We start from the raw sequence: 107,154 nt of genomic DNA on the forward strand, positions 1-107,154 counted from the left end.
CAAGTCGGCCGCGATGGGCGGCGCGAAGAGCGCCGGTAACAACCTCCTGAACCGCGCATCCGGCGGCAAGCTCGGCAACGCGCCGACAGGTCTCGGCGGCAAGACCCGTGAGGGAGCCGGGCTCCCCGGTGCCGCGCAGGGCAAGAGCGCGGGCGCCATCGCCGACAAGGACGAACTCGCCGCGGCCCGCGCCTTCACCAAGGGCAAGGGCGGGCCCAGCGCCATCCCGCAGACGGCCGGAGACCGTGCCAATGCAGCGGTCAAGGCCGGCCTCGTCGGCGCCGGTGTCGGGGCCGCGGCCGCCGGCCGTGGCGTCGCTGCGGGCGCCAAGGCAGCCCCGTCGACCGTCAAGGCAACCGTCACGGGCCTCCGCGAGGCTCCGGGCGCCGTCCGCGACACCGGCGTGAACATCGGTACCGGCATCGTCACCGGCGAGTACGCCGGACGAGTGGCTGACTCGGCCCGCGAGGGCCTGGGGGCCGTCAAGGAGGGCGCAGTGAACGTCGCAGCGACCGTCCAGCGCGAGGCTCGTCAGGGAGTCGACGCGGGCCGTTATCTGCTGGACCAGATGCGTTCGCCGGAGGGTCGTGCAGGGCTCCGCGAGCTCGCAGCGGACCGCGGCCGCGTCGCTGCTGGTGCTGTGGCAAGCGGCACGGCGACGGCTACGAAGTCGGCCGTCGTCAACAGCGCGAAGGCCATCAACACGGCGTCCAAGGGAAAGGTCGCAGAGAAGGCACGCGACTTCGCCAAGAACCCGGCCACGGCGACGTGGCAGGCCACGAGGAAGACCGTCAAGGGTGCGGCCATCGCTGGTGGTCTCGGGGCCGTAACGCTGGCCACGGGTGGCGCAGCTCTCCCTGTCATCGCCGCAGTCGGGGCCGGCTCGGTCGTCCGCAAGCGCCGCGAGGCCAACGCGGAGCAGCAGCGCACGGAGGTTCAGGCCTACCGCGAGCACCTCGCGAAGCAGAAGGAGGCGGACGTGAAGGCTCAGAAGGACGCCGACAAGGCTTCGCGTCGAACGACGCGTTCCAACGCACCGGGCGCTCCGGCCGCGGGTCCCGCCGCTCCGGGGCCGGTAGGCCCGCTCGCAGCGCCGACCGTCCGCCCCGCAGCTGCGCAGGCGCAGGCACCGGCTCCTCAGCCGTCAGCCCCGGTGACTCGCCGCCAGCCCGCTCCGGGCCCCGCGGCTGCGCCCACTCCGAGCGCAGGCCTGAACGTCTCTGCGCCGGCTCGTCCGGCCACCCGCAACTGAGCCCCGCCGCACACGTACGAAGCATGACCACGACGAGGACCCTAGGATGACCACGACAGACGCCCTGGGCAACGCCCACGACACCACCTCCGGTCGATTCATCGCCCGCGAGTACGGAAGGCCCGCCGAAGTGGAACTGCGCTTCTCCTCCGAAGGAAGCTTCCTCTACCCGCCCGAGCGGTGGGAGAGCACGGACGGTGACGGAGGCCTGAGGTCCTACCTCGACTTCTGGTCGAGGGTCGAGATCAGCGACGGCGTCCTGGGCAACGTGACGACCGGCTACGCCGAGCTCATCCGTCACGAGGCCTCGCTGGACTCGTCGCAGTGGACGGCACACTTCAACAGCGCCCACTACAAGGTCCTGAACGGCGGCAGCGAGACTGCTGTCCGGCGCGTCCTCGAGCAGCGTGACAGCGAGTGGGAAGCCCACTTCGCGGAGTGGGCGAGCCAGCGCCACATGCGCATCCGTCCTAACGACGTCCGAGCGATCGCTCGAGCTGGGCAGCTCTGGTACTTCAGCGGGAGCCTGCCGGAGGAAGCTCAGACGGTCATCTGGGAGTCGACGATGCGTGTCAACGACAGCGAGACGACCGTGGGCCGGGTCTACACCGACTACCGCCTCGAGGAGCTCCGCGAGTACTTCCAGGACCCCGAGACGACTGCGGCGGAGAAGCTCGAAGACCTCCGCCTCGAGCTCCGTCGGATGCAGCAGCCGGTCGCCGAGTAGCCCAGCACCGACATGCGCAGCGGGTGCCCTGAGACAGGGTGCCCGCTGCTTGTCTGTCCGCTATCGCGTGACTGAAAGTGCCACTTCACGACCGCCAAGCGTCACCGGGATCGTCTCGCCATCCTCGACGTCGCCGCACTCCGCGTTCGTAACCCACTTCACGGAGTCACCCTTCTTCAGGTCTTCGAGCTCGAACGAGTCATCCGGAACACGCCAGCCTTCGTACTCCTGACCGTCGGCCGAGTTCGAGTAGAGGTCGCTGAGCGAGTCGGGCGTGACGGAACCAAACGATCCGTTCGTGGCGTCGGCAACCTGCAGGTCCTCATCGGAGGCGTTCTTGGCGGTGATGCCGTAGAAGCAGAGGTCCTTCTCGTCCGTGCCGGCACCGGCGTCGCGGTGGACCACGTCGCCGACCTGCTCAACCTGGTACTCGATGCCGTTGCTTGAGGCGAACGGCTCGATGGCCGAGGCGCTCGAGCAGCCAGCCAGGAGGGCCAGGGTGGCGCCGGCGGCGGCAAGGGTCAGTGGCAGTCGGACGCGGCGCATGGTGGCTCCCTGGTTTTTCGGTCGGTGCTCCCTCGAGCTTATGGGTCGGCTGGGCGCGCGCAGGACGGTCGTTCCACCCCAGATCCGGGGTGTGTGCGATGCGCGCGATCGTGACATGGAGGAGCCATGCGCGGCAGGTCGCACCGGTGCCGCGCATGGGGCTTGCATGGAGTACAACCGGTCGGTTCGCGCGGGCACGAAGACGGTTGCCACCGCGCCTGAGTACATCCGAAGCGAGTGGGACGCCGAGCTCAACGAGGGAGTCGATCCTGCTCGCGTGCGACTCTCCACGAGCGACACGTCATTCCACTGGCGCTGTGAGCTAGGGCATGGGTGGAGGACAAGTCCGCGGAACCGGTGCCTCATCAAGGGGCCCGGTTGCCCGTACTGCCTCGACCGAAAGGCGTGGCCAGGATTCAACGACTTCGCCTTCTTGTACCCGGAGATCGCGAAGGAGTGGCATCCGACTAGGAACGAGGTGTCGCCGGACACTATTCGGCCTGGCTCCACTCTTGACGCATGGTGGGTCTGCTCACTAGGTCACGAGTGGCCTGCGCCAGTAACTCAGCGAGCCCTCCTGGGCTCCGGATGCCCCTTCTGTCTAGGCCAGCAGGCATGGCCCGGCTTCAACGACTTCGCCACGCTGCACCCCGAGCTGGCCCGCGAGTGGCATCCAACGAAGAACGCGACGAGTCCCCACCGTGTGCGACCTGCGTCGAACATGAAGTACTGGTGGCTCGGCCCGTGCGGCCATGAATGGCCAGCTTCGACCGATAGCCGGACGCGGTACGGAACTGGCTGCATCTACTGCCATGGCCAGGTTGTGCTCTCAGGCTTCAACGACCTCCAGACTCTGCACCCACGAATTGCCGCCGAGTGGCATCCCACCCGAAATGCGCCGCACACACCCGAGAAGACCTACGCCGGTTCGTCGTTCATGCGTTGGTGGCAGTGCAGGCAGGGCCACGAGTGGGACTGTCCGGTCTCGGGGCGCACTCGCGACGGAGGCAGCAACTGCCCGAACTGCTCCTTAGCCGGCACGTCGAAGCTCGAGGCCCTCTTCTTCGAGGCGTTTCGGAACAAAGGCCTCGCCACGCAGGCCAACGTTCGACTTCCTGTTCGATGGAGGAACAACAGGTTTTCACGCGTTGATTTCGTCGGCGCAGACGACGGACGAAACATCGTCTTCGAGTACGACGGCTCCTTCTACCACCACCGGAAAGAGGCCGTGTCTCGAGACATGGACAAGAGCCAAGCGCTTCTCAAGGCTGGCTTCCTGGTGGTGCGAATCCGCGAGGGAGACCTCGGGCCCCTAGACATCCGTGATGAGCGTCTTGTCCAGGTCGCGCACAGCGCCGACGCGCGCTCCGGGTACGACTTCTACCGGCCAGAGCGCATCACTGCCACCGTCGACACCGTCATGGCCGAGCTGAACCGTCGGCTCGTGCCGGCCGCCGCCTGACGCCTCGTCCCGCGCCCCGGAACAGCCCAGTGTCGTACGCTGTTGCCACAATCACACCAGCACGAGAGCAGGAGGTACATCATGACGAACGCCGTCGACGTGGCTGCCTTCATCACCGGTGCCCTCAAGCTGCCCCTCTACGACACGAAGAAGCTGCAGAAGCTCGTCTACTTCTCCCAGGCGTGGGCACTGGCATGGACCGGCAAGCCTCTCTTCGCCGATGACTTCGAAGCGTGGCCTGACGGGCCTGTTGCGCCGGCGGTCTACCGCGTCCAAAAGTACGAAGCTGCCCGCCTTCACGAGCCGTCCAACCTGTCGGCTGACGAGGCGGACATCGTGACGTCGGTCGTCGACTTCTACGGCCAGTTGAGCTACACGGACCTCGTGGACCTGACGCATGAGCACACCCCCTGGCTGGACGCGCGTGCTGGTCGCGCCCCGGACGCCCCGTCTCACGTCAAGGTCCCACGGGACGCGATCCGCACGTTCTACACGCGTCAGGCGATCATGTCGGCGGACGGGCCTGTCCGTCGCGGCAGGGTGAGCCAGGTCTCCGATGTGGACGCGCACCGTCTCGGCCGGCGAGCTTCGTCTGACTGGGCTGAGGGGCTGGCGCTGCTCGCTGACGCGTGACCGCGTTTCTCTCCGTCGAGCAGGTAATCGCCTTCCACGACGAGCACAGCGATGCGCCGCTCCGCGACAGAGGTCGTCTCGAGGCAGCCGTCATGCGCCCACAAGCTGAGTTCGGCGGTGTGTTCGCGCACCCGACTCTGTGGGCGCAGGCGGCTGCTCTTCTGCACGGCATCGACAGAGCTCAGGCCTTCGCGGACGGCAACAAGCGGACAGCGTGGACCTCGGCGGTGGTGTTCCTCGCTGCCAACGGATTTGCGCTGCGGCTGTCTCAGCAAGAGATGTTCGCGTTCATGAGAGATGTGGGCAGCGGAGCGGCCGGGGACGTACCTGAGATCGCGCTATGGCTTTTCGAACATGCAGTACCTGCCTGACGCCTCGTCCACCGCCCCGCGCCTTCACCTCACGCCCATCGCGGTTCGACCTCAGTGTCGAGCGCCACGGTGAGCGTGCCGGGAGGCGAGCCGGCCCGAGCCCTGGCGCGCAGCCAGGGCAGCCCGGAGGTAGCCCCAAGGCCCTCCGTCGACGTCTCTCTACCCGCCGGGGCAGTCGCCGCTTGTGCCGAAGCAGGGCGATGAGCCGCTGCGCGGTTCTCGGTTCACGGCGCGATCCTCGCTGTTGTAGTACTCGCGGCTGTACTGGATCTCAAGCACGTATGTGGTCCCCGTGGCTCGAGTTGCCCGGGCCAGGTCGTCGCCTTCAAGGCCGGTAGTGGACGAGACGATCACGTCGTAAGGCTCGGACACTACCCGGTCGAGAAACCTGTCAACGGTGGCGAGTGTGATGGCTGTCTCGTCGGTGCCGTACGCCTTTGAGGCCGGGTTCGTCGTCGTGAGGCCAAGCGCGGGGTCTGCGAGGGCGCCCGGGTCTAGGGCTGCGTCAAAGGGGTCAACGGGTGAGATGTTGGAGTCTCGTAGGGCCGCGGCTGCCTGCTCGAGTGCCATCTCGGCTGTCGCGGCTTCGGGGAGCGCGTAGGCGGCCCGGCCGACCTGCGAGCATCGGGTGCCGCTGGCCTCTACGAACCAGTCAGAAGGCACAGCGGAGGTGCATGAGTCTCCGCGAGAGAGGGTGATGAGGGGCGCGGTGTCGGAGCCAGGCCACGCCAGTGCGGCGTCGGCGAGCTCGCGCGCTTCCGGTCGTGCCCGGTCGCCCTTCGAGGGGTCTACGGCGCCCGTCGCACATCCGGTGAGCACCAGAACGGCGGTCGTCGCGAGCAGGCCAATAGCTGTGCGTTTCATGGAGCCCTCCCCGCTCGTTGGGAGCCTAGCGCCCGCCTACACACCGGCGCGCTCGAAGCAGCAGCGGTATTCGACCTGGCCATGCGCGGCGGGTGGAGAAGGAGAGCCGTGCTTGTCCGGCGGCCGTCGAGCCCACCGCCCCGCTCCCCGTGCCTTCTCGTTCGCGTCGACGTCTGCCGTCGACAGGTCACGCGTCGGCGGCTCGCTTCGGCTCTAGGGCGTAGACGAGCTGCAGATAGTCGGCTTGCTCTTCCAGTCGTGCGACGCCGTTGCCGCTGTCGGAGATGAGCTGCTCGATCAGCCATGCGCCGAGCATGGCGCCCGTTGCTGCGATGTAGAGAGTGTTCTGCTCGTAGTGGTCGACCGCGTCGACTCTGATGTCGTGTGGCCCGTCTTCGACCCAGGTGATGTAGCCGCTCGCCGAACTCGAGGTTACGTGGACTAGCTGGCTCTGCTGCCGGTAGACGAAGGCAAGGGAGTCCGCACCCAGGTCGAGAAATCTGTCCGTGATGCGAGGGAGAGGTGGTGTGACAGGCCCCAGCGAGGCTGCGGCCGCGTCTATCGCCTGCACGAGCCCGTCATTGCCTGCGTAAGCGGCAAGCTCGCGGGAGAACGTCCGGATCGACTTCTTGTACTCACCCTCGAGCCTGTCCAGGCCGTCAGGCATGGCGTGTGCCCAATGGGCTGTCACCGCATGCTCTAGAGCTTGCCTAGCCACTGTGACGCCCTCGCGGCCGAAGCCGACTGGACGAAGGGTGGCGTAGGCCGCCGCGTAACGAATCGCCTGGGCGCAGGGGCCGTAGATGAGACCGAACTCGCGAGCACGATCGGGGGCCACTTCGAATGGTCCGCGCTCGAGCCTCCTGTGTTGCTCGCCGATAAAGGCGAGAAGAGAGTCCGCCGTGGGCCTCGGACGGTCCGTCATGTCGGTGAGCCTACGTTTCCTAGGAGCTGATCTGACAGTGAGCCCGATGCTTCACCCGCCGCCCCGCCGCTCTCCGCGCCCAAGGGTCAGAGAAGATGCCCTTGCGGGAGCGGCGGGTACCTGTCGAAGTCCCATGACCAGGCCCCCTCGGCGCTGAGTGCCCAGGCACCGTTGCGCAAGGCCCACGTCCACAGCCGCACGAGCTCGGCGATTGGAACGACGGGGAAGTCAGTTACGGGAGACGCTGGGTCCGCGAGCACAACCGAGCAGGCCGGTCCTTGAATCTCGACGCAAAGCCCTGGCCCCATTCCAGCCACCAGTTGTATCCAGGTTGCACCGGGCCTTGGGTCGGTGTGAGCGACTCGTCTCGAGGCGAGCAAGTTCGTGCCGGCCGCGATGCCTTCTCCAAGAGGCATGAAGCGGCCACTCGCGACAAAGGTCCGAGGGCGCGCCTCTTCTTCGCCGTCGCGCCACTTCCAGATCTCACGGGCGCTGGCGGGGATGACGATGTCGTGAGCGGTCTCGAATTGGTCGATGTCGACGTCGTTGAGACCTGGACGAAGCCGCTGCAGGGTTGCGGGTGAGCTGAACGCCACGCTCTTGGCGTAGGCGTCCAGTTCATCCTGAATTGAGGCTGTCGTCACTAGTTCCCGTTGCAGATGTTGAGGGTCGGCACGCCCGAACCGGAGGGCATCGGAACGACCAGGTACTGCCGGTCGTTGGCAGGTGCAGCGTAGAGCCCGCATGTTGCGAGGAAGGAGTTGTAGTTGTAGCCCTCCTGCTGGTTGTGGGCCGCGTTGATCATTCTCAAGCTCGGCCGGGGGCTGGCGTCCCTGCCACCCTGTGCGGACGCGAAGAACGGGAACTCGTCGCACTGCTGCCCCGTGATGGACGAGCACTCGGGCTGCGAGGCGTACCACCCTCGCGGCGAGGTGTTCTCGGCCGCGGGCCGGTAGTCGAGCTGAACCCAGGCGGGGTAGGACGTGATGGCGTCGGCGTCATGGTCCGTCGCCTCGTCGGTCGTTCCGTCCTGGCCGACAACGAACATGCGGTCGCTCTTGCAGTCGGAGTACGCGTCGAGTCCAGCAGCTGCCATGCGGGCCAGGCACTGCGTGGCCACTGTCTCTGCATAGCTCGGGCTGAGAGCAGGGTTCGTGCTCAGCAGGGCCGACGCCACGGCGCCGACGCGCCAGAAGTCAGGAAGCCGACTCGGCAGGGTCGGCCCCGACGGCGGTGCGGGGTTCACCTGCTGGGTCCAAGCGGGGGCGGCGGCCGGAGCTGTCCCGGCGCCGACGTAGTAGAGCCCGACGGCTGAGAGGGCGGCGTCGCCACCTGCCGAACGGACTGCGAGCAGAACGGACCGAGCTGTGGCACCGGTCACTCGCGCAGTCTGAGAGCAGGCCAGGTACTGGTCCGAGACCGAGCTGCCCGACTGGTGGGTCCCCTTGACGAACAGCAGCCCGTCGCAGATGGCGCTCGGCGCGACACCAGCCAGAGCTGCTGCGAGGGCTTCTGCGTCGACGCCGTCGGAGAGGTGGTGGACGGTGAGTCCTGCGGGGCCAACTGGATCTGTGGGCTGTTGCGCCGACACGTGCACGGAAGCGGCCGAGCCACCGTTGAAGACACTGTTCGAGGAGTAGGAGTACTCCGCGCCGCCGCGGACGTCCCGAGCGGTGGCCTTCCACGACCCACCGGAGCCCTCGACCCACATCTCGACCTCAGTGTTCGGGTTGCCCCCTTCGGACCATCCCCAGTCAGAGAGGTCGGCAGCCTCGGTGTCGTCGTAGTTCCCGGAACCGAACATGGCCACGTACTCGACGGCCGAGGCGAAGTTCCTGAGTGACGACGAAGTCACCGCGTCGTAAGGCCCCGCAGCTTGTGCGGCGCCAGCGCCGGCCAGTATGAAGCCCGCTGCGAGAGCGGTGGCGGCCGTGGCCGCGACGGTAGTTCTGACACTTCCCCAAGTTGTCTTCATGAGCCCCACATTGGCGAGCTTCCCGTGCACGGTGCTTCCCCCATTCCGAGCGTCAGCAAAAAGGGGGACCTGCGACCTGCCCTGGACGATGGGCGCCTCAGTCGCTCATCGTGGCCCGGCAGCCTGCTGTTCTCTGCCAGGCCTCGTAGCCTTGCGGAATGAGAATCGAAGACGCCCAGCCCTGGACCAACAACTACTGGCTCGACGGTGAGCACATCGGCCAGGACGAGTACTACCACGTGCCCGCGAAGGTCGGAGAGGGCGTCTACGTGAAGGGCCTCGGCAACCGTCGCTTCCGCGTCCTCGACATCTGGTGGAGCAACGACGACAACGGGCCGGTCGGCCTCGGCCGCCACGTCATCCTGAAGGACGTCACGGGCACGGACGATGACGTCGTGCTCGCCCTCGACCCCCAGTACTACGCCGTGAAGGACTGACCTCCGACTCGTCACCCGCAACGCGAACCGCCTCGGGCCCCACCAGTTCTGCTGATGGGGTCCGAGGCGTCGGTGGTCGTTGCCGGCGGCCGCCGCCGCCTGACGCCTCGCCCACCGCCCCGCTCTCCTACGCTGCCGTCATCGACCGGAAGGCCTCTCATGCTGTTCGCGATCGCGCTCCTCGTCCTGGGGCTTGTCGGCGTCGTCGGCGGCGCGCTCATCATCTGGCGGCGTGACGGCGGCAGCGCTGTCCCAGGCATCGTGATCGTGGTCCTCGGCGCCGTGGCGGCCGCGCTGGGCATCGCACTGATGATGTTTCCGGGCGTCCCCGCCTGACGTCTCGCCACGCCTGCCAGCCTTGCTCGCAGACCTAGGTCTGACTACGGTGTAGCCCATGCAGTGCTGCTGAACCTTCTTCGACTCCCTCCCATGCGCCCGCCGCGGGCGCGATCGAAAAGTTCACCATGTCCATCTTCCTGCCTCTGCACGGTAAAACTGCTCTCGTCACGGGCGTCTCGCGGCGCCGCGGCATCGGCTTCGCTGTCGCCCTGAAGCTCGCTTCGCTTGGCGCGAACGTCGTCATCCACCACCACCGTCCCCACGACCTCGACCTTCCCTGGGGAGGGGACGACCTCGATGCGCTGCGGGCCGAGGTGCGGGCCCATCTGACCGAAGGCGCGCAGTTCGCTGATGTCCCCGCGGATCTGTCCGACCCCTCCGCGATCCCGACCCTCATCGCCACCGCCGCTGCGATCGCCGGAAAGCTCGACATCCTCGTCTGCAACCACGCGAAGAGTGGAGATGACGGCAGCATCCTCGACATGACTGCCGAACGGCTCAGTACGTTCTACGACGTCAACACTCGCTCCACCCTCCTCCTCACCACCGAGTTCGCCCAGCTCCGTGCGCCACGGAGCGACATGCCACGCCGGCCCGGCGACCGAATCGTCGGAACCAAGCCCTACTCGGAGGCGCAGGGCCACGTGTTCTGGATGACGTCTGGCCAGATTCACGGCGCCATGCAGGGAGAGGTCGCCTACGCCGCCAGCAAGGCCGCCCTTGCCGGCGTGACGGCCACCGTGGCGTCCGAACTGCTGGAGCTCGGAATCGTGCTCAACACGATCAACCCCGGGCCCGTCAACACCGGGTACATGGACCCCGAAACCACAGACCGCTCGCTCGAGGAAATCGACCAGTACATCGCGACCACACCCTTCGGTCGGGTGGGAGTTCCCCAGGATCCGGCGGAACTGATCGGGTGGCTGGCCACACCGCAGGGAAGCTGGATGGTTGGACAGGTGCTCACGACAGACGGCGGGTTTGGGCTTTGACTGCCTTCCAACCCCACCTGCCTCGCGAACGGCACGTTCGAGCGAACCAATTGAGCTGAGTCCGCGGTGCCCGGAGGGGGCCGTCGCCACGCCTCGCCCACCGCCCCGCTCCCCATGCCGCGCATGACTCCCGCGTGGACCCGCTGCTCTTCTGGCTAGTCGTCGTGCCCGTGGCGTGCGGCTGCGCCTTCGGGAGCGCGTTCCTGCGACGTCGTCGATGACGTGTTCGCTGCTCGCCACCCTCGATCCTGCTTCGGAAGGCCCCCACCATGCTCGTGCCGTACATCTTGATGGGCTTCGGGTTCTGCCTGTGCGTGACCACTCTGGTCAGCTTGCTGCACGGCCGCAGGACGTTGCCGATCTTCACGATGGTCTTGGGCCTGGCTTCGGGCATCGCTGGCGGCGCCCTCCTGCTGATCAACCTCGAGGCCGCTGGCGTTAGCGCGTAGCCGCCCCGCTCCTCCTGCCGCGCATTGCCTGCCCATGACCGAACCCAGCAGAACTCCCTCCGAGGCCCAGCTCTTCATCTGGCGTCTCGCCACCAGCCCCTGCGTCTGGGCCGTGGAGATGACCCCGGGCGCCGTCGAGCGATCGCACGGCGCGCAGGTGGAGAAGGGGAGCTTCTTCCTCAACGCCGAGACCCCTCACGGGCACTACCTCTGCAGCCTCGCCGATGTGCTGTTCGGTACGACGACAGGCGGCCTCGCCGAGGCCCCTGCGTCGCTGCTCGAGGCCGTGCGCAAGGTGTGCGCCGAGTCGGAGTGGTCGATCGATCTGCAGGCCGGCCCGTCGGCGCAGTAGCGGCCGCCGCCCCCAGCCGTCCGCCGTGCCTGTGCCGCGCATGACCTCCTCATGACCCGCATCCCTCGCACCGTCCTGCCGTTCAGCGGACCACTCCCCTACCCGGCGGCGCACGTCCTCCGCGGTAGCGAGGTCGAGCGGTCGTTCCTCGGCTTCACGCGTGCCCACGCCGTCGGCCGGGCGTTCCTCTGGGCCCGGCGCCAGGATGACCAGGACCGGCAGACGCAGCGCCAGGCCGAGGGTGAGCGACAAGCGCCTCATCGAGTCCCGAAGTCCGTGGCCCTCCCCGCGATGGCGGCCACCCGCGAGGCCGCAGTCGACATGGCGCTGGGGTGGGGATCGGACCTGTCTGGCCTTCGTGCGGTGATCTACTGCGCGCCCATGACAGCTGGTAGCGATGCCTTCTGCGACGAGGTCGTGTTGCAGGTGCTGGACAGGCGCGCTGATGGCATCGAGCTGGTCGGCGCATCTGTCGCCACCTGGACTCACATGGTGAAGGCCGGCCGCAGGAACGACTTCGAAGACATCCGCATGCGCCGGGCCGTCGACGTCTAGGGCGTCCGCCTCGCCACCCGTCCCGCCCGCCGATCCGGCCCCCTATCCCCCACCCTTCTCGAACGGACCTCCTCGTGTCACCGCTGGTCATCCTCGTCGCGCAGGTCTTCGTCGTGGTCCTGTTCTGCGGCCTCTGCCTGGTCACGGATCGACGCTCTGTGCCGGCCGGCGTCGGCCTCATCGTGCTCGCGTTCACGCTGATGCCGCTGCTGATGGTGAAGGCGCTGCTCATGTCCGGGGCCCTGGGCGCGTAGCCGGAGGGCACCGAGTGTGCCGCGCATGGCTGTCACATGAACCTGATCGAGATGCGGGACCGCATCGACAAGCGTGTACGGCGGCAGCGAGTGTGGGCGGCGGCCGACTTCTCGAAGCGGCTGCCTGCTGACGTGGCTGAGGCGCAGCTCGAAGAGCTGTGTGACACCGGCGACCTCGTGCCTTTCCGCCCTGGGCAGTACTACCGGGGCAGGAAGCTCAAGGACGGCATGCGTCTCCTGGGACCGATGGAGGTCGCCCAGGTCCTCTACGGCAAGCCGGGCGTGGGCTTCACGGGGTTCGAGGCTGCCGTCAACCTCGGTATCACTCGCCCCTACGTGGACGGCAAGTTCCATGACTACGAGCTCGGCTACTTTGACGCCTCGGACCCCAAGTGCCGACTCCACATCGCAGTCCCGTCAGCCACGGTTGAGGACATCCCCGGCGCCGTCCTGACGCACCGAGACGACCTCCCCTTCCGCGTCTCCGAGGGTCTGAACGAGGTGGAAGTGTCCTTCCTGGAGACCCTCGCCAACGGCTTCGCGTACGCCGACGATGAAGTGCGCGCGTGGTGGCGATTGGGCGCAACTCTGACAGACGGGGTGGTCCGAAGGGACCGCCTCGAGCGTGCCCTGGAGCACGAGTCCAACATCTCGCGCACCGCCTACGCCGAGATCCTGCACCACCTCGAGGAGAAAGCGAAGTGGGACGCCATGGAGTGGTGACAGATCCCGGCTCGCCACCCGCACCGCTCCCCGAACCGTCCACCTCCACCCCGCCACCCCTCGAGAGGCCCCGCCCATGCTGATCTGGCTGTCCGCCCTCGCTGCGGTCTACCTCGTCTCGTTCTCCGCCGGCTGTTCGTTGCTCGGGCGCCGAAGCTCTCGTGCCGTGAGCGTCCTTGCGATCGCCGTCTCGCTGGCTGCAGCGGTCGCGTTCATCGCTGTGTCCTTCAACCTCCCACGAGCCCCCGGGGCGTAGCCGGCTCGCCAGCCGCATCTCCCAACGGCCCGGCCCTCTCCTGCGAGGGCCACGAACCATGTCAGGATCAGCTCGTGGGCATCTCCGTCGTCATGATGGTCCTGGCGTTCGTCGGCATCGTCGTCAGCATCAGGCACATGCGCGACCTCAAGGCCGGCAGCATCGTGCTGGGGCTCGTCTCCGCGGTCGTGTGCTTGGCGATGCTGCTCATCGGCGCAGCCTTCTTCGCCTGGGCGAGCTCGTAGCCGGCTCGCCACCCTCACCGCTCGGCGTCCTACCCAGTGCTGATGTCCGCGCAGCTTCCGCCCGAGATGATGGACCTATGACCAGCGGACGTCGAGAAGGACCCGCACGCCCTTGGCTGCGCATCACCGTGGCCGCGAGCGTCATCGTGGCGGTCTTCATCGTCGCGTGGTTCCTGGGCGGATTGCCTCGCGACATCCTCGGCATTGGCCTGCACACAGCCGGAGGCAAGCTCGGCTGGTGGATTGGGGACCCGAACTCGAACGACGGCGAGGAGTCGTGGGGCACCGTGGCGGGTCTCATCGGCGTCGGTGTCCTCGGCGCCGCCGCCGTCCTCGGAAGCGGTGTTGTCCTCGCGGTCGAGAGGCGTGCCTGGCCGGCGCTGCCCGTGGCTGCGGCCGCCTACGCGACGCTCACCGCGGTCGACACCATCGTCGGCCTCATCGACAGCGTGCGATGGTTCGGTACAGCCTGATGCTCGATAACTGTGCCGCTCCCCAGCCGCACGGCCTCGTCCCCACCACCTCGAGAGGATCTGCAGCATGACCTTCGGCGTCGTCTGCCTGGCCATCGGGCTCCTCGGCCTCGCCGGTGGCATCTTCCTCATCCGGAACCGCGAGGTCGTCAGCCCGAAGTTCAGCGTCACCGCCGGTGCGGTCATCGTCGCGGGGTCGCTGGTGCCGCTTCTACTCGGTGCTGTCGTGCTGCTGGTGACGGTGGCGCCGGGCATCTCCATCACGTGACCGGCGCCGCCGGCTGGAAAGGATCCCCATGGTGTTCTCGTGGACTTGCATCATCCTCGGCGCCCTCGGCGTTGTCGGAGGCATCTGGCTAGCCAGGGACAAGCGCGCCGCGAGCGTGGCCGGCGGCGTGGTCATTGCCCTGCTGTCTCTCGTGCCGATCCTCTTTGGGGCAGTCCTCCTCGCGTACATGGCCTCCCCGTAGCTGTTCACACGCGACAGGTCAGATCAACAGGGACACAAGGGCGATCGCAGCTGCTCCGGGAGCCGCAGTGCCAGCGGCAAGGACGACGAGACTGGTCAGGCTTGACGCTGATGCTCGTCGGTCGATGAGTGCCCAGCTCAGGCCGAGGAGGAAAGTCGCGAAGGAGGCCAGCGGCACCCAGAGGAATACCGCCGCAGCAGCTGCCTGAAGGGGTGTCTGCAGGCCCTGCGAGACGGGCTGCAACACGACGAGAAGTCCGCCGAGGACGACCGTCAGGAGACCGACGGCCACCAGCGCGCCGATCGGACCCCAGAGGGCACAGACACGGCGCCGATCGCCAGGAAACCTAGCCCTCACCAGCACGGCCACGAGCGCACCGACGAAGCACGTGAGCACGGCGAAGAGCAGGAGCTGGTCTCGGACTCCCTCAACATCTGAACTTAAGAGCACGTTGCGCAGAGGCGATGCGACAGCAGCGCCGAAGTAGGCAGACGTGACAGACCCCACGAGGACCAGGGCCGCGACGAGGTGGGATGCCACCACCCCATGTCGAGAACCGAGCGGAGGAAGAGACACGAGAGCCATGCCCACAGCCTGTCGCTCCAAGATCTCTTCGGCATCGCCCAGGAGGCGGAGAGAACGCTGCGAGGGCGACCCCAGGCCCTTGAGAGCCGCCTCGCCTCGACGTACGTTGGAAGGGCCAACGAGCACGAAGGGGTGACCATGGACGAGAAGACATCGCGTGACCAGGGCCGGCTTCGGCTGCAGTGGCCGACGCTCCGCGGCTCATCCGTCGGCTGGGGTCTTGCCGCCGTTCTCTGGCTGTCCTGCGCGGTCCCCGCGCTAATCCGTGTCGTGCACTCCGGGGGCACTTCCGTGGGCGGCTTTCTGCTCCTGGCTGCTCTCGTCGTCGCATCAGCGGTGTGCATCATCGGGACGGTGGTGACGATTCGGCACCCGCGACCAGCACCGCCGGCTGGCGACTCGTGACCGTCGCAGGGGCGGGCTGGACCTCCCTCTCGGTCGCCAGCTCAACGACCCGGCGCGCCATCCTGACAGGGTGGGGCCATGTCTGAACCTGGTGGCAGCAACCGTTCGAAGCCAGCGCTCTGGGTCCTGCTGGTCGGGGCAGCGGCGGTGGTCGTCGCCTCAGCAGTCCTGCTGATCGGTGATCCGTCGCGTGTGCCGACGTGGTTCACGCTGGCCGGTGGGCTCATCAGCGCCTATCTGGCGGTGACGTACATCCGGCAGATGTCAGAGCGTCGCTGAGGCCGTCAAAGGATGCTCGGTGTGAGGCCGAGCTCACGACGGATCTCCTCCATCATTGATGCCTGTCGGACGAGGCTGTCCAGGCGGGGCTGGTGTTCGAGCTCGAGCTGTTCGAGGAGCTGCGTCACCACCTTCTGCAGGCATCGGGCCGGTCGGTCGCTCATGTCGCGCGGGTGTCCGTGTGCGCCCGCCAGGGTAGGGGTTCGCCGTGCCGAGAAGGAGTGCGGGACGGGAGGCTGCGCGAGCGTCGACCGGACGTAGTGCTGGGCAGCGAAAGTGTCGACGGCCGACAGGCCCGACGTGCCGGAACCATGTCGGCTGGCTGCGGAGGTCCTCATCTGCGTCATGGAGGACCCATGCGCGGCTGCTGCGCCGCTGCCGCCGCGCATGACTCCCCCATGCCCGACCTCGCCGTCCCGACCGTCTCCGTCACGAACGCGCCGTCCATCCCGTGGGACCAGCTCGAGGTGAACATTTACGAGGTCCGTCCGGGATCCCCCATCTGGCAGGTCCACGTCCACGAGCTCATCGGCGACCTGCTCGACGACGAGCCGCGCTGGTCGACCCGCATGATGTTCTTCGACCACGCCGCCTTCGCGGAGCACTGGTTCAACGCCGGCGGTCTCGACACCGGTGAGGGAGCGACGGGGCGCCTCCCTCAGGAGTACCGGGAGTCGATCGTCGACTATCTCGAGCACGTCACCAGCATGACGACCGCCGGACCGGTGCAGGACAACGTCGACGCAGCAGCGTCCTAAGCTGCCCACGACCCTCACCGCCCAGGAGCACCGTGCCGAGACGCCGAACGAGTGACACCACTTCGCCGACCAGACGGCGGCGCAGTGAACGCCGAGCAAGACTCGAGCGAGAGCGCCAGACCGGAGTGGAACCGCCCCAGTACAAGCCGAGAATCCTCACGTCCCGGCAGCGGCTGGCGGGGCGCATCACGGCGATCGTCACCCTCATCGCGCTGCCCATCTGCGGTGTCCTCTTCTTCGCCATCCCGTTTGCCAAGTGGGCCTACGACGAGTCGCACGTCGTCACCCTCACCTGCACCGTCGAGAGCGCCCGCGGGGCAGTCTCAGACGGTGGCCTCCGACGTGGCGGTTCCTTCAAGTCGGTCATCATCGAGACGAAGGATTGCGGGTCGCTCGTCATCCGAGGCTTCGGCGGAAGCGACTACGTCGACGTGGCGCGCAGCATCAGCTCACGTCCGGGCCCTTACGACATCGTGGTCGGCGAGAGTGACTGGGCGCTGCGCGACCACTGGACGTCGTTCGGTGGCGCCCCGCGAGTGAAGGCGTACGAGCAGGTGGAGTGAGCTCGACGGAACGGGTGGCGACCCGGGTAGCGACCCGGACCCTCGGAAAACCGCATAAGCGGCGGTCATCTCGAAATCCGCATAGAGCGAACGGACTACGAGCCCCAGTTCGTCGGACGCTCACATAGCTCGTTGGCTTCGACGACGAAGAGCTCGTGCTCGTCCAGACTGTCCGCGTTGTAGGACACGAAATCGGAGATGCCGAACGCATCGTCGAGCGAGAAGTAGTTCGTCCCGATGCCCGCCGCCTGCTTCACCTCGGGTGGGTAGCCGGCCCAGAGAAGGCCGAACGCCTGGGATGCCTGAGTGTCGACGGGGTAGACGGTGTCATTCAGGACGAGCCAGGCAGCACGGCTTGCGGTGCTGCGGGCGAAGACCTTGTCGCCGCCATAGACGATCGACAGGAGCACTCCATCGCCTCTGGGGTTGTGCATCGCTGCGATGTCGGTGCGCTCTGCTTTGTCCATGAGGTTGTTCGAGCCAGTGCCGACCTCGCCGTAGACACCACTGATCCCGCCGCTGTCGCGTGCCGCAAGAAGCGTGTCCACACCAGCGACCAGCTCGGGTGCATCAACGCACGGCGCGGAGGCTGTCGTGCTCAAGCGGGCAGTCGGCTCAGCTGTCGAAGCACACCCACTGACGGCCATGGCTCCTGTCAGAACCACGGCCGCGCCAAACCAAGACCCTCGTCGCACCGGACACCCCCGACACCAAGCCTAGCCAGGCAGACGCTTTCGGCGCGGCCGCTCAGCGCCTGTCTCCCGCCTCGGCGCCGCGCATGGTCCATCTGCCGCTCGGGAGCTCCCAGCGATCTAAGAGCCGCGGAGGAGCCCCGCCCATGACCGTTTCCACACTCGCGCCCGTGACCCGGGCCCTGCAAGCAGCAACCCCCGACGCCTCAGCGGCCCGCATCTCGGCCCTGCTCTACCTGTCGCAGGCCTGGTGCCTGGGGTTGACCGGCCGGCCGCTGTTCCTCCCCGACCTCATCGTCGACGCTGACGAGGGCACCATCACAGCCGACCAGTCCATCGCCACCGACGTCGTGACGGTCCTGACGCTCGATGAGACGGTCGCCGTCGAGGCCGTGGTCGCCTTCTACAGCCACCACACCGACGATCAGCTCCGGGCGCTCATCAAGGTCGACGTCAGCTGGCTGCAGTTCGAGGGGCACGTCCGTGAGACCCCGACCCGAACCGTCGTCGACGAGGCCGGGCTCCGCCAGACCTACGCACTCCGGTCGGTCCTCACTGGTGCTGCCCCGGTAGTGACGACCAGCAGGGACGCCACCGACGCTGAGGCTGCGGTCGCTGGCCTCGCGGTGCTCGAGCGGTGGCGAACTGGGCTGGAACTCCTCGGGGCTCGCTAGGCCGGCGCCGCGCATGATGGTGGTGCCCGGCCAGCTGCCCGACCCCGTGAGGACCGCCATGACCCGACCGGCCCCTGCCGAGAAGGCCCGCCTCGAGCACCGTGAAGCCGTCGCTGCGGTCATCTACCCGGGCTACCCGGCGGTTCGGGCTGCCCAGAAGTTGAAGGGTGCGGCGCGGCCGCGAATCACGGTGGGGCAGGAGTTCTGGGCCGACGAGGCGGAGCAGAAGGCGGACGCCATCCTCGCGCTGCCGGGGCCGACATAGGCATCTGAGCTGTCGGCCGCCGCCGACAGGGTCGAGGCTGTGACCGACATCGAACGTGCGCCCCTCAGCGCTGAGCAGCTTCGCCAGAACCGCTTCCACCGTGACATCGGTCCACTGGGCACGTCGTGGATCGGCCACACGGCGAACCCCGAGACATCCGCGTGGCTCGTCCGGTCGGCCGTTATCCTCGAGCACGTCGCAGCCCTCGCTCGGGCGCAGGCTGTGCTGTGCAGGGACGACTCATCGCTGGCCTCACCATCGACGACGTCGCCGCTGAGCTCGGGCTTGCCCGTCAGACCGTGACCGACATCATCGAGGATGGGCAGTTCCAGCTTGCTGTCGGCTCGGACACCGGAGTCGAGCTTGCTGGACGAGTCCATGGCACCCTCATCGCCTTCGGTGACGAGAAGGGACTCCTCGGGCCCGACCGTCCTGAGGCTGCCTCCCCCGGCCGCATCAGTGCCGCCCTCGTCTCGTACTGGCTCGAAAGCGACGGCATCGACACTCCCTCCCTGATCATCGAGGAGCACGTCCGAGAGGGGGTGCTCACCGAAGTGGACAGCGACGTTGAGACGCCCTACCTCGAGCAGTACGTGACCGTCGCCGCTACCGATGACGACGTCCGAGACGCCGTCCGCGATTCCCTCACAGCGGTCGGCCTCACCATCAGCACTATGTCATCGGAGCCCGACCTGGACAGGTTCTCCCTCCCGGCGGAGGCAGACGAGCAGCGGGCTCGCTGACACCGAATCGTGCCAGGCGGCCGCCGCTGTGGCACGAATACGTGCCGCATCGACCTCGTGGCAGAGACGGGCGCCGGCCAGGTGAGGGCCGGCGCCCGCAACTCCCCCAGTCTCGGTTCGGGCCGAGGTGAAACGAGGGTCCGGCTGCTGCGGGTGTTCAGCGGCGGTCGGACGCAGTCGGGTCCCGTCCCCGCGCCGGGCCTCTTGGAGTGCTCAAACGGTACCGGATCAATCCTCAGTTTGTCGATCCGGCCGGCTCGCCACCCTGCTCGTCACCCGACCCGCTACCCCTCATCCCCGCCGCCTGCCTCTGCTGCACGGCAAGGATTCGAGCGTGGTCGGCGCCGTCGAGCTCGATGAGCGTCACGGTTACCCCGAAGTCGCGGAGGGCGGCGGCCGCCCAGGTCTTCGCAGTGGTGAGGTAGCGATAGGCGGGCTGGTCGACGACGGCGAGCACGAGGGTGGTGGCGCCAAGCCGACCGCCGACGAAGACGAGCTTGAACGCGTCCCTCGTCAGCTTCGTGCCCTGCGCGCCCTTGAGCTCTCCGACGTGGCCGTAGACCTCGACGATGACGGACCGGTCAGCGGAGATGCCGTCGAGAGCGACTCGCACGCCGTCTCCGAGGTCGATGGTCTCGGGTGCGAGCTCCGCGCCGAGCTGGGCGCCGAGGGTGGGCAGGATGGTGGTCTCGAGGTCCCGCTGTTCGGCGGAGTCGGATGGGTGCGGCGTGGTCACCGCTCGAGCGTAGGACGGCAGCCCGGCCGCACACGTAGAACGACATGACCTCCTTCGACGAGACCGAGCACCCGCGTGCATCCACCGGCCAGTTCACCGACAAGCCACAGGGCCTCCCGGAGGTGGGCCTCGCCCCCGACGCGCTCGCGCTGACGGCCGAGGAGGACCGGCGCCGGCGCAGCCGCATCCGCCGCGGAGATCGCCCCGACACGGACGTGTGGCGTCCGTTCGACAGCCTTCGCCCGACCGAGTTCCTGCACGGTGGTCACACCGACGAGCTGTACCTCAAGTCGGCCCTGCTCCGCGCGCCGGTGCACTCGGTCCCGGGCGGCCCGTGGACGGTCAGCCGGGCAACCGTCGTCCGCGACATCGACGACGACGCCGTGGACCGTGACGCGCACGGTGGGCGCATGTTCGACATGCTCGCCGAGCGCGGCTTCCTTACCCCGCTCGACGACGAGCGCCGCGACGAGCTCGCTCCGGCTTACGCCGCCCGGCAGGAGGAGTTCGGCAGCACGCTGCCCGACGCGCAGCGGCTCGAGGAGGCGCAGGAGCTGTACGAGCTCGACCGCGGCGCCATCCTCGCCATCTACCCGGAGCTGACCGTGAACGGTGACGGCTGGCGGGAGCACGCCGCCAAGTAGCACGACGACCCCCCTTGCTCACGGCCGAGACGTGCACAAGGGGGCGTTCTGCTGCCGTCGACCGGCTCGTCGAACGGTCAGTTGACCGAACCGGTGACTTCGAGCTTCGCCTGCTCCTCGGCGTCGAGCCGGGTCTTCTCGGCGGCTTCGACAGCCTGCGCGATGTGCGCCGCGAGCCAGCGGGACCGCAGGATGAGGGAGCCGATCTTGTCGGCGTCCTCCTTGAGCGTGAGCCCTGCGTGCTTCGCGTTCCAGAGGACGTGGACGAGGCCAGTGTGGTCGGACTCCCAGTAGTCGAAGGGACCGGTCGTGCCGTTGTCGATCGTGTCGTTGTCGAGCCCTGCCTCGTAGGCGGCGCGGCGCTCGGCGTCGGTGGGCTTGTACCGCTCGACGCGGGGCGGGTGGGTGCTCATGCTGCGGCCTTCCAGATGGTCTGCTCGTGGATCTCGTAGGTCTCCATGTCGGCGGACCAGTTCCCGTGCTCGTCGGGCTCGCCCACCCACGCGGTGAGGAGGTCGGCCGGCGTCATCTTCGTGGGGTCCCTGTCGAGCGCGGCACGGTCGTCGGCCTCGAGGCGGTCGTAGAACGACTCCCACTCGGTGGTGGGGATCTTCGCAGCGAGCCAGGCGAGCGCTGACTCGCGGGTGTCGCACACCTGGACGGTGGCGTCGTTCTCGAGCCCTGCGGTGAGGGCGACGAACAGCTGCATGGGTTCCTCGTTGGTGTCGATGGTGAGCCGGGGTGCCGGCGGTCAGGGAGGTCATGCGCGGCAGCCGTGCTGCCTGTCGGAAGTCAGAAGACGGGCGGGCCACTTTCTGACTTAGGGCCCGAAGTCAAAAGTCTCCTGTGAAGCCCAGGGGTTATGAACCGAAGATTTAAGCCCAGGGCTGATCGACTTGGAAGTTCTCCGCCTAGGCGTAGGTGACGAAGCCCTCGTCCAGGCGTCGGCGGTCGACGACGAATCGGAAGCGATCCTGGACGTACGGGCCCGCACCTCGGACCTCGACACCGGTGGCGCCGCGGCGGTCGAGCTCGGCGATCAGCTCGTCGCACGGTGACCAGGCGAAGGCGCGCACGTCTGTCGTGTCGATGACGATGCGTCGGCGGGTGACGTCGGCGGGGACACCAACGATGTCGAGGTGACGCTGGGCGGTGTCACGCGTGCCGAGGAACGCCGGCAGGGGCACTAGGACGACACCTTCGGTCTTCTGCGGATCGAGCTCGACGACGGACACGACGGCGTAGTCCTCTCGCCAGCCGTCGTTGAGGGATGCGAGGTAGGCGGCCCCAGCGGCGTCGGCTGTCTCTGCGGCGACGTAGAACGCGCTCGTCGTTTCGCTCTGGCGGAACGACGACTCGATCTTGAACGTGGGCACGATGGGCTCCTTCGGTGGCTGTGCCTGTTCCATGCGCGGCGGTCGCGCTGTCAGATGTTCGGTGGGTCGGGGGTGTCTTTCAGCATGACGAAGCGGATGGTCAAGTCGTTCCCACGTTGAGAGGCGAGTTCGAGGGCCTTCGTGAGAACGGTGATGGCCATGTCGATGGTGGCTTGTAGGAACACCAGTTGAGCCCGGGGTTCGTGCGTGTAGTCCTGGCCGTCGGCGCCTGTCGAAACCTGAGGTGCGAGGTTGGAGTTCCGCTCGAACGACGGGTGCGCCATGCCGCTCATCTGCCCCCAGACGAATCGGGCGTCGTCGCCCGAGAACGACATCCCGTGTGCTGCTTTGTGCACGATCGTCCGGAAGCCCGGCAGCGCCTTGGTGTACGCGGAGTTATTGATGTTGGCGAAAGCGCCGATGAGGCGGATGTCACGTTTGGTCTGCTTGATCTGGAGCATCCCACCTGCCTGCTCCTTCGTCTTCCTGCTCCGAGCTGCCTTGTCGTCGTCGTCGGTGAGAGCGCACATCGCCTTGATGGTCCGTTCGTTCTGCAGCACGCCGTCCCAGGCAGCGGTGAGGGCTCTCTCCCGCCGCACGACTGGGTCGGGGTCTAGCAGGTAGACCGCCAGGGATGCCGCCTCGAGTGCCGCGCGGGTGTTCGGGTACGGGCCGATGAACGGCACGACGATGGGCCCTTGCGGGTCTGGCTGCAAGAGGACGCGGACGATGTGGAGCTGGTCGAGCGCGATCATGAAGCAGTTGCCGATGCGGTAGCTCGGAGAGAGGGCGCCGAGGGCTTCGTCGTCAGCGGCGATGTCGCTACCTGGGCGGCCGAACGTTGTCAGTGGCCGTGCCTGGTAGCGGGCGGTGAGCTCGTCGATGAGTCCGAGCAGCCAGGTCAGCCTGGGGAGGACTTGCTCGTCGGTCAGCCGCCGGGTGTCGTCATCGGTCACAGCCCGAGCTTCCCATGACCTGCCGGCGCCGCCGCGCATGAGTCGGCCATGACCAGCCCCGAGCTCCCGCCTGTCTTCACCGTCGGTGCCGCCGACGCCATCCGTGGCGCTTCCGTCGACGCTCTTCTGTCATCGCTGGCTGCCGCCGAGCAGCGTGCCCTTGACCTCGAGGCGCAGCTGGCGATCGCGCTCGGCGACCAGAAAAAGGTGCGCATCCTGCGCGGCGAGGCACCGACCCGGCCACGTGTCGGCACCCGTGTAGTGCTCGCGAAGCGGGACACGTACCTGCTCCAGCGACACGGCGCGTCAGTCGGTTCCGCGGGCATCGTCGTCGAGCACAGCAGGCTCAGCGAAGACGACCGCGGCGTCCTCGTCGACTGGGGGCAGGGCGGCGCAGTCCGCGCCAACCTCGACGAGCTGTCGTGGACGACGGCGCCCCTCAAGACCTGCCGGACAGTCCCCGGCCTCCTGCCGAGGACGAAGGCACTCCGCTGCGTCTTCTGCCTGACGAAGGTCGAAGGCACCGGTCCCCGCGCCATCCGATACATGGACAAGCACGTCTCCGGCATCCACCTCGTGACCGTCTAGGCGCCGCGCATGGGGTGAGCATGAAGACCCTCGACGGCGTCACCGCCGGCACCTACCTCGTCCAGACCTCCTCGGGGTCGCGGTACCGGCTCGACCTGACGGCCCGGGAAGCGATCCGGGAGGCGCAGGTCACGGAGCCCGCACTTGGCGATGTCTCTGTGCCCCTCCGCCGCGACGGCGAGGTGCTGATGCTCGAAGCCGTCGTCGCCTGCACCGTCGGCGAGGACCTCGTCGTCGTGCTCGGCAAGGTCGACACGTACGCCGGCTACCTCGCCACCACCCGCTACGGCACCACCGTCGTCTCCATCACTGAGGTGACGGCGTGACTGGCAACGTCCGCCTGACGGCCGCGGAGGCGACGACGCTGCCGACCATCCTCCGAACCGTCTCCGGCTCAGAGGTGCACGGCACAGGCCTCCCCGGTGGAGACGTTGACCACCTCGGCTTCGCGGTCGAGTCGCGCGACGACGTCCTCGGCATCGGCAGCTCTCCGGAGTCCTGGTCGTTCCGTACCGCGTGGGCCGGCGCCGTCGACGAAGGCAGCGAGGCCAGGTCTCGCCACGGCGACCTCGACCTGATGGTCTACCCGGCCCGCAAGTGGGCTCGCCTCGCCCTCGGCGGCAACCCGACGGTCCTCACCCCGCTATTCGTCGGCGAGGAGTGGATCGTCTCCGTTGACGACTTCGGCCTCGCCCTCCGAGAGAACCGCCACCGACTGATGTCGAAGAAGCTCGTGCGGAAGTTCCTCGGCTACTCCGCAGCGCAGTTCGAGCGCATGCAGGGGCTCCGGTCCAACCGCGTCAGCCGTCCGGAACTCGTGTCCGAGCACGGCTTCGACACCAAGTTCGCCGGCCACACGCTTCGCCTCGCCTACCAGGGCCTGATGGCCGCCAGCACTGGCACCATCCCGATGCCGCTCGAGGCGCCGATGGCTCGGTTCATCCTCGACGTGCGTCAGGGGAAGTACTCCGCCGCTGACGTCGCCGAGGCGTATCAGGGCATCGTCGCACAGGCGGAGAGCGCCCTGGCGGCCTCAGAGCTCCCGGACAAGCCGGACGACCGCTGGCTGGCAGAATGGCTGTCAGAGGTTCAGCTGGCCACGTGGGCCCGCTCCGGGGATGACGCGGGGCGCAGCGCTGAACTCGTCGCGAGGGGACGCGTGGGGAGAGCATGACGATGTCAGATCAGGGCGTGGCGGTCGAGTACAGGCCGATGGTGGGCGACCCCGCGTGGGCGCTGAAGGTCTTCTCCGACGGACGTGAGCCGGAGTGGGTGCTGTCCCTCCACCACGTGCTGGCCGCGGCGCACGTGGCTATCCAGCAGAACGTGCCTGGTCACGACGACCGTGCCCGGGCGGATGCCATCATCGCTCGGTTCTCGCGGGAGCCCCGCCTGCGCAACCACTTCCTGCCAGTCTCGGATGACATGTCCTACACGGCCTGGTTGGCAGGCGCCGTGGTCGGAGCTATCGACGAGATGAAGAACGTGGCGGGTCCCCGCATTGACGGACATGCTTCCCTCTTCCGAGCTGACTGGGTTGAACGGGACCAGGTGGTAGACGTCGTCGAGGCGTTGAACACCACAATCCACATTCAGCCGGTTCGACGATGGGCCGAGACAGTCATGCCCCAGCTGGTCTTCGAACGCTTGCGCGCTTGGCGAGAGTCGAACCTCCTGTTGACGCGGACCACCTACGTCTTCAACAGGAAGCGGGCGTACGACCCTGACCGCTACCCGCGGGAGAGCTGCTTCGCAGAGGAGGTCCTCCACCGCAGTCGTATCTTCAACTGGAAGTTCCAGGACGCGCAGTGGGTGCTCGCGAAGATGCCGACGGGGCACTACGTCAAGGTCAGAACCTCGCCGCTGGAGGAGGGCAAGGTGCCGGGCACCGCGAGTGCCCGGGTCATCGGCACTGAGCCCGACGAGAAGTACGGCCTCGTCACACTCCTGGACCACTTCGACGAGTAGGCCGCCGCGCATGGTCCACCCATGGACTCCTCGCGCGCCCTCGGCACCGCCTTACACGACGGTTGGTTCGTCGTCATCCGCCACATGCCGGCACCGGACCTCGAGCAGATCCCGACTGAGCTCCGCAGCGAGGCGGACCGGCTCCTTGCCCTGACGCGGGCGCACTTCCCCGCGCACGACCTCGACGGCTACGGCGACGTCGAGGACTTCTTCGAGGAGGCATACCGGCTAGACGCCGCCCTCGCCAGCTTCACCCCCGAGCTCGTGTGGATCGTCAACGGCTCCACCTTCAAGACCGCCCGGCACGTCACCACCGGCGAGCAGGTGCCTCCCACCGCTGTCGACCACCTCCCCCGCTACGGCATGCAGCACTCCCGAGACGTCTGGTTCATCACGCACCTCCTCGAACGCATGGCTGGCCGCTACGACCGCCTCAGTGCCTTCGTCGCCAACGCCGGCCGAGAGCTGCTGTCCGCGGGCGTCTTCGACGACCCATCCGTCGGCACGCACCTGAACCAAGGCATCGCCGACATGGCCAACCGGCACGGCGGCGAGGTCATGGTCAAGGTCATGCCGAGGGCGAAGTTCCTCCCCCTCGCTCACATGCGCTTCGATCTGCCCGTCACCGACCGCGCCGCCCGCGACGCCGTGACCGAGCACCTCGAGTGGGCCCCCGTCCACTTCGACGGTGACGTCGATGCGTTCCTCCTGCAGCAGGTCGTGACCATGCGGTACGAGTACCGCATCTTCGTCGTCGACCACCAGGTCGTCACCGGCGCCGGCAGTATCGAAGAGCACACGCCGCTGAACAACACAGCCCCGTTCGACCCGCAGCTGCGCGAGCACCGAGACGCTCGCTCCCCCGTCATCGTCGACGAGGCGATCCGGAACACCCTCGTCGCGTTCGCCGCCGGGGTCGCCGCCGACATCGCCGCCGAGCAGCCCGACCTCTGCGACTACGTTATCGACGTCGCGCTTGGCGCCGACGACCGGCCGCTCGTCATCGAGCTGAACGGCTACCTCAACGCCGGGCTCTTCGCCTCCCAGCCGCGCCTGGTCACCAAGGCCCTCGAGGCCACCCGAGCACGGGACAGCCGATGAGCGTCTGGACCTTCGCACTCCTCGTCCTCGTCGCGGCAGGCTTCTGCGGCGCGCAAGTTCTCATTGTCACCAGCCTCCGCCGCCGGCGTGCAACCGTCAGGCGGGACGAGGAGGCGTGACGGTGACCGAGCCGGCCGCTGACCACCGACGGCGGTTCTGGGCTGTCGTGGCCGCGCTTGTCGTCATCTGCGGCACGTTCCTGGTGCTGACGACCACGCAAGGGCCGAAGCTCGAGCAGGTGTCGGTGGACACCGCCGCCGCGGCGCACCGCTCGGGGGCAGTCCTCACCATGACGCTTGACCGCCAGCCGGCAGAGGTTCTGCTGTCACAGGTCACGGTCTCGCCGTCGACTCCAGTGACGGTGTCGACACGGGACAGCGTCGTCTCCGTCCAGTTCGGGTTCGCGCTCATCCCGGGCCATAAGTACGCCGTCGAGCTCGCCGGCGTCGAAGGAGCACATGGGGGTGCGGCCGACCTTCGCACGACGTTCACGACCCCATGGGCGCCGCCCGAGCTCGGGGACCGGGCAGCTGACCTCCCCCGCATCGACCGGACTTCGGCGCGCGATCGCGTGGTCACCGGAACCGATTCGGAGACTCGAGTTCTGTGGACGGCCCCGGCTGGTGCCAAGACACTGTTCGTCGTCCCTCGGCAGGGCGGGGTGGTCATCGTCAGCGAGAGAGCCGGTAAGACGACCATCGACACGGTCGGAGGGCGCAGCAGCGCGCAGACCACCCTCAGCGGAACGCCGACGGGCGCCGCGCGAACGGGCTCCGGGGCGGTCGTCGTTTCCGTCCGCGGGGCCAGCGACACGGACGCCGGCCTCTACTCCGTCGCCGGCGACGCGCTCCACCCTGTGCTGGACCTCGCCGGGGAGCCGCAGCGGTCCATGGCCTGGCTGCCCGTGCCCGGGGACAGCCGCGTGCTCAGCCTCAGCCTCGAGGGCGACCTCGCGCTGGTCGACCCTGACGGCGCCTCGGCTGGGGTGCCCCTCGGCTCGTTCACCGCCCTGGACTCCGTCTCGGCCGACGGCCTGTCCGCGATCGTGCAGAAGGGCCCCAAGGTGTTGCGCCTGGACCTCCGAAACAGGCAGACGAGCGAGCCGGTTCTGACCGCGCCCGCAGCAGGTGAGGCTCGGGGCCGGCTGTCGGAGGTGCGTGAAGGCGTCTACGTGCAGCAGAGGACGACGCTCGCCGGTGTCGGGTCGCTCGTGGTCGACGATGGCGTGACCGCGCGGCCGGTGTTCACGTGGGACGCACGCACCACGAAGCAGGTCACGTACGACCTGTCCGAGGACGGCCGCCACGTCGTCGTGGAGTCGACCCCGGCGGACGCCGACATCGACTTCGCGCGAGCGCGACCCTCTGGCGCACGCACGGTGGTCGACGTCATCGGGCTGACGACCGGCACGCCCCTCTCGCAGCTGCGGGGGTCTGTCGCCGGCTGGTGATGCCGCGCATGAGTCCCTCGAAGCACATGCGAAACTGACGAGGAGACACCATGGACTTGACCACCGCACGCACCCTGGCCACCGAGCTGATGACGCAGCACGGGCTGACCGCCCAGAGGTGGTCGTTCCGGTTCGACCGGGCGCAGAAGCGCCTCGGCCTGTGCACCTACCGCACCCGGACCATCTCGGTTGGCGAGGTCTACGCCGCGGCCGCTGACGAAGCCGACGTCCGTGACACCATCCTCCACGAGATCGCCCACGCGCTCGTCGGTTCCTCCCACGGCCACGGGCCCGTGTGGAAGGCGAAGGCGCGCGAGCTCGGCTGCACGCCGAAGAGCACCGGCCGGAACGCCGCCGCCGAGGCCGAGTGGGAGGAACTGGTCGAGGAGGCCCGTACCGAAGCCCCGCAAGTGGCCCACCTCACCAGCGGCCCCTTGCAGATCGGCGAACGGGTCGTCACCGACGACGGCCGCTACCGGGGCATCCTCGTGGAGCGCATGCGCACCCGGGTTCGGATCCTCAACGACGCCGACGGCCGCCCTTGGGCCATCCCCGCCATCATGCTCAACCGCGAGTCCCTTCACCGCGTCAGCGGTGCCGCGAAGCGCGCCCGCACCGCTCCCCCGGTGCACCGTCAGGCTCCGCCTCCGCGCTTCGCCACGAGCGCCTTCGCTGTGGATCAGGACGTCGTCGTCCACCGGCCTGGGCAGCGAGGTCACGGCCTCTCCGGCGTCGTCGTCCGTGTGAACGGCAAGACCATCTCGGTCAGGGCCAGTGACGGCTCGACCTTCCGGGCTTCCCCGGGCCTTCTTCGCCTCGCCGCGTAGCTCCGGTCAGAATCGGGCGGCCACCAGGTCGCGGACGTCGGCGTCCGGGTCGGTCAGCAGTCGCTGACGGAGCTCTTCGGGCAGGCCCCACCGGGCAGCGAGGCGCCGGCGGACGACGACCGAAGTGTCGTCGGCGAAGCGGAGGAGGACGTCAGCGGGGGTGCTCTGTGCGCTGGCGACCTCGGCTCGGACTGCCTCGCTCGTGTCGGTGATGAGTGCGTGCTTCGCCTCGAACGGGATGGAGTGTGACAGGGCGACGCCACGGCGCACGATGTGGCTCGGGTGCGTGACGAGGGCTTCGTGGGTGTCGGCCGGGACGCGCGGGTGCTGCGCGGCGGCCGCCACGATGTAGTCGGCGTCCTCCTCGATCGTCGCCAGGCGCCGGATCGTCTCCTCGCTGGCGTTCGGGTTCCGGGCGACGAGCTCGCAGACGGTGTACTCGAGCCCCTCCTCCCGGTCCTCCGCCGTCAGCTTGTCGAGTGCGTCGGCCGGAGCGCGGTCGTTGCCGGCGACGCTCTCCCGGACGTACTCCTCCGGGTCGGATGCGAGGCGGATGAGAGTGGCGCGGGACAGCGAACCGTTCATAGCGACGTGCATGCGGTCGTCACGATCGGTGGACCGAGCGAGCGCCTCGAGGAGCGCGGGAGGCGTGTCGAGGTTCTCGGCGATGTTCTTCCGCCATGCAGGGTCTGCGGACACGAGCATGGCTTCCAGCTCGGGGCTGGTGGTCGGCTCGTCGACCGAGTCGCTCACCGCCTCGAGCACCAGCTCAGGCGTCGAGTGCTGCTTGTCGGTGAACGTACCGGCGGTGGCACGCGGGTGGAGGGTCTCGTTCCAGTTGGTCATGCCGCGTACGTGTGCGGCACGCGATCACCGCTCGAAGGTGGGCTCCGTGATGGTCTGGACCTTGCCGTCGAAGGCGCGGTTCATCGTGACGGTCCACGACTTCTGGTCGTAGGCGATCTGGGTGACGCTGTCGGCGCTGGTCGTGTACGTGCCGACGACGGACTGCATGACGGTGAAGGTGAACGTGTCGTCGGTGATGGCGGGGTAGGAGTTCGAGGAGGGCTTGGTGTCGACTCGGACTTCGCCGCTGATGCCGATCTTGTTCTGCGGGTTGGCGACGCGGGGCGCCTTGTAGAGCTGCTCGGCGCCTTCGTAGAAGTAGGGGGCGAGACGCGCAGCGCGCGCTTCGACGCTCTCGGCCGGGTTGACGGTGGCGTACTCCTTGACGGCTGCTTCGGCGACGTCGCGGAAGGAGCGGATCTGCGCGAGCTCGGCCTCGGGGATGATCGGGCCGTCGAGGCTGTCGCCCTCGGAGGTCTGGCCGTCGGCGTTATAGTCGAGCTCGACGCCGCCACCGGTGCCGCCTTCGACGACGGGTACTGCGGGGGTCTCGAAGCCGCCGGCCGGCTCGCCGGTGCCGCCACCGATGGACGCCGACGCGGTGCTCGAGGCCTTGGGTGTCTCGGTGGCGTCCGGGTTGGCGTCGTCGACGGCGTTAGCGAGGAAGACGGCGGTGATGATGCCGAGGATGATGGCGAGCAGCGCCACGCCGCCGGCGATGTACAGCTTCGTCTTGGTCTGGGACGTCATTCGCTGATCCTTCGAGGTGTGCTCGCGCGTGGCGCGAAGCGGAGCTGGTGGGTTGTGATCGTGGTGTGGCCGGCAGTGCATTTCTGGGTACGCCAAAGAGGGCGACGTGCCCACCCCTTACATGCGCGGCACCTTCAGATTAGTGGGGGCCGATGCCGCCCCAGGTCGGCAGGACGTCGAGGTCGACGCCTCGCTCCTTGAGGTAGTCGTACGGGTCGACGGGGACGCCGTTGAGGTTGATGTTGAGGTGGATGTGGGGTCCGGTCGAGTTGCCGGTGCTGCCGACGAGCCCGAGTGTCTGACCCTTGACGACCGTGTCACCAACGTTCAGGTCGGTCGGGTTGACCATGTGGCAGTACCGGGCTTCGCCGCCGTCGGGGTTGAGGACGGTGATCCAGTAGCCGCACGCGTGACCTGGCGTCGACTGCTTGCCGGTGACGACGCCGTCGCCGATGGAGATCATGAGCCCGTCGGCGGGCTTGCCGAAGTCGACGCCCTGGTGGTTCTTCGACCCGACGCCGCCGGGGCTGACGCGGGGGCCCCACCAGGAGTTGACGGTGACGATGCCGTTGAAGGGGTAGCCCCAGGTGCCGGAGACGGCTGGCACTCCGCAGGTGATGGGGGCGTCGGTGTCGGCCGGTGCACCGGCGCCGCCGTCCTGGGCAGATCCGCCGTTGCCGTCGAAGCTGAACCCAGCGGGGATGTCCTGGGGCTGCACCTCGTTCCAGAGGGTGCTGACGATGTTGACCGCCTCGGACATGCGCTCGGCGTAGGCGTCGGGGAAGGCGGAGACCTGGATCTTCTGGGCGGCCTTGCCTGGCTCCATAGTGTTCCAGCCGGGCAGCTGCAGGAGCGGGAGGAGGAAGCGAGCGGTCGACCAGGGAACGTCGAGTCGCTGCGAGTCCGAGCCCCACCAATCCTGCTGCTGGAAGACGCCGAGGCTGGTGTGGTCGACCTTGTTCGGGTTGTTGGCCAGCACCGACTCGACGATGCCGGTGGCCATGGTGATCTCTGCCGCGCGTCGCTGGTCGGCGACGTCCATGTTGCGGGTGGCGGACTTGGAGATGCCGACGATGGTCACGGCGATCGCGCGCTGGTCGGCGTTCATGGGGACGCCCTTGACGGTCATGCCGTTGGTGGAACCGCCAGACTGGCTGCCGCCGTCGACGGGGCACGTCTCGGCCTGCCCCATCCACCAGCGGAGGGCGGTGTCGTAGACCCCGGTCGCCTGCGCTTCGGTCATGCCGGCGCCGCCGACGATGGCGTCGGTGTAGGTCTTGCGGACGGCGTCGGAGTTGGCCTTGTCGCTGCCGTTCTCCTGGTCGATCTCGCGCTGCGCCGTGCCCGGGACGTACCGGCCGCCGACGTCGAGAGAACGTGTCTCGACCTGCGGGTCGATGCGGCTCAGCTCCTTGGAGATGGCGTCGAGCGTCTCCTCCGATGCGGCGTCCTTGTTCTCGAGCGAGGCGACGATGGTCCACGGGATGCCGTACTTGGTGCCGAGGCTGTGGGCGGTGCCCATCGAGTCTTCGTCGACGTGCTCCTCGCTGGCGGCGCGCTGCGCGGTGACCTGGTTAAAGGCGTCGACCGAGCCGGTGGACGCCGAGAGCATGTAGATGGATGCCCCGGCGACGGCGACGGGGATGACGAGGAGGAACGCCACGACGGCGATGAGCATGTTCCGGAGGCGCTTGTTCTTCGCCACCGCCATGCCAGCGCTCTTCGCCGCCCCGAGGGCTGCTCCCGGGAGCGCGCCGACGCCGCCGGCAGCGGCACCCTTCGCAGCACCGGACGCAGCGCCCTTGGCGGCCTCTGCACCGACTTGGAGGATGGACGAGCGGATCGACTGCTTCTGGCCGGGAGCTGTGGGGGCGCCGCGGCCGAGGGCTGCGTCCTTGAGGTCGTCGCGGAGGGTCTTCTTGACGACGCCGCTGTCGCTGATCGTCGTCTTGCTGGGCGGCCCCGCTGCGGCGGCCGTGGCGGCCGGTCCGCTCCTCGAGGCGCCGCCCGTGACGGTGGTCGCTCCGGGACTGGCGGGCGTCTCGGGCGTCGAGTCGGTGGACGTGCCGGGCAGGCTGGCGAGCGTCGCCTGCTGAGGCCGAGGCGCCCCGGTGCGAGGTGCGGTGGCCGGAGCTGCGATCGGCGCGGGCGCTGAAACTGGCACCGGAGCGCCGTGGCCGGGAAGCTTCGGGGGCACCTTGCTGATGGGTGCCTTGGCGGCCGCGGGCGCCTTCGGCAGCTTCGCGGGGATCTTGCTCGGCAGGTTGGGGATGCTCATGATGCCTGTCCGATCCGCCACAGGACCTTGGGCGAAGCACCCTCGGGGAAGTACCTGATGCGGCGCCGCTCAAGCCGCCAGATGTAGAAGGCGGACGGGATGTGCGCGCTCTTGCGAAGGTTGTGGGTGGCGCACAGCATCTGCAGGTTGCTCATGGCGGTGGCCCCGCCCTTGGAGTGCGGGTAGATGTGGTCCCCGTGGGTGCCGCGGGCGGAGCACCGGAAGCTGATGGGTGCCTTGTGCTCGCAGCGGGAGTTGCCGGCGCGGCGGGCACCTTCGGCCTTCTGGGCGGCGGCGAACAGCCGCTGCGGGTCCTTGCTGCCGGCGTAGCCGCGGCCGCGGCGCTTCGCCGCGACGAGGATGGTGATGACGACGACGACACCGCCGACGAAGGACGGGTGCTCCTGCACCCAAGCGATGAGGGTCGTCGCAGTGGTTCCGTCCATGACAGGAAGACATGCGGCGGAAGTGCCGTGTCAGCCTGTGAGCCTCACCGCGGGGCGGGGCGCTCGATCCTGCTCCTCAGCGCCCGAGCGTGACCTCTGGCGGGCTCTGCTTCTTCTCGGTGAACTGGCCACCGGCACTCGTGCCCCTCGGCTCGCGCCCCTGTGTTTCGCCGGCCGGGGGTGTCGGTTGGGCCAGCTTCGCGCGGTGGATGGCCTCGTTGGCGAGGAGGCGGACTTCCTCCGGGTCGTTGGGTGCCACCATGCTGGCGTCGCCGAAGACGTCGAATACGAGGTCGACGATCTCGTCAGCGTCGTACATCTCGAGGTCGTGGATGAGGCGGGTCAGGTCGGGCCTGTCCTTCACCCGGCTCGCAGCGATCTTCATGGCGAGCAGGGTCCGCTTCGACGCGACGACCACGGGCCGGCCGCGCAGTTCCATGCGGACGGCGTCCTTGTCGGCGCTTCGTCCAAACTCGATGAAGGGCACGGCGCGGTTGTTGATCCACTGGGGGTCGAGGTTGTACTCGGTGGCCATTGCCTCGGCTTCGGCGAAGACTTCGTCCGCCGGGTGGAAGATGCCGTCGACGTCGGGCGTGAGCTCGGAACGTCCCAGGTGCATGGCCATCGCGGCGCCGCCGACGATGTAGGCGTCGACGGTGACTCCACGATTACTCAGGCGCTCGAGGAGCTCACCCAGCATCTCTTTGATGCCCTCGCCGGTGAGGAGGCGGTAGCTCTCCGTCACGGCGCGTAGAGGTCGCGCTCGCGCAAGAGGATGTTCTTGTCCAGGAACAGCTTCGGGGTGCGGTCGCGGATGAAATCCCGGAAGGCCGTGGTGGCTTCGGTGTCTCCGTCCCAGAGCCATTCACTGTCGACTGCGGGAGCGGCGAGCATCCACGGTGCCGGTGTGAGGTGACGCTGGAGCAGCGCGAAGGCGTAGGACGTCGCGAGGAGAGTGTCGTATCGCGCGTCTCCGGTGCTGGCCGGCTCCTCGAGAGCGTCGGCGGGCACGTCTGAATCGGACGTCGTGATTCGCGTCACTGCATCGACGAGGGTGCGATCGGCGGCGGAGAAGTTGTGCGCGGCGATGGCACGCCTGAGGAGCGCGGCGGCAGCTGTCGCCGCGATCGGAGAACTCGTCGCGGTCATGGCGCTGATTGTAGTGAGCGTGGCTGGCACGCGACAGTCATGCGCGGCAGCCAGGGAACAGCGAACGGCCGCCGGCTGCCCGGCGGCCGTTCAGTGGGTCAGCCCGTCTGGGCTGGGTTGCCGAGGGCTGCTTGCGAAACCCGGGAAGGCCTGGACCTGCCAGCATCTAGCCACCGCTCATGTCGCGACATCCTCCTGGTACCGGCTGAAAATCCTCCGGCTCGTTCCTATTGAGGCGCTTGGCCCTTACGCATGGCCTGATCTGGCGAGTAAGGGGCGACTCAGAGCCACGGCCACGGCCACGGCCACGGCCACGGGCCAGAGTGCGGTTGAGGTCAGCTACCCCGAACGTGCCCGTCTAGGTGCGTTGGCGCGGCCGGATGAACACAAAGACAATGCCGAGCCCCAGGAGCAGCAAACCCGTCACCCACATGACTTTCTCAACTGGACTGATACCGCCAACGCCACCCGTTGAGTCCGCAATGATGCCGCTCTGGAAAGCCAGCGCGGCAGCGCAGAGAAGCACAGCGGTACCGCTCGCAAGTAGAGCTACGGACGCCGTCGTCGTCACTTCACTCTTCATTCTGTGCGGGCTAAAAAACTTGCGGGCACCTTGGTTCCGCCCTACAGCGACCCGAGTTGTTGACTCAGATAGAAGAGCGCCACGATGCCAATGATCAGCAGGTTGATTGTGATCAGGAAAGCTGCGACGACGGTGTTCGTCCTCGAACTGCCCAACGCCCGCACGAGTCGGACCACGTTCACCATGGCGAAAAGGACGACGATGATCAACCACAGAGGCGACACGACGATCGCGAGGACGAGAGCCATCGCCGCGACAAGGCCAGCAACGAGGCTTGGAGTTCGAGAGTGAGCACGCGCGGGTGTTTGTGGCTGAGTCATGACGGACCTTTCGTGGGGGCTGCCTCCCAAGAGTAGGCAGCCCCCAGAGTTCTTTTGTTAGCCGAGGCCGCAGGCCAGGTCGCCTCGCGAGACCGCGGTGGTGAAAATGGCCCGCGCACAGTAGGACGGCTTCTGCACGTCGACGCCCGCGATGTTCAGCTTGAAGTTGTACTGCCCGTAGACATATCCGACGTTCCGGACGACGCCTTTGGCGGTTGTCTTTCCGGTGTATCCCCAGCCGATGCCGGAGGTGCGTCCGCCGCCGTCAAGGTAGGAGACGCTTGTGACGCTGCTGCCGGAACGGCAGCCCTGCCCCGTGGTCCAGAAGTCGCCGAGTTTTGCACCCACCTGGTTGGAGAAGGAGCCGTTCTGACGCCACGAACCGCATGCGGCGGCGGCAGCAGCGATAGAAGACTTGCCAGTCGCCTTGTCGGGCGTGAACGTCGTGGTGATCTCGCTGACGACGGGGGTCGTCCACAGATCGAAGAGCTCACGCTCCTGCGGTGAGAGCGACTTCAGCTCGGCAGCCTGGTCGGGCGCTTCGAGCACTTCAACAAACACAGCCTCGGCAGCGGCAGCAGTATTGGGCTCGGACGCCTGGGCAGAAACTGCTCCTGCCCCGACCAGCAAACACGTCACGGAGACGGTGGCGGCCACTCGAGCAATACGCGATGACTTCATTGATGCTTCCTTTGAAACGAGGCAGCGCACGAGTCTGGCCATGCAGCCACCCCCTCTGCGCCCCAGTCCCCCAGCGGGACGCCTCGCAAACGACGGTAGTGAACTTGATGCCTGTGACGATTCCGCCGACGGGAGGATTCACAGACTGCAAACTCAGCCTCCAGCGGGATTGCGTCCGTCCGCACCAATGTGCCTGTCTAGTTTTGGATCGACAAAGTCACGAGACAGTCGCTGTGACTGTTACGCCTACATGCACAAGCGTCTTGGCAAGGCCCTTCGACCACACATAATTGCCCCCATGCAGGACGCAGCAGAAGCCGCCCGCGGTCACGGCGACCGTGCCGAACGACTCGCGGCCGCCGAGACGGAATTGAATGAGCACGCTGGCACCAAGCTCGTTCGCCGGCTGGAGCAACTAGCCCGAGTTTTTACGGCCTGGCGTCACTTCGCGATCGACTTGGAAATTCTCATCGCGGCTTTCGAGACGCAGGAGGATATTGCCGTCGAGCTGATGCAGAACGTGCGCGAGTCCACTCGGCCAGCCCTTCAGCTTGAACTCGACAAAGCTCTCATCGCTTACCTGGCATCACTCGGTGCACTCATCGACCACACACGCACCCTGGTTCGAAACCAGCCAAAAGCCGTTCAGGATGAGTTTGCAGAACGACTTTCCAAGGATGTCTTCGCCCTACCGCAGGCCGCGTTCCTCGGGAAACTTCGAAATTATGTCCTTCACTACGTCGTGGCCCCGTGGCGATTCAGCGGTACTTTGGGCGACCAGGTGACCGCAGAGGTGCGCTTGGATTCGGCGGCTTTGCTTGAGTTCGATTGGAACAAAGACTCTCGGGCCTTCATCGAATCGTCGGGTGAAACCATCCACTTGTCTGCCCTTCTGCGCCCTTACCGAGAGGCGACCGAAAAGCTCCATTCCTGGTTACTTGAGAGAAGTTGGGACGAAGGGACACCTCTAATTGAGGCGTCAAACCAGCTCATGGCTCGACGAAACCTGATCCTCTCCGCGGGCGTCTCCGATGGTCGAGACTGGCATGAACGAGTCGCTCACATTCAGGAAAATCTTGACCGGGAACGTCGGGGGGAAGCACAAACCGACTACCCACAAACCATGCCTGATTTGTAGGCCGGTCCGTCGTGGCCTACGACATCGTCACGCGGGTGACAAGTCGGGGAAACTCGGTCAGTCGGCTGCGTCAGATTGAGTGAGGCCGATCGGCGGCTCTTTGACCCAGGTCGGGGCATGCAAGCTTGCCGAGTTCGACCCTTTTGCTCAACGCTGGTTCAACACATGCTGAGGTCGTCAGACCCAAGGTTCTCTAGGTACCCCCGATGTCGACGAACCTGCGCCGGAAGGACAAGGGTGACCTGGTGGTTGCCTTAATGCAGGCTTGACGCATACCAATCCACAGCCTGCTGCTCACTCGCTGCGGCCCATGCCATGTTCACCACATGGGCATCCTCGACCGCATTCTCGGCCGGCAACCGGCCAACCAGCGTCAAGACACCACGCACTCGGACGACGTCGACGGCCTCGTCTCCCTCTCCGGCACCACCACCTTCGGCCGCGAAGCCATCACCACCCTCGCCACCCGTCACGGCATCGCCGACGGCGGCTACCTCGAGCTCCCCGGCTCTCTCCAGCGCGAACCGGACAACAACGCTGACCCCAACGCCGTAGCGGTCATCGTCGAGGGTGAACGAATCGGCTACGTCCCGGGCTACGCCGTCGACGTGGCGCAGATCTCGAAGGTGGGCGCTCGAGCTGTCCGGGTTCAGATTTTCACGGAGATGCTCCCGAAGGGGCTGCGCGCTGAGGCATGGGCATGGCTTGGGAGCAAGGCACCGCAATGGGAGTGGTCGGAGAAGAAGCGGCCCCCGATGTCGTCGAAGGCAAAGGCGAAGGCGAGCCACGACGGCTCAAGCCAGATGGTCCGAGAAGCCCTCGCGGGCGGTGGGTCTCGCGCCGCCGAATTTCGAGCCGGGATGGTCAACGGCGTCCACTACCTGGAGCTGGTAGAGCCGATCAAACAGCTCAAGCGCGAAGGCCGCCTCGAGGAAGCCCTCGCCCTTTCCCTTGCTGCCATCGAAGGCGCCGAGGGAGGCCGCGACGGGCGGGAGCCGGCGCCGTTCTACACGGAGCAGGCGGCAATCATCTACCGGAAGCTTGGGCGTCGGGACGACGAGATCGCGGTGCTGAAGCGGTGGCTGGCGTTGTGCCCAGCGCAGTACCGCGACGGTAGCCGGATTGGTGAGCGGTTTAGCAAGCTTGTCGGTGGGTAGAGGCGTACCTCAAGCAGGAGGCCACAGGGACAAGGGAGCTGCCTAGGGCTCGACGGCATGCCTCATTCTTTCCCGAATCGGTTCCGTTCGCCGGTCGCGGCCCGTACCCATCACGCCTCGGGAACCTGCTGAAGCACCACACCAAGCACTGCCAGAAGTATGGGGATGACAACGCTCGCGATCCAAGGATTTTCGAGCCAAGCTAGCCGCCCGGACGAGGTCAACTCCTCGCGGCATTGCGCTAGGACGCGAGCGAGAAAAAATGTGTAGGCGATAGTTCCTAGAATTCCCCCAACCATGGAAGACGCTGGTACGACCGGGTCGACGCCGTCTTCGAGGAAGACCTTCCCCCTGAGGAACCCGCTCCCGCGCTTCGAACTTAGCGAGTCCGCCGCCTTCTGACACTTCATCTAGCAAGACCGGACAATCTGCCGCGCCCGAAAGGCGCGGCTTTCGTCATTTCGGGCTCGGGAGCGAACGGTCACAGCTCAAGGGACCAGGGTCGGAGGGGTCGAAGTAGCGAGATCAGGGCCTAGAGACGAGAAAATCCCCCGGAGATCCGGGGGATTTCTCTTAGAGGCTAGTTACGCAAACGGATTTGACCAGTTCCGTAATCAGCCCTGCCGATCGGCGACTTTCTAGAATTCGTCGTCGTCCGCGACCGCGGTCGCGACGGCCACCGGGGCGGCCACGGCGACGGGCGCCGGGGCGGCCGCAGCCACGGGGGCGGCGGCCGGAGCGGCCACCGCGACGGGCGCCGCAGCGGCGACCGGGGCCGCCACGGGAGCGGCGGCGGGCGCAGCCTGGGCGGCGGGGGCGGCCGGGGCCACCGTCGCGCCCTTGGCGTTCTTCGTGAAGACTGTCGAGCCGAAGCGGATGGACCCGCCCAGCTCCTCGACCTCGAGCTCGATGGCCGTGCGCTTCTGGCCCTCGTGCTCGAAGTTGCGCTGCTTCAGGAGGCCCTGGGCGATGACGCGCGAGCCCTTCGCGAAGGACGCTGCGGCGTACTCGGCCGCGTCGCGCCAGAGGGTCGAGCGGAGGAACGTGGCCTCGCCGTCCTTCCACTGGCCCGAGTCCTTGTCGTAGATGCGGGGCGTCGACGCGATGGTGAAGTTCGCGACGGCGACGCCGGCCTGCGTGTGACGCAGCTCGATGTCGCTGGTCAGGTTGCCGACGATGGTGACGGGGATCTCTCCGGACATGGTGTGTCTCTGCTTTCGTTTCGTATGGGTGGGCCGTTCCGGCCCGGGGATGGTGGTGCTGGTTCGAAGGTCGGAACGGGGTGTTCGTGCTTCGTAGGGTCCATGCGCGGCACCCTTCAAAAAGGGCCGCTTCGGTGTTCAGGCGGCGTCGATGGCACCCTCCGAGGAGATCTGGGCCACGAGGCTGCGGCGCAGGCTGCTGAAGATCTCCATGTCGGAGACCCCCACCTCGCGCTGCAGGGTCGAGACGAGCAGGCGGGCGATGTTGGACAGCGCCTTCGTCTGACGTTCGAGGTTCATGGAGGAGCTGAGCACGTCGGCGACGGCGTCCTCACCGGCAGTGCGCTGCTCGAGGGAGGCGAGCATGCCGAGGATGTCGTCCACCGGGCCGACGTACTTCGTCTCCGCGGGGGCTTCCTCGGCGGCGACCGCCAGGGCGTTGCGCTGGAAGAGTTCGAAGAACGCCCGCAGCTCGCGGAGGCTGCACGCGATGTCGACGTCGGCGCGGTGGTTCTTCTCCGCGTTCGCCTCGACGAGGTCGGTGCCAGTCGCGGCCTTGTAGGTGCGGCGCAGGATGCCGGCCTCGAGGATCTCCCGATCGTGGAAGTAGGCAGCCAGGCTGGGGGTGTGACGGCGCAGGAAGCGCAGGTCGCAGTGCCAGACGCCGGAGCCTCCGAGCACGAGCTGGTACTCGTGTTCGAAGGAGTCGATGAGGGCGATGATTGCCTGCTCGGCGTCTGCGATGGTCGGGAGCGTGTTGCCGTACTGGCCCGCCTCGAGCTCGGCGAGCAGGCCGTTGGCCTGGTGCATCGAGGTGACGATGGGGTTGGAGTGGATGCGGTCGAGGCCGTGCAGTCGGGGGCGGACGACGATCTTCTGGTCGAAGAGGGGCGTGAGGTCCGACGTCGTGCCGATGACGCCGATTTCGACGATGTCGTCGAGCTGCGTCTCGAGGCCGGTCAGCTCGAGGTCGATGAGGACGTAGCGGAGCTTGTCGGAGGTGGGGAGGTTCATGCCCACCTCATGCGCGGCACGCTTCATGAGAGCCGCAGGCCGCCCATGAAGGACGACGCCGGGGTCCAGCTGACAGGCTTCGGGCCCGCCTCCACGGGCACAGGCGACGACCCGAATGCGGGCCCGCGGTCCACCGGCTCGGCCGCCGTCCCGAGGAGCGCAGCGATCGCCGCATCATCCTGAGCGGCCTCGTCGAGTTCCTCGGTAGCCGGCGGGGTGACGTCAGGCGTCACGGGCGCTTCGACGGGCAGCTCGGCGACCTGGTCGGCCGCAGCCCACGGGTCGTCGGGCGCGCTGTCAAAAGGGGTGACCAGCTCCTGCCGGGGTGCGCTGCTGGTGAGGTCGGTCGGCGCGTCGTAGGGGTCCTCCGGCGTCTGGTCGATGGTGACGGGAGCGGTCGGCAGCGGCGGTGCGACCGGTGGTGCTGTCAGCTCCGGCTCCGGCTCGGCGGGGGCAGGCGCCGGCTCGTCGCTGCTCTTCTCGCCTGGGCGCCGCACCTTCGGCGGCAGGCTGGTGCCCTTGCGCGGCTTCGGCGGCAGCTTGAGCAGGTCGAGCGCGGGGACCTCGGGCAGGTCACCGGTTTGGGCGGCAGCCGAGGCGGTGAGCGCGTCGATGAACGAGCCGGTCGGCTGATCATTGACCGGGATGGGGAAGACCTGGCGGACCATCATCTCCTTGGTGATGAGGGTCTCGATGACGTTGCCCTCCTCGTCCTCGATCTCCTGCTCACGCATGGTGACGTTGCCGGCGAGGGCGACGATGGAGCCGACTTCGGGGGTGACTTCGACCTTCTTGAGGTTGGTGTCCCACATGACGCCGCTGATGCGGATGCCGGAGTTCTCGAGGGTGATGTTGGCGCGGCGGCCCTTCGAGTAGGCGGACTCCGACCACGCTCCGAGGAGGCCGGCGACGAAGACGGGCGCACCGTCGCTGTCGGGGACGCGGCGGATGCTGACGGGCTTCTCGCCGACGTTGTCGACGTAGCTCGCACCGGGGCGGGAGAACGCCTGGATGTCCTGGCGGTACTCGCGGACGGGGTGGACGCCGAGCGAGAGACCGAGCAGCTTCCGCTGACGGGTGGCCAGCTCGAGGATGCTCCATTCCGCGTCGGGGATGGTGATGTCGGGGCGGTCCTTGACGGCCCGGGCGACCATGATCTGCCCGAGCCTGGGGCCGAACGCGTCGCACGCGCCGGACTCGATGAGCCCTTCGATGCTCGCGATCGACACCTTCTGGGTCATGTTCCCGTCGGTGAGCTTGTGCACGAGGTCGGCGAGCGTGCTGTACGGGAGCGCGACGCGGTCGCGAACCTCGACGACGAGCTCGCCGAGCGCGCCGACACCCTTGATCTCGGAGAGCCCGAGGCGGACCTGCATGTCGCCGGCCGGGCGGGTGACCTTCTGCGACTCGTTGACGTCGGGCGGGAGGATGCTGATGCCCTCACCGGACAGTGCCTCGATGGCCGAGAGCCGCTTGTCGTCGGCGTCGGTGACGGCGAGGATGGCGGCGCCGTACTCGGCCGGCCAGTTGGCCTTGAGGTAGGCGGTGATGTACGCCAGCTGCGCGTAGGCGGCGCTGTGCGAGGCGTTGAAGAGGTAGGCGGCCGAGCCCTTCATGGCCTCGATGATCCTCATGGCCGTCTCGCGGGTGAAGACGATGCTGGTCACGTTGCCGGCGTCGTCTCTGAACTCCTGCGTGGCGCCCTCGAGGAACATGGCGCTGACCTCGTCCATGAGCTTCTTGTTCTTCTTGCCGACGGCCTTGCGCAGCTTCGAACGCTTCTTGGCGTCGAAGCCAGCAACAACGGCGCCGAGGCGCATCAGCTGCTCCTGGAAGACCCACACCCCGTAGGTCTCGCCGAGGACCGTCGCGAGAGCTGCCTGCTCGGCGGGGTCGTTCGTGAACTGGTCGTAGCTGACAGGGAGGAGGCCTGCCTTGCGCTGGGCGTAGAGCTGGTCCATCTGGGCGGCGAGAGGCCCGGGGCGGAACAAGGCGATGATGGCGGAGAGGTCGGTGAGGCAGTCGGGGGAGACGGAGCGGGACACGTTCTGCATGCCGGAGGAGTCCATCTGGAAGATGCCTGCCGTGCGACCGGTCTTGAAGATGTTCCAGGCAGCCGCGACGCGGGGGTCGCCCTTGGTGTTGGGGTGCGGGATGCGTCGCGGGTCGATGACCTCGCCGGTCGTCGCCTCGATGTTGGCGATGGCGGTGGAGACGATGTCGAGGTTGCGGATGGAGAGCACGTCGAGCTTGAGCAGCCCCATGCCGGGGAGGTCACCGACGTCGGGGGCGTCCCAGGCGGTGATGAGCCGGAGGGCTTCTCCGCCCTTCTTGGAGCGGTCACGTCGAAGCGGGACGAGTCCGCGGAGCGGTTCGGTGGAGATGAGGATGCCGCAGGCGTGGATGCCCTGGCCCTTGAGGGTGCCTTCCATCTTGCGGGCGAGCTCGACGACGCGGGCGCCGTCGTCGCCGGTCTTGCTGAGCTCGTCGCGGAACTTCTCGGAGGCTCCGTTGTCGGTGTCGTCGAGTTCGGCGAAGGAGAAGACGCCGCCGGCAGCGCCGGACGGCACGACCTTCGTGAGGCGCGCGCCGATGGCGGGCAGCTCGAGGACTCGGGCTGCGTCCTTGATGGCGGCCTTGGTGCGGGCGACGCCGTGGGTGCCGATTCGGGCGACGGCTTCGACGCCCCACTTGTAGGCGAGGTAGGCGCGGACGCGCTCGACGTACCGCAGCTCGAAGTCGATGTCGATGTCGGGCATGTCGGCGCGGCCGGGCTCCATGAAACGCTCGAACAGCAGGTTGTTCTCGAGCGGGTCGATGTCGACGATCTCGAGCAGGTAGGAGAAGAGGCTGCCGGCCGCGGACCCTCGACCGGGGCCGACGAGGATGCCGCCCTCGATGGTTGGCCAGCCGGGGAGGTTGCCGTCCTCGCGAGCCCAGCGGATGAGGTCCTCGACCATGAAGAAGTAGGGCAGGAAGCCCTGGTCGTCGATGATCTTGAGCTCCATCAGGAGCCGCTCCTTGACGACGCCTTCGATCTTCGTCCCGAGGTGGGGGCGCTTGGCGAGGCCGACACGGCAGAGGTGCTTGGCGAAGGCCATGTCGGTGGCGAACCCCTCGGGGAGGGGGAAGCGCGGGAGGCGGATGCGGGCCTCGGGGAGGATGTCCTCTTCGAATAGCCCGGCGATGGCCACGGTGTTGTCGCAGGCGACCTGCCACCACGGCTCGGGTCGAAGGGCGCGCATCTCCTCTTCGGTGCGGACGTGGTAGCCACGGCCGTGGAACTGGAAGCGCTTGGGGTCGCTCAGGGCCTTGCCGGAAGAGACGGCGAGCCAGGCGGCGTGGGCCTCGAACTCTTCGTCGTTCGTGTAGTGGGAGTCGTTGGTGGCGACGATGGGCAGCTGGTACTCGGCGGCGAGGGCGACGACGTCGGGGATGCACGCGGACTCGGCTTCGATGCCGTGCTCCATGATCTCGACGAAGACCTTGTCGTGGCCGACGGCGTCGATGATGCGGTCGAGGTTCATCCGTGCCTGCTCGACGGCGCCGCGGCTCATGGGGCCGAGGACGGGTCCACCGAGGCAGCCGGTGAGCACGATGAGGCCCTCGGAGTACTCCTTCAGGAGCTTGTAGTCGATGCGGGGCTTGTTCCAGTAGCCGGTCTCCTCGGCGATGTCCATGATGGACGCGAGGTTCCGCCAGCCGATAGCGTTCGTGGCGAAGATCGTGAGGTGCTCGTAGTTCTTCGTCTTCGTGACGGACGCTGCGGAGCCCTCGTCGTCGTCGGCTGCGGAGACGTCGTCGCGCTCGACCTGCACGGACTCGCGGACACCGCGGTCGGGCTCGTCGCGCCAGTCGGCCATGACGGCGAGGTACGCCTCGACGCCGATGAGGGGCTTGATACCGTTGGCCTTCGCCGCGCGGTTCAGTCGCCAGGCACCACCGAGGTCACCGTGGTCTGTGACGGCGAAGGCAACCTGCCCTTCGCTGGCGACCTTGGCGCAAGCCTCTTCGATGTTCGTCATGCCGTCGAGGGGCGAGAACTCAGTGTGGACGTGCAGGTGCACGAAGCCGGCGGTGGTGGCGTTGCTCATGGTGACTCCATGCGCGGCAGGTCTCATCCGTGCGGATGTGCTCGAGCCGCACCCGTTCGGGGTGGTCGTTCGGTAGAATGTTCGAATGCCAGATGACACAGGTGAGGCCCCTCAGCCACTTCCCCGGCGCATGACGAAGGAGGAGCTAGAGGCCATGAAGGACGTGGAGCTCGCTCGGTTCCACGACATCGCGTCAGAGATGTCCGCCGACAGAGCCCGGTATCCCGACGACGTGCGCGGGCTTGCCGGCAGCGAAGAGCAGGCTGCCCTCGTCGTCATCAAGGAGCGGGAGCGCCGGCTAGGACGGAAGCTCCCCACCCGTCGCCCCCGGCTCTACTAGGGCATTGGCCACAGTTCGGCGATGCTGAACAGCGCCCTCGCCGCGGCCGCCTCCTCCGCCTCGAGCTGCGCGAGCCGTTCCGGAATGGTCGGCACGACGTACTCGCCCGGGTGCGCCTCGCGGTACCGGCGGTAGGCGTCAAGCCAGACACGCATCGGTGCGACGTATATGGCGTCCGTACCGCCGCGCTCGACCCTGGCGACCTGCGAGCCCGTGACGGCGAGCTTGGCCCAGTCGGCGGCGGCCGTGGCCGCCTTGAAGATGACCGGGTCGTCCACCGGCTCGGGCCACTCGACGACTGACGCCAGCCAGCGCTCCTGCTTCGGAGGCCGGGCGTTGTGCAGCTTCACCATCCCGAGCGCGAAGGTCTTCTCGCCGTTCGCTGCCTGGTCGACGGACGTCCGGGCGGCGTCGTAGAGCGCTGCACTGAGCGCGGCCGGGGCGTAGGCCTTGACCTGCACCGCGACGTCTTCGAAGACCCAGAGGTCGCCGACGTCTTCCTTGCGGCCGGCGCCGAGCATGCGCTTCGGGCGAGCGACGACGAGGTCCGGGCACACGGCATTGAAGTGCTCGGTCGCATCCAGCTCGGCCTTGTCGCCCTTGGCCTTGCTGCGGTTAGCCATCGGAGTTGCCGAGCAGGGTGTCGAGGTGGACGGGCACGCCGCGCATCGGCCGGCCGTCGACCCGGAACATCTTGTTGACCCGGCTGCCGTCACGGCCGCGCGAGGCGTAGTGCGGGTGGATGAGGCCCTCGTTCCAGAGGCTGCCGAACGACGTCGACGCCGCGGTTCCCGGCGGCAGGAGAGCCGGGCTCCAGCGGGACGCAATTTCGAAGGCTGCCTTGTGGTCGAACATCACGACATCGACGGCGGTGTCGCCGGCGGCTGCGGTGATGTAGCCGATTGCGACGCCGGCCGGGCGGAACTTGTCCTGGCCGTCCTGCTGCCACCCGAGGAGCCGGTTGGTGCCGGCGTGGTCGCCGCTGATGGGAGGGGTGTTGGGGTCGCTGGCGTTGAGGAGGTGAGCGCGACCGGTGAGGAGGGCGTGGCGGATGGCGTCGAGGGTCGCTCGGCCGGGGGTCGCTTCTCCCTGCGTGGCGAAGCCGGCCATGACGATCTTGGCGATGCGCTGCGGCAGGTTCGACTCGTCCTCGGGGTTGAACAGCGCCAGGATCTCGGTCGCGCCGACCATCTCGGCGAGGATGTGCAGTGGCGCGAGGCCGAGCATGAGGTCGACGGCCATCTCCACGTGACGCTGGTCGGACTTGCCCTCGACCTTGGCTTCGGCGATGGTCTCGCGGGCTGCGGCGGCGAAGTTGCCCTTCAGCACCTCGACCTGCTCGATCATCTCGGTCCAGCCGTTCAGGACGGCCAGGTGCTGCATGGCCTGCACCGAGGCGGTCATGAGGCGGCCGGGCGTGCCGCTGTGGTCACGGAAGTCGTTCATCGTCTCCACGACGCCGTCGCGGAGCGAGTTCTTGTCGAGGTTGAGGATGATCGTGCGGTCGCGGACCGAGTTGATGCTGTGCTCGTTCTCGGCAGTGGCGATGAGCAGGGCGCGAGGCGTGAAGACCTCGCGAGCACGCAGCTCGGTGCCGGAGCGACGCTTTGCGGTGCGGTTGTGGACGTTGCGGATGATGTCGCCGGACTTCGCCATCTCGAGGGCGCTCTGCTTGGCGTCGGCGGACGGCGCCAGGTCGTCCATGACCCAGATGTTGGTCTGCGAGAGGGCCTGCTCGACGGACGCGTTGGTGTCCTTCATCGAGCCGGGGAGCGACTTGTTCGTCCACGTCTTGCGGGCCTGGTGGAAGGCGAGGATCTGGGCGACGGTCCACGACTTGCCCTGGCCGGGAGGGCCCTGGACCCAGAGGCAGGTCGTGCAGGCCACGGGGACGGAGGGGCGGAGCCCGGCGGCCATGACGACCCCGGCGACGTTGATGTCGTTCCAGGGGGCGAGCTCGATGTAGTGCTTGAAGAGGTTGTTGAGGTCGGCGCGGACCTGGGCCTTCCACTCGTCGCTGAGGATGTCACCGGGGATGCTCGGCAGGCTGAACTTGGCCGCGCCGGGCAGAGCAGTTTCGCCGACGCCGGGCAGCGTGCGGTCCTGGTCGTGCTTCGACGGGGAGATCACAGTGCGGCCGGAGATGAACGAGCAGACGGTGGAGTTCTCCACGGGCACCCAGCCCATGGTCGTCCAGCTGACGTTCTCGGCGACGGGGATCTCCTTGTTGTCCTTGATGGCCGAGAGCCACTCGAGCCCCTTGCGCGGCGGCCACTCGGAGTGCAGCAGGAGGTTCTGCGGGATGACGGCCTTCTTCTTGTCCCACTCCGACGGCGGGTACATGAGGATGGTGGACGGTCCCGTGACGACGGCCTGTGCGGGGGTGTCGTCGTCGTTGATCCACTTGAGCTCGATGCGGCAGGTGGTCATGGCCGAGGCCTCTGCCTCGTCGACGCCTTCGCCGAAGCGAGCGGTCTCGATTTCGAGGTCGGTCGGTGCGCGGTGGGTCTCCACCGTGACGACGCGTCCACCGATGTTGTAGCGCAGCTCCCACTGGCCCGGCCCCGGCTTGCCGTCGAAGCCGACAGCACCGGCGGTGAACTCCTGAACGGAGGTGCCGTCCTCTGACACCTTCCATGTGCCCGTGGGGACGTCGTCGCGTGAGCGCGCCGGCGCGTCTGGCAGCTCGAGACGAAGGCGGTCGAGGATGTCGTTCCAGTCACCGTGACGGGCGAGGAAGTCGTCGATGCCGACCTTGTCGGTCTTGGCGCTTCCGCTGGTGAGCTCGAGCAGTTCGCCGTCGAGGTCGACGCTGAGGTCGACCAGCTTGACGTTGGCCTTGCGCCCGCGGGCGAAGCCCCAGAGGTTGTTGGCCTGAGACCAGACGTTCCAGTTGCTGTCGATGTCGCCGTCGAAGGCGAGGAGCAGCTCTCGGTCGGCGAGCCGGAGGCTCACCCACACGTCGTTGTTCTTCCAGTTGCCGACGCCGACGAACGACAGGATGGTCACGCGGTTGTGCGCGGGCACCTTCATCATCAGCTCGCGGAGTCGCGTGACGGCGTCGGTACGCGACATGCGTCCCTGGGGGTTGAGCTCGTCGTCGCCGACTCCGTTGGCGCGGATCAGCGCGGTCAGGGCGGCGTCGCCCTTGAGGACGCCCTCCGTGATGAGCAGACGCGGCGACGAGGTGAACCACTCGGCGGGGGTGCCCGGGTTGGTGTCGATGACCGACTCGCTGCCGGCGAGGTTCTCGTACTTGACGATCTTGCCCGTGCCGGGGTTCGTGCGCGGGTGGCTGGGGCGGAGCTGCATCGACGACGAGGCCGGGAAGAGCCCGCTCTCGTGCATCTGCGCGTTGAGGTCGGCGCGGTACCAGTGCAGCACCATCGCCTCGCCCTCCTTGGTGGCGCCGAGTACCTGGCTGTGGGCGCGGGAGTTTGCGGACCCGAGCTGGTGGTGCTTCGCGAAGTCCCTGACCTGGCTGTTCTCGAGGGTCTCGTAGCCGCGGGCGAGGGCGACGAGGGGTGCAACGCCGGACGCGGCGAGCTTGCGGGCGCCGGTGAAGGTGACGAGCGGGGCGTAGTCGTCCGGCTCCCAAGGAGTCAGCGGGTGAGTCGAAGTCTGGGTGGTCATACCTCCTCTGTGCGGGCTCAATCGGGACGGCTGGGACTCGTCCTCTGACCACAGTCCGGACGTCCGGATGGCCCCGTGCGTGCCCTGTTGCGCGCCCTGCCCGCATCCGCTATCACGCGCGCGTGCGCGCGCTCCTCTAACTACGCCCCACCAGGCGGTCTCCGGGGCCCAAGCACCTCCTGACAGCTGAGGTCCCAGCCGTCCCTTTTCTGTCCGCACAGAGGAGGTATGACCACCTCACACGTTCCGACCCTCGGCCTCGTCGAGGTCCCCGCCATGGGCGAGGTCCTCCGACAGGTCGGCTACCGGGTCATCTCCGGCTCGACGTTCCCCGAGGCTGCCTCCGCAGTGAAGACGGCCGTCGACGACGTCCAGTCGGCCCTTGCTGCTCAGCAGGCCGCCGCCGTCTTCCCCATCCTCATCGCCGACGTGCACCGCCCCGGCATCAAGGCCTGGGCGCAGAAGAGCTCGCGGACGTCTCCGGTGCTGATCCTTCGTGGCGGTGCGGACGAGAGCCAGAACTACATCGTGGCCAACGAGGCCCGTGAGATCCGCCTGCCGGCGACCATCGCGAGCATCGCCTCCGCGGCCGCGCTGCCGGTCGCACCCGATGCCCGCATGCAGCTCGTCGTCATGCCCGACGGTTCGGTCGTCGACCCGGCTGCCGGCCCGGCGCCCGAGGTTGCTGCCTCCGTTGCTCCCACTGCTGCCCCGGTCGAACCGGCGCCTCAGGTGCAGCCCGTCGTGCAGGTGGCTCCGCCCCTCACCGCACCAGTGCCGCCCGCCCCCGTGGCGGTTCCCGTGCAGCACTTCGCGCAGCAGGTGCCCGCTCCTGCAGCGCCTGCCGCCCCCGCGCCGGTCATGGCGCCGCAGGCCGCTCCTGCGCAGCCTGCTCTCGTCGCCCCTGCGGCCACGGCCCGTGCTCCTTGGGACACCCGTGAGTCGGCAGCGCCGGTCATCGCTGCCGAGCCCGCGGCTCCCGAGGCCCCTCTCGAGGTGCCCACTTTCGAGCGCTCACCTCAGCTGCTCTTCCCCGACATCCCTTCCGCTGCCCCGGCGCCGGAAGTCGCACCAGTCGCTGACTGGGCATCCTCCCCCGTCACGGAACCGCAGCCGGTCGCCCCGGTGACTCCCGTCATCTCCGCGCCCGTGGCTCCCGCCGCTCCCCTCTGGGCCACGGCCCCGACTGAGGCCGTCGTGCCGGCAACGGCCGAGCCCGCATGGGCGCTGCCACCCGTCGCACCGGTGGCGCCGGTCGCGCCCGTCGCGCCCGTCGCGCCCGTCGCGACGGAGGCACCCGCACCCGTCGCGCCCGTCGTCGCACCGCAGCCGGCTTGGGCTTCGGCGCCCGTCGAGGCACCCGCTCCTGCCCAGCCGGCGTGGGCTATGCCTGCAGCTGCCGAGGCTGCTCCGGCATGGGACGTGCCGCAGCCCGTCGCGGCTCCCGTCCCCGTCGCTCCCGTCGCGCCGCCCCCGGCGGCACCCGCCCCGTTCGCTGCCCCGGCACCGGTTGAGCAGCGCCTGGACCTGCCCGCGCCCCAGTCGGCCGCCATGGTCATGCCGTCGCCCGTGCCCGCGCAGCCGCAGGCCGCCCCTGCGCCGTCCGTCCCCGAGTGGGCATCGGACATCCAGGCACCGCCCGGCCCGCCCGTCGCAGCGTTCGAGCGCGAGATCCCTCGTGAGTCCTCGCCCGCTCCCGTCGCAGCCGGCGGTCACGCGGCGATGCAGCAGGAGCGACCCGAGCTGACCCAGGGGCTGCCGTTCCTGGGGCAGGAGTCTCCCCCCTTCGCCACTGCCACGAGCGCTGAGCCGGCATGGAACCCGGCCTCGTTCGCCGCCGAGCAGCGGTCCACCGCCATTAGCAACGCCGCACCCATCATCTTCTGCTGGGCCTACAAGGGCGGCGTCAACAAGACCTCCCTCTCCCTGCAGCTCGCCCACCGCGCTGCCGAGAAGGGCCTCCGCGTCTGGCTCATCGACATGAACCGCGGACAGGGCGGAGTGCGCACAGTCCTCCGCGTCCCGGAGAACGCACCCGTCCGCAGCGCCTTCGACGCGGCCCGCATGGGCAACCCCTCGCGTGCCTTCGTGAAGCCGCAGGACATCCAGCCCTTCCGCCCGCAGAACCTCGAGCCCCTGAAGTTCGGGCTCGTCCTGGCTCCCCCGCGCGTCGAAGCTGACGCAGCTGCGACCCCCTACACCGCGTACCGCCAGATCATCGACTACGCCCGGGCCAACGGTGACCTCGTCATCGTCGACACCCAGACCGTCGAAGCGGTCGACAACAGCGGCCTCATCTCGAACGTCATGGTCCCGATGATGATCGAGGACGCCTGGGGCGTCGCGATCACGGCCTTCGCCAAGGAGTCGGTCGAGAACCTCAAGGCCGCGCTGGCCGACTACGGAACTCGCGGGCTCACTCGTGACCGCCAGCTCCTCGTCGTCACGCGCGCCGATGACTTCGGACCTGTCGATGCCCAGGGCGTCGAGAAGACCTTCCAGCGGTTCGCGCACTTCGCCGGCACCACCAAGAGCAGCGAGCACGTCAAGAAGCGCTTCGACGAGGGCATCGTCGTCTCCGACGACGACACCGTCCGGCCCCTGCTCGACTCCGTGCTGGTCCGTGTCACCGGGGACTCGAGGTTCGCCTCGCAGCCTGTCGTGGCAGCGAAGGGCCGCCGCCGCGGCCTGCTGGGCGGTCGCCGCCGATGAGGTCCCGCGGATTCCCCCAGCTGCGGACGCTCGTCCGCAACATCGAGATGATCCTGGTCGGCCACGCCGCACAGGAGGTCGCGACCGACTCGTTCGTCACCGCGACGACGGTTGTCCCCCTCCCCCTCTGGGTCGAGCTCCCCCCGAAGATCGACGTCGGCCTCAAGTCGGCAAAGAACGAGGACCTCGTCCTGCCCGCCCGCATCGAGTGGTCGGTTCCTCCTGTCGTCCTGCTGAGGGACGGCGAGACGGTGACCGCCGACTGGCGCGTGACCAACATGGGCCACAACCTCTCCGGGACGGTCGAGGTCACCTCCGCCGGCATCAGCGAGAGCATCCCCGGCGAGCTCGGCACGACACCCGTGCACGCCTTCTCGGGCCGCGACCTTCGCCGCAAGCTCGACGCTCTCGTCAAGGCCGGCCAGACCGCCCGGTGGCTCATCCTCGAGGGCTTCGAGACGTACACGCGCTCGAAGCTCGAAGAGGCGAACCGCATCGTCGCCCAGGAGCTGTCCGTCCACAACGAGCAGTCCATCCCGGGCGTGCTCGACGACATCGCCCTCGACGGGCTGCTGACGCACATGCTCTTCGGCTCGGCCGACGGTTCGTCTACGCAGCGCAGCTCCATCGTCTCGCGGATGGTCGACAAGGCGCTGGCGCCCGACGCCTTCCGCACCTACGACCCTGCTCGTTACTTCACCCTCAACCTCAAATCTCGCGCTCTGGACGAGGTCCGCCGAACGGTCGGCGACCCTCACATCGGGCCCAAGATCCGGAGGCTGCAGCAGCAGGTCCAGGCGACCAACATCGAAGAGCTGGTCCGGGCTTACAACGAACAGTATCCAAAAGAGAACCTCGGCTGGAAGCGTGCTGTCGCCGCCCTCTCGGTCGGGCCCGCAGCTGGCGTCATGGCCGTCCCCCTCATCACCGATGAGGAACTTCGGGAGTACTCGGGTCGCCGCGGATCGAGCGCAGCAGCGTGAGCGCGGGCGTCGAGGGGGTGGCCCCGGCCACCCCGCTGTGGCGGGCCAACACCGCCCGAGAAGAGGCGGCGAAGCTCCGCGCTGAGTGGCTTGTCGGTTTGGACGCCGGCCTGGTCTCACTGGCTGACCTGTTCGCGTTCGCTGCCACCTCAGAGGGGCGACCCCTCCTTCGCATCCCTCTGCGACAGGTGTTGCTTAGCGCGCCCTCAATCGGGTCCTCTCGGGCGCCCCAGATCCTCGGTCGAATCCAGTCGCTCCTGGGCGTCGAAATGCCCGTCCGAAAGATGACGATCGCGTGGCTTCTCGACAGCCGCACGGGCGGCCGACGGTTCATGGCGTGGGTCGATTCGACAGAGATTTCCCGGTCAGAGCCCTGGTCCGGGTTCCCCTACGCTCCTCCCCCTGAATCGCCGGGGGCGGTTCAGAAGTCCCCGGTCAAGACCGGAGGACTCACATGAGCCAGGACGTTTCTGCCTTCTTCGCAGACCACATCGACGCCGTTCGAGGCACCGAGGGACGAGCCCTCGATCGGGCACTTTCCCAGCTGCTTCGGGCCTTTCAGGGCCACATCTGGAGCTGGGCAAACAACGCCTGTCGTTCACATGGCGACCGTTCGCTGATGCACGTCGAGGACGTGTTCAACGTCATCAGCCTCGAGCTCAGCATCGAGCTCCGGAAGGAACTCACCAAGCGCGCCGACCCACCGATCGTGAACTTCTGGGCCTACTTCCGTAAAATTTCACAGCGAGTTTCGTTCGCCTACTTCCACTCCGGAGAGACCACTGGGTTCTCCTCCGCGGGGGGTGCAGCGAGGCGCCGATCGAAGATCAACAAGACCCGTCGGGAGCTCACCATCTCGACCGGCTTGGCCCCCACGGACCAGGAGGTCATCGACGAGGTGAACCGCCTCGCCTACGCCACTCGGAAGGACCCGAAGAAGCAGGGCGCGCTTGTCACTTTGGACGACATCCACGTGGCGACTTTCGCGTCCCTCGATGACATGACGGACGAGTTCGGTGACGCAATTTGGGCGACGGAGGAGCCCGAATCTGGCCCCCTCACGAGGGTGGAAGCCGTGCCGCTCGTAACGTCGATCGTCGATGCGTGCGGATCCGTTTCGGAGCGCACCGGACTCGTCGCGAGAGCATGGATCGGTGACGCGATGGCGGACCTTCCGGTCGTCAGGACGCCTCGGGAAGTCGCGACGCTTCTGACCCTCCGACTGGGGGAAGTTGAGGAGCTCATGGAGGTCTGCAAGACGGTCGCGAGAGCCGTTTGCGCCGACAAGTACGGCATCGACAGCCCCTTCGCCTAAAAATGAGGGTCGCTTCGTTATCGAAGTGTGACAAAGGAGTAGGCGGGACACCCCTACCTCGGGGGTGACTTCTTGCGACTGTCGGTGGTCGGTGCTATGTCGATCCGCGTGCATGGATCGCCTCTGGAAAAGGCTAGAGCTCGGTCCAGACGAAGCCACCCTGTGGGCTCTTCTCGCTCTGACGTGCGTCGACGACTCCCCCAACCGCGTCGAGCAGAATGCGCAGCGTCGGCGCCTCGTCCGTCCAATCCTCGGACCGAGACCGGATGTAGACAGCGACGCCCTCGTGCTCTTCCGCGTAGCAGTCAGCTCGGTGCCACGGCGCGGGAGAACCCGCCGCGGGCCGGCCGCGTCGACCGTCCAGGATCTGGGCGGCCGTGATGACGGTGGACCGCTGCTCAGCGGAGAGGTCAGCGATCATCAGGTCGGGTGGGGACACGGACTGCAGCCAGATGCCGGGCTCGACGGAGTAGCTCTCGATGAGGGCGTCGTCGTGCGAGACGGGGAACCCGTGCCCTGCGAGTCGTTCCTGGTCAGCGGAGTAGGGGCGGTCGAGGCTCAGTTCCGGCGGACGCTGGTCCTTGGTCTCGAAGCGACCGTCGCCGGCGCGGGGGTGGGCGGCGGTGTCGAAGTAGGTCATGTCACGTACGTGTGCGGCGATCAGCGCCTGGGGTCGTCCGGGTCGTCGACGTCGATGGACACGCGGGTGCGGTACATGCTGTTCTCGGGTGCGAACGGCTCGCTCTTCTGCCAGTTCCACCCGTCGCCGATGCGCTGCAGCTTGCTGGCGAGCTGCTTGCCTTCGTCGGTGAGGAGACCTCTGTTCGAGGCGAACTCAGCCGACCTCGCCATCGGCACCTCAGCTGTGATGAGAAGGTGCTGCTGACCGTAGACACCGTCGTGCGTTGTCTCGACGGCGTAGCCAATGCCGGCGTCGAGCTCGCCGGCGAAGACCGCCTCGTTGATGAAAGCTCGAGCCCGTTCGGCGACCACCTCGGTGGAGAGGAACGCATCGGGGTAGTAGATGCCGGCTCGGACGACCGAGTCGCCCGCGCTCCACTCGCTCATGCCCTGCGGGATGACTTCGGCGGATCGCCCACTCGACTCCTGCGTCAGGGCAATCTGCGGGGCCGACTGGGCCTTGTCGACGAAGACGCCAGTGTGGGCGCGCGGGTGGGCGGTCTCGACGAAGCGGGTCATGCTCCGTACGTGTGCGGCCACGCGGATGCGCACGAGCCTGCGCGCCGAAGGCGCCAGGGGCCCGCGTCTCCCCCACGTAGGAGCCCGTTCTCACGGTCGTGATGCGGCCGTCAGGCGACAGCGAGGACCGGGGCGGCCTGCGACTCGGTGGACGAGCCGGTTCCGTCCTCGAGGAGGATGCGGGTCTTGCCGAGCTCGTTCTTCGTCGACCGCAGGCGGCCATCCTCGGCCCACAGGTAGACGGTGCGGCGCGTGACGCCGAGTGTCCGCGCGGCCTCAGAGACGCCCACGCCGGGGCCGCGCCCGGGCCGCGGGGCGGTCCGAGGCGCCTCACCGATGCTGCGTGCGGTGGCTTCGGGGGTGCTCTCCCGCTGCGTCAGCCACTTCGCTTGGCCCTCGGACATCCCGAGTCTGTCCGCGATCTCTGACCAGGAGCGCTTCTCTGCCCGGGCTGCCTCAATCACGTCGATGAGGACGGAGAGTCTCTGCGTCTCGGCGAGCTGCGCACGGCGCCAGGCTTGGCCTGCTTCGGTGAGGACTTCGATGGTGTCGTGGCGCATGGTGTGTTCTTCCGGCGACGGGCTTCGCTGATGGGGACAGACCCAACAGTACAGTCCTCCAAATGGAGGACACGGCGCTTGGCAGGGTGGACGGCCCCCACTTCGAGGGACGATCGAGGCTACAGGCCGGGCTGCGGCGGGGACGCTTCGCAGCCCGGCGGGTCGAGGAGCCTAGGCGTCGAAGTCCCAGTCGTCGTCCGTCGTCGCGACGGCCTTGCCGATGACGTACGACGAGCCCGACCCGGAGAAGAAGTCGTGGTTCTCGTCGGCGTTCGGCGACAGGGCGGAGAGGATGGCCGGGTTCACGTCCGTGATGGTCTTCGGGAACATCGGCTCGTAGCCGAGGTTCATGAGGGCCTTGTTCGCGTTGTAGTGGAGGAACTTCTTGACGTCCTCGGTGAGCCCGACGGTGTCGTAGAGGTCCGCGGTGTACTTGACCTCGTTCTCGTACAGCTCGAACATCAGGTCGAACGTGAACTGCTTGAGCTCCTCGCGGCGCTCCTCGGAGACCAGGTCGAGGCCCTTCTGGAACTTGTAGCCGATGTAGTACCCGTGGACGCTCTCGTCGCGGACGATGAGCCTGACCAGGTCGGCGGTGTTCGTGAGCTTCGCCCGCGAGGACCAGTAGAACGGCAGGTAGAAGCCGGAGTAGAAGAGGAACGACTCGAGCAGCGTCGAGGCGATCTTGCGCTTGAGGGCGTCGTCGCCGGCGTAGCGCTCTAGCACGATCTGCGCCTTCCGCTGCAGGTTGACGTTCTCGGTCGACCAGCGGAAGGCGTCGTCGATCTCAGGGGTCGACGCGAGGGTCGAGAAGATCGACGAGTAGCTCTTGGCGTGCACGGACTCCATGAACGCGATGTTCGTGTAGACGGCCTCCTCGTGCGGTGTGAGCGAGTCGGGGATGAGGCTGATGGCGCCCACCGTTGCCTGAACGGTGTCGAGGAGGGTCAGGCCGGCGAAGACGCGCATGGTGAGCTGCTTCTCCTCCTGGGTGAGGGTGGCCCACGACTGCACGTCGTTGGACAGAGGAACCTTCTCTGGCAGCCAGAAGTTGTTGACGAGGCGGTTCCAGACCTCGAGGTCCTTCTCGTCTTCGATGCGGTTCCAGTTGACCGGGCGCACGATCGCTGCGGTCGGGGCGTGGGTGGTGGAGCTCATGGTGGTCCGTTCAGTGATTCGTTGTGGTGGTGGTGTGATGCAGGCGGGAGGCCTACGCGCCCGTGCCGTCGAGGTCGATGCGGCCGCGGCCGATTCGGTGCTTCGCGGCCGTGTACAGGCGCCTCACGAGCGCAATGCCCCCGGCGGCCGTGCGGATGCGCAGCGCGAGGGTCCACGCGCTGGCGCAGACGATGACCCACCCGATGAAGGGCAGGAGAGTAAGCACGGGGGCGAAGCTCGGGACCGCCTTGACGTGGGCCGTTTGGGCGACGTCCTCGGGGTTGTAGAGGACGTCGATCTTCTGGCCGGCCTCGATGCTGCAAGGGAGCGTGAAGACGTCGGTGGTGACCTGGTAGTCCTTCTCATCGACGGAGAGGGTTCCGACGGGAGCGCAGGACCCGTCGTCGTCCGTGGTGACGGACGCGATGGTCGCAACGGCGGCCACCTCGCCCGGCCTCTGGTCGAGTCCGTCCGTGGCGTTGCCGACGAACCCGCCGACGAGGATGATCCAGGTGACGCCGAAGATGATGCCGATGAGGGATCCCGAGACGCCAGGGCTGTTGTGCACGATGTCGCTGCCCTGGGCGACGAACCCTTCTTCACGGGCCGCCTTCTCTTCGGCCGCTTCGCGCGCTTCACGCTCCCGGTCATGTGGGGTCCGTAGAGGCTCGGCCGCCGTGGCGCCGAGATGAGGGTTCTGCCAGTCGACGGTATGCGTCTCGGTGGCCTTCGCTTCCACGGTGGGCGGGAGCGGCGACCTGTGCTCGGTCCAGCCGTTGCCGTCCCACCAGCGGGCCAGGCCCTCCTCGTTTGGAGCGGGGTACCAGCCGGCAGGGGTCGTGCTCATCGTGTTGCCCTTCCGTGGTGTTCGGACGGTTCTGCCGGCCGTCTCCGGGTTCGCGTTGTAGACATGGGGCGAACCGCGTCTCGCCCAAGGGGAAGGGCGGCTGCTCGCGCTGTGTTCATGCGCGGCAGCCGCCCTTAGGTCAGCTCTCAGCCCGTCAGAGGGCGCAGCTGACGCAGCCCTCCATCTCGGTTCCCTCGAGCGCCATCTGGCGGATGCGCACGTAGTAGATGGTCTTGATGCCGCGCTTCCAGGCGTAGATGTACGCCTTGTTGAGGTCGCGGGTCGTTGCGGTGTCCGGGAAGAACAGGGTCAGCGAGAGACCCTGGTCGACGTGCTGCGTCGCCGCGGCGTACGTGTCGATGATCTTCTCGGGCCCGATGTCGTAGGAGTCGCGGTAGAACTCCCGGTTCTCGTCGGTCATGAACGGCGCCGGGTAGTAGACGCGTCCGAGCTTGCCCTCCTTGCGGATCTCGATCTGGGCTGCGATGGGGTGGATCGACGCCGTCGAGTTGTTGATGTAGGAGATGGAACCGGTCGGCGGCACGGCCTGGAGGTAGGCGTTGTAGAGGCCGCCCTCCATGACGAGCTGGCGGAGGATGACCCACGCAGCCTGCGTGGGGATGGCGATGCCGGCCTTGGCGAAGAGCTCGGCGACACGGCCGGTCTTCGGCGACCACTCCTGCTCGACGTACTTGTCGAAGAAGCTGCCGTCGGCGTACTTCGACGTCTCGAAGCCTGCGAAGGTCTCGTCGCGCTCGACAGCGATGCGGTTGGAGGCGCTGAGAGCGTGGAACAGCACCGTGTAGAAGTACATGTTCGTGAAGTCGATGCCCTCCTCGCTGCCGTAGTGGATGTGCTCGCGGGCGAGGTAGCCGTGGAGGTTCATCTGGCCGAGGCCGATGGCGTGGGACTTGTCGTTGCCGTTCTCGATCGACGGGACCGACCCGATGTGCGAGAGGTCGCTGACGGCGGAGAGGCCTCGAACGGCGACGTCGACGGTGCGGCCGAGGTCGCCTCCGTCCATGGCGAGGGCGATGTTCATGGAGCCGAGGTTGCAGCTGATGTCGCGGCCGACCGTGGCGTAGGAGAGGTCCTCGTTGTACGTCGAGGGGGTGTTGACCTGCAGGATCTCCGAGCACAGGTTCGACATGTTGACGCGGCCCTCGATGTTGTTGGCCGCGTTGACCGTGTCTTCGAAGACGAGGTAGGGGTAGCCGGACTCGAACTGCAGCTCCGCGATGGTCTGGAAGAGGTCCCGTGCCTTGATCTTCGTCTTGGTGATGCGGGCGTCGTCGACCATCTCCTGGTACTTCTCGGTGACGGAGATGTCGCCGAACGGGACGCCGTAGACCTTCTCGACGTCGTACGGGGAGAAGAGGTACATGTCCTCGTTCTTCTTCGCCAGCTCGAAGGTGATGTCGGGCATGACGACGCCCAGGGAGAGGGTCTTGATGCGGATCTTCTCGTCGGCGTTCTCGCGCTTGGTGTCGAGGAACCGCATGATGTCGGGGTGGTGGGCGTTCAGGTAGACCGCTCCGGCGCCCTGGCGAGCACCGAGCTGGTTGGCGTAGCTGAAGCTGTCCTCGAGGAGCTTCATGATGGGGATGATGCCCGACGACTGGTTCTCGATCTGCTTGATGGGCGCTCCCGTCTCGCGGATGTTCGTCAGCGAGAGAGCCACGCCTCCGCCGCGCTTGGAAAGCTGGAGGGCGGAGTTGATGCCGCGGGAGATGGACTCCATGTTGTCTTCGATGCGGAGCAGGAAGCAGCTGACGAGTTCGCCGCGCTGGGCCTTGCCGGCGTTGAGGAAGGTCGGGGTCGCGGGCTGGAACCGCCCGGAGATCATCTCGTCGACGAGGTTGGTGGCCAGCTGCTCGTCTCCACCGGCGAGGAGGAGGGCGGTCATGACGATGCGGTCCTCGAAGCGCTCGAGGTAGCGCTTGCCGTCGAACTGCTTGAGCGTGTACGAGGTGTAGTACTTGAAGGCACCCAGGAACGTCGCGAAACGGAACTTTCGCGTGTAGGCCGACTTCGTCAGCTCCTTGATGAAGGCGAAGTCGTAGAGGTCGAAGAGCTCGGGCTCGTAGTACTGCTTCTCGAGCAGGTAGTCGATGCGCTCCTCGAAGCTGCCGAACCAGCGGGTGTTCTCGTTGACGTGCTGCAGGAAGTACTGTTTGGCCGCCTCGCGGTCCATGTCGAACTGGATCTTGCCGTCGGCGTCGTAGAGGTTGAGCATCGCGTTGAGCGCGTGGTAGTCGAGGCCGGTGAGGTCCGGCGAGGGGATCACTGTGTGGTCCAAAAGGTGTCCAATCCGTTGTGGACGGCCAGGCGGTCGTCCGGGGTTCCGAAGATTTCGAGCTTGTAGAGCAGGGGCACGCCGAACCGCCGCGAGATGACCACGGCGGCTCGGCAGTAGTCCGCTCCGAAGTTGGTGTTGCCAGTGCCGATGACGCCTCGAAGGAGGTCCGCGTTCCGCTGCTCGTTGAGGAACTTCTGGACCTGCTTCGGCACGGAGCCGGGGCCGCCGGCTCCGTACGTTGGCGTGATCAAGACATAAGGCACATCGGCCTCAGGGGTCTCGTCCTTGGTCAGCAGCGGCAGCCGAAGAGCGTCATGCCCGAGTCCTTCGACGAAGCGATGGGTGTTGCCCGAGGCTGAGCTGAAGTAGGCGAGACGGGGCACGTGAGACCATGCGCGGCACGGTCACGTTCCGACAGGCGTCAGTCGTCGAGGATGCTGGGGTCGCGTAGGATGGCGCGCTCACGCTCGGACAGCGGGTACTCCGTGGCGCTGTCGGCGACGAGGTTCTCCTCGAGGACTTCGTCACGATCCCAGCCGTTCTTGGCGGCGAGCTTCTCGATGTCGGTCAGGTAGGCCATGTTCTCGATGAGCAGGTCCTCGCTGTCGTCTCCGCCGAGCTCGAGGGCCTTGTTCGCGAAGGCCTGGAACTTCGTGACCTCGCTGTGGTCTCCGGTGACGGACACGTAGCGGTGGCTGCCCCCGTTGCCGTCGTTGCTGACAGCGACGACTCGCTTGCCGTCTCGGTAGAGCGAAGCGGTGAACCCTCCGCCTTCCATCCCGGCGGAGTGGCGCTTGTAGTTCTTGAGCTCGTACGGGCCGAGCTGGCCGGGCTTGCGAGGCCTCGCGGGCGTGATCAGGGACGTCTCGGGCGCGCTCTGGGACTTGTCGGCGAACTTGCCAGTCTCGGCGCGCGGGTGGTCGTTCTCGTTGAAGTTGGTCATGCGTCGTACGTGTGCGGCGCAGCGGCATGAGGTGGCGCGGCGAGCGGACCCCGGCCACCTCCTCCGACGCCGGCCCCGTCCACCCTGTCGATCGCCGACAGGCTCGTGAGACCTCTCCGTGAAGCACGGCGGCGCCTTAGATCTGGCGGTGGAGGCGGCCGGGGTCCGGAACGTGAGGCACCTCCCGGCCCCCTGGCCTGTCGCCGCTAGCGCGTCACTGTGATCGTCATGGTGAACGCCCGACGCAGCGTGATGTTCTCCCGCACGAGGGTGAAGACGTAGGTGCCCGAGACGCCAGCGCCCTTCGTCAGGATGTTGCCGGTAGCGCACTTGAGGTTGAACATCGACTTGTCCGTCAGGGTTCCACCGTTGGAGGACGTGATGGTGACGCCCGTGAGGTCGATTGTCGTGTTGGGCACGCAGGCCTCGGACAGCGCGCTCGAGCCCGCAGTCGTGAGGACCACCGTTCGAACCTGGTTGGTGGAGTAGGACATTGCGGGCGGCGGTGCCGGGTAGACCAGGAAGTTCATCGTCGCGGTGGCCGAGCCGGCTGCGTTCGAGACTTCGACAGAGAAGGTGCCACGCTGACCGGCCATCGTCGTCCAGGGGAGAGCCGACGTGCCCGTCACGAGCCCCGTGGTGCTCATCGAGAAGCCGGTGGGGAGGCTGCCGCTGACGACTCGGTAGCTCAGGTTCTTGCCGACCCCGGGCACCTGCTGCGAGTAGTTCGTACCGTAGCGGGCGTCGGCCATGGTGGTGTTCGACATGGTCGGCGCTGCCGCCTGCACAGCCAAAGTGAAGGCCCTCGTGACCGCACCGCCGCTGTTGCTGGCGCGGATGGTGAAGGTGCTCGACCCCTCGGTCGTGGGGGTGCCGGAGATGACACCCGACGCGGAGTTCAGCGACAGGCCTGTGGGGAGGGCGCCCGCCGACACCGACCAGGCGATGTTCTTGCCGGTCGCGTAGACCTGCTCGAAGTACGCCTTGCCCGACGTCGGATTCGCCAGGTTCATGGAGTTGATGGCGGGGGCGGCGTCCCTCACGGTCATCGTGTAGCTCTGCGTGGCGGTTCCGGCCGCGTTGCGTGCAGCGACGGAGAACGTGGCCGTCCCTGCGGTCGTCGCGGTTCCGGAGATGACGCCGGACGAATCCAGCTTGAGGCCCGGAGGGAGGCTGCCGCCCGTGACGCTGAACACCGGCGATGGACTTCCCGTCCTCGAGAGCGGCCATTCGTACGGGGTGTCGGTGACCGCGAGCGGGAGGAGGCCGACGTCGAGGGTCGGAGCTGAGGCCGGGGCGCCGTAGACCCCACCGCCGATCGTGCCGGAGCTGATGCCGCACGTGCCGCTCTGCCCCACTGGGATGAGCGCCGGGCAGCCCGTGACCGGGTTGCCCTGGTCATCGGTCACGCGGGGGTTCTTGAGGGGCTCCGTGCCGGTGTTGGTGATGACGTACTGCCACCGGAGGGTCACCCCTACTTCGTAGGTGCGGGCCTGCTCGCGGGTGGTTGCGGGCCCCTCCCCCACGACCTGCTTCGTGATGGTTGCGCTGGCTGCGGCGTGAGCCGGGGGCGCGAGGGACAGGAACGCGGTGACAGCCGCCGCGCCGACAAGGGCGAGGCAGAGGACGCGCGCTCGAGAGAGACGGCGGCGTTCAGCTCGAGGCACGGGTCTCCTCCTTCGAAGTTGTCGGTTCGATGGTCTGCGCCTGTCGGCGGCTGCGGGAGAGGATGACCTGGATCACTCCCCAGAGAATGAGGGCCGCTCCGCCTGCTTGGGCGATGTACGGCTTCACGGTCACGGGGACCAGGTGCGTCACATGCCCGAGGTAGGGGATCTGGTAGATGTACCGCCCCTTGACCTGCTCGGGGACGACGGGGCGGTCGGGAGCGCCGTTCGCGTCGCCCTGGGTTGTGAAGTGGTCGATGCCGGAGATGCCGTAGGTGATGCCCGTGACACGGTGCGTGATCAGGTCAGGTTCACGAAGCTTGGCCTGGTAGGTGACGATGTCGCCGATGTGAACGTCGGCCGGCTTGACCTTCTGGCTCACCACGATCGCGCCCGGGTTGATGGTCGGCTTCATAGATCCGGTGACGACGGTCAGCGGCACGGCCCCGAGGAGCCGGGGCAGGATGACCGCGGCCACGAGGGCGGTGACGACGAGGGCGAGCACCCCGTAGATGACGCCGCGAAGTACGCCGCGGAGGAACGAGCCACGGCTGTCGACGTCCGTGTCGCTCACGGGTTCCCCCGGAACGTCTGCTGATCGACACCGAACGTCACCTTCGCGGCCTTGTCAGCTGTGGTGGCACCGACGATGCCGTGCCACTCGGTCATCGCCGTTACAGGCGCGGACGAACCGTCGGCGGTCATCGTCACCTTCGACGCCTCGTGTCCGTAGTCGGCCGGGAGCGACAGCTCGACGCAGAGGAACTCGGTTGCGGTCGTGGTTGTCGGCAGGGAGCCGACCAGCGGCCGCTCGTCCACATTGGCTGAGGCGAGAGGGCCGGTGTACAACGGCGTCTGCGCGGTGGCTGCGCCGGGGGTGCAGCTGGCGGCCGACGGCTGTGCGGTGATGGCTGCCTGCAGCACGTCAGTCAGCCCGGTGCTGCCGGAGACGTCTGGCGCCCCGAGCTCGTACTTGAGGCCGGCGTTGCCTTCGGAGACCCCCGCGACGCGGAGCGCCACGGCTTGCGGGGCGGTCGGCGTGACGGCCGCTAGAGCCTCCGAAGGCATGGCCCACCCGCCGCTGGCCGCCTGACCGTCGACGAGGAGTTCGACCTTCGCGGGCATGATCGCTGCGGGCGTGCTGCGGGCTTCTGCGGTCCAGAGCGCGAGGGCTGAGGTGCCGTGCGCGGTGACGGCATCGACTGCGACTCCGCCGACGGCGAGGGCGGTGAGGATGCGCGAGCGCTTCTTCATGGTGAGCCTTTCTCCCGGGGTGGGGGTTCGCTCGTGGGTCGGGCCGGGCGGGCCTGCCTCGAAGGGTGGGGCGGGGCCTCCTCCTTGCCTGCTGGCGTGGGAGACGGCCCCGGTCGCTCTGTGAGCGGGAGGCCTGCTGCTAGCGGTTCTGCAGCAGGCTGTACGTGACGGCGCCGAGGTCGATGACCTCGCCGGTCAGGTAGCGGCCGGTGGCGGTTGCCGAGATGCTCACGTCGATCTGCAGCGTGTAGCTCTTGCCGGCGTTCTTCGGGACGGCGACCTTGATGGGCTGGTCGATCGCCACGTTGGCGGCGCCGGTCATCGGCTGCGTCTGCCCGACCTCCGTCAGGCTGTAGGTCGCCGTGGCGTTCTTCGACGCGAGCTGCGCGACGGTGGAGCCCGACTTGACGCCCAGGGTCGCGCCGGCGTTGTCGCCGCTGGCGACCAGGGTGATCGGCACGGTGAAGCGCAGCTTGTCGCCGGGCACGCTGCGGAACGTGGCCGGGTTCAGGGGCTTGGCGACGCCGGTCGAGACGTCCGCCCAGGTGCCGTCATTGACGTTGATGGACATGTCGCCGTTGGAGATGGCGGCCGCGGGCTTCGCGGTCTCGTCACTCCACAGGGCGAAAGTGGTGCCTCCCGCGAGGAGCGCGATGCCTGCGGCGCCGGCGAGGATGCCGGCGGTGGCCTTCTTCGTGCTCTTGAACGTGCTCTTCATGGTGTCTCCTTCTGTGCTCTCGCACGGCTTGTGCAGGGCTCTTCGGGTCCGCTGCGTGTGTCGCGTAGGCGATTGGTCGCATCTACGAGGTCGGGTCCTCCGCGCTGGCGAGGAGTGCCGTGTTGTATGTGTGCGGCGACGTTCAGACGTTTCGCGGCCGCGTGATTCGCTGAGCTGCGCGAACGATCAGGGAGCCGAGGAACGCGAGAGCGAACAGGGCGAGATCCCCGTAGCCGGCCACTTCGGGGGCAGGGGTTTTGGCCGCCGTAGGGACGTCGAGCTCGTCGGAGTCGCTCCCCGCGGCGCGCTGCTCGCTGCTGCGGCTCGAGTCGACCGGCGTGCTTGTCGAGTCCTGGTTGGCCGTGCCGGCCGGTGCCTCGGCGGGCCCTCCGAAGAGATCGGTGCCGGAGGTCTGGTCGCTGTCCCGCTTGTCGCTCTTTGAGGTGCTGCCGAGCGGGCTGTTGAGGGTGCCGCCGGACCCGAGGAGGGGCCCTCGGTTGTCGCCTGATGCAGTTGCGCGTCCGCTGCCGGCTGCGCTGTCGGGGCGGCCGCTGCTTGGCTTCGTGCTGCCGCCGCCCGATGAGGTGGACGTGGAGGGGGACTTCCCGGTGGACGAACCGGAGGGAGCTGAGCTCGGGGCTGAGCTGCCCGAGCTGGCGCCCGCCGGCGGGCCGGCGGAAGGGCCAGTGGTTGGCCTGCCTGGACTTGGTGCCGGAGCGGGTGCTGGAGCGGGCGCCGGAGCTGAGGGCGCACTGGGGCCGCTGGGAGCTGCAGGTGCCGGGGCTGGTGCCGGAGCTGGCGCGGGCGCGGGTGCGGGAGCGGGAGCTGGCTGCTGAGTGGGGGCGGGAGCGCCGAGGATGAGGACCCAGCCGCCCTGCGGGCTGTACCCGGCGCCGGCAGCCGTGTACTGGCTGCCGAGCATGTTTGCGTTGTGGCCGGACGACGCTGCCCAGGCGGCGACAACCTGCCAGGAATCGGTGTTGCCACCTGGCGTCCAGGCGACGTTCTCACCTGTGATCCACCCGGCTCGCTGGTAGCCCGAGTGGGAAGTGCCGGACATCCCGTTCGCCCATGACTGTGCGGCTGCTGCCAGCGTGCTGTCCCAGGCGAGCTTGCCTGATCGTCGTTCGTTGACCGCCTGGACGATGTCGGTGCTGTTGGACGCATGGGCGGCCGTGACCCCGCCGAAGGCGAGCATCAGGACGGCTGCGGCGCTCGTCAAGGTGGTCAGCGTGCGCTTCCGCATCAGGCTCCTAGGGTCGGCAGGCTCTCCGGCGGAGGGCATTACTGCTTCTGATGCGTCCCATGCGCGGCAGGTGCTCGATCGGGAAACGCCGCCTCCCCTCGGCAGCGAAGGGCAGGCGGCGTTTCCTTGAGCGACGGGCGCTACGAGGCCCGGCGGCGCTCCTTGCGGGCGGCGCGCTCAGCCTCGAGGGTGCCCCGGACGTCGGCGAAGGACTGGTGGCGGTAGAAGTAGCCGTCCTCCCAGACGAGCTCGAGCAGGCTGCTCTCGTCGTCCTCGGGCTTGGTGCCCTCGAGCTGGCGGATCTCCCCGGTCTCGTCGCGGTGGAGGACGATGCGCCCCTTGGCGCTCTTCTTGCCGCCGCCTCCGGTCTTGGGGTCCTTCTGGATGTCGACGGGCTCACCGTCGACGACGGCCCACGTGGCCTTGACTGCTGAGCCGAGGTTGTCCCGCGTCTTGTACTGGTAGGTGAAGGAGCCGACGCCGAGCACGACGTTCTCCGCCGCCCATCCCTTGGCCGCGAGGCGCCGGAAGATGGCAGTGGCGCGCTCCTGGGTGATGCTGTCGCCGTAGATCACGCCGATGTGGGAGTCGAGGACCTTGTACCCCTTGTCGTTGACCGTGTAGCCGAACAGCTCGCCCAGCAGTTCGACGACGCCGGACATCTCGGGCGTGACGCGGCCGCGGCTCTTCGCGTGCTCGTACTCGATGAGGTCCTCGTCGATGACGTACTCGCCGGTGACGATGTCGACGGGGTCTCCGGAGTCGGGTCGGATGACGAGCTTGCCGTCGCGGCTGAGGATCTCGGCCTTGAGCTGCGGGAGCACCTCAGTGAGCACCTTGAAGAGGTCGTAGCCGTCGCTGACGGCCGAGACGACACCGGTGGGGAAGGTGTCGAGGATGTGCTTGAACACCTCGAGCTCGCCCTGCTGGCCGCGGATGCACATGACCGAGTGCTCGGTGGCGGGGACGGAGCCGGCGAGGGTGCCGTTCTCTCCCGGGTAGTAGCGGCGGATGAAGTCGAGGGACGGCATCGAGTCGGTGCCGAGGAAGCTCGTCAGGTGGCCGGCGCCGGATGCGGCGGCCGAGGTCAGAGACGTCTGGCCTCGCATGGAGAAGTCGTGTGCATGGAAGAGGGTGCCGGGGGTGACCGTTCCGGTTCGCTCGACCCACGTCTCGATGATGTCGCGGTACTCGAGTGCGACGGTGGCGGTGGTGCTCGGGTGCCAGATGGTCGCTGACAGGGCCGTCTCGATGTAGTTGGGCAGCCAGAAGAACTCGTCGTGGGTGTTCTCGATGGTCACGGTGGCGACACCGATGGGCGCCAGGGTCCCCTCCTTGAGGGCCCGCACCTTGAGCGGGAGGTAGCCGAGCCGGTGGAGCGCCCTGACGTGCTCGGCGTCGAGGGTGTGCCCGGGGCCGAAGTAGGCGTCGAGCTCGGCCAGGAAGAGGTCGACGACCTCGTCTTCGGCTGCCGCGAAGAAGGACTCCCACGTCTCGACGAGGTAGGACTGGATGAAGTACTGCAGGCCGAACACGACGGCGTGGCTCGAGTTCGGGAGCAGCTTGTTGGAGCGGTTCGTCCAGTTGATGAGGATGCGCGTCGTGCCGGTGCCGTCGCCGTGCTCAGAGCCGGGCTGGGGGTAGAGGGGCCGGTGGCTCTGCTTGTAGCCATCGGTGCCGAGGAGGCCGGCGATGGGGCTTGCGGTGGTGATGCGTCGTTCGAGCTTGGTGCTCACTTGATGGCTCCGTTCAGGTACTGGCCGATGTTGACGATGTGGAAGGCGCTGGGGCGGTCGGACTCCGGGCGCGGGTCGTCAGCGAACGAGTCGGTCGTCCAGATGTCCTCGAAGTGCTCCGTGAGCTGCGCGGCTCGGCCGGAGAAGACTCCGTGGCTGACGAAGAGGCCGAGCTGGTCGCGGCGCAGACCGGTCGCCTTGGCCAGGCCCATGAAGGTCCCGCCGCCGTCGCAGATGTCGTCGACGACGAGGAACTTGCCGTCGGCGGGGAGGTCCGCACAGGAGAACCCGGAGAGCTTGCCGGTGGCTTCGTCGCGGTGCTTCTGCGCGAGGTAGACGGGGAGGTGGGTGACCTTGGCAGCGGCGCTGGCACGCTTCACGCCGCCCGCGTCTGGGGCGATGATGCCCGTGTAGCGCTGGGCAATGGAGTCCCTGTCGGCTCGGCCGACGACCCAGCGCCTGACGACGCTTGCGGAGTCGACGACCGTGAGGTTGTTGACCAGCCCCTCGATGACTGGGGAGTGCGGGTCGAAGGCGATGACCTGGTCGAGCTCGAAGCTGTTGAGGAAGCCGGCGTAGACGCGGGCGCCGAACGGGAGCCCCCGGTCCTGGCGAGCACCGGGGAGGTACGGGATGACGGCGATGGTGGTGGCGCCGCGCTGCTTGGCTGCGTCGGCCCACATGCCGAGCTGGGCGAGGTCGTTGGCGTCGGCGCCCTTGACGGTCGCGATCTCGGTGAGGTGGCCCTTGCCGTCGTTCTCGTTCACGACCTTGACGTGGTGGTCGCCCGCGGGGAATCGGAACGACTCGAACGTCGGGTGGGTGAAGAACCCGGGCCCGATGCGGGTGCTGAAGGTGATGGTCATGTGCTCTGGTCTGCTCCTAGGGAGTGCGTCGGTTGTGCTGGAGGCATGCGACGTCTACGCGGAGGTGGCGCCGGTGCCGGTGGTCCTGGCGGGCAGGATGTAGCTGCGCTCGTCGAGGACGGCCTTCGCCGTCGATCGGATGCGCTGCTCGGCCTTGGTGAAGTGGTGGCCGCAGAAGAGCAGGTCGCTGCTGGCGAAGGTGGCCCGCACGTAGGCCCGGGCGGAGCACTGGTCGCAGCGGTCGGCGGAGTCGAGGATCTGCGCCTCGGTCGGCGTGCCGTTGGCCGGGACGGGGGCCGGCGGCAGGGTGCGGCCGGCGGGCGGGGTTGCTGCGATGGTCGTCATGCACGAGCCATGCGCGGCACGCCCGTTACTTCTTGGGTCCGAAGCCCGTGAGGAGCCTCTCGGCGACGTCCCGCTCGAGCGCCCAGGCGATGTCGACGCCGAAGTCCCACCAGGCGTGCGTCTGGTCCCACTCACGCTGCGTGCCGGCGAAGACCTCCTCGAAGTGCGAGTGGACCTTCGCGCTGAGGGACGTTTCGGGCGTCACCCAGAGCTCGAGCGCGGCGACCGACTCGGAGGCGAGCTTGCGTGGCGAGACGATGTAGACGGTGCGCTTGAGGCCAGCGATGGTGATGGGGGCTTCGGTGATGGTGAGCGGTCCGGCGGCGCGGATGCGTCGGAGGGAGGCGACGCTCGCACCCCACTCGTACTCGCTGGCACCCATGTACTCGAGCTTGAAGAGCTTGTCGAAGCCCGTCTTGATGTCGGGGGTGGTTTGCGGTGCCAGGCGCTGGACGGTGTAGAGCTTCGAGGAGGTCATGCGCCTGTCATGCGCGGCACGCGGACGTCGTCAGACCGATCGAGCTCGGGCGTGCAGCCAGGCCTTGACGCTTGAGCGACTGACCATGTCGCGTGTCGTGACAGGGAAGGCTGCGGCTGCATCCTCGAGGGTCCGGACGGCAGTGCTCTCGGTGAGCTTTGCCGCGGCTGCCTAAGCCGCTCGCTGCCCTGCCTCATGAGCCAGGACGAGGGCTGTGGAGTCGATCGAGCCGCGGTAGCTGGTGAGCCATGAGGCAGCCGCCGCTCGGCGGGTGCTGTGGTCCGTCATCAGTACCAGTTCCGCGCCTGCGAGTGCCCCCACGCGGCGCAGGGTGTCCCGTAGGTGCTCTTGATGTACCCGAGCCCCCAGATGATCTGGGTGCGGGCGGACGTCTGCCAGTCGGCGCCGGCCGCCGCCATCTTGCTGCCCGGCAGCGACTGTGGGATGCCTGTCGCTCCGCCGGAGGCGTTGTAGGCGTCGAAGCGCCAGCCGGACTCCTTCGTCCACAGGGACGCGAGGCAGGAGAACTGACCGTCGCCCCAGCCGTAGGTCGAAGCGGCGAGCTCGCGGGCTGCTGCCTTGGCGCCCTCGGGGGTGTTCGCCAGCCTGAGCACTTCGGCGGCTGCGGCAGCCTCGGCTTGGAGCCGGGCGGCCTCGGCCTGCCGCAGAGCTTCCTCGGCGGCAGCCTTCTCTGCGGCGATGCGGTCGACCTCTGCGCCGGCCGCTTCGGCTGCGCTCAGCTCTGTCTTGGCCTTCTCAGTGGCGGTGATGATCTGTCGAGTGCTCAGCGAGGCAAGGGCGGTGAGCGGCTCCACGGAGGAAGCGAGCGGCGCCGTGTCGACCTTCGTGTCGAGAGCAGGCTTCACTTCCTGGGCCCGTGCGAGAACGGCCTCAGCTTCGGTGTGCGCTGCCTCCCGCTCGACGTACTTGACGTGTTCGGCGAGCCATGCGATCTGATCCGGTCGTCGCTCTGTCGCTTCGCGGTGCGCGGTCGTGGCGGCAACCGAGCGCGCGGACTCCTCACGCTCGAGCTTCTGGTGATGGGCCTGGAGGGGCGTGGAGATGAGCAGGCCGGCGGCGACAGCGATCGCGGCGGCGAAGGCTGCGCGTCGCGGTGGGACGGCTTGACGGAACACGGGCATCTGAGGCCTCCGGACGTTGGGTGCCCCGGTGAGGGGACGTGGCCCACCGTCCATGCGTGGCAGCTAGCCGGTCAGCCCCCGAGCAGCGGGGCGAGCGCCGTCGCCTGCGCGAGGAAGACGCCGCGAAGGTGCGGTGTGGCGCCGTCCCAGGTCAGGCGTGCAGACTCCTTCGCGTCACGCTGCCAGTGCAGGAACAGGAGCTTCGCGGCTGCCTCACGGACGACGAGCTGGGCGTCAGTCGGTTCGGACGCCGTCTCGGGAAGCGAGTCGGTAGCGCTCATGCGAGGTGCAGCCCGTCGTCGTCAGCGGTGCGTCGGAGGAAGTCTTCGAGCTCGGCGATGCCGGTGCTGATGTCGACGGATGCTTCGGCGACGTCGGCCGGGTCCTCCCCCGCGTTGATGATCTGAGTTGTCGGGCACCCCTGGGCACCGGCGGTCTCACCGCAGGCGACGCAGTCGCCACCAAACTCCTCCTTGACGTGCAGCCCACGAACAGTCGCCAGCTTCTGGTCGAGGTCGGTGAGGGCCGCAGCGGCTTGCAGGGCGGCAGGGGTCGCCTCAGCCTTGAGGTTGGCGATGAGCGAGTCGTGGTTCAGCATGGTCTCTCCGGTGTCTGCTGCGGGTGTCGGGCGGACCATGCGCGGCACGCCGGCGGGCGCCAGGCGAAGGTGCTTCGCGCCGCCGCGAGAAGGTGGTTCCGGCCCTACGGGAAGCGGTGCACGGAGGACAGTGCGAGGTTGATGTAGCCGTGTCCGACCCACTCCTTGTCGTCCTCGAGGGCCGTCTCGATCGCCGTCTTCGTCATCGGGATGAACTCGATGGCGTTGGACTCCCAGGCGTCGGGGGCCATGCCTAGCTGACGGGCGTGAAGGAAGGATGCGCTCGTCCAGACCGTCTCGCGGAGATCGACATGGCCTAGGAGTGCCCACTCGTTGCGCGTGACATCGCAGACGAGACTGTGGAACGTGATCCGATCGCGCATCTCCGGCTGCGCCTCAAGGTCGACCCCCAGCTCCTCGGCGATTCCCCGGAGGGCGGTGCGGTAGGGGTCGGGGCGTCCGGTCAGTGGGTCGACATCGACCAGCGCCATGCCCTCGTTGACCGAGATGTGGCGGAGGTTCTGGCCGCTGGCTGTTTTCGCGCTTCGTCTCGTCAGGAGCAACTGGCCGTCGGCCGTCTCGACGGTGAGGTTGATGCCGAAGGAGTTCGACAGGCCGGGCAGAATGTCCAGGAGCTCCTCGCCTCGTAGCGGGCCTCCCTCGAGGCCCGCGGCCATGAGGCTCTCCCATTCGGCGGCGATGGCCAAGAACGACGCGTGGTCCGTTTCGGCGAAGCGCAGCGTGAGCACCGGCAGTTCATCGGACCCTTCGCGGGACACCTCGAGACCGCGGAGAGCGATCTTGTCGGCGTTTCAGGAGCCGGGTGTGGTGTCGAGGCGCCTGCGTTGGTCGTCTATCTTCCGCTGCAAGGGCGCGGCTGCCGACGGTCGCAGTCGGGGCGGCAGCGCGTTCATGAGGTCCGCCGGCGACACCGCCGCTACGACCGCGGAGAGCAGGTGTTCGGGGCGGAATCCGTCAGCGGCGAACTGGCGGACGTAGATCTCGTGGCGGGCGGCCCCGACGGTCATCGTCTCGGCGCCCATCACCGAGCGGCTGGCAACGTCAGCGACTCGAAGTGCCCTGTCGGCTCGGAGCGTCTCGAGCTCGAGGATGAGGCAGTCGAGGGCGGTTGCAGCTTGCGTGGTCAGGGGCGTCGCCGCGGCCTGGAGGCTGGCGATGAGCTTGTCGTGGTTCAGGGTGGCCTCTTCGGAGCGTGGATCGGTAGAGGTTCCATGCGCGGCACCCAACGCAGGAACGCCCCGACCGTGAGGGCCAGGGCGTTCGCGTGTCGGCAGGTGTGGCTACGCGACCCGGGTGATGTACGCGGCCGGCACGCTCGCGACCGTGTAGGTCGTGTCCGCAGCGAGTCGGATGTCGTGCCCGTCGCGGAGAGCCGCCGCGGCGTCGATGCGGAGGATGGCGGGGTTGCTGTGCTTCCGGCGGCCGACCCGCTCGGCGGTCTCCTCGTCGCCGGAGAGGTGGACGAGGCGGCGCGTCATCGGTCGCAGACCGTCCGCGAGGATGGCGGTCACCGAGTCGGGCGACGTGCCGTGGAACAGCTCGGACGGGATGGACGAGCCGAGGTGGTCGATGGCGACGTCGACGCTGTGGCCGTAGGTGGCGCGGATGCGGCCACCGGCGAGCTCGAAACGCTCCTTCGATCCGTGGTCGACGACGAACTGCACGTCCGCGCAGCCGATGTCGGCCAGCTTCGGGCTCGACAGGCGCAGGCCCACGACGACGTCGTTGAGGTCTGCCCAGCCGCCGGCGTCGAGGGTGATGCCGTAGTCGTCGGGTGCGTGCCTGAGGGCGTGCGACAGGCGCTTGCTGAGCTTCTTGGCCGGGGTGGCCGTGGCGATGGGCGCCACGGTGGACGTGCCGGTCGAACCGAAGCCTCCGGCGCCGCGGTCGCTGCTGCTGAGCTCGTCGACGACCTCGAAGGTCGGGGCGACGAAGTGCTGGATGACGAGCTGGGCGATGCGGTCGCCGGTCTTCACCTCGAACGGGTAGATGCCGTGGTTGATGAGGATGACCTTCACCTCGCCGCGGTAGCCGGAGTCGATGACGCCGGGGGCGTTCAGGACGGCGACGCGCTGCTTGGCGGCGAGGCCGGACCGGGAGTGGACGAGGGCCACGAGGTCGTCGGGGAGCTCGAGCGCGAGGCCGGTGCCGATGATATGGACGTCGCCGGGGGCGATGGTCGCGTTCTCGATGGCGCGGAGGTCGACTCCGGCGTCGCCCGTGCGGGCGTGCTCGGGGACGATGGCGTCCTGGTGGAGGGTCTTGATCTTGATGCTCGCGGTCACGCGGCGGTCCTTCCGTAGCTGATGGTGAGGGCTTCGTCGATGGCGTCGCGCCAGCTGTCCCACTGGACCATGCGCGGACCGGTCGCAGCCTGGTTGTAGGCCTCGTTCCAGACGATGCGGGTCCACTCAGGGGCCATGGAGCCGGTGATGACGTCCTTATCGTCGATGAGCACGTCGCCGCGGACGACGGTCTTGTCGAGGGTCATGATCGTGCGCTTGGCGAGCTCGAGGCCGCCGTGACGCTCCATCCACCAGAGCTTGTCGGAGGCACAGGTGGGGTTGTAGACCGAGGGCGTCGAACACATCATCACGTTGTGGCCGGCGTCGAGCATCTCGTGGAGGGCCTCGAAGGCACCCTCGCGCGGCTCGAGGTCGCGGTAGAAGCCGGGCTTGTTCATCGTGGCCATGAGAGCCGTGGCGACGTCGGCATCGACGTCCTTGAGCAGGTCCCAGGCGTTGCGAGTGCCGGCGTCGGCGATGTTGAGGTGGGGGTAGTCCTGGCGGGCGACGTCGACGAGGCCCTTCTCCCACAGGGCAACGGGGGCGTCGATGTCGACGAGGATCGTGAGGGGTGCGGTCATGCAGCACCCATGCGCGGCGGCCACGGGTGTCCGCGTCGACGCCGCCGCCTGGACCTAGAAGCGCCGCTCGACGTCGCGCCGGATGAGCGTTCCGTTGACTGCCCAGTCCTCGATCGCGGCGACGTCGTCGAGGGTGAGGCCTGAGCGGCTCATGGGGGTGATGAAGGACAGCTTCGAGTTGCCGGGGAAGTCGTCATCGTCGTCCTCGTCCTCGTCGTCGAGGTCGTACGGAGAGCGGTATTCGTCAGCGAGCGGCGTCGGTGGCAGCGGCATGTACATGGCTCGGTGCAGCGCGGTGTTGATGTGGTCGTCGACCCAGAGGACGCTGTCGGCGTCTTCGAGGTGCAGGCGCGCGGCAGCGGCCTACCACCAGGCGCCGGCGGTCCAGTTGGTTCCGGGCCACCCCTCCTGGCCGGGGATGTCCGATGCGTGGGCGCTGTTCGGGAAGTCGTCGAGGCCGATGGCGGGGGCGATGGTTCGGGGCACGTGGTGGCCGACGCACGTCAGCCAGTGGATGCTGACCCCTGGCACCGTGGCGAGTGCGTTGATCCGCGACACGACCGCGGGGTCGAAGACCGCGACGAAGGCGCTGGCGTCGCTCGGGAGCGGTACCTCGGTCATCGTGAAGCGGCCCACGTCGTGGCCTGCGTCTGCTGCGGCAGCGAGGTTGAGCTCGGCGCTGACGACCCCCTCGAAGTCGAGGAGGATGTGCTTGGTCGGCGGCGTGCTCATGCCTGCTCCATGCGCGGCGTGCGACGGCGGGCCCGGCTGTGCCGGGATCCGCGGCCGTTCGTGAGGTTGGCGAAGGGGAGCTTGCCGAACTGGTCGATGAAGTCGTCGAGCATCTCTGTCTCGGTGGCGCTGGCATCGGCGCTCTCTTGCCAGGCCACGAGCAGGGCGGCGTTGTCTCGGAGCTGCCACAGGTAGCGGCCACCGTTGTGGCTGCCGCCGAGGTCTGCTCCGTGGAGCCGGTACTCATCGAGGCGCTTGGCGATGCCTCGGTCGCCCTTCGAGCCGAGGTCGGCCTTGCCGATGTAGACGACCTCAGCGCCCGTGACCCATGCTGCTTCGAGGGTCGTGAGGGGTTCGGTGTGCCGGCGGCCGGGCACCGCACGGCCGGCATTCGCCTCGAGGAAGGCCGGGGGTCCCGCGTCAGGTCGGACAACGATGTAGGTGCCGGCGCCAGGTGGGACAGGTGACGCCGGCAGGTCCGCGAAGGGCACGAAGCCGTGGAAGCCTGCCGCCGTCAGCCCCGCGCGTGTCCACTCCATGACGTGAGCCTAGAGCGACCGAAGGCCGCTCCTAGGCGACGAGGCCCAGGGCGACGACGTCGGCGCCGGTGGCGGTGACGGCCACGAGGAGTGTGTCCCTCGTGGTGACTTCACGCGGCTGGAAGAGCAGCGGCATGCCGGCCTCCTCCGGCGTGCGGTTGGCCTTGTAGCCGTTGCACTTGAGGCAGGCGGCGACGGTGTTGAGCCACGTGTCCGCTTCGACTCGCGTGAGCCGGCTCGCCGGCATGATGTGGTCGACCGTCGTGCCCACGCGGCTGCGTCCGCAGTAGGCGCAGGTGCGGTTGTCACGTGAAGAGCCTGCGCATCCCGTCGAGCGCGCCGGGAGAGAGGTCGACGGGCACGGGCCTGGGCATGCCGGTCATGCCGCCGCTCTGCAACACCACCCGAAGAGTGTCGTCCCGGGCCGGGGTAGTTGCCCGATGGCGCAGCCCGCCAGCAGCAAACACACTGTCGAATCCGAGTGCCGTGAGCGTCTCCAGCGAAGCGCCCGGCTGGTCGAGCATGCCCGGCTGACCGAAGAAGAGGCCGGTATCGAGCCGGACGGCGACCAGCAGCTCAACGAGCGCATCCACTTCATCGCTGACCAGACGACCACGACCAGGCGCGACAACTCGTATTCTACGAGCGCCGCCTCGCCACCTCGCCGCAGTGCACGCTCTAAGTGACCCGCGCTTCGAGTGCCTCGAACGTGACGGTCGCTCCGGTGCGCGCGTTCGCGAACGCCATGCTTACGCCGCGCACGCCCCAGTCTGCCGTCAGATCGAGGGCGCCGACCGCGGTGGCGGTATTGACGCGGGCGGACATTCGCTCATCCGGCATCCACCGCCGCCCGCACGTCGTCGCGCTGCAGCTGCTCGACGCACCAGCCAAAGTGACCGTCGGTGCCCTCCGGCGAATATGCCGTCGCGGTGATGAGCGCATATAGCGCCCGGGTGCGCAGCAGGTCACCGAGGTCGGCGTCGGTCGTGGCGAGCACGCGCGCGACGAACCGGTCGTCGGTGGCCCGGGCCTTCTCGGAGTACATGTCGAGGATACCGGTCGAGATCCCGAGATCGATCGCGGGCGGCGCGTAGCAGGTGAGGAAGCCCCAGTCGAGCACAGCTGTGACGGCGCCGCGGTCATCGACGAGCACGTTCTCGGCGCAGAGGTCACCGTGCGTGAGCACCTCGGACGCCGTCGAGCGGGCGAGCCACGCCTCCAGCGCATCCAGCACCGCCGGGGCGTTCGGGATGCGTTCGAGGATCACTGGTGAGGCCTGTAGGCGCCGCCGGGCGAGGGCGCCAAGCACCGTCGTACCCGCCGTGCCAGGGTCGGGCTTCGCGACATCGAAGAGCGGTAGCAGGTGCGCGTCATCGGGTTTTGCCGTATCACGGAGAACGAGTAAGGCTGAGAGCAGGGCCTCAATCGCCGCGTCCGTCGAGGTCGGCGTCGGGTCGGTGAGGAATTCCTTCAGCGGTGTGCCCGTCAGCCGTCTCTCGATGCTGATAACCATGCCATCGGCCTCAAAGACCCTCTCGACCTCCGGGGTGCCGAAGGGCAGCTGCATGGCTGCAAGGTCAGCGGAGAAGGCCTGGATTTGCTCCACACCCTTACGGCTGCGCTCGAACCAGGACTTCGCGACCCGGCCGCCGGTGAGACCGAGCACGGTGCCTTCCATGCCCTGCCAGGCGTCGCCGTCAGGCTCGTAGCCGTGCTGGGCGAGTGCGGCGCTGAAGGCGACAGTCGATGTGCTCACGTAAGGGTCCTTCTTTCTTCGTCCGACCTGCCGTGCAGGAGGTCCAGGATCACGTCGTGAATGCCGGCTGCGCTCACGAGTAGCCCGCTATCCGGGGTGCTGCCGATCGGGCCACCGTCGAGCGCCGAAGCCCGCCCGCCCGCCTCGGCGACGAGCAGCGCACCAGGCAGATGGTCCCACGGTGCACCCCAGGGTTCAAGGGCCGCGTCGACGGCTCCCGAGGCGACGCGCACCTGCTGCAGGAAGCCGCCGCGGGTGCCGTGCGGATAAGCACAGCGGCGCAGCACGGCGGTGAGATCGCGTGGCGCGCCACCCCACTCCCTAAAACCGGCGAAAGCGATCTCGGCCTCGGCGAGCCCGGTGACGGGTGCGCAGCGCACCTGTGTGCCGTTTAGGAATGCGCCGCCGCCGGCCGAGGCCCATGCGCGCAGGCCCAGTCTCGGGGCCGAGATGCATGACACAAGCACCTCGCCCTCGCGCACAAACCCAAGCAGCATGCCGAACTCGGCGTCGCCCCGCACGTAGTGCCGTGTGTGGTCGATCGGGTCAAGTATCCAGCCGTCGATGCGTCCTGCGACGAGGTCTGCAACATCGCCCGTGGCGCTCCGTTCTTCGCCAAGCACAATGCTGCCCGGCACCTCTTGGGCAAGCACCAAATGTACGGCGTCTTCAACGGCGAGATCCATCTGCGACAGCAGTGATCCGTCGTCCTTTGTGTCCACCTGCAGCGGCGGCGGAGTCTCGGCATGGATCGCATCGACGGCATCTGCAGTGCGCTGGGCGGCAACAAGCAGACGGTCAAGTTCAGCTGTCACGGGCATCCTGGCCGCTCCTTTGCGCCTCGTCTACGGCCTCGCCAAGCACCCGCATGGTTTCCGCGGCCATGCGGTCGATCGAGAAGCGCTCCTGCACTACCCGCCGTGCGTGCTCTGCCTGCCGCGCGCCACGGTCGGGGTTGGTGAGGGCCCGCTGCAGCGCCTCGGCAAGCGCTGCCGTATCCCCGGGCGCGAACTCCCAGACGAGCCCATCCTCAACGAGCACCTCCTCGATACCGGGCACGCGGGACGTCACAACCGGTACCTCTGCGGCGAACGCCTCTAGCACCGTGAAGCCGAGGCCCTCCTCGAGGCTGGGCACGACGGCAAGGTCAGCCGCAGCCAGCAGCTTCGGCACCTCGTCGAGCGTGACGTCCTCGACGAGCGCGACGCGGTCGCCGAGACCGGTCTGCTCGATCGTTGCGAGGAGCTGGGCGCGGTAGTCAGGGGATGCCGAGCTCACCGATCCGGCGAGCACGACCGTCGTATCGGTGAGCAGCTCGCTCGGCAGTCGTCGTAGCGCCTCCAGCAGCACTGCTTGGCCCTTACGCTCCTTGAGGCGCCCGATGCAGACGATGGTCGTCGTGCGCTCGGGCACGGTGGGGCGACCGTCCCACGGTTGCGCTGCAGCGAAGTCCTCGGTCGCGATGCCATGGTAGACGAGCTGAGCACGCTCGGGGCCGACGAGAGGCAGGGCGCGGTCGTAGTAGAACCGCGAGCCGCACAGCACGCGATCCGGCGCGATCCGCTGATACGCCAGCCGCAGCTTTCCGATGCCGAAGGGCTCGTCGAGCGGAGCGTGTTCGTGGAACGCGGCGACCAAGGCGATGCCGAGAGTGTCGGCAATCATGCGGCCGAGTACGGCGGTCTCTAGGTTGTTCGTGAGCACGACATCTGGTCCGAATGCTGCGACGAGTGGCTCTAGGTCCGAAAGGACCGCGAAGGCCATCTGCTCCCAACACAACTTCGTGGGGTCGGTCACCATCGACCAGTAACCGCTCACCGGTACCACCGCCGGATGCGCCTCGGGGGCGGCCGGAGACGCATCCCGCGCATCGGTGACCACGAGCACTTCGGCACCGGCGCGGGTCAGCGCTTGTGCGACGACCCGCGCGTAGCTCTCAGCCCCGCCAGCGACCGGCGGGTAGGCGGAGGTTAGCAGCAGCACCCTCACAATCCCCGCACCTCGTCGAGGACCACGCTGTCCGGTGCCACGACGGCGCCGGGCAATAGCACGCTGCGTTCGACGCGCGCGCCCTCACAGACGACCGCCCCTGCGCCGATGACGGCAGCCGAGAGAACGACCCCATCCCCAAGCGCCGCAGAGTCGAACACAAGCGAGGCTCTGATCACTGTGGGAGCCGCGGCGTCCGCGCGGGGCCCATCCGATACCGACCAAAGGCCGCCCCCGCGCCGCTTGGCGCGGAGTGCCTCGGTGGGCAACGCGTCGAGCGCCATGCGGTTCGCGGCGAGCAGCGACGCCGGGGTGCCCACGTCGAACCAGCGGCCCAGGTGCTCGACGACTGAGACGCGCGAACTCTTGGCGATGAGTCCGGCGAACAGGTGGTGGAAGTCGAGCTCGCCCTTGACTCCCACGTTCTCAATAAGTGCCGTGAGGTCGGTCTCGAAGACGTAGATGCCCGCGTTCACAAGGCCGGGACCCTGCAACGCACCCTTCGGTCGGATCGCTTGCAGCGCGCCCCCGTCGACGGCGAGCGCGCCGAACGGGGTCACGTCGTCGACAGGGACCGCGACGACGGTGGCGCTCGCTTGCGAGCACTCGTGGTGGTCAAGCACAGCCCGCAGATCCACGTCCGACCAGAGATCGCCGTGGATCACGAGCAGGCGACCGGGTACTCGTCCCGCGACCGCCTCGATGAGGCTGCCCGCAGGGCCCGTGAGGCGCTCCTGAACGGTCACCGTGACGCCGTCGTGCCCACGGACGGCATCCTCGATACGGTCGGCGAGGTGGTGCGCCGTGACGAGAGTCTCCTTGACGCCAGCTCGCCGAATGCGGCCGAGAATGTCCTCTAAGACCGTTGCTTCGCCGACGAGCACGAGCGGCTTCGGCGTCGTTGCCGTGATGTCACCGAGACGTGTGCCGCGTCCGGCGCAGAGCACGACTGCGGTGGTCGGGGTCTCGCTCGTCACGATCCCGCTCCGGTCACGAGCGCCGGCAGCCGGTCGAGTCGATCAATCCGGAACCCCGAATCGATCAAGCCGTAGAGCGTGAAGGTGTCGAAGAGAACGGCTCGGTTGAAGCCGCTACAAAGGGAGCCGAGTTCGGGCATCCTCGTCACCCTCGGATCGCGCGAACCACGATGCGCTGCGAGCTTGGGGTCACCCGTCCGCCACCCACTTCGGTAGCGTCGACCTCGGCGAAGCCCGCCGCGCGGCAGTCGGCGAGGATCTCGTGTAGTGCGTAGCGGCGGAGACTGTACTCGAGCTGCTTCACGACCCGACCCTCGTGCACGAGCGTCTGCCTCGTGTGCTGAATGGCCGTGTAGACGTCGTAGTCGTGGAGCTCGAAGAGCTCCGCACCGTCGGAGGATCGATGGGTGGCGAACTCGAAACTGCGCACCGGAGCTCCCCAGTTACGGAGCTCGATGAGCAGAGCCCCGCCCGGCGCGAGCAGGCGGTGCGCCGTCGCGAGGGTCGCGGCGTCGCCCTCGTCGCCGCCGTGCCCGTAGGTTGTGCCCCACAGCAGCACCGCGGCCGCGGGCTGCTCAGCCTCAAACGTATGCCAGTCGCCACCCACAAAGATGCTCGTGAGGCCGTTGGCCGCAGCCTTATCTTCGGCGATCGCGCGCAGTTCGTCAGCGATCTCGACGCCCGTAACCTCGTAGCCACGCTCGGCAAGAGCGTTAGAGATTCGTCCGAATCCAGCCCCAAGATCGATGACGCGGCGATTACCGTCGAGCTGGGGTAGCTGCTCAACGAGGTCGGCGATCTCCCGTTCGAACCGGGCGCCGCCGTGCTCCGCTGCCCACATGCGGTAGTACCAATGGTCATAGACCGAGGTGAGGAGATCGGTGGAGTTCATGTGCTGATCCCCATCTTTCATATCGATACTCTCCATATCAACTACTCGCCTTCGAGACCGCAGGTGCAATCGCGCGCTGCGGGTTCAAGCGCACGAGCTGGTCAATCTCGGCATCTGAAAGCCCAAGTCCACGCATATTCGCGATCTGCGCCTCAAACCCGGTGGATCCTGCCGCGACAATGTTATCGCCACGCAACAGCAGGCCGTTTTGCGCAGCATGCAGTTGCTCACCGGCCATATCGAGCACTTCGATGTGGTCGGTGATGCCGATGATCCGCTCGGCCCCCAGGTAGGCAACCGTGGCTCGGCAGATCTCCAGGTCGACGTGGTTGCCGTCGAAGTTCAGCATGGGCGTGAGTCGGTCATCGAGAGCCGCCTGGATGATCGTCGCTGGCACCGGGCCGAGGATCTCGGCAAGCGTGTCGGGCCGCCAAGGCCGGTCGAGCACGGCCGCTAGCTGCGCCGGCCGGTCCTTACGCGCTTCCGGTGTGCGCCAGGCATGCACGAAGGTGCGGGGCATGTCGTTGTAGAGGTGGTCGGTGACGAGCCGGTAGCGATCTCCGCCCGCAGGCGCCACGTAGTCGATGAGCGCCTGGGTCATGGCTGCGCTGCGCTCGGGATCATCGTGGCGGAAGTGCCCAAACGCGAGACGCACGCCATGCTGCTGCAATAGGTCGACGAGGTCACCGAAGCAGAAGCCGGACTCAATCTCCTCGTCAAGGGCAAGTGCGTCGGGGGCGATGACGAGGTAGCCGAGTCCGAGATCCCCGAGAGCGGCGATGCGGCCCCAGGTCTTAGCGTCCGGCATCCAGCAACCGGCGGGCGGCACCCCGCCTGAGACACCTAGCAACGGCCCCTCGACGCCGAAGCCCGCGATGTGCGCGAGTTCGCCAGCTTCACGACGCTCCTGCCAGTGCTGGCAGACAGCCGCCAGGGTATCGAGGTACTCCGGGCGCAGAAAAATCGTCGGAACGAGAGTGACACCTCGTTCGCGGGCGATCGCGTCGATGCCGTCGAGGTCTCCGGGCGTCATCGAACTGAAGTCAAACGGTCCAACGCCGTGCACGTGGTAGAGCATCGGCAGCGTCATCCGGTCCATGTAGCCCTCCACGAGCTTGTCTGCGAAGTGAATGTCTCGACGTGCGAGTCGAGCTCCTCTATGTCCTCGGGCGATGGTCTGCGGCACTGCCGCCCGTATTCGGCGATGATTTGCGCGACGAGGTGCCGGTCTGCCTCACTTCCTGGCGCCGCGCCCTCGACCGCGAGTTCGACTACCTCGTCTAGCGTGCCGGTGAGGAAGACGCAGGCTGGGCCAAGCAACTCTTCGTGGGAGATGGCCCGCTCGACCACGGACTCGCCGGTGAGCCGCTCTACAATGTGCTGCACGATGCCCCGGGTGACCGACGCGAGTATCCCCGCATCTAGTGGCGGAGTCTCGACGCCGCCACCGGTGGCGCGGAAAACCGAGGCGCCGCCAGTCTCGGTGACCATGCCGACAGCGTCGAGCAGGATCGCCTCGTCGAAACCGCGCTCTGCGGCATCGGCACGCACGAGGTGGTATTGCGCGTACTGCGCACCAACCTTCGCGTGTACGGGAAAGTGGTGGGCCGAGACGTGTCGCCATGGGCTGATCGTCGCTGTCCGCGGCGTCGCTGCGTCGCCGACCTCAGCGGGGTATCGGCCGAGCACAAAGGCGGTGACGCTTTCGCGCGATGCTGCCGCTGCATAAGCGCCGTCTCGCAGTGCAATGGTCGGACGCAGATAAAGGTCTCGTCCGGCGTTCGCGCGGACAAGGCCCAGCACACCCTCCATAACCTCGTCGACGTAGGCTTCATCGACCTGCATACGCAGCGCCCGAGCCGACTGCAGCAAGCGTCGCCGGTGGTGCTGAAAGCCGACGATATGCATGCCGCCCTGGAGCGGCCCCTCGTCGATGGGGTAGGCGCGGATACCCTCGAAGACGCTGAGCCCACGGAGGGCAAAATCGGTTGAGACATGCGTCGTCGCTTGAGCGAACGGCACCGGCGCACCGTCCATCCAGACATCGTCGAGCCAGTGGCTGCTCACGCGCTGCCCTCGTCGCGAAGAGATACCAGCAAGCCCTCGGCGTAGTCCACCCAATGTCCCTCGCGCGTGGCATTCACTTCGGCAGGGTCGGCGAATACGAAGCGTGCGAATTCGCCCTCTCCATTCACGGCAGTGAGCAGTTCGGATGCCGTCAGCTCGCTGTCGTAGCGGTAGAGGAAGCCGACGTCGCCGTAAGAGTCGCCCACCGAGACGCGGTGCGGCCGGAGGGTGGCCGGCTCGACCGCAATGCCGGTCTCCTCGCGGAGTTCCCTAGCGGCCTCGGCGCGGATCCTTGGCTCGTCCAGCGAGCCGTCAGATGCGAGCTCGACGTTACCGCCCGGCAGTTGCATGCGTCCCGGCGAGGACGTCGTGTCGGCCATCGCGCCGAAGAGGACCAACCCGTCGCGTGATCGCACGACGACGCTCGCAAAGAGCGCGCGGTCGAAGCCGCCGTCGTCGCCAGCCACGTCGCGGGCGAGGTACCGGCTGTACGTCGACGGGTACCAGCGCACCGTGACGGTCTCGGAATGCGGCGAGTCGACGATTGCGGCGACGATCGGCCCGTCGAAAAGCCAGGGCCGCTCGGCCTGGATCGATGCCCAGTGGTCGAGGGCGCGATCCATGGCGGCGGTGTCGAGCGCACTCTCGGCACGTTCGAGTATGACCGCCGAGTCGAGCATCATCGCTGCTCGGCCAGCACGGCGCGGCTGGCCTCGACAAGGGCAGCGAGCCCTTCTGAGGCCGGGACCCGCCAGAGCAGATCGCCGTCCTGCGGGCCCTCCAGGGGGTAGTCATGGAAGACCCCGTCCTCCCAGAATCCCTCAAGGTCGAGATAGACGATCGTGAGGCCGAGAGCGCGAGCACGAGCCTGCACCTTTCTGCGGTCGGCGTGGCTGCCGATGATGAGCAGTGCGCGCGCGTCGGGATGGAAATCGACCGCGGGCACCTGCTCGTCGTATCGGCGCACGTAGCGCTCAGAGAGCCCGGCGCGAGCGACGAGCCCGTCGAAGTTATTCGTTACGACGTCACCGACGACGATGCCGTCGCGGGCGAGCTGCGCGAGTGACGCGTGGCACGAGGCACCGGTGGCTTCGAGACACGCGAGGTACATCTGAGAATGCACCACCGTACGCTCGGCCGGGTCGCGCAAGAAGGCGGCGAGCACGTCGTCGTCTTCGGGCTCGAAGATGAAGCTCTTATCGCTGCGCCGCGTAACACGGTAGAGCTCGTGCAGGAAATGCAGGGCTGGGATGCCCGCCTCGACGGAGAGCCCGCAGCCGGCCTCGACTTGGAACGGTGCGTAGCCGAGGATGCGCGCGACGTCGTCGACGATCTCGGGTTTCCCGCGCGTGTCGGGCTTGCGCATGCCGCCCGCGAGCACGTCCCAGGGCAGAGCCCGGCGCGCCTCGGGAACAGCTGACAAGTGGATTGTCACGTCCAGTGAGCGGTAATCGGCAGGCAGCGAGCGGTCATAGGCGACGTCCTGCGGGTGCACCTCGTACTCATCGAACTGGGCGACGAGGTCCCTAAAGGTGTAAGCCTCTCCCGGCCCCTCCTGTGCGGCCCAGCCGCCCGCTGCGAAGGCCTCACGGAGCTGCGCAGACTGCTGCAAGAGTTCGTCGTGCGGCAGTGCGATTGAGTAGTAGAGGTAGGTGTCTATGACTGCTAGAGCACCGTGCTCTGAGCCGTCGTCGACGACGTCGAACTCGAATCGGTAGTGCAGAATGCGGCGCCGACGGTCCTCCGGGCTGCTCCAACCTGATGTCGAGCGATTTTCGAGCTCCTGCGTTCGGCGCCACAGGCCCTCTTCGATACGACGGTCTCGCTCGGCGCCCGCGACAGAGAAATGTTCATCCCAGGCGGCACGCTGGCGTGCGGTCAACGGTGCCACGATAAATACCAACGACATCCCCCTTGATACGCGCTGTTATATAAACTCGAATGCCGAGCGTAACGGCGCTTTGATGGCAAGCAACTGGGACTCACCATGCCTTGTTCTCGACTCTAAAGCAACCTAAATTAGATGCCTCAGCAAACTCGAAGTTTGTCGGTCGTCCCTGAAGGAGCTTTTCTCCGGGTGTCCAGTGAGTCCTAAATATTGACCGCTAGGCGCCGGCTGGCGGCGTTCCTAGGCCCGCATGAGCTGCCTTGGAATCGCTTCGCCGCCCGCGCCCGCATCGCTGAAACGGCGCAGTGCGCGTACGCGGCATTTGAGCCGCAAGATCAGCGCGGGATTGACGCCTACGTTAAATGTGTGAACGCATGGCTGCACCATGGTCGCATCGCAAGCCCCGAGCTGGCTGCTCTGGCCGCGTTGCCCGGCGCGCTGCCGAGGCACGAGCCCTGGCCTGTGTGGATGCCGCTCGACATCTTCTTGGTCACGAACACCCTCGCGTCGAGCTTCCCGAACGCGTTCTGCCGGGCGCACGTGCAAGCCACCGCCGGGGCGGCGTACCAGCGACGGTTCGAGTCGAATATTGCCTTGCTCGCGGGGGTGGCGCCCGCAGCGGTGCCCGAGGTTCCGTCGACCGCGCTCGCTGGCGACCGCGGTGCCGTCTGCGCGATGGCCAGCATCCCGGGCGTCACCGATGGGGTGCTGCTGGGCCCCGTGGCGCGGTGGGTTTGGGATCTCACCGATCGCGAGCGCAGCAGGTGAAACGTGCACTTCGAGGCCAGCGTGGTGCCGGACCCCACTTCACGGATCAGCCCGACGCCTGGCGCGCGGGGCGGACGACCCCGTCGTCACCGACTGGTCGCTCCTGCGCCCCGCACCCTGGGGCTGGCACCGCGGCAGCGCAGAAGATGAGCGTAAGCGGCGCCGCGAGGGCGTGTTTCACTCGGTGCGGCGCTCACGCTCTCCTCCCGCCCTGCCGACCGCCCGCAGCTCATCATCGCGGGTGGTCGGCCGCATCCAGGCCTAGGTCTCCGAACACACCACCTCAGCCGTCGACTCCGTTCTCGAGCGCGGCCACAAGATCACACGTCCGACCGCTGACCGCGCCTACCACGGCGCCCCCTGATTGCGCGCCGACTGCTGTTCAGACAGCAAGCTTCGACACCGTCGCAGTTCCGATCGCGAGGTCGCCTGCGCCATAGAAAAGCACGAAGCGCCCATCTCCTTCCTGCACAATGCCAGCCGGGAAGACGACGTTCGGGACGTTTCCGTTGACCTCGGCCAAAGTTGAGGGCGTTAAGAGTGGGTTATCGGATCGACTAAGCTCCACAGTGGGGTCTTCGGCGTCGAGAATTGCACCCATGGCGCAATGCGAATAGGTCAAATGCTCGCCCTGTACCGCAGCTGAGACGCCATGATAAATCAAAAGCCATCCCTCGGGAACTCTAATCGGCGGTGCGCCAAGTCCGATCTTGATGTTCTCGTCTTCGCGCTTCGGAACGAGAATTTCGGAGTGTTCTCGCAACTCAAGCATGCGGCTGGCATCTTCCGTTAAATTTTTCAGCGGAGCATACGACACCCACATTGATTCAGACCGGTGCACTCCGAGTGGACGCGTAGCTCCGAGACCCTGTCGAATGAAGTCGAGGTTCCATTTCGGTCGGTGGATGAAAGCGAGTGACATCTCTCCCGACGGCGACATGATCGGTTCAGGGAAAAAAGATCCGTTCTTGTTGTGGTACAGATTTAAGTCCACGTCGGGGTCCGATTCAACGCGGAAATGCACTGGACCGAGCTTCCCCCACGACCGACCGTCCTCCGAGACCGCGACTGCAAGCTTCGGGCCAACCGGGCCGAAGGCGACGTACGTCATAACGAACTTGCCGAGGACAGGGATGAAGACTACCCGGGGGTCCTCCACTCCCCCGTGCTTCCGACCGAACTCCCAGAACCGGGAAGGTTCAAGTGCGAGCGTGCGGCCGGAGAGACGATTAGTCCTCGCATCCCACATGGCCATGCCGATCCTGGCGCGTCCGTCTTGTCCGTCCATCCGGGGATAAACGGCAATAGACCCGTCGTGGAGCCTGGTCGCAGCCGGATTGAACAGCCCGTTCGACTCATATGCGGATGCAACGTCCGGGAGAATCGCGTGGGTGAGCCGGACGATCTCGTACGGGAACATGCCCGCCACAGTATGCGGGCGTGCGCTCTAAGGCAATGGCCCGCAACTGTCAGCGTCGGTCGCGGGCGAGCGACACTGACGCCGAGGCGGAAAAGGGCAACTGATCTTACCTTCGGGATGCCGAAAGTCCGTTATAGGCTTGAGTGGACCACCGAATGGCCAGTTCGATTGCGGCCCCATTGTTCAGTTGAGGGCGGCGTGGCCCTCACGGTAGGAGATAGTTTTGTCGCAATTCAGACAACTTTCCGCGAAGTATGGCTACGACGAGCTCGGCAAGAACAAGAAGGTTTCCGCCGCGGTCCTGGTAGACACCTTGGGATCGGGGCTCGTTTCTGCCATCTCGCTGCTCTACTTCACGCTGACAACGGACGTCCCAATCGCGCAGCTAGGTGTTCTCCTGACCATCGCGAGCCTCTGTGCCCTCCCGTTCGGCCTCCTCGGCGGGATAATCACCGACCGGTTCGGGTCAAAGGCCGCGATGGTCTCGAACAACGTGGCGGCGGGCGTATCCTTCCTCATCTACCTCGTCGCGAACGATCCGTTCACCATCTTCTTGGCGATGCTGCTCTCGGCGATTGGCAACTCAGTCTACTGGGCAAGCTGGTCCGCCTACGTCTACGAACTTGCTGCGGGCCGGCCCTTCGAGCGCTGGTTTGGCATCCTGGAATCCATGAAAATGGCGGCCATGGGCCTCGGCAGCGTTGCCGCGTCGCTGGTACTCGCGGTAAGCGCAGCCACGGGGGCGACCGTTCTCATCTGGCTGAACGTGATTTCATCATTCGCGGCCGCGGTGATTTTCCTGAGTCAGAAGTTCCCAAAGACCGGTACTTCTGCCGATCCCGCGAAAGAAGATCCGGATCTGCTCGTCGCCGCGAGATCCTGGCGCACGGTCTTCGGCAACCGGATACACGCGGCGATCGCAGTAGGACAGTTCTTCCTCGCTCCGATTATCATTCTCCCTACCGTTGCCCTTTCCGTGTTCTACGTAAACGTCTGGGGCCTCGACGCCACCGTCGCCGCGGTACTCTTCGCGATCAGCATAATAGGGGTCGCCATATTCCAACCTTTAGTTACGCACAGCGTGCGTCGCCACAAACGGACCCACCTCATCGCTATAAGCGCCGTACTCGTCATCGCGGTGGTATTGCCATTGGCGTTCCTCCCCTACCCGTCGGTGGGCGCAGGCTGGATAATCGTGGTCGTCACGGGTATAATTCTGGCGGTAGTAGACATGCTCTACATGCCCGCCACGGCCGCTCTGATGGCCGCTGTGCCGCCTCCCGAAGTTCGCGGCAGGGCGGTCGCAGTATTCCAAACCGCCGCTTCTTTAGGCATGGCGCTTTACCCGCTTCTTATCGGCATGATGACCACGGGCGTCGGATACATCCTCTGGGTCGTCACGGCTTTGTCCCTGGTGGCCGGCTCGGCAGCGTACATCTATGTTGGCGCCAAGATACCTCTACGACTACAGCAGGGAGAAAGCTGATCGGCGGCGGGGTACCATGGGGGCTCAGATGAGAAAGTTGCCCGTGAAAGCGTCGGCCAGACGGCTCTCGTTCAGTTCTTTCAACAGGTCGCGCGTGACTATTGCACTGCAGTACGCGCGTGGCAGAGTGCGTGGCTTCCGCAACGTAAGGGTTCTGCCGGGAGCCAAGTTCGTGACGAACTACGGCGAGATCGCTTTGGCCCGCGACGTTCGCATCTCCGAGCGGACCATTCTCACCGCGACAGGCGACGGCCGTGGCCCGGCGCTCATTTCGGTGGGAGCCCGCACGATAATCCGGCAGGATTGCAAGATTGACGCGACGACGGCAGTCACCATTGGGGCTGACTGTCAGATCTCCTGGGGTGTCCAGATTCTTGACACGGACTACCACACAGTCGACTACACCCCGTCGAAGACTTCGACCAAGAGCGCCCCGGTCGCCATCGGAGACAGGGTATGGGTCGGTACCGGAGTCATCATCTTGAAAGGCGTGACAGTCGGCGACTTCGCGGTGATCGGCGCCGGATCAGTGGTCACCAGGGACGTACCTGCACATACGCTTGTCGCAGGAAATCCTGCCCGAGCGATTCGAGTCGTCGACGGGTGGCACTAACCCTGGTCACCGGAGAAGTGCTCCCGGCATCCACGGTTGAATCGCACCAGCAGTAGGTCGCACCGGTTACCCTGACACATCGGTAATTAAATTGACCTCACACTGAGCGCAATGCGGTTGCTATCTTCTCACGCATCGCCGGAATAGAGTATTGCCGACGAACCAGGTCAAGAGAACGGTCGCAGAGACGATGGGAAATCGTGAGATCGTCAGCGACGGCCCTTATCGCAACGTTGAACTCCTCTGCGTTTTCGGCGAACATGATCTCCTTCCGGTCGACCACATCCAGGCCTTCCGCTGCCAGGCGCGTCGCCACTATAGGCACCCGGTGCGCCATTGCCTCAAGGAGCTTAAAGCGCGTCCCGCTCCCCTCCCAGAGGGGCGCGATGAGAATCGCCCCTCTTGTCGCTTCTTCGAAGGACTCGAAGTTCTCGTTTAGTTTGAGCCCCACGAGGCCCGCCAACTCACGCACGCTGTCTGGAGCCTGCGAGCCTGCGATCTCCACGATGAAGTGATCGGGCAATTTCAACAATGGCAGGAGTTCATGAGCGATAAACCGGATGGCGCGTTCGTTTGGTGGGTATCCCAGAGTGCCGACGAAGACAACCTTGCGCGTTGTCCCCGGGATTGCTGGGCCGGAAGAACCTGGTACTGAGACCGCGTTGGGCACAACGTGCAGAGGAACTAACCGATCCGGGTAGGCGGATCGGAGAATCTGGCAGTCGTCTTTACTACACAGCCATATCTGATCCGCGAGATCGATCGCGAGCAATTCGAGCCTTCGGACCAGATTGAGCACGTCCGCGGTGTACCTCGTGGTGTGTCCCGCTCGCGCGTCGGCCGCCGCCAGCTGTCGTTTCAGGTGGGACTCAACGTTGTGCATGTCCACAACGACGACGCACTCGGCGACGCTCCGCACCAGGGGAAGGTACGGAACGATTCGAAGCTCAGTGAGGACGACCACGTCGGGCCGGAATCGTTCCATTGAACGAACGATCAGCATGCTTGCATCGTCGTCCGCGTGCTCGACGTCAGACTCTGAAAGGGAGAGGGGTATGTTGCTCCCAGAGTCATCGAGCGCCACGTACGAAAAGTCGGGAGACTCGAGAGCATCGCTGAGGGCCTTCCACCGCAGGGCAAACCCGGCGAGGTGGCCTTCGGTGCGCCCAGGAGCAATTAGCATCACTCGCATTCTGTACGCCGCCTCCGATGCGACATGCCGAGGCTGGCAATGAAAACGGCATCGGTGATCTGCCCCTCTTCGACCAGGCGGCGTATCTCGGCCCACGCACACCACGCGGAAACCAAGTCTCTTTCTGACGGCTCGGGAGCGCTGGACACCGACGACACGTCGGACGCCCCGAAGACGTTAGACGTGGCGTTCGAGTATCCGTACGCCTCGTGGATGGTCCCCAAGTTCCGCCAGACGCCGGCCTCTTGCCCCGCCTCCTGCCGAAGCTCGGCTCGGGATGTCGTCACGCGGTCCTCGCTCGTCGCCACCGAGCCCTGGGACAGCTCCCAGCGTCTCTCACCTTTCGATTGGTGGGGCTCCTCCAATGAGACGGGCCGTCTTACGATGCTCTGTCCGAGGGCGTTGGCGATTTGCTCGAGGACGTCGATCATGACGGAGGGCAAAAAAAGCTCGGCAGCGGGCGGAGTCACGATCTGTCCGCCTGAGTGTGGATCGACGTCGCCATAGCCCCTCATTCCATGACCGGTAGGGGCGCACAATGAACGCCTCACCGGGTGAACTCCACGCTACGGCGGAATCGGAGGGCTGTGAAGGGCCTAGGAGTTTCACTTCGCGCGACTCGGACTACCCGAAGGGCGACAAACTCGGGATCGACGGATCTGGTCCTGGAACTCGTGTCAGCGCCGAAACAACCGGCCGCGCGACGCTTACGAGCTTTTGTTACCTCGAGGGTACCTGGTGGGGAAAATCTACTCGGACAGAACAGGCTTCGTGGACTATTACGTGTGGCTTGAGACGTTCCGCGGGTCGAACTGGTTCGCAATCCGAGCCAGTGACGCGGAAACTATCCGGCGACTTCGTTGAGCGGCCGATGGCTCTAGAAGACTGCATCGTCTCCTCAACTTCGCGTGGCAATGTGAAATAGATGCTAACTTGCGCGCCGCGAGCCGATGCGTACGGCCCCGAAGCTCTAGGATCGTTCAATGACGAGGAGACCTGATATGCGCATTCCGAGCTCATCGCCGGCCGATCCGCAGCGACCAGACGCCATTGTCTTTGACTGTGGTAACACGATGGTGATGGTGGATCGCGTAGCATTCGATGCTGTTTTTCGCGCGCAAGGATTCTCCGAAACAGAATGCCAGCGGTTAGAGGCGACGTTCCCAGTCGCTGGGGATCTCCAACTCCTGGAGGTCCCGGGAGTAACCTCGATAAGACCCTTCTACGACTGGTGGGCATTCGCCGCCGGGGTCGATCAGGCGACGGCTCCGAATCGAATAGAGAAGGCTCTTCAGTCGGGAACCATATTCTCGACTTCTAATACCTCATTGAGGCCTCTGTTCCAGGAGCTAGCGAGCCTGGGGGTATTGATAGCCGTCGTGGCAAATGACGACGGCGAACTCCCTCAAGAACTCGTTGATCTTGAGGTCGCGGATCTGGTGTCGGTCGCGATTTCTTCTCACGAGGTGGGCATCAGGAAGCCCGCGCCCAGTATCTTCCAGGTTGCTTCCGAGGCCCTTGGCGTTCCTGCCTCGGCATCTTGGTTCGTGGGTGATTCGCTTATGAACGATGTTCTAGGTCCACAGCTGGCTGGATTCGCGCGAAGTATACTTTTCGATCCATGGCGGACGAGGCGGTTAGTGCCAGTGGAACGCATCGAGGACTTGGACGAACTCGCAGACATGGTTCGCGGCAGGCCCAGCAGAACGGGCCGGGTCGAGCCCGGTGACTACCTACTTCCCTAGCTCGCCTGCATACGCTCCCTGTCTGACCGGTGCTTTATCGTTAAGTCGCCTGCATGGTAGATGCCGGTGTTGCCGTACCCAACCGGCGGGTTACCGCCGTTCGTCGGCTGGTCGATCTCGACGAACAGCCGGTTGCGGCTCTGCGAGGCGAGGGTCTGGTGGGCGCAGCTGACCCGAACCCGCCGCAAAGCCCTGGGCGCAGCTACTGGAACCAGGTCGAGATGCGGAGTGGCGTTGCCTTATCCTCGCCGACGGCGACGGCCACCGCGAGCCCATAGATGACGAGGGCCGTACCGTCGTCAACCAGGCTCTCGGCACGCAGAGTCGTGACGGTTCGCCGCGGTAGGCACTTCGTGAACGCGCCGACGGCAATCGCGTCGGTCGGGGCGACGGCCGCGCCGAGCACCCAGGCCGGACCCCACGGCGTCCCGAGCAGGTGCGCGACGGTGGCGACGGCGGCCGCGGTCGTGACGACGAGGACGGTGCTGGTGAGCACGATGCCGCGGAGGTTTGCTTGGTATCACTGTGCGACGTGGTCAGGCTCTCCCAGGACAGCAACGCGGTGAGCCAGCGAGGCATGGTCCTTCGAGGGAGTTCCGAGAGCCCGGCACCCTGGGTGTTGACCAGGTGCTCTGCCACTGAGCTATCGAACGGTGTTGAGGAGCATGCGGGATTCGAACCCGCGTCATCACTTTGGAAGAGTGAGGCCCTGGGCCACTGGGCGAATGCTCCACTGCTCGTTATGCGATCTCCGGGCGAGCTGCTTCCCGTCAATGAACGGCGTGACGCCGCGTCGCTGTGTGGACCCTGTCGGACTCGAACCGACAACCCTCACCTTGCAGGGGTGGCGCTCTACCAGTTGAGCTAAGGGCCCGTGCCGGCGTGGCCGCCGGGGTGGTGCTGTGCGCTCGGGAGGACTTGAACCTCCGACTTCCCGTTCATCGGACGGGCACTCTCACCGCTGAGTTACGGGCGCGTGGAGCCTCGAGCCGGAATCGATCCGGCGACCTCCCGATTACGAAACGGGCGCTCTGCCTGCTGAGCTATCGAGGCAAGTGATCTGTCCAGACCCGCGGACTCGAACCGCGGACCTTCCGCCCCCAAAACGGACGCTCTACCAACTGAGCCAGGCCTGGTCAGCACGATCGCGGCTCGTGCAAGGCCGTTGGTGGCTGGACGCGGTGTTGATCCGCGGACCTCTCGACTTTCAAACGAGCGCTCTACCAACTGAGCTACCCAGCCAGGTCACGGCGTCTGACGCCGGGGTGCAGCCCGAGGGCTGAGGTTCAGTGCCAGAAGCCGCCCGTGAACGGTCCGCTTCGGTGGTCGACAAGCACGGGCCCGTCGACGTCGAGGTCGTCGAGGCTGTCGCTCGAGGCGAGGTCGGTGGTGCGGGCCCGCTTCACGACGTCGCCGAGGACCGTGCGGGCGTTGGCGCGCTCGGGGCCGCGGTAGCGCAGGCTGATGTGGTGCCGGTTGGCGCACGAGTGCGCTTCCCCGCGGTAGTGGGGCGTCTTCGGGTCGCACAGCAGGCTCGGCGTCGCGGCGCTGGCGACCGGGCGGGTGCTGCAGTCTCGGCGGACGTGGTCGTGCTCGACCCCGTACGTCGCGGCGTCACGGTTGTTGCGCACCCACTGGGGCTCGTCCTTGTCGGTGTGGGACATGTCGTGGTCCTTCTCGTCGGTCGGCGCGGGGCCGGGTTACAGGTCGGGGGTGCTCATGACGCTCCTCACAGTCCGGGGTTGCACATGGGTGCTCCTCTCGTCTTGGTCAGGTCATGCGCGGCAGGGCCTGTGACGAGAAGGCATGCGGCAGGCGGGGCTGCCGACGTGGTGGCGGAGGCGGGATTTGAACCACTTGTGCGCGTTGAAGCCTCCTGGTTATGAGCCAGGCGAGATACCGAACTTCTCTACTCCGCGAGTGCCCCGGACCGGATTCGAACCGGTGCTGCCGCCGTGAAAGGGCGGTGTCCTGGGCCGCTAAACGACCGGGGCAGGCGCTCTTTACCCGCGCTTCCAGAGCTTCTTCGCGGTGCCGTGTTTTGGGCGAGGTGACTGCCCCTCGTTGCTGCGGATGCAGCTGCCGGCCGTGCCCAACATGGCCGCCGGCGGACGGTTCGGTCGTCACCCTGTCGTGCGTGCTTGACATAGGCCGCCGCCCTGGTGTTCGTGACCCAAGCCGGATTCGAACCGACGCCCGACGGCCGCTTACGCGGCGTGGGCCACCTTGTCTCTCGTTGGGTCCGTGCTCAGTAGTGCCTGCTCTCGCAGGAGATGCTTCTTGACTGCCGCCCCCGTCACGCCGAGCTGTCTGCCGACGGCCTCTCGGGACATGCTCGCCAGCAGGTCCTCGAGCTCGGCGATGGTAGGCCAGGCGATCTTCGTCGTACGCTCGCGCGCTCGGATGCTGTCCTGGGGGCATCGTGTCGCGTTCTTCGTGATGGGTGCGCCGCAATCAGCGCAGCGCCTCACCACCTTGCGGCTGCCCCAGGTCGATGTCTGGCGGTGGCAGTTGGGGCACAGGAAACGCAAGTTCCTTCGTCGGTTGTCGTGCGGCTGGCCGTTCACGTGGTCGATGTCGAGTCGCAACGGCTTCCCTTGCCAGCAGGCTTCAAGTCCGCACGCAGTGCACGTCTCCGGAACACCCAGTTCGAGAAGGGCGCGGCGAAGGAGATGAGCAGGCCGCCTCCTAGATCCGGGCGCTCCGAGAACGAGGAGCTCGTTGGCGCCCAAGCGAGCCTGTTCACTGCGAAGCGCCGTGCCATTCACGAAATGGCTGGTGTCCAGCTCCAAGCGCCTGATACGAGCACGACCGGACGTGTAGGTACGACCCGACGTTGCGAGCTGGAGGCGGCGTAGTGCCCCTGCAAGACTCGTTTCTGCAGCCACGGCTTCGGCAAATAGCTTGTCGGACACTGGCTGCCTTGAGGTCGTCATCGCAGGCACCATGCGCGGCAACTGTTGCGGGAACGGGCTTCGATCCCGTGACCTTGGCGTTATGAGCGCCCTGCTCTACCTGACTGAGCTACCCCGCGTCAGCCGGGCTTGGAGGGCCCGGCGCCTCGTGGGGTGGTCAACGGGGCGCGAACCCGCGACTTCCGGGTCCACGCCCCGGCGCTCTGCCAACTGAGCTATGACCACCATCTGCCCGCCACACCGCTATCGTGTGCTGCGAGCTCTCCGACCGGCAGTGGTCGGAGCGTGCTTCTCGAGAGAAGCTGTGCTGGCATCGCTAGATGCTGCGATGCATGTCCGCATCTCGTCTCCGCCGACGTGGGACTCGAACCAACATCCAGGTGCCGTGCACGGCGGTCCTGCCCGGCCGTAGAGCCGGTGCGTCTGCCAATTCCGCCAGACGACGGAGACGAGGCGTGGACGCTGATTGCGGCTCAGCGGCCGAAGCCAGACCTCGCGTAGACGCTCGAGGTGGTCTGTGGCGGACACGGCGAGATTCGAACTCGCGAGGGGCTGTGACGCCCCTACCTCCTTAGCAGGGAGGCACCATCGGCCTCTCGGTCACGTGTCCAGGTGGTGTGGCGACCCTGACCGGACTTGAACCGGCGACCTCCGCCTTGACGGGGCGGCGCGCTCACCAACTGCGCTACAGGGCCAAGCTGTGTCGGGCGGCCCGGCGACTGCAACGTCGCCGGACCACCCTGGGCCTTCTGCGGGCGCCTACCCCGCTTCTTGCTCCCCGACTACAGCGGTGGCTTGGACCGGCTGCGGGAGCGAAGCTCTCTCGTCTGGGTTGCACCTTGGAGAGCGGCACTTCTGGAACACGCTGGCCGCCCCTCCGTACGGAGGGAGCGACCAGCTATGTGGAGACGCGGGGAGTCGAACCCCGGTCCGTCGCGGACGTTCGGTCTCTTCTACGGGCGTAGCTCACCGGTGGGCTGCTTCTCGACCCTGGCGTCCGCGGTGAGCAGCTCGGCCAGCGGGTCTAGCCGGCTGGTACGTCGTCTCGGGCCGCCGGCGGGGCGTCGAGTGACGGGGCTCCTTTGCTGGCGCCGACCCCTCAGCCGAGCTCCGGCTGCTGTCGAGGGGTGCGACGGACCCGCCATAGGATCTCGCGGCTATCAGGCTGCGAGGGCGAAGTCGTTGCGAGTTGCGGTGGCATCTCTTGGTGTCTGAACTGATTCACGAGATGCTCAGACGGTTCTCGGCCCGCTTCTTCTCGAAGCTTCCCGGCGACGTCGAAACCTGACGCCCCCATGTTGTGGTGCGTGGCAGCCGTAGCTTGGCCATGCACCCACTTCTGCGTCCGCTCACGAGCAGAGACAGTCGTGTTGGCTCCCCAGGCTGGCTTCGATCCAGCGACCGTCCGGTTAACAGCCGGATGCTCTACCAACTGAGCTACTGAGGATCAGCGACTTGCGTCGCAGTGCCCACCCCGAGAGTTGAACTCGGAACCTTCCGCTGCTGAAGCGGACGCCTCTGCCAGTTGGGCTAGGCGGGCATCGACACGGGCGGCGGCCCGGGTCGTGGGGGTGTCACCGCAGAGTGCGGTGGCTGCTCGTCGCGCTTCGTCGATCGCATGGCGTTGCGGGCGACGTGCCACGAGCTCTCGGGTGACCAGGCCGAGCTGTGCGCCGTCGTGCCCGGAGTTCTACCTCCGGCGAACAGTGCGAGCCGCCTCCGCGGGCGCCGGCAGCATGGCTATCGCTCGGCCGGACCCCTCGACGTTCTCCGGATACCAGGCCGGAGCAGTGTTGCTGGCGGAAGGTGCGAGGATCGAACTCGCACGGGTTGCCCCTGACCGTTTTCGAAACGGCAGCCGTCGCCGTCCCTCGGCTGGACCCTCCATGGCGGTGGTGCTGGTGGTACTGGTCGTGCTGGTGGGGAGTAGAGGATTCGAACCTCTACGGTCTGTGACGTCGGGTTTACAGCCCGGTGCAATCGGCCTCTATGCGAACTCCCCAAGGAGTGTTGCGTCGTCGAGTGCGCCGGCCTGACCTGGCCGGGCATGCCTCTGGCAGGGGTCCGGTGGAGGCTGGCGCACTCGACGATGGTGACCAGGGCTTGGCGGCCCTGGTCGTTCTTCATCCACTGTTGTCTTGTCAAAAGCCGGGTGGCTCTTCGTGCCCTCCCCCGCCGAAGCCAGAGGAGGGAGCTGCAGGGGCGACAGGACTTGAACCTGCAACCTGCGGTTTTGGTGACCGCTGCTCTACCAGTTGAGCTACACCCCTAGGTGTGTTGTTGAGTTGTCGCGGTGGTGCTGGTGAAACGAGGAAGGGGAGCCACCTGGCGCCTTCCGGCTGACCTGGTGACTCCCCTCGCGGTTCGAGGTGCGGGTGTGCCGCTACGTGGAGATCACCGGGGCTGGGCCGGGCTTGCGCTGGTCGTTCGAGAGGTTGCACTTGTGCCATGACAGGACGGAGGTGCGCGGCGCGACGGGATACCCGTGGCTCGCTTCGCGGAACGTGGTGATGGTCACGCGAACTCCTTCCTGGTCGCCGGCTCTCGGCGTCGTGTTGTAGACATGCGGCACATTTGGTGCCTCGTTCGAACTTCATGCGCGGCACCTGCCGAAGCAGGTCCGTTGTGGTCTCTCACCCCATGCGCGGCACCGTTTTCAAGCCCCTGCGACACGGTCATGATCGACTGTCACTGAGGCCTAACTCCGGCGTCGCGCATTAATTCCCAGATCGCCGAGAATTGATCACGTTGCTTCAGGCCTTGCGGGTGACGACGAGGTCGCTACCTCCGAACAGGGATGCGCCGGCGCCGGGGAGGACGTCCTGCTGCTTGGTCGGAGTGTCGGCTGTGTACCAGGTGGAACGCCGCTGTCCGCCCTTGAGGGTGTGGACCTCGGCGGGGACTCCCGGGGCGGGGTCCTGCTTCTTGCCGGCGGAGTAGTGCATCTCGAGGGTGCTGCCATCGGCGCTGACCATGCGGACGGCCGGCGTCTCGGGGTCCGGGTCGTGGATCGAGCCGTGCCAGTGGTGCACGCGGGCGGTGACGACGCCGTCGGTGAGCAGTTGCTGCGCGGCGACGCCGGGCGCCGGGTCATGGAACTGGCGGTTCTCGAAGTGCAGGATGCTCTCTGGCTTCGGCAGTCCGTCGTCGTCGACCGCGTCGGCGTACCGGGTGATGCTCGTGATGTCGCCGTTCGGTGCGAGGGTGCGGACTTCGGCGACGGCGCCGCTCGGGTGCAGCTCGCGTTCCTCGCGGGCGCCGAGGCTGAGCTCAGGTGCCGTCTGCCCCTTCTCCGCGAAGGTGCCGGCTGCCGCGCGGGGGTGGTCCGCCTCGACGAAGGTCATCGGGCCTCGATGGCTTCGAGCGTCTCGCGGATCTGGGTCAGGCGGGCTGCGCGCGCGTCCCACGCCTCGGTGACGTAGGCCTGGGCGGCGGGGTCGCTGCGGTGGCGGTACGGACCGTCCTTCGTGGCCAGCTCCTCGTTCTTCCGGATGGTGAAGAGGGTGTAGCTGAGCGGCTGGTGGTCGAGGTCGAGGTTAAGGGCCTTCCGGCTGACGGAGAGGTACCCGTCGCGCTGCGCCTCGGTGTAGCCCTCAGGGATGTCCTCCTCGAAGGCGTCGTAGACGTCGAACTTCGTCATCCAGTACGCGGGGTCAGCTCCCTGCATGCCCTCCTCGTACTCGGCGGCGAGGGCCGCGGCGACGGCCGGGCGGTCCTCGACGGCGATGAACTCCCGCGACATGCGCGGCTCCGTGGCGTAGTAGCCGGCCCCCTGGGACGGGGTCACCTTCGACGGGCCGACGGCGTCGTCGCCGGTGAGGACGACCTGGGGCCGGCTCTGGGGCTTGTCGGTGAACTTGCCGGTGGTGGCGCGCGGGTGCTCTGTCTCGAGGAAGGTCATGCCTGGTACGTGTGCGGCGAGATGGCGGCGTCGACGGCGGCGCGCAGCTGGCGGAGCCGGTCGAGAGTGGCGCCGAGTCGCTCGTACCGCTTGACGAGCCGGCGAGGCGGGTGGCCGCGACGGCCGTCCGACCGACGATCGACGATGTCCGAGATGCCCTGTCGGGCGGCGTCGCAGAGGTGAGTCTGCACCTGCTCGCGCACGTGGAGATGGTCTCGGAGCTCACGCAGGGTCCGGCCGCGGAACTCGTGCCAGAGGACGGGATGGTTCACGTCCTGGTAGCCGCGCGCCTGGATCTTGGTCAGGGACACGGGCGGCGGGGAGGCGACGATGTCGGCCACGTCGTCGGCGTCGAGGAGCAGGACTCCGCTGCGGTCCTTCCGCGGTGAACGCAGTCGGGAGACCCGCGCGGCCTCCTCCTGGTAGCCGCGCTTGACGGCGTCGAAGAAGGTGCTGAGGACGCCCATGTCAGCCCTTCTGGCTCTCGTCGACGGCGGTCTTCTCGGCGGCCATGGCGCTGTGGATGCGGTCCCAGAAGGCCTGCTGCGGCCCGCCACTGGCCCCGAAGCCATCGGGCCCGGTGAGGTACCGGGCGACCGGGCTGGCCTTGGCTGCAGCGATGAGGCCGGCGGGGTCGACAGGGGTGGTCGAGCGGTCGTGCGGCGTGAGGTCGAGGACCAGAGCCTGGATCTCCCAGTCGCCGTTGCGGTCGTCGAGTCGGAGGCCCGGGAAGGTTGCCGAGACGGCGCGCTCGATGTCCTTGCGGTTGGCGTCGAGCCAAGCCTCGGGGTCGTCGGCAGAGGCGGGCGCGAGGTGGTGGAAGTCGACGTCGGTGTAGGCGGAGGCGCTGAGCGTGCCGTCCTCCTCGCGCGCGACCTCGAAGCCCTCGAAGCCGACCTGCTGGGCGTCGATCTCACCGTCGGCGTGCGAGAAGATGACGCTGTCGCCAGGCTCGAGGTGGGGTACGACGTCGACGGGCTCGAGGCCGAACTCCGGCGCGCTCTGGGCCTTCTCAGTGAAGGTGCCGGTCGTGGCGCGCGGGTGCTGGGTCTCGTCGAAGCTCGTCATGTCTTCGTAGGTGTGCGGCGGGGCACTCGTGTCGGGCATGCCCAGAAGACATGCGGCGGCTATGGGCGGGTGACCGCCTGTGCCCGGTCGTGCTCGGCCTCTGCGCGCTCGACGGCGATCGCGCGGACCTGCTCGGCTGTCGGTCCCGGGTCTGTCGAGGCTGCTGCTCTGCCGACGCCGGCGAACCGGGTGTTCGGGTGGTCGCGGAGGACGTCGAGGCGGCTGACGAGCTCGTCGAACGAGGTCGACGCGACGTCGGCTGGGGCCTGTACTGCGGTGGTCTGGCTCATGACGGGGTCATGCGCGGCGTCAGGAGCAGGCGTCCTCGAGCAGGGCGGCTGCGGCGATGAGCGAGTCGAGGTCCGAGTCGGTGACCGGCCCGTGCACGACGAGGGTCATCCCTCGGTCGCCTTGACCACGAGGGCCGACCAGGAGCGGTCGTCGTCGGTGAGGGTGATGAGCTGGACGGCGACGCGGCTGTGCTCCTTGAGGCTGTCCTCGAGGCCAGCCTTCATGCCGTCGGTGAGGTTCGTGCCGGCTGGGCCGACGACGACTCGCGAGGCGTCCAGCTGCTGCGTGAGGCTGTCGACGTCCGTGATGGAAGGCGAGTCTCCGGTGATGCTGACGGGGACGGTGCGCGGCGCGAACTCGACGTAGTCGGCTCGGATGGTCATGCTGTGGGGTCCGTCGACGAGGTAGCCGCTGCCGGGCTCACCCTCGGCGATGGCGGTCGACGTGAGGTCGCTGAGGTCCGGGTCGGTCCAGCGGAACAGGCCGTCGGCCCCGCGGGTCCGGTAGATGTCTCGAACGAGTCCGACCTCTGGAAGCGTCTGCGGCTTGTCGGTGAAGGTGCCTGTCGTGGCGCGGGGGTGCTCGGACTCGTCGAAGGTCGTCATGCCTCGTACGTGTGCGGCGCAGCGCGCCCATCCGGGTCAGGGAAGAACTTGAATCGCGTCGCCGTCGCGCACGTAGTGCGTCAGCGCCTTGTCGTCGTCACTGTCGTCTGCGCGCTTCTTGAAGGTGATCTTCCGACGTGACGCCTCGATGCCTTCGCCCGGGTCATCCTGAACTGTGGCAATCGTCCTGCCGCCGGCGGGCCAGCGTTCGTTGCCCACGTCAACGATGGTGTCGCCAACGACAAGTTCGGACACGGACGCCACAGTGCGAGGAGAGGTCATCTGTTGAGGATGGCAGAGACTGAGGGGTCTGTCACCTGCTCTGTCCACCGGTCTAGCGTGTCGATTCCGAAACGTCTACTTCGAACATGCGTTCGAATCTGCCTGCACTGTCGCCATGCTCTCCGTCGTCCCCCTCGCACCCGTGTCGGAGAGCATGAGCGCGCTCGCGCTCCTCGCACTCACGGGTGTCTCCGCTGGCTTTCCGAGTCCAGCCGAAAATTACTTCGACCGCCCCGTCGACCTCAACGAGCACCTCATCAAGGACGCGACGTCGACCTTCATCGTTCGCGTCGCGGGCGACTCGATGGAAGGCGGCGGCATCAGCGACGGCGACGAAGTCATCGTCGACCGCTCGCTCATCCCCCACTCCGGCAACGTCGTCGTCGCCGTCCTCGATGGCGAGCTGACCATCAAGCGCCTGCACCTCACCGGCAGCGGCGTCATCCTCCGAGCAGACAACCCCGCCTACCCCCACATCCACGTAGCCGAGCTCAGCGACCTGACCATCTGGGGAGTCGTCACCCGGTGCCTGCACCGTGTCTGACCCAGTCGTCGCGCGCCGCATCGCACTCGTCGACGTCAACAACTGCTACGTCTCGTGCGAGCGTCTGTTCGACCCGACGCTCGAGGGGCGCCCTGTCGTCGTCCTCAGCAACAACGACGGCTGCGTCGTCGCCCGCAGCGCGGAAGCCAAGGCGCTCGGTATCCAGATGGGCGACCCTTGGTTCAAGCTCGCCGCACAGGCGAAGGCCTGGGACCTGCAGTACCGCAGCTCGAACTACGAGCTCTACGGCGACCTCTCGAGCCGGGTCATGGAACTGCTCGGCCGGCACACCGCCTGGCTCGAGCAGTACTCGATCGACGAAGCGTTCCTGTCCCTTCGGGGCACGCCGGCCGAGCTCACCGCCCGGGCCCGCGACATCCGCGCCGCGGTGAAGCTCCACGTCGGCCTGCCGGTGTCCATCGGCATTGCGCCGTCGAAGACGCTCGCGAAGCTGGCCAACCACGGTGCCAAGAAGAACCCCTCCCTCGGAGGAGTCGCCAACCTCGACGACTACTCCCCCGAGCACGTCACCCGCATCCTCGAATCGCTGCCGAGCGACGAGGTCTGGGGCGTCGCCGGCCGGACCAAGAAGCGCCTCGCCGCCCTCAACATCCACACCGCGGCCGAGCTCCGCGACGCTGACCCCGGCGTCATCCGCAAGAAGTTCAGCGTCGTCATGCAGCGCACCGTCTACGAGCTCCGCGGCGTCGACTGCCTGCCGCTTGAGCCGCCGGCGGCCGTCCGAGAGCAGCTGATGTTCTCCCGCTCGTTCGCCACTCCGGTCACCACCGTCCAGGACATGGAGCGGGTGCTGTCCGTCTACGCGCAGCAGGCCGCCGGCAAGCTCCGGAAGCAGGGGTCCATCGCCAAGTCGATGACCTGCTTCGCGTCGACATCACCGTTCAACGACCAGCCGTACGAATCGGCGTCGGGTGGCGCCTCGTTCCCCGTTCCGACAGACGACCCGGTGGAGATGGTCAAGGCGGCGATCGCGGTGCTCAGGCCGCGTCTGCGGGAGGGCGCGCACTATGTCCGGGCCGGCGTGCTGCTCACCGGCATCACACCGAAGGTCTCCGACGCTCCCCTCGAGGCGTTCGTGCCGCTGCACGACCGGCGCGGACTCGGCAAGCTCGTCGACGACGTCGGCCGGCGCTACGGCTCCGGGAACATCGGCCTGGGGCTCGCGGGCATCCGCGGTGCACCGATCTGGTCGATGAAGCGGGAGAAGCTGTTGAAGCGGGCGACGACGCACTGGGATGAGCTTGCGCTCGTTCACGCTCGCTGACGCACGAGCTAGCTAGATTGCTAGCTACCTAGCTAGCGTCCGCGAGGTCGAGAACACGGATGACAGCTGACTGGATGCGTCGGCTCTCGAGAAGAGCTGCACGCTCCTCGGCGGCGTCCCGGCTTGTCGTTCGCATGACGACGCGGGAGGCGGTGTCGGTGCGGAGGTGGACGATGAAGGCCGGGCGGATCTCTTTAGCCCATGTGACGAGTTCGTCGAGCATGTCCTTCGAGAGGGCCAGATGGAGGAAGTCAGCATGCAGTCCCTCGAGGTGCCGACGACTGAAACGACCGACGTCGCGCCGCAGGTAGGGCCAGTCCGCGTGGGCTGCACCGAAGACGAGAAACCCCGGATCAGGGCGGTCAACGAGGATGTCGCGTGCCACGAGGGAGACGTAGTCGCGGGTCCCCAAGTGCTTCGATGTCTTGATGACGAGCGCGACGACCTCGCGGTGCCCGTCCTTGTCGACGCGAACGGTGTTGAGAAGCTCGAGAGTGGTTCGCATCTCGCGACCGTCCTCAGAGACCTCATCGCGTAGCGCAAAGCGACTCTGGTTCAGGTCCGCGATCTTGTCGTCAAGGGAGAGGTTCTCGTTGGAAATCTTCGGAAGAGTGGTGGTCACGAGAACACCATGCGCGGCGCCCACGTGTCCGGGGCGCCGCACGTAGGTCAGTTCGTGACCCAGGTGGCGCCAGCCTCGGCGAGGTGGCGGCGCATCTGCGACTTCGTCCCCGCGACGAGCTCGTCGTGGTCGCGGCCGAAGCCGAAGCGGGTGCTGATGCGATCCGGGTCGGCGGAGTGGCCGAGGTAGGCACGCTCGAGCTGTTCGGGGGTGACCTGCAGGCCGTCGTTGGCGATGCCGTCGGCGACCGCGGCGTAGATGGCGTCGCTGCCGCTGAGGGTCTGGTTGTGCGGCATGCTCTCCGCGGTCAGCGGCTTCCCGGGCACCGGGACGTTCTGGATCTCGTCGAGCGCGTCGGCGAGAGCTGCGGTGATGCGTGCGCTCTCTCCGTCGGTCACTTCGCCCAGGGTGTGCCAGGCGTTCGTCCGGGTGATGATGTCGCCGATCACCTCGTCGCTGCCGAACCGCTCTCGGACCGCGGCCACCTTGTCGAGGTCGTAGCCGTAGAACTCCGGCTCCTCGAGGACGCGGTACCGCGCTTCCTCACGGTCGACGCTCATGCCCATGGCACCCATGCGGTCGAGGACACGGTTGCGGATGCGGATGAGCTGCTCCCAGTCGAGCGCGTCGATCTGCGCATCGGTGAGCGTGGCGGCCTCTTGGCCCTCGGGGCCCTCGGGACCGGCGGTGAGCGCGGTCTCCGGCGCCGATTGGGCCTTCGTGGTGAACTCGCCGGTGGTGGCGCGCGGATGGTCGGATTCGGTGAACGTCGTGGTCATGCCGACTACGTGTGCGGCGCCGGCCGGCCGGCTACTGCTCCTTGGCTGCCGCTTCGGCCTTCCGCAGCTCGTCGGCGTGGCGGGCGGCTTCGTTGTACGCCGCCTGCAGCTTCTGTCGCTCGGTCCATCCGTCGGCGCGGTGCAGCTTGTGCTCGGCGATCTGGGCGTCCTGGTAGGCGACGTCTGCAGCCGAGCGGCCGTCGGGCGCGTTGACGGCGTCGAAGGTCGCCTTCGTGACGGGAAGGGCGGCGTAGCTCGAGCCCTCGAACTCCTGCTCGCGGATGAAGTAGATGCGCTTGCCGTTCTCCACGCGGGAGGACTTGCCGGCGACGCCGCGTTCGAGGATGTCCGCGAGCGTCTCGACGCTTCCGTCGTCACGGCGCCAGCGCTTGGCGAGGTCGGTGGCGAGCCGGGCACGTGCTCCTGGCGTCGCCGGCGAGCTGTAGCCGGCGTGCTTGACGGTGGGCACCTTCTCCGGCTCGACGTCGGGCCCGGAGGTCTCGTCGCTGGCCGGGTCGAGGATGACGCGGTGCCCCTGGCCAGGCTCCGCTGCGAGACGGCGGGCGTCGAGCTCATCCTTCGGGACGTAGAAGGTCTGCCGGGTGCCGTCGGAGGCGCGGCGGCCGATGACGCGGACGACGCCGGGACGGTCGTCGTCCATGCGGGCGGAGATGAGGACGAAGTCGTTCTCGTGAGCCTTGGCCCAGACAGCCTCGTCGCGGACGTCGGACTCCCCCGGCGCGATCGTCGTACCGGTTGCCGCCTCGTAGGCGTCGGGGAACCAGTTGCGGACACGCTTCTCAGCCACGCCGTCCTCGATGTGCGGGAAGGCCTCGGGGTGGTGCATGGCGACGATCCACCACTCACAGTCCTCCTCGAACCAGATCCCGGCGACGTCGCGGAGAGGCTTCGGGATGGCGGCGCGACGCTCACGGCTCAGCTTGAGGCCGCCGTGCCCGGGCGTGCCGACGGAGACGATGCCGGGGGCGATGTCGGTGACACTGTCGGCGGGACCCCACGGGGTGCGGGAGCCTTCGTTGACGGTGACGGTGACGGTGACGGTACCCCAGTCCTTCGCCGGTCCGCCGAGGCTGACCTCCGGGGACGTCTGCGGCTTGTCGGTGAACGTGCCGTTGTCGACGCGCGGGTGGTCTGCTTCGAGGAAGGTCATGCCTGGTACGTGTGCGGCGACGCTCAGGCGATGGTGAAGTCGCCGCTCATCCGCTCGAGGTGGCCGCGGGCGGTGACGAGCGCGCCTTCCTCGACGTGCTGGTATCCGCGGGCATCGACGCCGGCGAAGAGGTCGACGACAGAGCCGCGCTCGGCGTGGAGGCTCATCTTGCGGTCGTTCTCGACGAGGACGGTCGCCGTGGCGCCGTCGCTCACCGTCACGACGTTGCCGTGCCCAGAGTCGGCGCGGACGATCGCGTGACCGGAGGTGACCTTGAGGCGGAACATGCCTCCGCGGACGTCAACGAGGATGGGCCGGCCGTCGCTCGGGCCGACGACGTCGAAGTCGCGGATGGTCGATCGCTGGCCGAGGGTGTCTGCGCGGAGGATGACGCGGCGGACGGCGCCGTCGGCCTCGCCGCGGGTGTTCCGGAGGGCGGCGGCGGTCTGCGCCGAGCCGACGGGCGCGCGATCGGCCGTTCCACGCTCGAGGGCATCGGACCAGATGCTGGAACGTGTCGGGGCCTCTGCGACGGGCCAGCCGTTGAGGGAAACCTCGGGGGCGCCCTGGTCCTTCGTGGCGAAGGTGCCGTCGGTGGCGCGCGGGTGCTGGACCTCGAAGCTCGTCATGCCACCTACGTGTGCGGCGGTCAGGCGTTCCAGTGGAAGCGGCCGCCGGCGTCGGCGCCAGCCTTGCCGCAGGTGTAGGTCTTGCCGGTGGCGGCGACACCAGTGGCGCCCTGCTCGGCGCAGTAGCCGCCGGGGTGCACAGTGGCGGGAGCGGCCTCGTCGGCGGCGGGCCTCTCGGGCGCGGGGACCTCGGCGGCCGGGGTGGTGGGCTCGGTGGACGGGGCGGCGGTCGGGGCGAGGAGCGAGCCGGAGGCGCCGCAGGTGTTCAGCGTCGTGACCATGGCGTCGTGCTCGGCCGGGGTGACCCAGAGGTCGTACTTGGCCTTGACCTGCACCTGGGCTGCGACGTACTCGCAGCGGTAGGGCTTCTGCTTCGGCTGCCAGGTGGCGTAGTCGCCGTTGGACTTCTGCTGGTTGGCCTTGCCCTTCACAGCGATGAGGTTCAGCGGGTCGTTGGCGAGGGCGACGCGGTCGTCGTAGGAGATCTGCTGGGCACCGGTGGCCCACGCGTTCCCGAGGCTGACGCGGTGGTCGATCTGGATGACGTGGCCGGGCTCGAAGGGGATGCTCTCGCCGGTGTAGGCGTCGTGGAGGATGCCGTCGACGATGTCGCAGCCGTTGCTGGTGCGGGCGTCGTCGAGGTCCCGGGCGAGGATGTCATTGCGGGTGTCGCAGCCGTTGCTGTCGACGTCGAGCCAGGCAGCGCCGAAGAGAGCCTCGCGGTTGCCGGTGTAGCCGGTCATGGGCGACTTGCCCTTCACCGGAAGCGTCTCGAGAAGGTCGAGCACCTCAGTCGCGGGAGCGGCGACCGTCTCCTGCTTGGCAGGGTCGGTCGAGGCGAGAGCCGTCGACGTGCAGCCGGTGAGGGCCACGAGCGCGAGTGCCAGGGCAGCGGTGCGGGTGGCGAGGGTGCTCGTGCGGCGCGTCATGCTCGGCTCATGCGCGGCACGATGGTGCTCAATCGGCGCGCGAAGGGCCGCTGAGACCCTGAACCACGGCTAACCACGAATAACCACGGATTACCAGAGCTCTGGTTACAGCAACTTCCGCCCAGTCACTGGGATCCAAGGCCCTTATCTCTCTCTCTAACCAAAATAACCACGATTTCTACTACTACTACTTAAGGGGCTGGTCCTATACTTTCACGTCTCTCTATCCCTTGGCTCTATACATCCACTTCTCGCCGAAATCGTGGTTCATGGTAATTTCGAAGAGGAACCCCTGGTCAAAGCCGGTTTTTGGTGTAACCAGGCTCTGGTTATCCGTGGTTATTCGTGGTTAGCGCTGGGCCGATTTTAGGGTATATATGCACGATTTGCGCTCGGTGTGGCTCCTGCAGCGAGTTGCAGCCGACCAGGACGCCGACCGCAGGACGCATGCGAAGACGCGGCTGACGTGCCCCAAGAGGCCTCCTGGGGTACGTCAGCCGCGTCACTAGCTAGGAGCGGATCACCTGGGCGGAGCTCACGGCACCGCTCATGCTAACCTCGACCCGGGAGGGGA

General features: G+C 67.2%; 130 protein-coding genes, 18 tRNA genes, 1 other RNA gene and 2 pseudogenes (2 of these 151 cut by a window edge). 45 read left to right on the forward strand and 106 right to left on the reverse strand.

Annotated features, from left to right (window positions below):
* Together OVA02_RS10365 and OVA02_RS10370 are read left to right on the forward strand one after the other, a co-directional pair.
* Positions 1-1,252: the end of a hypothetical protein gene (locus tag OVA02_RS10365; protein WP_267658202.1), read on the forward strand. 2,054 nt of this gene lie to the left of the window's left edge; only the last 1,252 of its 3,306 coding nucleotides appear in the window; the start codon falls outside the window, past its left edge; its stop codon occupies positions 1,250-1,252.
* A gap of 46 nt (positions 1,253-1,298) precedes the next feature.
* Positions 1,299-1,979, forward strand: coding sequence for a hypothetical protein (locus OVA02_RS10370; protein ID WP_267658203.1), 681 nt, complete (start codon positions 1,299-1,301; stop codon positions 1,977-1,979).
* Positions 1,980-2,039: 60 nt separating this feature from the next.
* Here OVA02_RS10370 and OVA02_RS10375 read toward each other — a convergent pair whose 3' ends face one another.
* Positions 2,040-2,525 (reverse strand): hypothetical protein, encoded by a 486-nt coding sequence (locus tag OVA02_RS10375; protein ID WP_267658205.1) that lies wholly within the window; start codon positions 2,523-2,525, stop codon positions 2,040-2,042.
* A gap of 166 nt (positions 2,526-2,691) precedes the next feature.
* Here OVA02_RS10375 and OVA02_RS10380 point away from each other — a divergent pair, with 166 nt between their 5' ends.
* The 3 genes from OVA02_RS10380 (at position 2,692) to OVA02_RS10390 (ending at position 4,991) form a co-directional block, all read left to right on the forward strand.
* A complete protein-coding gene (locus OVA02_RS10380; protein ID WP_267658206.1) occupies positions 2,692-3,987 on the forward strand; it encodes a zinc-ribbon domain-containing protein in 1,296 nt (431 codons plus the stop codon).
* Positions 3,988-4,068: 81 nt separating this feature from the next.
* Complete coding sequence (locus tag OVA02_RS10385; RefSeq protein WP_267658208.1) at positions 4,069-4,620, forward strand: Panacea domain-containing protein; 552 nt, start codon at positions 4,069-4,071, stop codon at positions 4,618-4,620.
* Positions 4,617-4,991: a type II toxin-antitoxin system death-on-curing family toxin gene (locus OVA02_RS10390; protein WP_267658210.1), complete on the forward strand. Its 375-nt coding sequence runs from the start codon at positions 4,617-4,619 to the stop codon at positions 4,989-4,991. The genes OVA02_RS10385 and OVA02_RS10390 overlap by 4 nt, the downstream gene beginning before the upstream one ends.
* Positions 4,992-5,150: 159 nt before the next feature.
* On the opposite strand, the gene OVA02_RS10395 is transcribed toward OVA02_RS10390, so the two are convergent.
* The 4 genes from OVA02_RS10395 to OVA02_RS10410 form a co-directional block, all read right to left on the reverse strand.
* A complete protein-coding gene (locus OVA02_RS10395) occupies positions 5,151-5,855 on the reverse strand; it encodes a hypothetical protein (protein WP_267658211.1) in 705 nt (234 codons plus the stop codon).
* Between the two features lie 187 nt (positions 5,856-6,042).
* A complete protein-coding gene (locus OVA02_RS10400; RefSeq protein ID WP_267658212.1) occupies positions 6,043-6,780 on the reverse strand; it encodes a hypothetical protein in 738 nt (245 codons plus the stop codon).
* Between the two features lie 86 nt (positions 6,781-6,866).
* Positions 6,867-7,424 carry a hypothetical protein gene (locus tag OVA02_RS10405; protein WP_267658214.1) on the reverse strand — a complete coding sequence of 186 codons (558 nt, stop codon included), beginning with the start codon at positions 7,422-7,424 and terminating at the stop codon, positions 6,867-6,869.
* Positions 7,424-8,785 carry a NucA/NucB deoxyribonuclease domain-containing protein gene (locus OVA02_RS10410; protein ID WP_267658215.1) on the reverse strand — a complete coding sequence of 454 codons (1,362 nt, stop codon included), beginning with the start codon at positions 8,783-8,785 and terminating at the stop codon, positions 7,424-7,426. Before OVA02_RS10410 ends, OVA02_RS10405 begins: the two co-directional genes overlap by 1 nt.
* 128 nt (positions 8,786-8,913) lie before the next feature.
* Between OVA02_RS10410 and OVA02_RS10415 the strand changes: the two genes are divergently transcribed.
* From OVA02_RS10415 to OVA02_RS10475, 13 genes are all read left to right on the forward strand, one after another.
* Positions 8,914-9,192 carry a hypothetical protein gene (locus OVA02_RS10415; RefSeq protein ID WP_267658216.1) on the forward strand — a complete coding sequence of 93 codons (279 nt, stop codon included), beginning with the start codon at positions 8,914-8,916 and terminating at the stop codon, positions 9,190-9,192.
* 159 nt (positions 9,193-9,351) lie between these two features.
* On the forward strand, positions 9,352-9,528 hold the full coding sequence (locus OVA02_RS10420) for a hypothetical protein (RefSeq protein WP_267658217.1): 177 nt from the start codon (positions 9,352-9,354) through the stop codon (positions 9,526-9,528).
* Positions 9,529-9,656: 128 nt separating this feature from the next.
* Positions 9,657-10,523: an SDR family oxidoreductase gene (locus tag OVA02_RS10425; RefSeq protein WP_267658218.1), complete on the forward strand. Its 867-nt coding sequence runs from the start codon at positions 9,657-9,659 to the stop codon at positions 10,521-10,523.
* Positions 10,524-10,792: 269 nt separating this feature from the next.
* Positions 10,793-10,972 (forward strand): hypothetical protein, encoded by a 180-nt coding sequence (locus tag OVA02_RS10430; protein WP_267658220.1) that lies wholly within the window; start codon positions 10,793-10,795, stop codon positions 10,970-10,972.
* 34 nt (positions 10,973-11,006) lie between these two features.
* Positions 11,007-11,324 carry a hypothetical protein gene (locus OVA02_RS10435; protein ID WP_267658222.1) on the forward strand — a complete coding sequence of 106 codons (318 nt, stop codon included), beginning with the start codon at positions 11,007-11,009 and terminating at the stop codon, positions 11,322-11,324.
* Between the two features lie 51 nt (positions 11,325-11,375).
* Entirely contained in the window at positions 11,376-11,879 is a 504-nt protein-coding gene (locus OVA02_RS10440; protein WP_267658224.1) for a hypothetical protein, read from the forward strand.
* Positions 11,880-11,953: 74 nt separating this feature from the next.
* The gene (locus OVA02_RS10445) at positions 11,954-12,133 is read left to right on the forward strand and encodes a hypothetical protein (RefSeq protein WP_267658225.1); all 180 of its coding nucleotides are present in this window, start codon (positions 11,954-11,956) and stop codon (positions 12,131-12,133) included.
* Positions 12,134-12,169: 36 nt separating this feature from the next.
* The gene (locus tag OVA02_RS10450) at positions 12,170-12,856 is read left to right on the forward strand and encodes a hypothetical protein (protein WP_267658226.1); all 687 of its coding nucleotides are present in this window, start codon (positions 12,170-12,172) and stop codon (positions 12,854-12,856) included.
* Between the two features lie 76 nt (positions 12,857-12,932).
* Positions 12,933-13,112, forward strand: a complete 180-nt coding sequence (locus OVA02_RS10455) for a hypothetical protein (protein WP_267658227.1) — start codon at positions 12,933-12,935, stop codon at positions 13,110-13,112.
* A gap of 74 nt (positions 13,113-13,186) precedes the next feature.
* On the forward strand, positions 13,187-13,357 hold the full coding sequence (locus tag OVA02_RS10460) for a hypothetical protein (RefSeq protein ID WP_157490010.1): 171 nt from the start codon (positions 13,187-13,189) through the stop codon (positions 13,355-13,357).
* Between the two features lie 77 nt (positions 13,358-13,434).
* Positions 13,435-13,830 (forward strand): hypothetical protein, encoded by a 396-nt coding sequence (locus tag OVA02_RS10465; protein ID WP_192120240.1) that lies wholly within the window; start codon positions 13,435-13,437, stop codon positions 13,828-13,830.
* 67 nt (positions 13,831-13,897) lie between these two features.
* Complete coding sequence (locus OVA02_RS10470; RefSeq protein ID WP_056256681.1) at positions 13,898-14,098, forward strand: hypothetical protein; 201 nt, start codon at positions 13,898-13,900, stop codon at positions 14,096-14,098.
* A 28-nt stretch (positions 14,099-14,126) separates the two neighbouring features.
* Positions 14,127-14,300 (forward strand): hypothetical protein, encoded by a 174-nt coding sequence (locus OVA02_RS10475; RefSeq protein WP_267658230.1) that lies wholly within the window; start codon positions 14,127-14,129, stop codon positions 14,298-14,300.
* Positions 14,301-14,318: 18 nt separating this feature from the next.
* Here OVA02_RS10475 and OVA02_RS10480 read toward each other — a convergent pair whose 3' ends face one another.
* Positions 14,319-14,885 carry a hypothetical protein gene (locus OVA02_RS10480; RefSeq protein ID WP_267658232.1) on the reverse strand — a complete coding sequence of 189 codons (567 nt, stop codon included), beginning with the start codon at positions 14,883-14,885 and terminating at the stop codon, positions 14,319-14,321.
* Positions 14,886-15,368: 483 nt separating this feature from the next.
* On the opposite strand from OVA02_RS10480, the gene OVA02_RS10485 reads away from it, so the two are divergent.
* Positions 15,369-15,569: a hypothetical protein gene (locus tag OVA02_RS10485; protein WP_267658234.1), complete on the forward strand. Its 201-nt coding sequence runs from the start codon at positions 15,369-15,371 to the stop codon at positions 15,567-15,569.
* 5 nt (positions 15,570-15,574) lie between these two features.
* Here OVA02_RS10485 and OVA02_RS10490 read toward each other — a convergent pair whose 3' ends face one another.
* Positions 15,575-15,733 carry a hypothetical protein gene (locus OVA02_RS10490; protein ID WP_267658236.1) on the reverse strand — a complete coding sequence of 53 codons (159 nt, stop codon included), beginning with the start codon at positions 15,731-15,733 and terminating at the stop codon, positions 15,575-15,577.
* Between the two features lie 234 nt (positions 15,734-15,967).
* On the opposite strand from OVA02_RS10490, the gene OVA02_RS10495 reads away from it, so the two are divergent.
* Together OVA02_RS10495 and OVA02_RS10500 are read left to right on the forward strand one after the other, a co-directional pair.
* On the forward strand, positions 15,968-16,327 hold the full coding sequence (locus OVA02_RS10495; protein ID WP_267658238.1) for a hypothetical protein: 360 nt from the start codon (positions 15,968-15,970) through the stop codon (positions 16,325-16,327).
* 125 nt (positions 16,328-16,452) lie between these two features.
* A complete protein-coding gene (locus tag OVA02_RS10500) occupies positions 16,453-16,890 on the forward strand; it encodes a hypothetical protein (RefSeq protein ID WP_267658240.1) in 438 nt (145 codons plus the stop codon).
* Positions 16,891-16,985: 95 nt separating this feature from the next.
* On the opposite strand, the gene OVA02_RS10505 is transcribed toward OVA02_RS10500, so the two are convergent.
* Positions 16,986-17,492: a hypothetical protein gene (locus tag OVA02_RS10505; RefSeq protein ID WP_267658242.1), complete on the reverse strand. Its 507-nt coding sequence runs from the start codon at positions 17,490-17,492 to the stop codon at positions 16,986-16,988.
* A gap of 236 nt (positions 17,493-17,728) precedes the next feature.
* Here OVA02_RS10505 and OVA02_RS10510 point away from each other — a divergent pair, with 236 nt between their 5' ends.
* The 3 genes from OVA02_RS10510 to OVA02_RS10520 all read left to right on the forward strand — a co-directional run bounded on the left by OVA02_RS10510 (position 17,729) and on the right by OVA02_RS10520 (position 19,264).
* Positions 17,729-18,256, forward strand: coding sequence for a hypothetical protein (locus OVA02_RS10510; RefSeq protein ID WP_267658244.1), 528 nt, complete (start codon positions 17,729-17,731; stop codon positions 18,254-18,256).
* Between the two features lie 58 nt (positions 18,257-18,314).
* Positions 18,315-18,521 (forward strand): hypothetical protein, encoded by a 207-nt coding sequence (locus OVA02_RS10515; protein ID WP_267658246.1) that lies wholly within the window; start codon positions 18,315-18,317, stop codon positions 18,519-18,521.
* 227 nt (positions 18,522-18,748) lie between these two features.
* The gene (locus OVA02_RS10520) at positions 18,749-19,264 is read left to right on the forward strand and encodes a hypothetical protein (RefSeq protein WP_267658247.1); all 516 of its coding nucleotides are present in this window, start codon (positions 18,749-18,751) and stop codon (positions 19,262-19,264) included.
* 235 nt (positions 19,265-19,499) lie between these two features.
* Here OVA02_RS10520 and OVA02_RS10525 read toward each other — a convergent pair whose 3' ends face one another.
* A complete protein-coding gene (locus OVA02_RS10525) occupies positions 19,500-20,000 on the reverse strand; it encodes a hypothetical protein (RefSeq protein WP_267658248.1) in 501 nt (166 codons plus the stop codon).
* A 44-nt stretch (positions 20,001-20,044) separates the two neighbouring features.
* Between OVA02_RS10525 and OVA02_RS10530 the strand changes: the two genes are divergently transcribed.
* On the forward strand, positions 20,045-20,644 hold the full coding sequence (locus tag OVA02_RS10530; protein WP_267658249.1) for a hypothetical protein: 600 nt from the start codon (positions 20,045-20,047) through the stop codon (positions 20,642-20,644).
* Between the two features lie 77 nt (positions 20,645-20,721).
* Here the strand turns inward: OVA02_RS10530 and OVA02_RS10535 are convergent, their stop codons facing one another.
* From OVA02_RS10535 to OVA02_RS10550, 4 genes are all read right to left on the reverse strand, one after another.
* Positions 20,722-21,057, reverse strand: coding sequence for a hypothetical protein (locus OVA02_RS10535; protein WP_267658250.1), 336 nt, complete (start codon positions 21,055-21,057; stop codon positions 20,722-20,724).
* A complete protein-coding gene (locus OVA02_RS10540; RefSeq protein ID WP_267658251.1) occupies positions 21,054-21,353 on the reverse strand; it encodes a hypothetical protein in 300 nt (99 codons plus the stop codon). The genes OVA02_RS10535 and OVA02_RS10540 overlap by 4 nt, the downstream gene beginning before the upstream one ends.
* A 202-nt stretch (positions 21,354-21,555) precedes the next feature.
* Positions 21,556-22,020, reverse strand: a complete 465-nt coding sequence (locus OVA02_RS10545) for a hypothetical protein (RefSeq protein ID WP_267658253.1) — start codon at positions 22,018-22,020, stop codon at positions 21,556-21,558.
* Positions 22,021-22,070: 50 nt separating this feature from the next.
* On the reverse strand, positions 22,071-22,976 hold the full coding sequence (locus tag OVA02_RS10550; protein ID WP_267658254.1) for a hypothetical protein: 906 nt from the start codon (positions 22,974-22,976) through the stop codon (positions 22,071-22,073).
* Positions 22,977-23,024: 48 nt separating this feature from the next.
* Between OVA02_RS10550 and OVA02_RS10555 the strand changes: the two genes are divergently transcribed.
* The 7 genes from OVA02_RS10555 (at position 23,025) to OVA02_RS10585 (ending at position 28,910) form a co-directional block, all read left to right on the forward strand.
* Positions 23,025-23,564, forward strand: a complete 540-nt coding sequence (locus OVA02_RS10555; protein ID WP_267658256.1) for a hypothetical protein — start codon at positions 23,025-23,027, stop codon at positions 23,562-23,564.
* Positions 23,565-23,584: 20 nt separating this feature from the next.
* Positions 23,585-23,890 carry a hypothetical protein gene (locus tag OVA02_RS10560; RefSeq protein ID WP_267658257.1) on the forward strand — a complete coding sequence of 102 codons (306 nt, stop codon included), beginning with the start codon at positions 23,585-23,587 and terminating at the stop codon, positions 23,888-23,890.
* A complete protein-coding gene (locus OVA02_RS10565) occupies positions 23,887-24,738 on the forward strand; it encodes a DNA polymerase beta superfamily protein (RefSeq protein ID WP_267658258.1) in 852 nt (283 codons plus the stop codon). The genes OVA02_RS10560 and OVA02_RS10565 overlap by 4 nt, the downstream gene beginning before the upstream one ends.
* On the forward strand, positions 24,735-25,532 hold the full coding sequence (locus OVA02_RS10570; RefSeq protein ID WP_267658260.1) for a hypothetical protein: 798 nt from the start codon (positions 24,735-24,737) through the stop codon (positions 25,530-25,532). Before OVA02_RS10565 ends, OVA02_RS10570 begins: the two co-directional genes overlap by 4 nt.
* A gap of 21 nt (positions 25,533-25,553) precedes the next feature.
* Positions 25,554-26,633: an ATP-grasp domain-containing protein gene (locus OVA02_RS10575; protein WP_267658261.1), complete on the forward strand. Its 1,080-nt coding sequence runs from the start codon at positions 25,554-25,556 to the stop codon at positions 26,631-26,633.
* 115 nt (positions 26,634-26,748) lie between these two features.
* The gene (locus OVA02_RS10580; RefSeq protein WP_267658262.1) at positions 26,749-28,083 is read left to right on the forward strand and encodes a hypothetical protein; all 1,335 of its coding nucleotides are present in this window, start codon (positions 26,749-26,751) and stop codon (positions 28,081-28,083) included.
* Between the two features lie 50 nt (positions 28,084-28,133).
* Positions 28,134-28,910, forward strand: coding sequence for a SprT-like domain-containing protein (locus tag OVA02_RS10585; protein WP_267658263.1), 777 nt, complete (start codon positions 28,134-28,136; stop codon positions 28,908-28,910).
* A 6-nt stretch (positions 28,911-28,916) separates the two neighbouring features.
* On the opposite strand, the gene OVA02_RS10590 is transcribed toward OVA02_RS10585, so the two are convergent.
* From OVA02_RS10590 to OVA02_RS10630, 9 genes are all read right to left on the reverse strand, one after another.
* On the reverse strand, positions 28,917-29,756 hold the full coding sequence (locus OVA02_RS10590; protein ID WP_267658264.1) for a hypothetical protein: 840 nt from the start codon (positions 29,754-29,756) through the stop codon (positions 28,917-28,919).
* A gap of 24 nt (positions 29,757-29,780) precedes the next feature.
* A complete protein-coding gene (locus OVA02_RS10595; RefSeq protein ID WP_267658265.1) occupies positions 29,781-30,506 on the reverse strand; it encodes a hypothetical protein in 726 nt (241 codons plus the stop codon).
* Positions 30,507-30,645: 139 nt separating this feature from the next.
* Positions 30,646-32,784, reverse strand: coding sequence for a M23 family metallopeptidase (locus OVA02_RS10600; protein WP_267658266.1), 2,139 nt, complete (start codon positions 32,782-32,784; stop codon positions 30,646-30,648).
* Positions 32,781-33,230, reverse strand: coding sequence for an HNH endonuclease (locus OVA02_RS10605; protein ID WP_267658267.1), 450 nt, complete (start codon positions 33,228-33,230; stop codon positions 32,781-32,783). The genes OVA02_RS10600 and OVA02_RS10605 overlap by 4 nt, the downstream gene beginning before the upstream one ends.
* Positions 33,231-33,306: 76 nt before the next feature.
* On the reverse strand, positions 33,307-33,975 hold the full coding sequence (locus OVA02_RS10610; RefSeq protein WP_267658274.1) for a hypothetical protein: 669 nt from the start codon (positions 33,973-33,975) through the stop codon (positions 33,307-33,309).
* Positions 33,972-34,379 (reverse strand): hypothetical protein, encoded by a 408-nt coding sequence (locus tag OVA02_RS10615; RefSeq protein ID WP_267658275.1) that lies wholly within the window; start codon positions 34,377-34,379, stop codon positions 33,972-33,974. The genes OVA02_RS10610 and OVA02_RS10615 overlap by 4 nt, the downstream gene beginning before the upstream one ends.
* 358 nt (positions 34,380-34,737) lie before the next feature.
* Positions 34,738-34,962, reverse strand: coding sequence for a hypothetical protein (locus tag OVA02_RS10620; RefSeq protein WP_200412555.1), 225 nt, complete (start codon positions 34,960-34,962; stop codon positions 34,738-34,740).
* A gap of 41 nt (positions 34,963-35,003) precedes the next feature.
* On the reverse strand, positions 35,004-35,210 hold the full coding sequence (locus OVA02_RS10625; protein ID WP_192061771.1) for a hypothetical protein: 207 nt from the start codon (positions 35,208-35,210) through the stop codon (positions 35,004-35,006).
* Between the two features lie 129 nt (positions 35,211-35,339).
* Positions 35,340-35,963 carry a hypothetical protein gene (locus OVA02_RS10630; RefSeq protein WP_200412553.1) on the reverse strand — a complete coding sequence of 208 codons (624 nt, stop codon included), beginning with the start codon at positions 35,961-35,963 and terminating at the stop codon, positions 35,340-35,342.
* Positions 35,964-36,261: 298 nt separating this feature from the next.
* On the opposite strand from OVA02_RS10630, the gene OVA02_RS10635 reads away from it, so the two are divergent.
* Both OVA02_RS10635 and OVA02_RS10640 read left to right on the forward strand, forming a co-directional pair.
* Complete coding sequence (locus OVA02_RS10635; RefSeq protein WP_267658276.1) at positions 36,262-37,101, forward strand: hypothetical protein; 840 nt, start codon at positions 36,262-36,264, stop codon at positions 37,099-37,101.
* A 326-nt stretch (positions 37,102-37,427) separates the two neighbouring features.
* A complete protein-coding gene (locus OVA02_RS10640) occupies positions 37,428-38,258 on the forward strand; it encodes a hypothetical protein (protein WP_267658277.1) in 831 nt (276 codons plus the stop codon).
* 638 nt (positions 38,259-38,896) lie between these two features.
* Here the strand turns inward: OVA02_RS10640 and ssb are convergent.
* The 3 genes from ssb to dnaE form a co-directional block, all read right to left on the reverse strand.
* Entirely contained in the window at positions 38,897-39,460 is a 564-nt protein-coding gene (gene ssb / locus OVA02_RS10645; protein ID WP_267658278.1) for a single-stranded DNA-binding protein, read from the reverse strand.
* Positions 39,461-39,598: 138 nt separating this feature from the next.
* Positions 39,599-40,474, reverse strand: a complete 876-nt coding sequence (locus tag OVA02_RS10650) for a hypothetical protein (protein ID WP_267658279.1) — start codon at positions 40,472-40,474, stop codon at positions 39,599-39,601.
* 23 nt (positions 40,475-40,497) lie between these two features.
* A complete protein-coding gene (gene dnaE, locus OVA02_RS10655) occupies positions 40,498-44,568 on the reverse strand; it encodes a DNA polymerase III subunit alpha (protein WP_267658281.1) in 4,071 nt (1,356 codons plus the stop codon).
* A gap of 130 nt (positions 44,569-44,698) precedes the next feature.
* On the opposite strand from dnaE, the gene OVA02_RS10660 reads away from it, so the two are divergent.
* Positions 44,699-44,908, forward strand: a complete 210-nt coding sequence (locus OVA02_RS10660) for a hypothetical protein (protein WP_267658282.1) — start codon at positions 44,699-44,701, stop codon at positions 44,906-44,908.
* On the opposite strand, the gene OVA02_RS10665 is transcribed toward OVA02_RS10660, so the two are convergent.
* Together OVA02_RS10665 and OVA02_RS10670 are read right to left on the reverse strand one after the other, a co-directional pair.
* On the reverse strand, positions 44,905-45,531 hold the full coding sequence (locus OVA02_RS10665; RefSeq protein WP_267658283.1) for a hypothetical protein: 627 nt from the start codon (positions 45,529-45,531) through the stop codon (positions 44,905-44,907). The genes OVA02_RS10660 and OVA02_RS10665 overlap by 4 nt on opposite strands.
* The gene (locus OVA02_RS10670) at positions 45,524-48,541 is read right to left on the reverse strand and encodes a hypothetical protein (protein ID WP_267658284.1); all 3,018 of its coding nucleotides are present in this window, start codon (positions 48,539-48,541) and stop codon (positions 45,524-45,526) included. The genes OVA02_RS10665 and OVA02_RS10670 overlap by 8 nt, the downstream gene beginning before the upstream one ends.
* Before the next feature lie 228 nt (positions 48,542-48,769).
* Here OVA02_RS10670 and OVA02_RS10675 point away from each other — a divergent pair, with 228 nt between their 5' ends.
* From OVA02_RS10675 to OVA02_RS10685, 3 genes are all read left to right on the forward strand, one after another.
* A complete protein-coding gene (locus tag OVA02_RS10675) occupies positions 48,770-51,253 on the forward strand; it encodes a hypothetical protein (RefSeq protein WP_267658285.1) in 2,484 nt (827 codons plus the stop codon).
* Positions 51,250-52,236 carry a hypothetical protein gene (locus OVA02_RS10680; RefSeq protein ID WP_267658286.1) on the forward strand — a complete coding sequence of 329 codons (987 nt, stop codon included), beginning with the start codon at positions 51,250-51,252 and terminating at the stop codon, positions 52,234-52,236. Before OVA02_RS10675 ends, OVA02_RS10680 begins: the two co-directional genes overlap by 4 nt.
* Before the next feature lie 454 nt (positions 52,237-52,690).
* Entirely contained in the window at positions 52,691-53,551 is an 861-nt protein-coding gene (locus tag OVA02_RS10685; protein WP_267658287.1) for a hypothetical protein, read from the forward strand.
* A gap of 133 nt (positions 53,552-53,684) precedes the next feature.
* Here OVA02_RS10685 and OVA02_RS10690 read toward each other — a convergent pair whose 3' ends face one another.
* The 13 genes from OVA02_RS10690 to OVA02_RS18145 all read right to left on the reverse strand — a co-directional run bounded on the left by OVA02_RS10690 (position 53,685) and on the right by OVA02_RS18145 (position 65,257).
* Positions 53,685-54,191 carry a hypothetical protein gene (locus OVA02_RS10690; protein ID WP_267658288.1) on the reverse strand — a complete coding sequence of 169 codons (507 nt, stop codon included), beginning with the start codon at positions 54,189-54,191 and terminating at the stop codon, positions 53,685-53,687.
* 20 nt (positions 54,192-54,211) lie between these two features.
* Positions 54,212-54,751, reverse strand: coding sequence for a hypothetical protein (locus tag OVA02_RS10695; RefSeq protein ID WP_267658289.1), 540 nt, complete (start codon positions 54,749-54,751; stop codon positions 54,212-54,214).
* A gap of 110 nt (positions 54,752-54,861) precedes the next feature.
* Positions 54,862-55,311 carry a helix-turn-helix domain-containing protein gene (locus OVA02_RS10700; protein ID WP_267658290.1) on the reverse strand — a complete coding sequence of 150 codons (450 nt, stop codon included), beginning with the start codon at positions 55,309-55,311 and terminating at the stop codon, positions 54,862-54,864.
* A gap of 171 nt (positions 55,312-55,482) precedes the next feature.
* Positions 55,483-56,469 carry a class 1b ribonucleoside-diphosphate reductase subunit beta gene (nrdF, locus tag OVA02_RS10705; RefSeq protein ID WP_267658291.1) on the reverse strand — a complete coding sequence of 329 codons (987 nt, stop codon included), beginning with the start codon at positions 56,467-56,469 and terminating at the stop codon, positions 55,483-55,485.
* A 52-nt stretch (positions 56,470-56,521) separates the two neighbouring features.
* A complete protein-coding gene (locus OVA02_RS10710; RefSeq protein ID WP_267658292.1) occupies positions 56,522-57,316 on the reverse strand; it encodes a DUF2510 domain-containing protein in 795 nt (264 codons plus the stop codon).
* A 154-nt stretch (positions 57,317-57,470) separates the two neighbouring features.
* The gene (gene nrdE / locus OVA02_RS10715; protein WP_267658294.1) at positions 57,471-59,603 is read right to left on the reverse strand and encodes a class 1b ribonucleoside-diphosphate reductase subunit alpha; all 2,133 of its coding nucleotides are present in this window, start codon (positions 59,601-59,603) and stop codon (positions 57,471-57,473) included.
* Positions 59,600-59,998 carry a class Ib ribonucleoside-diphosphate reductase assembly flavoprotein NrdI gene (gene nrdI / locus OVA02_RS10720; protein ID WP_267658295.1) on the reverse strand — a complete coding sequence of 133 codons (399 nt, stop codon included), beginning with the start codon at positions 59,996-59,998 and terminating at the stop codon, positions 59,600-59,602. The genes nrdE and nrdI overlap by 4 nt, the downstream gene beginning before the upstream one ends.
* A 38-nt stretch (positions 59,999-60,036) precedes the next feature.
* Positions 60,037-60,558 (reverse strand): hypothetical protein, encoded by a 522-nt coding sequence (locus OVA02_RS10725; RefSeq protein ID WP_267658296.1) that lies wholly within the window; start codon positions 60,556-60,558, stop codon positions 60,037-60,039.
* 206 nt (positions 60,559-60,764) lie between these two features.
* Positions 60,765-62,225: an Ig domain-containing protein gene (locus OVA02_RS10730; RefSeq protein ID WP_267658297.1), complete on the reverse strand. Its 1,461-nt coding sequence runs from the start codon at positions 62,223-62,225 to the stop codon at positions 60,765-60,767.
* Positions 62,212-62,799: a signal peptidase I gene (locus OVA02_RS10735; RefSeq protein ID WP_267658298.1), complete on the reverse strand. Its 588-nt coding sequence runs from the start codon at positions 62,797-62,799 to the stop codon at positions 62,212-62,214. Before OVA02_RS10735 ends, OVA02_RS10730 begins: the two co-directional genes overlap by 14 nt.
* Positions 62,796-63,479, reverse strand: a complete 684-nt coding sequence (locus OVA02_RS10740; protein WP_267658300.1) for a hypothetical protein — start codon at positions 63,477-63,479, stop codon at positions 62,796-62,798. The genes OVA02_RS10735 and OVA02_RS10740 overlap by 4 nt, the downstream gene beginning before the upstream one ends.
* Positions 63,480-63,618: 139 nt before the next feature.
* Positions 63,619-64,197 carry an alternate-type signal peptide domain-containing protein gene (locus OVA02_RS10745; protein WP_267658301.1) on the reverse strand — a complete coding sequence of 193 codons (579 nt, stop codon included), beginning with the start codon at positions 64,195-64,197 and terminating at the stop codon, positions 63,619-63,621.
* Positions 64,198-64,339: 142 nt separating this feature from the next.
* Positions 64,340-65,257, reverse strand: coding sequence for a CAP domain-containing protein (locus OVA02_RS18145; protein WP_420709656.1), 918 nt, complete (start codon positions 65,255-65,257; stop codon positions 64,340-64,342).
* Between OVA02_RS18145 and OVA02_RS10750 the strand changes: the two genes are divergently transcribed.
* Positions 65,247-65,573, forward strand: a complete 327-nt coding sequence (locus OVA02_RS10750) for a hypothetical protein (RefSeq protein ID WP_267658302.1) — start codon at positions 65,247-65,249, stop codon at positions 65,571-65,573. The two genes, OVA02_RS18145 and OVA02_RS10750, sit on opposite strands and share 11 nt — an antisense overlap.
* 10 nt (positions 65,574-65,583) lie before the next feature.
* Here the strand turns inward: OVA02_RS10750 and OVA02_RS10755 are convergent, their stop codons facing one another.
* The 27 genes and pseudogenes from OVA02_RS10755 to OVA02_RS10885 form a co-directional block, all read right to left on the reverse strand.
* Entirely contained in the window at positions 65,584-67,179 is a 1,596-nt protein-coding gene (locus tag OVA02_RS10755; protein ID WP_267658303.1) for a nicotinate phosphoribosyltransferase, read from the reverse strand.
* Positions 67,176-68,045 (reverse strand): ribose-phosphate pyrophosphokinase, encoded by an 870-nt coding sequence (locus tag OVA02_RS10760; RefSeq protein ID WP_267658305.1) that lies wholly within the window; start codon positions 68,043-68,045, stop codon positions 67,176-67,178. The genes OVA02_RS10755 and OVA02_RS10760 overlap by 4 nt, the downstream gene beginning before the upstream one ends.
* Before the next feature lie 54 nt (positions 68,046-68,099).
* Positions 68,100-68,390, reverse strand: a complete 291-nt coding sequence (locus tag OVA02_RS10765) for a DUF7455 domain-containing protein (protein ID WP_267658306.1) — start codon at positions 68,388-68,390, stop codon at positions 68,100-68,102.
* A 25-nt stretch (positions 68,391-68,415) separates the two neighbouring features.
* A complete protein-coding gene (locus OVA02_RS10770; RefSeq protein ID WP_267658307.1) occupies positions 68,416-68,868 on the reverse strand; it encodes a hypothetical protein in 453 nt (150 codons plus the stop codon).
* 287 nt (positions 68,869-69,155) lie between these two features.
* On the reverse strand, positions 69,156-70,010 hold the full coding sequence (locus OVA02_RS10775; RefSeq protein ID WP_267658308.1) for a phospholipase: 855 nt from the start codon (positions 70,008-70,010) through the stop codon (positions 69,156-69,158).
* A gap of 71 nt (positions 70,011-70,081) precedes the next feature.
* The gene (locus OVA02_RS10780) at positions 70,082-70,291 is read right to left on the reverse strand and encodes a hypothetical protein (RefSeq protein WP_267658309.1); all 210 of its coding nucleotides are present in this window, start codon (positions 70,289-70,291) and stop codon (positions 70,082-70,084) included.
* On the reverse strand, positions 70,288-70,608 hold the full coding sequence (locus OVA02_RS10785; RefSeq protein ID WP_267658310.1) for a hypothetical protein: 321 nt from the start codon (positions 70,606-70,608) through the stop codon (positions 70,288-70,290). The genes OVA02_RS10780 and OVA02_RS10785 overlap by 4 nt, the downstream gene beginning before the upstream one ends.
* Before the next feature lie 104 nt (positions 70,609-70,712).
* Complete coding sequence (locus OVA02_RS10790) at positions 70,713-71,357, reverse strand: hypothetical protein (RefSeq protein ID WP_267658311.1); 645 nt, start codon at positions 71,355-71,357, stop codon at positions 70,713-70,715.
* 63 nt (positions 71,358-71,420) lie between these two features.
* On the reverse strand, positions 71,421-71,855 hold the full coding sequence (locus tag OVA02_RS10795) for a hypothetical protein (RefSeq protein ID WP_267658312.1): 435 nt from the start codon (positions 71,853-71,855) through the stop codon (positions 71,421-71,423).
* 54 nt (positions 71,856-71,909) lie between these two features.
* Entirely contained in the window at positions 71,910-72,914 is a 1,005-nt protein-coding gene (gene dut / locus OVA02_RS10800; RefSeq protein WP_267658313.1) for a dUTP diphosphatase, read from the reverse strand.
* Positions 72,911-73,495 (reverse strand): 5' nucleotidase, NT5C type, encoded by a 585-nt coding sequence (locus OVA02_RS10805; RefSeq protein WP_267658314.1) that lies wholly within the window; start codon positions 73,493-73,495, stop codon positions 72,911-72,913. The genes dut and OVA02_RS10805 overlap by 4 nt, the downstream gene beginning before the upstream one ends.
* A gap of 54 nt (positions 73,496-73,549) precedes the next feature.
* Positions 73,550-73,768 carry a hypothetical protein gene (locus OVA02_RS10810; RefSeq protein ID WP_267658315.1) on the reverse strand — a complete coding sequence of 73 codons (219 nt, stop codon included), beginning with the start codon at positions 73,766-73,768 and terminating at the stop codon, positions 73,550-73,552.
* Between the two features lie 90 nt (positions 73,769-73,858).
* Positions 73,859-74,227 (reverse strand): hypothetical protein, encoded by a 369-nt coding sequence (locus OVA02_RS10815; protein WP_267658316.1) that lies wholly within the window; start codon positions 74,225-74,227, stop codon positions 73,859-73,861.
* Positions 74,224-74,766, reverse strand: a complete 543-nt coding sequence (locus tag OVA02_RS10820) for a hypothetical protein (protein WP_267658317.1) — start codon at positions 74,764-74,766, stop codon at positions 74,224-74,226. Before OVA02_RS10820 ends, OVA02_RS10815 begins: the two co-directional genes overlap by 4 nt.
* A gap of 31 nt (positions 74,767-74,797) precedes the next feature.
* A pseudogene (locus tag OVA02_RS10825) lies at positions 74,798-75,049 on the reverse strand (HNH endonuclease); the annotation flags it as partial.
* Between the two features lie 22 nt (positions 75,050-75,071).
* Positions 75,072-75,359, reverse strand: a complete 288-nt coding sequence (locus OVA02_RS10830) for a hypothetical protein (RefSeq protein WP_267658318.1) — start codon at positions 75,357-75,359, stop codon at positions 75,072-75,074.
* A gap of 85 nt (positions 75,360-75,444) precedes the next feature.
* Complete coding sequence (locus OVA02_RS10835; RefSeq protein WP_267658320.1) at positions 75,445-75,591, reverse strand: hypothetical protein; 147 nt, start codon at positions 75,589-75,591, stop codon at positions 75,445-75,447.
* A gap of 4 nt (positions 75,592-75,595) precedes the next feature.
* Complete coding sequence (locus tag OVA02_RS10840; RefSeq protein ID WP_267658322.1) at positions 75,596-76,522, reverse strand: phosphotransferase family protein; 927 nt, start codon at positions 76,520-76,522, stop codon at positions 75,596-75,598.
* Positions 76,519-77,337, reverse strand: a complete 819-nt coding sequence (locus OVA02_RS10845; protein ID WP_267658323.1) for an inositol monophosphatase family protein — start codon at positions 77,335-77,337, stop codon at positions 76,519-76,521. The genes OVA02_RS10840 and OVA02_RS10845 overlap by 4 nt, the downstream gene beginning before the upstream one ends.
* Positions 77,327-78,505 carry a glycosyltransferase family 4 protein gene (locus OVA02_RS10850; protein WP_267658325.1) on the reverse strand — a complete coding sequence of 393 codons (1,179 nt, stop codon included), beginning with the start codon at positions 78,503-78,505 and terminating at the stop codon, positions 77,327-77,329. The genes OVA02_RS10845 and OVA02_RS10850 overlap by 11 nt, the downstream gene beginning before the upstream one ends.
* 2 nt (positions 78,506-78,507) lie before the next feature.
* Complete coding sequence (locus OVA02_RS10855) at positions 78,508-79,488, reverse strand: nucleotidyltransferase family protein (protein WP_267658326.1); 981 nt, start codon at positions 79,486-79,488, stop codon at positions 78,508-78,510.
* Positions 79,485-79,628, reverse strand: coding sequence for a hypothetical protein (locus tag OVA02_RS10860; RefSeq protein ID WP_267658328.1), 144 nt, complete (start codon positions 79,626-79,628; stop codon positions 79,485-79,487). The genes OVA02_RS10855 and OVA02_RS10860 overlap by 4 nt, the downstream gene beginning before the upstream one ends.
* Before the next feature lie 5 nt (positions 79,629-79,633).
* A complete protein-coding gene (locus OVA02_RS10865; RefSeq protein WP_267658329.1) occupies positions 79,634-80,380 on the reverse strand; it encodes a class I SAM-dependent methyltransferase in 747 nt (248 codons plus the stop codon).
* Between the two features lie 37 nt (positions 80,381-80,417).
* Entirely contained in the window at positions 80,418-81,479 is a 1,062-nt protein-coding gene (locus tag OVA02_RS10870; protein WP_267658330.1) for a hypothetical protein, read from the reverse strand.
* Entirely contained in the window at positions 81,467-82,447 is a 981-nt protein-coding gene (locus OVA02_RS10875; RefSeq protein WP_267658331.1) for an aminotransferase class IV, read from the reverse strand. Before OVA02_RS10875 ends, OVA02_RS10870 begins: the two co-directional genes overlap by 13 nt.
* Complete coding sequence (locus OVA02_RS10880; protein ID WP_267658332.1) at positions 82,444-83,130, reverse strand: NUDIX hydrolase; 687 nt, start codon at positions 83,128-83,130, stop codon at positions 82,444-82,446. The genes OVA02_RS10875 and OVA02_RS10880 overlap by 4 nt, the downstream gene beginning before the upstream one ends.
* Positions 83,127-84,329, reverse strand: a complete 1,203-nt coding sequence (locus tag OVA02_RS10885) for a hypothetical protein (RefSeq protein WP_267658333.1) — start codon at positions 84,327-84,329, stop codon at positions 83,127-83,129. The genes OVA02_RS10880 and OVA02_RS10885 overlap by 4 nt, the downstream gene beginning before the upstream one ends.
* A 216-nt stretch (positions 84,330-84,545) precedes the next feature.
* Here OVA02_RS10885 and OVA02_RS10890 point away from each other — a divergent pair, with 216 nt between their 5' ends.
* The gene (locus OVA02_RS10890; protein WP_267658334.1) at positions 84,546-85,103 is read left to right on the forward strand and encodes a penicillin acylase family protein; all 558 of its coding nucleotides are present in this window, start codon (positions 84,546-84,548) and stop codon (positions 85,101-85,103) included.
* A 382-nt stretch (positions 85,104-85,485) separates the two neighbouring features.
* Here the strand turns inward: OVA02_RS10890 and OVA02_RS10895 are convergent, their stop codons facing one another.
* On the reverse strand, positions 85,486-86,523 hold the full coding sequence (locus tag OVA02_RS10895) for a glycosidase (RefSeq protein ID WP_267658336.1): 1,038 nt from the start codon (positions 86,521-86,523) through the stop codon (positions 85,486-85,488).
* Positions 86,524-86,746: 223 nt separating this feature from the next.
* On the opposite strand from OVA02_RS10895, the gene OVA02_RS10900 reads away from it, so the two are divergent.
* Together OVA02_RS10900 and OVA02_RS18090 are read left to right on the forward strand one after the other, a co-directional pair.
* A complete protein-coding gene (locus tag OVA02_RS10900; RefSeq protein ID WP_267658337.1) occupies positions 86,747-88,009 on the forward strand; it encodes an MFS transporter in 1,263 nt (420 codons plus the stop codon).
* Positions 88,010-88,103: 94 nt separating this feature from the next.
* A complete protein-coding gene (locus OVA02_RS18090; protein WP_324289739.1) occupies positions 88,104-88,622 on the forward strand; it encodes an acyltransferase in 519 nt (172 codons plus the stop codon).
* A 97-nt stretch (positions 88,623-88,719) separates the two neighbouring features.
* Here the strand turns inward: OVA02_RS18090 and OVA02_RS10910 are convergent, their stop codons facing one another.
* Complete coding sequence (locus OVA02_RS10910; RefSeq protein ID WP_267659697.1) at positions 88,720-89,805, reverse strand: glycosyltransferase; 1,086 nt, start codon at positions 89,803-89,805, stop codon at positions 88,720-88,722.
* Positions 89,805-90,245, reverse strand: a complete 441-nt coding sequence (locus OVA02_RS10915; RefSeq protein WP_267658339.1) for an NUDIX domain-containing protein — start codon at positions 90,243-90,245, stop codon at positions 89,805-89,807. The genes OVA02_RS10910 and OVA02_RS10915 overlap by 1 nt, the downstream gene beginning before the upstream one ends.
* Before the next feature lie 552 nt (positions 90,246-90,797).
* Here OVA02_RS10915 and OVA02_RS10920 point away from each other — a divergent pair.
* The gene (locus tag OVA02_RS10920) at positions 90,798-91,559 is read left to right on the forward strand and encodes an HAD family hydrolase (protein ID WP_267658340.1); all 762 of its coding nucleotides are present in this window, start codon (positions 90,798-90,800) and stop codon (positions 91,557-91,559) included.
* 202 nt (positions 91,560-91,761) lie between these two features.
* Here the strand turns inward: OVA02_RS10920 and OVA02_RS10925 are convergent, their stop codons facing one another.
* From OVA02_RS10925 to OVA02_RS11070, 30 genes and pseudogenes are all read right to left on the reverse strand, one after another.
* A complete protein-coding gene (locus OVA02_RS10925) occupies positions 91,762-92,055 on the reverse strand; it encodes a cation:proton antiporter (protein WP_267658341.1) in 294 nt (97 codons plus the stop codon).
* A gap of 82 nt (positions 92,056-92,137) precedes the next feature.
* Positions 92,138-92,212 (reverse strand) — tRNA-Val (locus OVA02_RS10930).
* 6 nt (positions 92,213-92,218) lie between these two features.
* Positions 92,219-92,291 (reverse strand) — tRNA-Gly (locus tag OVA02_RS10935).
* A gap of 69 nt (positions 92,292-92,360) precedes the next feature.
* Positions 92,361-92,433 (reverse strand) — tRNA-Ala (locus OVA02_RS10940).
* Between the two features lie 29 nt (positions 92,434-92,462).
* Positions 92,463-92,535: transfer RNA gene (locus OVA02_RS10945), tRNA-Ile, on the reverse strand.
* A 1-nt stretch (position 92,536) separates the two neighbouring features.
* A tRNA-Thr gene (locus tag OVA02_RS10950) sits at positions 92,537-92,612 on the reverse strand.
* 10 nt (positions 92,613-92,622) lie between these two features.
* Positions 92,623-92,695 (reverse strand) — tRNA-Pro (locus OVA02_RS10955).
* A gap of 30 nt (positions 92,696-92,725) precedes the next feature.
* A tRNA-Phe gene (locus OVA02_RS10960) sits at positions 92,726-92,801 on the reverse strand.
* Between the two features lie 44 nt (positions 92,802-92,845).
* Positions 92,846-93,223, reverse strand: a complete 378-nt coding sequence (locus OVA02_RS10965; RefSeq protein ID WP_267658342.1) for a hypothetical protein — start codon at positions 93,221-93,223, stop codon at positions 92,846-92,848.
* A 166-nt stretch (positions 93,224-93,389) separates the two neighbouring features.
* Positions 93,390-93,478, reverse strand: a tRNA-Met gene (locus OVA02_RS10970).
* 2 nt (positions 93,479-93,480) lie between these two features.
* A tRNA-Glu gene (locus tag OVA02_RS10975) sits at positions 93,481-93,553 on the reverse strand.
* Between the two features lie 175 nt (positions 93,554-93,728).
* Positions 93,729-93,802, reverse strand: a pseudogene (locus tag OVA02_RS10980).
* Positions 93,803-94,519: 717 nt separating this feature from the next.
* Positions 94,520-94,593: transfer RNA gene (locus tag OVA02_RS10985), tRNA-Met, on the reverse strand.
* A 30-nt stretch (positions 94,594-94,623) separates the two neighbouring features.
* Positions 94,624-94,699, reverse strand: a tRNA-His gene (locus OVA02_RS10990).
* A 293-nt stretch (positions 94,700-94,992) separates the two neighbouring features.
* Positions 94,993-95,084: transfer RNA gene (locus OVA02_RS10995), tRNA-Ser, on the reverse strand.
* A gap of 8 nt (positions 95,085-95,092) precedes the next feature.
* A tRNA-Asp gene (locus OVA02_RS11000) sits at positions 95,093-95,169 on the reverse strand.
* Positions 95,170-95,374: 205 nt separating this feature from the next.
* Positions 95,375-95,769: a transfer-messenger RNA gene (gene ssrA, locus OVA02_RS11005) on the reverse strand.
* A 76-nt stretch (positions 95,770-95,845) separates the two neighbouring features.
* Positions 95,846-95,921: transfer RNA gene (locus OVA02_RS11010), tRNA-Asn, on the reverse strand.
* A 19-nt stretch (positions 95,922-95,940) separates the two neighbouring features.
* Positions 95,941-96,014 (reverse strand) — tRNA-Leu (locus tag OVA02_RS11015).
* 257 nt (positions 96,015-96,271) lie between these two features.
* Positions 96,272-96,360 (reverse strand) — tRNA-Ser (locus OVA02_RS11020).
* Positions 96,361-96,391: 31 nt separating this feature from the next.
* Positions 96,392-96,476 (reverse strand) — tRNA-Tyr (locus OVA02_RS11025).
* A 195-nt stretch (positions 96,477-96,671) separates the two neighbouring features.
* Positions 96,672-96,744: transfer RNA gene (locus tag OVA02_RS11030), tRNA-Trp, on the reverse strand.
* A 113-nt stretch (positions 96,745-96,857) separates the two neighbouring features.
* Positions 96,858-96,992, reverse strand: a complete 135-nt coding sequence (locus tag OVA02_RS11035) for a hypothetical protein (RefSeq protein ID WP_267658344.1) — start codon at positions 96,990-96,992, stop codon at positions 96,858-96,860.
* 235 nt (positions 96,993-97,227) lie between these two features.
* Positions 97,228-97,818, reverse strand: a complete 591-nt coding sequence (locus OVA02_RS11040; protein ID WP_267658345.1) for a hypothetical protein — start codon at positions 97,816-97,818, stop codon at positions 97,228-97,230.
* Positions 97,815-98,375, reverse strand: coding sequence for a hypothetical protein (locus OVA02_RS11045; protein ID WP_267658346.1), 561 nt, complete (start codon positions 98,373-98,375; stop codon positions 97,815-97,817). Before OVA02_RS11045 ends, OVA02_RS11040 begins: the two co-directional genes overlap by 4 nt.
* Positions 98,372-98,842, reverse strand: a complete 471-nt coding sequence (locus tag OVA02_RS11050) for a hypothetical protein (protein WP_267658348.1) — start codon at positions 98,840-98,842, stop codon at positions 98,372-98,374. The genes OVA02_RS11045 and OVA02_RS11050 overlap by 4 nt, the downstream gene beginning before the upstream one ends.
* Position 98,843: 1 nt before the next feature.
* Positions 98,844-99,482, reverse strand: coding sequence for a hypothetical protein (locus OVA02_RS11055; RefSeq protein WP_267658349.1), 639 nt, complete (start codon positions 99,480-99,482; stop codon positions 98,844-98,846).
* A 20-nt stretch (positions 99,483-99,502) separates the two neighbouring features.
* Positions 99,503-99,733: a hypothetical protein gene (locus tag OVA02_RS11060; RefSeq protein WP_267658351.1), complete on the reverse strand. Its 231-nt coding sequence runs from the start codon at positions 99,731-99,733 to the stop codon at positions 99,503-99,505.
* 105 nt (positions 99,734-99,838) lie between these two features.
* Entirely contained in the window at positions 99,839-100,339 is a 501-nt protein-coding gene (locus OVA02_RS11065) for a hypothetical protein (protein ID WP_267658353.1), read from the reverse strand.
* 36 nt (positions 100,340-100,375) lie between these two features.
* Positions 100,376-100,594 carry a hypothetical protein gene (locus OVA02_RS11070; RefSeq protein ID WP_267658354.1) on the reverse strand — a complete coding sequence of 73 codons (219 nt, stop codon included), beginning with the start codon at positions 100,592-100,594 and terminating at the stop codon, positions 100,376-100,378.
* Between the two features lie 181 nt (positions 100,595-100,775).
* Between OVA02_RS11070 and OVA02_RS11075 the strand changes: the two genes are divergently transcribed.
* Together OVA02_RS11075 and OVA02_RS11080 are read left to right on the forward strand one after the other, a co-directional pair.
* A complete protein-coding gene (locus tag OVA02_RS11075) occupies positions 100,776-101,165 on the forward strand; it encodes a LexA family protein (RefSeq protein ID WP_267659698.1) in 390 nt (129 codons plus the stop codon).
* Complete coding sequence (locus OVA02_RS11080) at positions 101,158-102,450, forward strand: Y-family DNA polymerase (RefSeq protein ID WP_267658355.1); 1,293 nt, start codon at positions 101,158-101,160, stop codon at positions 102,448-102,450. The genes OVA02_RS11075 and OVA02_RS11080 overlap by 8 nt, the downstream gene beginning before the upstream one ends.
* Before the next feature lie 28 nt (positions 102,451-102,478).
* On the opposite strand, the gene OVA02_RS11085 is transcribed toward OVA02_RS11080, so the two are convergent.
* From OVA02_RS11085 to OVA02_RS11110, 6 genes are all read right to left on the reverse strand, one after another.
* Positions 102,479-103,072, reverse strand: a complete 594-nt coding sequence (locus OVA02_RS11085; RefSeq protein ID WP_267658356.1) for a hypothetical protein — start codon at positions 103,070-103,072, stop codon at positions 102,479-102,481.
* A 47-nt stretch (positions 103,073-103,119) separates the two neighbouring features.
* Positions 103,120-103,851 (reverse strand): hypothetical protein, encoded by a 732-nt coding sequence (locus OVA02_RS11090; protein WP_267658357.1) that lies wholly within the window; start codon positions 103,849-103,851, stop codon positions 103,120-103,122.
* A 31-nt stretch (positions 103,852-103,882) separates the two neighbouring features.
* On the reverse strand, positions 103,883-105,022 hold the full coding sequence (locus OVA02_RS11095; protein ID WP_267658358.1) for a DUF7007 domain-containing protein: 1,140 nt from the start codon (positions 105,020-105,022) through the stop codon (positions 103,883-103,885).
* 23 nt (positions 105,023-105,045) lie between these two features.
* Positions 105,046-105,651, reverse strand: coding sequence for a hypothetical protein (locus OVA02_RS11100; RefSeq protein WP_267658359.1), 606 nt, complete (start codon positions 105,649-105,651; stop codon positions 105,046-105,048).
* A gap of 20 nt (positions 105,652-105,671) precedes the next feature.
* Positions 105,672-106,580 carry an HNH endonuclease family protein gene (locus tag OVA02_RS11105; RefSeq protein ID WP_267658360.1) on the reverse strand — a complete coding sequence of 303 codons (909 nt, stop codon included), beginning with the start codon at positions 106,578-106,580 and terminating at the stop codon, positions 105,672-105,674.
* Between the two features lie 509 nt (positions 106,581-107,089).
* Positions 107,090-107,154, reverse strand: the final stretch of a protein-coding gene (locus OVA02_RS11110; protein WP_267658361.1) for an AAA family ATPase. Its footprint extends 2,419 nt past the window's final position; only the last 65 of its 2,484 coding nucleotides appear in the window; the start codon falls outside the window, past its right edge; its stop codon occupies positions 107,090-107,092.

The organism is Frigoribacterium sp. SL97 (assembly GCF_026625765.1).
Classification (GTDB): Bacteria; Actinomycetota; Actinomycetes; order Actinomycetales; family Microbacteriaceae; genus Frigoribacterium.

Coding starts and splice junctions, on each gene's coding strand:
- ssb (WP_267658278.1), bottom strand. CDS start 39,460: ATGTCCGGAGAGATCCCCGTCACCATCGTCGGCAACCTGACCAGCGAC.
- OVA02_RS10880 (WP_267658332.1), bottom strand. CDS start 83,130: ATGATGCTCGACTCGGCGGTCATACTCGAACGTGCCGAGAGTGCGCTC.
- OVA02_RS11065 (WP_267658353.1), bottom strand. CDS start 100,339: ATGACGACCTTCGACGAGTCCGAGCACCCCCGCGCCACGACAGGCACC.
- OVA02_RS11040 (WP_267658345.1), bottom strand. CDS start 97,818: ATGACCTTCGTCGAGGCGGACCACCCCCGCGCGGCAGCCGGCACCTTC.
- OVA02_RS10430 (WP_267658220.1), top strand. CDS start 10,793: ATGCTCGTGCCGTACATCTTGATGGGCTTCGGGTTCTGCCTGTGCGTG.
- OVA02_RS10560 (WP_267658257.1), top strand. CDS start 23,585: ATGAAGACCCTCGACGGCGTCACCGCCGGCACCTACCTCGTCCAGACC.
- OVA02_RS10695 (WP_267658289.1), bottom strand. CDS start 54,751: ATGACCCGCTTCGTCGAGACCGCCCACCCGCGCGCCCACACTGGCGTC.
- OVA02_RS10745 (WP_267658301.1), bottom strand. CDS start 64,197: ATGAAGAGCACGTTCAAGAGCACGAAGAAGGCCACCGCCGGCATCCTC.
- OVA02_RS10785 (WP_267658310.1), bottom strand. CDS start 70,608: ATGCTGAACCACGACTCGCTCATCGCCAACCTCAAGGCTGAGGCGACC.
- OVA02_RS10615 (WP_267658275.1), bottom strand. CDS start 34,379: ATGACCGCGACGAGTTCTCCGATCGCGGCGACAGCTGCCGCCGCGCTC.
- OVA02_RS11105 (WP_267658360.1), bottom strand. CDS start 106,580: ATGACGCGCCGCACGAGCACCCTCGCCACCCGCACCGCTGCCCTGGCA.
- OVA02_RS10530 (WP_267658249.1), top strand. CDS start 20,045: ATGACCTCCTTCGACGAGACCGAGCACCCGCGTGCATCCACCGGCCAG.
- OVA02_RS10650 (WP_267658279.1), bottom strand. CDS start 40,474: ATGAACCTCCCCACCTCCGACAAGCTCCGCTACGTCCTCATCGACCTC.
- OVA02_RS10370 (WP_267658203.1), top strand. CDS start 1,299: ATGACCACGACAGACGCCCTGGGCAACGCCCACGACACCACCTCCGGT.
- OVA02_RS10375 (WP_267658205.1), bottom strand. CDS start 2,525: ATGCGCCGCGTCCGACTGCCACTGACCCTTGCCGCCGCCGGCGCCACC.
- OVA02_RS10860 (WP_267658328.1), bottom strand. CDS start 79,628: ATGCCCGAACTCGGCTCCCTTTGTAGCGGCTTCAACCGAGCCGTTCTC.
- OVA02_RS10815 (WP_267658316.1), bottom strand. CDS start 74,227: ATGAGCACGCCGCCGACCAAGCACATCCTCCTCGACTTCGAGGGGGTC.
- OVA02_RS10920 (WP_267658340.1), top strand. CDS start 90,798: ATGACGAGGAGACCTGATATGCGCATTCCGAGCTCATCGCCGGCCGAT.
- OVA02_RS10535 (WP_267658250.1), bottom strand. CDS start 21,057: ATGAGCACCCACCCGCCCCGCGTCGAGCGGTACAAGCCCACCGACGCC.
- OVA02_RS10435 (WP_267658222.1), top strand. CDS start 11,007: ATGACCGAACCCAGCAGAACTCCCTCCGAGGCCCAGCTCTTCATCTGG.
- OVA02_RS10590 (WP_267658264.1), bottom strand. CDS start 29,756: ATGACCAACTGGAACGAGACCCTCCACCCGCGTGCCACCGCCGGTACG.
- OVA02_RS10440 (WP_267658224.1), top strand. CDS start 11,376: ATGACCCGCATCCCTCGCACCGTCCTGCCGTTCAGCGGACCACTCCCC.
- OVA02_RS10635 (WP_267658276.1), top strand. CDS start 36,262: ATGCAGGACGCAGCAGAAGCCGCCCGCGGTCACGGCGACCGTGCCGAA.
- OVA02_RS10555 (WP_267658256.1), top strand. CDS start 23,025: ATGACCAGCCCCGAGCTCCCGCCTGTCTTCACCGTCGGTGCCGCCGAC.
- OVA02_RS10480 (WP_267658232.1), bottom strand. CDS start 14,885: ATGGCTCTCGTGTCTCTTCCTCCGCTCGGTTCTCGACATGGGGTGGTG.
- OVA02_RS18145 (WP_420709656.1), bottom strand. CDS start 65,257: ATGTCCGGCACTTCCCACTCGGGCTACCAGCGAGCCGGGTGGATCACA.
- OVA02_RS10475 (WP_267658230.1), top strand. CDS start 14,127: ATGGTGTTCTCGTGGACTTGCATCATCCTCGGCGCCCTCGGCGTTGTC.
- OVA02_RS10485 (WP_267658234.1), top strand. CDS start 15,369: ATGTCTGAACCTGGTGGCAGCAACCGTTCGAAGCCAGCGCTCTGGGTC.
- OVA02_RS11060 (WP_267658351.1), bottom strand. CDS start 99,733: ATGAGCCAGACCACCGCAGTACAGGCCCCAGCCGACGTCGCGTCGACC.
- OVA02_RS10685 (WP_267658287.1), top strand. CDS start 52,691: ATGAGCCAGGACGTTTCTGCCTTCTTCGCAGACCACATCGACGCCGTT.
- OVA02_RS10805 (WP_267658314.1), bottom strand. CDS start 73,495: ATGACCGCACCCCTCACGATCCTCGTCGACATCGACGCCCCCGTTGCC.
- OVA02_RS10605 (WP_267658267.1), bottom strand. CDS start 33,230: ATGGACGGAACCACTGCGACGACCCTCATCGCTTGGGTGCAGGAGCAC.
- OVA02_RS10510 (WP_267658244.1), top strand. CDS start 17,729: ATGACCGTTTCCACACTCGCGCCCGTGACCCGGGCCCTGCAAGCAGCA.
- OVA02_RS10660 (WP_267658282.1), top strand. CDS start 44,699: ATGACGAAGGAGGAGCTAGAGGCCATGAAGGACGTGGAGCTCGCTCGG.
- OVA02_RS10380 (WP_267658206.1), top strand. CDS start 2,692: ATGGAGTACAACCGGTCGGTTCGCGCGGGCACGAAGACGGTTGCCACC.
- OVA02_RS10575 (WP_267658261.1), top strand. CDS start 25,554: ATGGACTCCTCGCGCGCCCTCGGCACCGCCTTACACGACGGTTGGTTC.
- OVA02_RS10780 (WP_267658309.1), bottom strand. CDS start 70,291: ATGAGCGCTACCGACTCGCTTCCCGAGACGGCGTCCGAACCGACTGAC.
- OVA02_RS10725 (WP_267658296.1), bottom strand. CDS start 60,558: ATGACCAACTTCAACGAGAACGACCACCCGCGCGCCGAGACTGGCAAG.
- OVA02_RS10465 (WP_192120240.1), top strand. CDS start 13,435: ATGACCAGCGGACGTCGAGAAGGACCCGCACGCCCTTGGCTGCGCATC.
- OVA02_RS10625 (WP_192061771.1), bottom strand. CDS start 35,210: ATGGCTCTCGTCCTCGCGATCGTCGTGTCGCCTCTGTGGTTGATCATC.
- OVA02_RS10775 (WP_267658308.1), bottom strand. CDS start 70,010: ATGCCCGTGTTCCGTCAAGCCGTCCCACCGCGACGCGCAGCCTTCGCC.
- OVA02_RS10690 (WP_267658288.1), bottom strand. CDS start 54,191: ATGACCTACTTCGACACCGCCGCCCACCCCCGCGCCGGCGACGGTCGC.
- OVA02_RS10595 (WP_267658265.1), bottom strand. CDS start 30,506: ATGACGTCCCAGACCAAGACGAAGCTGTACATCGCCGGCGGCGTGGCG.
- OVA02_RS11075 (WP_267659698.1), top strand. CDS start 100,776: ATGAGCGCGCTCGCGCTCCTCGCACTCACGGGTGTCTCCGCTGGCTTT.
- OVA02_RS10820 (WP_267658317.1), bottom strand. CDS start 74,766: ATGGAGTGGACACGCGCGGGGCTGACGGCGGCAGGCTTCCACGGCTTC.
- OVA02_RS10835 (WP_267658320.1), bottom strand. CDS start 75,591: ATGTCCGCCCGCGTCAATACCGCCACCGCGGTCGGCGCCCTCGATCTG.
- OVA02_RS10470 (WP_056256681.1), top strand. CDS start 13,898: ATGACCTTCGGCGTCGTCTGCCTGGCCATCGGGCTCCTCGGCCTCGCC.
- OVA02_RS10675 (WP_267658285.1), top strand. CDS start 48,770: ATGACCACCTCACACGTTCCGACCCTCGGCCTCGTCGAGGTCCCCGCC.
- OVA02_RS11090 (WP_267658357.1), bottom strand. CDS start 103,851: ATGACCACGACGTTCACCGAATCCGACCATCCGCGCGCCACCACCGGC.
- OVA02_RS10620 (WP_200412555.1), bottom strand. CDS start 34,962: ATGAAGAGTGAAGTGACGACGACGGCGTCCGTAGCTCTACTTGCGAGC.
- nrdF (WP_267658291.1), bottom strand. CDS start 56,469: ATGAGCTCCACCACCCACGCCCCGACCGCAGCGATCGTGCGCCCGGTC.
- OVA02_RS10640 (WP_267658277.1), top strand. CDS start 37,428: ATGGGCATCCTCGACCGCATTCTCGGCCGGCAACCGGCCAACCAGCGT.
- OVA02_RS10455 (WP_267658227.1), top strand. CDS start 12,933: ATGCTGATCTGGCTGTCCGCCCTCGCTGCGGTCTACCTCGTCTCGTTC.
- OVA02_RS10710 (WP_267658292.1), bottom strand. CDS start 57,316: ATGAGCACGACCCCTGCCGGCTGGTACCCCGCTCCAAACGAGGAGGGC.
- OVA02_RS11100 (WP_267658359.1), bottom strand. CDS start 105,651: ATGACGAGCTTCGAGGTCCAGCACCCGCGCGCCACCGACGGCACCTTC.
- OVA02_RS10415 (WP_267658216.1), top strand. CDS start 8,914: ATGAGAATCGAAGACGCCCAGCCCTGGACCAACAACTACTGGCTCGAC.
- OVA02_RS11095 (WP_267658358.1), bottom strand. CDS start 105,022: ATGACCTTCCTCGAAGCAGACCACCCGCGCGTCGACAACGGCACGTTC.
- OVA02_RS10765 (WP_267658306.1), bottom strand. CDS start 68,390: ATGACGACCATCGCAGCAACCCCGCCCGCCGGCCGCACCCTGCCGCCG.
- OVA02_RS10665 (WP_267658283.1), bottom strand. CDS start 45,531: ATGGCTAACCGCAGCAAGGCCAAGGGCGACAAGGCCGAGCTGGATGCG.
- OVA02_RS10540 (WP_267658251.1), bottom strand. CDS start 21,353: ATGCAGCTGTTCGTCGCCCTCACCGCAGGGCTCGAGAACGACGCCACC.
- OVA02_RS10680 (WP_267658286.1), top strand. CDS start 51,250: ATGAGGTCCCGCGGATTCCCCCAGCTGCGGACGCTCGTCCGCAACATC.
- OVA02_RS10915 (WP_267658339.1), bottom strand. CDS start 90,245: ATGATCGACGTCCTCGAGCAAATCGCCAACGCCCTCGGACAGAGCATC.
- OVA02_RS10740 (WP_267658300.1), bottom strand. CDS start 63,479: ATGAAGAAGCGCTCGCGCATCCTCACCGCCCTCGCCGTCGGCGGAGTC.
- dnaE (WP_267658281.1), bottom strand. CDS start 44,568: ATGAGCAACGCCACCACCGCCGGCTTCGTGCACCTGCACGTCCACACT.
- OVA02_RS10420 (WP_267658217.1), top strand. CDS start 9,352: ATGCTGTTCGCGATCGCGCTCCTCGTCCTGGGGCTTGTCGGCGTCGTC.
- OVA02_RS10450 (WP_267658226.1), top strand. CDS start 12,170: ATGAACCTGATCGAGATGCGGGACCGCATCGACAAGCGTGTACGGCGG.
- OVA02_RS10515 (WP_267658246.1), top strand. CDS start 18,315: ATGACCCGACCGGCCCCTGCCGAGAAGGCCCGCCTCGAGCACCGTGAA.
- OVA02_RS10400 (WP_267658212.1), bottom strand. CDS start 6,780: ATGACGGACCGTCCGAGGCCCACGGCGGACTCTCTTCTCGCCTTTATC.
- OVA02_RS10570 (WP_267658260.1), top strand. CDS start 24,735: ATGACGATGTCAGATCAGGGCGTGGCGGTCGAGTACAGGCCGATGGTG.
- OVA02_RS10495 (WP_267658238.1), top strand. CDS start 15,968: ATGCCCGACCTCGCCGTCCCGACCGTCTCCGTCACGAACGCGCCGTCC.
- OVA02_RS10700 (WP_267658290.1), bottom strand. CDS start 55,311: ATGCGCCACGACACCATCGAAGTCCTCACCGAAGCAGGCCAAGCCTGG.
- OVA02_RS10895 (WP_267658336.1), bottom strand. CDS start 86,523: ATGTTCCCGTACGAGATCGTCCGGCTCACCCACGCGATTCTCCCGGAC.
- OVA02_RS10585 (WP_267658263.1), top strand. CDS start 28,134: ATGGACTTGACCACCGCACGCACCCTGGCCACCGAGCTGATGACGCAG.
- OVA02_RS10910 (WP_267659697.1), bottom strand. CDS start 89,805: ATGCTAATTGCTCCTGGGCGCACCGAAGGCCACCTCGCCGGGTTTGCC.
- OVA02_RS10385 (WP_267658208.1), top strand. CDS start 4,069: ATGACGAACGCCGTCGACGTGGCTGCCTTCATCACCGGTGCCCTCAAG.
- OVA02_RS10490 (WP_267658236.1), bottom strand. CDS start 15,733: ATGAGCGACCGACCGGCCCGATGCCTGCAGAAGGTGGTGACGCAGCTC.
- OVA02_RS10865 (WP_267658329.1), bottom strand. CDS start 80,380: ATGAACTCCACCGATCTCCTCACCTCGGTCTATGACCATTGGTACTAC.
- OVA02_RS10600 (WP_267658266.1), bottom strand. CDS start 32,784: ATGAGCATCCCCAACCTGCCGAGCAAGATCCCCGCGAAGCTGCCGAAG.
- OVA02_RS10965 (WP_267658342.1), bottom strand. CDS start 93,223: ATGTCCCACACCGACAAGGACGAGCCCCAGTGGGTGCGCAACAACCGT.
- OVA02_RS11045 (WP_267658346.1), bottom strand. CDS start 98,375: ATGACCTTCCTCGAGACAGAGCACCCGCGCGCCACCACCGGCAAGTTC.
- OVA02_RS10425 (WP_267658218.1), top strand. CDS start 9,657: ATGTCCATCTTCCTGCCTCTGCACGGTAAAACTGCTCTCGTCACGGGC.
- OVA02_RS10760 (WP_267658305.1), bottom strand. CDS start 68,045: ATGACCATCACCTTCAGCACCCGCATCGGGCCCGGGTTCTTCACCCAC.
- OVA02_RS10770 (WP_267658307.1), bottom strand. CDS start 68,868: ATGACCTCCTCGAAGCTCTACACCGTCCAGCGCCTGGCACCGCAAACC.
- OVA02_RS10630 (WP_200412553.1), bottom strand. CDS start 35,963: ATGAAGTCATCGCGTATTGCTCGAGTGGCCGCCACCGTCTCCGTGACG.
- OVA02_RS10670 (WP_267658284.1), bottom strand. CDS start 48,541: ATGACCACCCAGACTTCGACTCACCCGCTGACTCCTTGGGAGCCGGAC.
- OVA02_RS10870 (WP_267658330.1), bottom strand. CDS start 81,479: ATGGACCGGATGACGCTGCCGATGCTCTACCACGTGCACGGCGTTGGA.
- OVA02_RS10395 (WP_267658211.1), bottom strand. CDS start 5,855: ATGAAACGCACAGCTATTGGCCTGCTCGCGACGACCGCCGTTCTGGTG.
- OVA02_RS11055 (WP_267658349.1), bottom strand. CDS start 99,482: ATGCCCGACACGAGTGCCCCGCCGCACACCTACGAAGACATGACGAGC.
- OVA02_RS10810 (WP_267658315.1), bottom strand. CDS start 73,768: ATGCCGCTGCCACCGACGCCGCTCGCTGACGAATACCGCTCTCCGTAC.
- OVA02_RS11050 (WP_267658348.1), bottom strand. CDS start 98,842: ATGGGCGTCCTCAGCACCTTCTTCGACGCCGTCAAGCGCGGCTACCAG.